Source organism: Luteibacter sp. OK325, assembly GCF_003050935.1.
GTDB lineage: Bacteria > Pseudomonadota > Gammaproteobacteria > Xanthomonadales > Rhodanobacteraceae > Luteibacter.
Genome location: NZ_QAOX01000012.1, coordinates 1 through 115,343, shown reverse-complemented (window position 1 = coordinate 115,343; position 115,343 = coordinate 1). Strand labels below are relative to the sequence as shown.

Sequence of the window (115,343 nt, the reverse complement as noted above, 5' to 3'; positions counted from 1 at the left end):
CGGCCGGCGCCTTCACCGGCGTGCCCTGCGGCACGGCGATGTCCATGCCCGAATGCGGTGCTTTCGGATCGCCGTTGTAGATTCGTTGATTGCCGAAGCGCCCGCTGATCCGACCCGTCACCGGCCAGATGAAGCCATGCGCGAAGTCCTCGCGCGTGTCGTCGCGATCGCGCGCGGCGACCACTTCGGCCTGTTCACGCTGGATCCGGGCCGCGATCTCCGGCGGCGGATTCACCGTCGCCGGCGGCACGCCTTCGACGCGTTCGATCGGCCAGTCGCGCGGTGTCACGCTGAGGGTGTGCCGGGCACCACCAACGACGACCTCGATCGGCCCTTGTTCATCGCGCCCCGCGCCGAACACGAAGATCCCGTCCGCACCAACGTGAACCGGCTTGCCGCCCACCATGACACGCGAGCCCGGAGCGGTGTGGCCGATGACGAGGCCACCCTGGGAGACGCTGGAGGGCAGGTCCGTCACGGCCGCGCTGGCCGTGACGGAAAGGATCATGGTGGCGATCGCACTTACGACTTTCCTCATCGGTCGAACGTCAGCCGCTGGCCACGAACGCTCTCGTCCACCTTCTTGCCGTCCCACACGCGCTGGCCGTTGACGAAGGTCGAAGCGATGCTGCTGCTGAAGGTCTCGCCTTCGAACGGGGACCAGCCGCACTTGGACAGCACTTCCTCGCGAACGACGGTGTGCTTGCGCTTCGGGTCCACGAGAACCAGGTCGGCCGCATAGCCTTCGCGCAGGAATCCGCGGTTTTCCACGTCGAACAGTTTGGCTGGCGCGTGGCAGATCGCTTCGACAACGCGCTCCAGGGTCAGCTTGCCTTCGAACACACGCTCAAGTGCTGCCTGCAGTGCGTACTGCACCAGCGGAAGACCGGACGGCGCCTTGTCATATTTCTGCGCCTTTTCTTCGAGAAGATGTGGCGCATGGTCCGTAGCCAATACATCCAGACGGCCTTCGGCGAGCGCCTTGATGATGGCTTCGCGGTCCGATACGTCCTTGACCGCCGGATTGCACTTGATCAGGAAGCCGAGGCGCTCGTAGTCCGGCGCCGCAAAATGCAGGAAGTGCACGCAGGTTTCCGCGGTGATCTTCTTGCCTTCGATCGGGCCGGGCTCGAACAGGGCCAGCTCGTCGGCCGTGGAGATGTGCAGCACGTGCAGGCGCGTACCGTGCTTCTTCGCCAGCGAGATGGCCAGCCTGGTCGACTTGATGCAGGCCTCGCGCGAGCGGATGAGCGGATGCTCGCGGGCGGGGATGTCTTCGCCGTACACCTCATGGGCCTTGGCGAGATTCACGTCGATCATCGGCGTGTCTTCGCAGTGCGTGATGATCGGCGTGGGCGCGTCGCGGAAGATGTGGTCGAGGGTTTCCGGGTTGTCGACCAGCATGTTGCCGGTCGATGCGCCCATGAACACCTTGATGCCGGGGGCCGCCTTGGGGTCGAGTGCGCGAATGGCCTCGAGGTTGTCGTTGCTGGCGCCCATATAGAAAGCGTAGTTGACCCGAGACGTTTCGGAGGCGCGCGTGTACTTGGCCTCGAGCGAATCGCGGTCCAGTGCCGGGGGCCTGGTGTTCGGCATTTCCATGAAGCTGGTGATGCCGCCAGCCGCGCAAGCGGTGGACTCGCTGGCGATGTCGGCCTTCTGGGTGAGGCCCGGCTCGCGGAAATGCACCTGGTCGTCGATCATGCCTGGCAGCAACCAGAGGCCGGACGCATCGATCACTTCTTCGTCACGCTCTTTTTCCAGACCTTGGGCGATGGTCGCGATTTTTCCATCGCGCAAACGTACGTCGGCGTTGAAGCGGCGGCCTTCGTTGATCAGTTCGGCGTTCTTGATGAGCCAGGCGTCAGTCATGAATATGTACTCCTTGGGCGCCACACCGGCGCAGGACAAAGTGTTCGGGTACGGGATCCATGCCACCTTCGCAGAAGGGCTGGCAACGGCAAACGCGCCATGCGCCAAGCACGGAGCCGCGCACCGGACCGAAGCGGGCTATGGCAACCCGTGCATAATCGGAACAGGATGGATGGAACCGGCAGCGGGCCCCGAGAAGCGGGCTCAGCCAACGTTTATAGAGGGACAGAAGGAATAGTAGGAGGCGGGTCACTTTTCAGTCCGGGGTCGACCGGCATCAGCCAGCCGACAGTATCCCAGAAGATAGGTTGCTGGGCTAACGCATCTGGGCTATAACACCCCGCCGCCACGGCCACCGAGGTGAAGGAAATGGCGAAAATCGCTCGTAGTTCCGCAGCTGCCAAGGGCACCGCCAAAAAAGGCGGAGCCGGTGATGTGAGTAAGGCCAGGACGGCTACGGCCGTGGTAAAGACAAAGGTACCCGCGAAGACCGCGGTCAGCGCCGCGGCCAAGCCCGCGACGAAGACCTCGGCCAAGACGGCTCCGAAGAAGGCGGCTCCTGTAAAGTCCGCGCCTTCGAAGAGTGTTCCCGCGAAACCGGTGGCCAAGGTTGCCGCCAAGAAGGCGCCCGCGAAGGCCGCGCCGGTCAAGGCAACGACCAAGGCGGCTCCGAAGGTGGCTCCGAAAGCGCCTTCAAAGGCGGTAGCAAAGACCGTGGCGAAGGCTCCAGCCAAGAAGGCCGCCCCCGTCGCGCCGACGAAGGCGGCGCCCGCAGTGAAGGCGGCGACTGCCAAGAAGACACCCGCGGCGCCGGTCAAGGCTCCGCCCGCACCCGCGCCGGCGGCGAAGAAAATCGCCCCGGCCAACGATATCGCGCCACCCGTCAAGGGTCGCACGGCATCGGCCGTTGCTGCTGTGACACCCCGGACAGCGTCCGCGGTGGGCAGCGCTACCTCATCCAGAAACGAGAAGTCCGCTCAATCCAGCATGAACAGCACAGCTTCCAATACCGCCGATAACGGCATCACGCGCGAGGACGGCCGCTACGCGCTGCCGGCTTCGACTGTCATCGACCTGCCCAAGGGCTACAAGCCGGGCAGTGACGAGGAGTACATGAGTCCTCGTCACCTCGCTTATTTCCGTAACAAGCTCAAAGACTGGCGTGAGCAGCTCGTCGAGGAATCCCGCCAGACCATGGACAACCTCCGCGAGGAAGTTCGTGACGTGGGTGACGAGGCCGAGCGCGCTACGCGCGAGACCGAGAACTCGCTCGAACTGCGTACCCGCGATCGTTACCGCAAGCTGATTTCCAAGATCGACAAGGCCCTGCGCCGGATCGAGGAAGGCCGCTACGGTTTCTGCGAAGAGACCGACGAGGAAATCGGTGTGGAGCGCCTCGACGCCCGCCCGATCGCCACGTTGACGCTCGACGCGCAGGAGCGCCGCGAGCACCTGCAGAAGCAGATGGGCGACTAAGTCTGTTGTCCCTGCGATAAAGAAAAAACCCCGCCATGCGGGGTTTTTTTTGCCCTTGTAGGAGCCGATTCATCGGCGATCCTGCGGCAGCGGGCCAGTCTGCCGCGAGCCCCCATTCGCCGCTAAAGCGGCTCCCACATGTCAGCCTGCCAATGTCAGCCTGCCAGTGTCAGCCCGCCAGTGTCAGCCCGCCAGTGTCAGCCCGCCAGTGTGGCGGCGGCGTAGGCCTTGGCCTTGGCCAGCATGGCCGCCAGGCCATTGGAGCGCGTGGGGGAGAGGTGCTTGGCCAGGCCGATCTCCTGCACGAAGGAGGGCTCCGTATCGACGATTTCGCGTGCCGAGCGGTCTGAATAAACGCGAAGCATCAGCGCGATCAGCCCGGAGACGATCGCCGAGTCGCTTGCCGCGTCGAAATGCATCTTCGAGGCATCACCCGAGGGGATCAGCCAGACCATGGACTGGCAGCCGTGTACGCGGTTCTCTTCCGTCTTGCTGGCGTCCGGGAATGGCGCAAGCTGACGGCCGAGATCGATGAGGTACTGGTAACGCTCGGTCCAGTCGCTGAAAAAGGCGAATTCTTCGGCAATGGTGGCCTGGGCCTCGGCGGCCGTGGCTTCCTGGGGTTCGTTCATGCCTTCACCACACTCCAGCGCGTGCCTTGTGCGCTGTCTTCGATCGCGATGCCCAGGTCCTTGAGCTGATCGCGAATGGCATCGGAGCGCGCGAAATCTTTCGCGGCGCGGGCGGCGCGACGCTCTTCGAGCAAGGCCTCAATGGCAGCCGCGTCAATGGCTTCCCCCGGGTTGCCCTGGCGGAACCAGGCCTCGGGATCTTCACCCAGCAAACCCAGCAGCGCGGCACCGCCGAGCAGGGCGGCCTTGGCCGGGGCGCGCTCCTCACCCGTGGCGCGGCGCGCATTGTCGGCCAGCTGGGATATCTCGGCCAGGGCCTGGGGCGTGTTCAGGTCGTCGCACAGCGCCGCCTCGACGACCGGCGGCACCACCGACGCACCCGCATCCACATCCGCCATGTCACGCAGCACGCCGTACCAGCCGTCGAGCGTGCGCACGGCCTGGGTCATGGCGGCATCGGACCAGTCCAGCGGCTGCCGGTAATGGCCGCGTAGCAGCATCAGGCGTAGCGCTTCGGCAGGGTGCTTGCCAAGCAGCTCGTGCAACTGAAGCACGTTGCCGAGCGACTTCGACATCTTACGCCCGTCGAAGGTGAGCATGCCGTTGTGCATCCAGTAGCGGGCGAATGGCTTGCCACCATGGGCGCAGACGCTCTGGGCGATTTCGTTCTCGTGATGAGGGAAGGTGAGGTCGACGCCACCGGCGTGGATGTCGATGGTCTCGCCCAGGTGGGCCTCGCTCATCGCCGAGCACTCGATATGCCAGCCAGGGCGGCCGCGGCCCCAGGGACTGTCCCAGCCGGGCAGGGTCTCGTCCGAGGGCTTCCACAGCACGAAGTCGCCGGGGCTCTTCTTGTAGGGGGCGACCTCGACCCGCGCGCCGGCCAGCAGCTCGTCCGGATCACGGCCCGAAAGGGCGCCGTAGGCAGGAAAGGACTCGACGTTGAACAACACGTGCCCTTCGGCCTCGTAGGCGTGCCCGCCGGCGATGAGGCGCTCGATCATGCGGATGATCTGAGGGATATGGTCGGTCGCGTAGGGTTCGACATCGGGCGGGGCGACGCCGAGGCGCGCCAGATCCTCGTTGTAGGCCTTGGCGTAACGGCTGGTGATCTGGCCGATCGGCACGCCCGCGGCCGCCGCCGCGTTGTTGATCTTGTCGTCCACGTCGGTGATGTTCCGGGCGTAGACCAGCTTCGGATAGTGGCGGCGGATGAGGCGTGCCAGCACGTCGAAGACCACCGGCGGCCGGGCATTGCCGATGTGGATGTAGTTGTAGACGGTGGGCCCGCAGACGTACATGGTCACCCGCTGCGGATCGAGCGGGCTGAACGCTTCCGTGCGGCGCGACAGGGTGTTGTAGAGCGAGATCGGCATCGGGGATCCGTGGACGGGCGCGGCGGGCGGCCGGTCGGAGATATTAGCAAGCCCGGCCCGGCCTGCGGCGTACGCGCGGGGCGGAATTCGGTTGACATGACAATGTGAAGGCAATGCACGCGGTTCTAAGCGTGGATTCAGCGTGAACTTGATGAAATGCAACCAGTAGGCGTTCTGTGCGCCTGGCTGGAGGTTCTCCTAAATGTCTCGCCTGCTCATCCCCGCGATCATCCTCGCGGTATTCGCTACCGGTGCCAGTGCCCAGGACGGCCGTTACGGTCCGCCGCCGGGTCCGCCGCCCGGCCCTGCCCAGGGTCCGGACGACAACACCCACTTCGGCTGGGCCGACGTCCTTCGCGTCGATCCGGTCTACGGTGTCGCGCGCGTCGAGACCCCCCGACAGGAGTGCTACGACCAGCCCGTCGTCCGCCAGGAGTCCAGCGGTAACTCTGCCGCCGGCACCATCCTCGGCGCCGTGGTCGGCGGCGTGCTCGGCAATACCATCGGCAAGGGCGATGGTCGCAAGGCCGCCACCGTGGTCGGTGCGGTTGCCGGCGGGGCCGTGGGCAACAACATTTCCCATCAGGGCGACCGTACCTACCAGGGCACGGAAACCCGTTGCCGCGACGTCAGCTCGGTCTCCGAGCAGCGTCGCATCGCCGGCTACGACGTCGAATACCGCTACCGCGGTGAGGTCTACGTCTCGCGCCTGAACTACGACCCGGGCGAGCGCCTCCGCGTCCGCGTGAGCGTCGCGCCGGCTGACTGAGTCGGCTACAGGGCGATTCATCGGAAGGCCGCGAGAAATCGCGGCCTTCTTTGTTTGTTGTGGGAGCCGATTCATCGGCGATGCTCTCTGTGGGAGCCGATTCATCGGCGATGGGTGTCTGGCATCACCGCTCCGTTGGTTTTTCGCCGCTGAAGCGGCTCCTACTTGGCCTCGTCGCCGCTGACGCGGCTCGCCCATCGCCTGGCCTTCTTGCGCGTCGCACCAAATCCCGGCATGATCGCCGTTCCACTTTTCCAGACCTTGCCGTGTCCCATACCGTCTACACCGCCGTCGTCTTCACCAGCGCCCGAATGGCCGCAGGGATGACCTCGCGTGCTCGTCGACCGTACATCGGACACTCGGCCGGGTAGGCTGTCGCGCGCTTTTCATACGCATCGACTAAAAAACCCGGCCCTGCGCCGGGTTTTTTTGTTTCCGATTCCTGATTTCCCGCCTTCCTCACATTCTTCCACGGCCCCCAAGGCCACCGACCGATCTGGACCGCCATGACCGTTCGCCACTTCCTCTCCACCCAGGACTACAGCCGCGCCGAGATCGACGCCCTGCTCGCACAGGCGGCGGAGTTCAAGCGTTCGCGGCAGGGCCAGCAGATGGCCGGCAAGTCGATCGCGCTGATGTTCTTCAACCCGTCCATGCGCACGCGGACCAGCTTCGAACTGGGTGCCTTCCAGTTGGGTGGCCACGCTATCGTGCTGTCGCCGGGCAAGGACGCATGGCCGATCGAGTTCGAGATCGGCTCGGTGATGGACGGCGATACGGAGGAGCACATCGCTGAGGTGGCTCGCGTGCTGTCGCGTTACGTGGACATCATCGCCGTGCGCGCCTTCCCCAAGTTCGTCGACTGGGCGGTGGACCGCCAGGACAAGGTGCTCGAGTCGTTCGCCAGGTTCGCCACGGTACCGGTGATCAACCTCGAGACCATCACCCATCCTTGCCAGGAGCTGGCGCACGCCATGGCGCTGCAGGAGCACCTGGGTAGCCTGCAGAACAAGAAGTACGTGCTGACCTGGACGTACCACCCGAAACCGCTGAACACCGCGGTGGCCAACTCGGCGCTGCTGATCGCGACGAAGATGGGCATGGACGTGACCCTGCTGTGCCCGACCCCGGAGTACATCCTCGACGAGCGCTATATGGACTTCGCGAAGCAGAACGCGAAGGAGAACGGCGGCTCGCTCCAGGTGTCGCACGACATCGAGTCGGCCTATCGCGGCGCCCACGTGATCTACGCCAAGAGCTGGGGCGCCATCCCTTACTTCGGTCGCTGGGACGAAGAAAAGGCGATCCGCGAAGCCAATAAGCACTTCATCGTCGACGAGGCCAAGATGGCCCTGACCGACAACGGCCTCTTCAGCCACTGCCTCCCGCTACGCCGGAACATCAAGGCGACGGACGCGGTGATGGATTCGCCGGCCTGCATCGCCATCGATGAAGCCGAAAACCGCCTGCACGTGCAGAAGGCGGTCATGGCTTCGCTCATTTCTCAGTCGTCGGGCGAGAAGTCCGGCCTCGGTTTCTGATTTGCCTTTCCTTCTAACGACTTCTTCTTAAGCAATCTTCTTCGGAGCCTTCATGTCCACCCAAGATATCGTCCTCGCCTTCTCCGGCGGCCTCGACACCAGCTTCTGCGTGCCCTACCTCATGGAACGCGGCTATGCCGTGCATACCGTGTTTGTCGATACCGGCGGTGTGTCGGTCGAGGAGCGCGAGTACATCGAGCAGCGCGCGCATGAACTCGGCGCGGCCTCGCATCGCACGGTCGACGCCTCGCAGGCGATCTGGGACAGCTTCGTCACCCCGCTGATCTGGGCGGGTGAGTTCTACCAGGGCCAGTACCCGCTGCTGGTTTCGGATCGCTACCTCATCGTGAAGGCCTCGCTGGAGCGCTGCGACGAGCTCGGCACGAAGTTCTTCGCGCATGGTTGCACGGGCATGGGCAACGATCAGGTTCGTTTCGACCTGACCGTGCGCGCGCTGGGCGACTACACGATCATCGCGCCCGTCCGCGAGATCCAGCGCGAGCACACCCAGGTGCGCGCCTATGAGCAGAAGTATCTCGAAGACAAGGGCTTTGAAGTCCGCGCCAAGACCAAGCACTACACGATCAACGAGAACGTGCTCGGCGTGACGATTTCCGGCGGCGAGATCGACGCCTGGGAAATTCCGGGCGAGGGTGCGGTCGGCTGGTGCGCACCGCGCGCCGAATGGCCGTCCGAAGCACTGCGCGTGGAACTCGGCTTCGAGAAGGGCACGGCCGTAACGCTTAACGGCAAGCCGGCCTCCGGTCCCGAAATCCTCGGCTTCCTCAATCGCGAGCTGGCGAAGTACGGCGTCGGTCGCAGCCTCTATACCGGTGACACCAATATCGGCCTGAAGGGTCGCATCGTCTTCGAGGCACCGGCACTGACCGCGCTGCTCACCGCGCATCGCGCGCTGGAAGAAACCGTGCTGTCCAAGCAGCAGAACCGCTTCAAGCCGGAAATCGGTCGCAAGTGGACTGAAGTGGCCTACGAAGGATTCTTCAACGATCCGATCAAGGCCGACCTCGAGGCCTACCTCGTCTCCACGCAGCGCAAGGTGGACGGCAAGGTCATCATCGAAACCCGCGGCGGTTCGGTGTACGCGGTGAAGGTGGAGTCGAAGAACCTCCTGCACTCGGCCAAGGCTACCTACGCACAGGCCGCCGACTGGGGCGTCGCCGAAGCCGAGGGCTTCATCAAGCTCTACGGCATGAGCTCGACGATCTGGGCGGAAGTCGACCGCGCCAACGGGAACTGATCCGGGATCATGGACAAGCTTCTCGAGGACACCCTGACCCATCTGCGCGCGCTGGTCGGCTACGACACGCGCAATCCGCCCCGCGAAATCGGCACGGACGGCATCTTCGATTACCTGCGCGCGAACCTTCCGGGGTTCGACGTGCAGGTGACCGATTTCGGCGCCGGTGCCGTGAACCTTTATGCCGTACGCGGCAAGCCAAAGTATCTTTTCAACGTGCACATGGACACCGTGCCGGATTCGCCGCACTGGACCGCTAACCCGCACGAGCTGCGGGTGACCGAAGACCGGGCGATCGGCCTCGGTGCGTGCGACATCAAGGGCGCGGCTGCCGCGCTTGTCGCCGTGGCCAATGCTACGAAGGGCGACATGGCCCTGCTGTTGTCGACGGACGAAGAGGCCAACGATGCGCGTTGCATCGATGGCTTCCTCAAGACCCAGCGCGACTACGAAGCGATCATCGTGGCTGAGCCGACCAAGGGCGAAGCCGTGCTCGCACACCGTGGCATCCACTCGGTGCAGATGCGTTTCCAGGGACGGGCAGGGCATGCCTCCGGCGAGCAGAAGCCGTCGGACAGCGCGCTGCACCAGGGTATTCGCTGGGGCGCGGCGGCACTGGATCATGTGCAGAACTTGTCGCACGAACGTTTCGGTGGCCTGACCGGTCTACGCTTCAACATCGGCAAGGTCGAAGGCGGCATCAAGGCGAACGTCATCGCGCCGACGACGGATATCCGATTCGGCTTCCGTCCGTTGCCCTCGATGGACGCCGACAAACTGCTCGAAACCTTCCGTACGCTGGTTGATCCCTCGCCCGTCGAGTACGGCGAAACCTTCCGCGGCGACTCGCTGCCGGCGGGTGACACCGCGACGGCCGAGTCACGTCGACTGGCCGCACGCGACCTTGCCGACGAACTCGGCATCCCGGTCGGCAACGCGGTCGACTTCTGGACCGAGGCGGCGCTGTTCTCGAAGGCGGGTTACACCACCTTCGTCTACGGCCCCGGCGACATCGCCCAGGCACACAGCGCCGACGAATGGGTCCTCCTGGACCAGCTCGCGCATTACGCACAGACCATCCATCGGATCGTGGACAGTGGACTCTAACAAGCACACCCGAAAAACGATCGTGCGCCTGCTGTCCTCGATGGGCAGCGCGCGTGAGATCCAGCAGTACCTCAAGCGCTTCTCGCAGCTGGACGCAGCGCGCTTCGCCGTGGTCAAGGTCGGTGGCGCCGTGCTGCGCGACGACCTGCCGGCGCTCACCTCGTCGCTGTCCTTCCTGCAGCAGGTCGGCCTGACGCCGATCGTGCTGCATGGCGCTGGCCCACAGCTCGATGAAGAGCTGTCGGCCGCCGGCATCGTGAAGAAGACGGTGAACGGCCTGCGTGTGACTTCGCCTGAAGCGCTGGCCATCGTCCGGCGTGTGTTCCAGGCGCAGAACCTGCGTCTGGTCGAGGCACTGCAGGAAGTCGATACGCGCGCCACCTCGGTTCCGTCCGGCGTGTTCGCCGCCGATTTCCTCGACCAGGACGTGTTCGGTCTGGTCGGCAAGGTGCGTGAGATCAACCTCGCGCCGATCGAAGCCAGCCTGCGCGCGGGGTCGATTCCGGTCATCGCCAGCCTGGGCGAGACGGATTCGGGCCAGATCCTCAACATCAACGCCGACTTTGCCGCGAACGAGCTGGTGCGCGTGCTGCAGCCGTACAAGATCGTGTTCCTCACCGGCACGGGCGGCCTGCTCGACGGTGATGGCAACGTCATCGATTCGATCAACCTGTCGACCGAGTACGACCAGCTGCTCAAGCAGCCGTGGCTGCACTCCGGCATGCGCCTGAAGATCGAGCAGATCAAGGATCTGCTGGATGACCTGCCGCTGACCTCGTCGGTGTCGATCACGCGGCCTGCCGAGCTCGCCAAGGAGCTCTTCACGCACAAGGGTTCCGGCACCCTGGTGCGGCGTGGTGAGCGCGTGCTGCGCTACGAATCGTGGGAGGGTGTCGACAAGGAGCGCCTTCGCGAGTTGATCGAATCCAGTTTCGGTCGCTCGGTGGTGCCTGATTATTTCGAGCGCACGAATCTGTTTCGCCTCTACGTTTCCGAGAACTATCGGGCCGCGATGGTGCTCACGCAGGACGAAGGATTCGCTTATCTCGACAAGTTCGCCGTGCTGGACGAAGCCCAGGGCGAAGGTCTCGGTCGAGCGGTGTGGCAAGTCATGCGCGACGAGAACCCCAAGCTGTTCTGGCGCTCGCGCCACGGCAACGTGATCAACCATTTCTATTACGCGGAGTCGGACGGCTGTTTCAAACAGTCGCGCTGGAAGGTGTTCTGGTACGGCCTGGACAACTTCGCGGATATCGAACGCTGCGTGGCGCATTGCGCCACGCGCATACCCACCCTGCAGGACTGACCGGTCATGGCAACCAAGACCATCGGCATCGTCGGCGCGCGCGGCCATACGGGCGCCGAGCTGATCAAGCTCATCGCGAATCATCCGCACCTGGAACTCGCCTTCGTTTCCTCGCGTGAACTGGACGGGCAGCGCCTGGCCGATCACAGCGACACCTACAAGGGCGACCTCGCGTACGGCAATCTCGACCCGGATGCCGTCGCCGCACAGGCGGCGGACGTCGTGATCCTCGCTTTGCCCAACGGCAAGGCGGCTCCTTATGTCGAGGCCATCGACCAGGCCGGCGGTTCCACCGTGGTCGTCGATCTCTCGGCGGACTATCGTTTCGACGAGCGCTGGTACTACGGCCTCCCGGAGCTCTACCGTGACCGCTGGCGTGGCGAGAAGCGCATCAGCAACCCGGGGTGCTATGCCACGGCGATCCAGGTATCCGTCGCGCCGATCAAAGATCTTCTGGCAGCACCGCCGGTGTCCTTCGGCGTCTCCGGTTACTCCGGCGCCGGCACGACGCCGTCGGATCGTAACGATCCGGAGAAGTTGCGCGACAACCTCATGCCCTACGCGCTCACGGGCCACATGCACGAGAAGGAAGCGAGCCGCCATCTCGGCCTGCCGGTGGAGTTCATGCCGCATGTCGCGCCGCATTTCCGTGGGCTTACGGTCACTACCAACCTGTACCTGGCCAAGCCGGCCAAGCGCGAGGAGATCGTCCTTCGCTTCGAGGCGCGCTTCGACAACGACAAGCTGATCCACATCGTCGACGAAGCGCCGTGGGTGAGTCAGGTCGCGCATAAACACCACCTTGATATCGGTGGCTTCACGATGTCGGCCGATGGCCGTCGCGTCGTCGTCGTCGCCACGCTGGATAACCTGCTCAAGGGCGCCGCCTCGCAGGCGATGCAGAACGTCAACCGCGCGCTCGGCTTCGACGAGCTCACTGCCATTCCGCTCTGAGCGAAAGGACCCTACGATGACACAGCCGCTCTGGCAGAAATCCGATACGCAGGTGGACGCACGCATCATGCGTTTCCTTGCCGGCAACGACGTGGTGCTCGACCGCGAGTTTTTCCTGCACGACATCACCGCGAGCAAGGCGCATGTCGAGGGCCTGGCCAATATCGGCGTGGTCTCCGGCGACGAGCGCGATGCGCTGCTTCGCGAGCTGGACGTACTGGCCGGTGACTTCTCGGCTGGCCTGTTCGTTCTCGACGATCGCTTCGAAGATGGGCACTCCGCGATCGAGGCCCGCCTTACCGAGCGCCTCGGCGACGCTGGCCGGCGTGTGCATACCGGCCGTAGCCGCAACGACCAGATTCTTGTTGCTACGCGCCTGTGGCTGAAGGAGAAGCTGTCGGCGCTGGAGACGTTGTGTCGGCAGATCGCCGAAGTGTGCCTGCAGCGCGCCGCCGGGGATTCCGTGCCGATGCCCGGCTATACGCATATCCAGCGTGCAGTCGTCTCATCGACGGGCATGTGGTTCGCCGCGTTCGCCGAGGCCTTCATCGACAACACGCTACGTGCGCGTCAGGCACTTGAGCTGATCGATGCGAACCCGCTGGGTACGGCGGCTGGGTATGGCGTCAATGTGGCTCTGGACCGCGCACACACGACGCAGGCGCTCGGCTTCGGTCGCATGCAGGTCTCGCCGATCTACGCCCAGTTGTCGCGCGGCAAGTTCGAGATGGCCGCGCTCGATGCCGTCGGCACGGCGCTGCTCGATACGCGCCGCCTGGCCTGGGACCTCTCGCTGTTCACCACGGCAGAGTTCGATTTCGTCAGCCTGCCGGGCGAGTACACCACCGGTTCGTCGATCATGCCGAACAAGCGCAACCCCGACGTCGTCGAACTGCTGCGTGCCAGCTACGCCAGCGTCGCCGCCGCCCGCACCGAGATCGAGCAACTGCTGTCCCTGCCCACCGGCTACCAACGCGACCTGCAATTCTCCAAGGGCTCGCTGTTCCACGGCTTCTCCATGGGCCTCGGCGCGCTCGAACTGCTGCCCGACCTTCTCGCGCGCTTCAGCTGGAAGGCGGAGAAGATGCGCGCGGCGATCGAACCGGCGATGTACGCGACGGATGTGGCGATCGAGGCGGCGGTTGCGGGTGTGCCGTTCCGCGATGCTTACCGCGCGGCGGCCGAGACGGCAGCCTCGTCGGGCGAGGGCCGTACACCGGAGTCGAGTCTCGCCGCGCGTACCTCGCCAGGTGCTGGTAACGACCTTATGCTGGATACGCTGCGGGCCAGATTGGCAGCCCTGTCGGGCTGATCGCCGCTGAAGCGGCTCCCACACAAGACCTGCGCAGGTCTCGTGTGGGAGCCGATTCATCGGCGAAGCTGTTCGCTCTTCGCTCTTTTGCTCTTTGTGGGAGCCGCTTCAGCGGCGAATGGGACAGCCAAAACGTTAGGGAAGGACCATGCCAAACGCCTTCACCCCACAACCGCTACCCCCTTGGCGGCGGGCCGTCCTCAAAGTCGGCAGCAGCCTCCTGACCACGCCTGAAGGTGGCCTCACCGGTCGCCACGCCGAAGCCCTGGCCACGTTCGTCGCTCGAAGCCGCAGCGCCGGCCGCGAGGTCGTCATCGTCTCCTCCGGCGCAGTAGCCGCAGGACGCGGCCTCGCCACACCCGGCCGCGCAGCCGGCCTCACCGGCCGACAGGCACTCGCCGCCCTCGGCCAGACCCGCCTCATCGCGCTCTGGCAGAGTTTCTTCGACGCTCCGGTTGCCCAGGTCCTGCTCACCCACGACGACCTGCGCAACCGCCGCCGCTACCTCAATGCGCGGACCACGCTGCGCGAGTTGCTCTTGCTCGGCGCCATCCCGGTCATCAATGAGAACGACACCGTCGCGGTCGACGAGCTGAAGCTCGGCGACAACGACAACCTCGCTGCCATCGTGGCTGCCCTGGTCGATGCCGATGTGCTCTTCATCGCCTCCGACATCGCCGGGCTGTATACGGCCAATCCACGAATCGACCCACTCGCGCAGCCCATCGACGAGGTGGCGGAAGTCACCGCGGAGCACCTCGCAACCGCCGGCGGTGCCGGTAGCGCGGCTGGCACCGGTGGCATGCGGACGAAACTCGAGGCGGCGGGGAAGGCCGCCGCGGCCGGCATCGAGACGATCCTGTTCGACGGCCGCGACGCTGCCTGCATCGAGCGGCTGGCGGAGGGCACCCTGACAGGTACGCGCCTTCACGCGCCCAGTACGCGTCTGGCCGCCCGCAAGTACTGGCTGCGCCATGCGCCACCGGCCGGCAAGATCACGGTCGATGCGGGCGCGGGCGACGCTTTGCGCGCCCGCGGCGCCTCCTTGCTCCCGGGAGGGATAGTCGCTGCCGAAGGCGACTTCGCCCGTGGCGACGTCGTCGACATCGCCGACGAGCAGGCACCCTTCGCGCGCGGCATCGCGCAGTACTCGGCGGCCGACGTTCGCCGCATCGCACGCCGCCACACCCGCGATATCGAATCCACGCTGGGCTACAGTTACGGCGAGAACGTCGTCCACCGCGACGATCTCGTTGCCGTCATCCCATGAGCGAGCCCAATGAGCGAGGTCGCGATGTCTTCTTCCCTGCGTGACAAGGCGCTTGCCTGCCGGGACGCCGCCGCGGCGATTGCTGGCCTCGACACCGCCGCCAAGCGAAGCCTCCTCCACGCCATGGCTGACGCGCTTGCCGCAGAAGAGGCCGTCGTGCTCGAGGCCAATGCCATGGACATGGACGCCGCCCGTGCGAACGGCACCGGCGACGCCATGCTCGATCGCCTGCGGTTGGATGCCTCACGCATCGCCGGCATCGTCGCCGCGATCCGCGAAGTGGCGACCCTACCTGATCCAGTCGGTATCACGACGCGACGCGAGACGCGGCCCAATGGCATCGTTGTCGAGCGCGTGCGCATTCCTCTCGGCGTAATAGCGATGATCTACGAGGCCCGGCCGAACGTGACGGCCGATGCGGCCGCACTATGCCTGATGGCGGGCAATGCGGTAATCCTGCGCGGGGGCTCCGATGCGATGCACTCCAACATCGCGATAGCTGCAGCCTTACGCCGAGCATTAAAGGCGGAGGGCGTTCCCGAAGCCGCGCTGACGCTGGTCGACGATCCGCGTCGCGAGACGATGGTCGAGCTCCTCCAGCTCACTGACATCGTCGACCTCGCGATTCCTCGCGGAGGGGAGGGCTTGATCCGCTTTGTCGCGGAGCACGCGCGTGTGCCGGTGATAAAACACTACAAGGGCGTTTGCCATCTCTACGTGGATAGCGACGCGGACCCGGAACTAGCACTACGACTGCTGGTGGATGGCAAGACCAGTCGCCCCGGCGTGTGCAACGCGCTGGAAACGCTTGTCGTACACAAGGACATGGCGGCGACCTTCCTGCCGATTGCCGTGGCAAGACTTCGCGAATTGAAAGTGGATGTAAGGGGCGATGCTGCGACACGCAACTTCGTCGCCGACGTGGTAGCCGCCAGCGACGAGGACTACGCTGCCGAATTCCTCGACCTCATCATTGCCGTGCGCGTCGTCGAGAGCTTCGATGAGGCGATCGCACATATTCGCCGCTACGGTTCGGACCATACCGAAGTGATCGCCACGCGCGATCCAGGCGCCGCAGACAGGTTCATTCGCGCCATCCGCTCCGCCGTCGTCATGGTCAATGCATCATCTCGATTCAGCGACGGTGGCGAACTGGGGCTCGGTACGGAGATCGGGATTTCGACGACGCGGCTCCATGCTTATGGGCCGATGGGCGCGGAGTCGTTGACCGTTGAGCGATTCGTCGTTCGCGGGCAAGGGCAGGTTCGTCACCCGGCGAACGCAAGCTAGTAGTCCGTATCGTCGCCATCCGCGAGGGCGGCGCCGTGGATAGGTGCAAGCGGATGGTCTTGAAGAGTCCGCAGCGGATTGCACGCGTTCAGGCCGGCTTAGCAAGTCCGTCGCGAATCCGCTCCGACACATCCATCATCGCTACCCACGCCCGCTCGACCGCATCCGCGAGCGAATCACGATCGAGCGCCACGGTCTCCGCGCGGCCACCTTCATCGGGGACGTATTCGATCAGAACCCGCTGGCCATCGATCCACGCCTGATCGCCAGCCAGGAAAACGGGATCTTCGAAGCTGCCCATGCCAGGCTCGGGCGGCATCGCGAAGGCAGTGCGTCCGTCGCGCGGTGCATGGCGAAGAAGCTCGATCACGCGCTCGTACGAGCCATCCTCGTCGTCGAGTTCGAAGGCGATGCTATCCATGCGCGAGCCCGCGTAAAGTTCCACGGAGCCGGTGAAAATCGCGTGCGTAGCGTAGCCATCGAGGCGGACGCGAGGATTCGTCAGCACCTCGCGCAGGGCCGTGACATAGCGTGAAGTCACGTCCGGGTGCTCGCGCAACCACGCGCTGCTGACATCCTCGATGGCGGTGATGTGGCCATCCGCCTTCGCTTCGACACCGCGATGTGACACCGCCGCAGGACGATCGGGCAAACCAACGGGTAAGCCGCCGGCCTTCAGGCCAAACATCACGCGCCCGGGCGCAACACGCAGCCAGTGCGTCACGGCCTGCACGGCAAACCCGTTGCCCCGCTCGCTGTAGGGAGCCGGAAACAGTTCCTGCACGCTCATGCCTGCATCCCGCGCCACGCTTCGATCGCTTCCACCGCGCCAAGACAATCGGCAAAGCGGTTATAAAGCGGCGTGGGCGACAGGCGAATCACGTCGGGTTCGCGCCAGTCACCAATGATTCCTTGCTGTTCGAGGTAGCCGAACAACATGCGACCCGAATCGCGACCGGCACGCACGCGCACCGAAAGCTGTGCGCCACGCTGCAATGGATCGTTCGGCGTAACGATGTCGAGCGTGTCATCGAGCCGGCTGCGAATGAGCCAGTCGAGGTAGGCGGTGAGGCGGCGACTCTTCGTCACGAGGTTATCCATGCCCGCCCGCGTAAACACATCCAGCGACGCGCGCAACGGTGCCAGCGCGAGGATCGGCGGATTCGACAGCTGCCAGCCATCCGCGCCCGGTGTGGGAACGAACTGTGGGCCCATCTGGAAGCGCGTCGACTTGTCGTGGCCCCACCAGCCGGCGAAACGCGGTACGTCGGCGTTCGCATGGCGCTCGTGCACGAAGCAGCCGGCAACCGCGCCCGGGCCGGCGTTGAGATATTTATAAGTGCACCACACGGCGAAATCCGCGCCGCTGTCATGCAGGGCCAGCGGCAGGTTGCCCACCGCATGGGCCAGATCGAAACCCACGACGCAGCCCTGCACACGCGCCAGCCGGACGATCGCGGCGAGGTCGAATACCTGGCCGGTGCGGTACTGAACGCCCGGCAGCACGACGAGGGCCACGCGATGTCCGTGCTCGGCGATGGCTTCCTCGATGGCCGCCATCGACAGCGTGCCGCCGGGGCCATCGGGCTGGATCTCGATCAGGTCGGTGGCTGGATCGAAACCATGGAAACGAACCTGTGACTCGAGCGCGTACCGGTCGGTGGGAAACGCGCCAGCTTCCATGAGGATGGCGGGGCGTTCTTGCGTAGGCCGATAGAAACTCACCATCATCAGGTGCAGGTTCACGCCCAGCGTATTCATGGCGACTACTTCATGCGGCTTCGCGCCGACCACGTCGGCCATCGCGTCACGCACATACTCATGGTAGTGCAGCCACGGCGAGCGCCCGCGGAAGTGTGCCTCCACCGCGAGCTCCGACCAGTCGGCCAGCTCCGCTTCTACGGCGGCGCGCACGCCCTTCGGCTGCAGGCCGAGCGAGTTCCCACAGAAGTAGAGGGTCTCCCGACCATGGTGCGGCGGGATGTGGAATTCGCCGCGGAACGCGCGCAGGGGATCGGCCGCATCCTGGGCCTGGGCCCAACCGCGCGTCGCTTCGAAACCGGTCATACGTTGACTACCTTGGGAATCAGGAGGGCATACGGGCAGCGACGTCGGCGCAACCCTTGTCGAACGAGGCATTCCACCTGGCATCGCTGGTGGGGCGGATGCAGCGGAGCTGGATCGCATAGCCGCCACTGTAGAAATAACGCTCGAAGTAGTCGAGCTTTACCTTGCCTTCCTTCGCCGTGTAGACATTCTCGGTGGGCGAGGTGGCCTTGCCCGCGGCATATTCCGTCAGGCCGGAAGCGCGGCTGCGCATGTTGCCCGAGAACTGCTGGAAACCGTTGAGGTTGGGTACCTGCTGAAGGGTGATCGAGACGCGCGCCAGGGTCGCATCCGCCCCGTTGGAGCCGGGTACCTGGAACACCTGGGTCTCCGTCTCGCCTTCGGACTGCATGATCGGCACCCAGGTATCGGGGACGGACACGTGGAGGGCGCCGCCGGCCATGGAGACATCGGCAGCCGTCGCAAAAGGGCTGGCCAGCAGGAAGGCAAGCGAAAAGGTACGCAGGAGGCGCTTCACGATTAAGGATTCCCCGTAGAGGCCGCGGCAGCGCGGCGCAACGCGGGCATTCTTGCACAGCGTCCTGCCGCCCATGGCCCGTGACAGTGTGCGTTGCGTCACGCCACGGCGGACATGGTCTGGAAGCGCGACAACGGAACGCCCAGCCACTCCAGCGCCGTGCCGTGGAACAGCCTGGCGCGGGAGGTGTCGTCCAGTCCGAGGGCCTCGATGCCGGCGCCTGGCTCCTGCTCGCCCAGAGGGAACGGGTAGTCGGTGCCGAGCATGACGCGTTCGGTGCCGGCCACCTCGAGCAGGTAGCGCAGTGCCGCGTCGTCGTGCACGCAGGAGTCGAAATACAGCCGCGAGAGATACTCGCGGGGGTTGCGCGCATTGTCAGTGGCAACCAGGTCCGGACGCATGCGGAAGCCGTGCTCGATACGACCGATGGAGTAAGGGAAGCTGCCACCACCGTGGGCGAGCATGATCTTCAGCGACGGCAGGCGTTCCAGTACGCCACCAAAAATCAGTGCACAGGCAGCCCGTGCCTGCTCGGCGGGCATGCCGACCAGCCAGGGCAGCCAGTACTTGGGCATCGTCTCGGCACCCATCATGTCCCACGGGTGCACGAGCACGGCGGCATCCAGGTCCGCAGCGGCTTCGAAAAACGGGAACAGCTCGGGAGCATCGAGATTCCAGTCGTTGCAGTGCGAACCGATCTGCACGCCTTGCAGACCGAGTTCGTCGATGCAGCGCTCCATCTCGCGAATCGCCAGCGAGGGCGACTGCAGGGGCACCGTGCCGATACCTGCATAGTGGCGCGGATGCGTTTGGCAGACCGTGGCCATGTCGTCGTTGAGATGGGTGTGCAGCTCCAGGGCCTGATAGCCCTTGGCCCAGTACGAGAACATCACCGGCACCGTGGAGACCACCTGCACGCCCACGCCGAAACGCGCGTAATCGGCGATGCGGTGATCCGCATCGAATGCGGATTCCCACACTTCGCGGAAGAACCGGCCGTCCTTGTAGATCCGGTGGTGACCGCTGGAGTGGGTCATTACCGGGAAGCGTTCGTCGCCGTAGCGGGCCGCAAGATCGGGCCAGTCACGGGGCAGGATGTGCGCGTGGGTATCGATCTTCAGCATGGAGCCGAGTGTAGCGCCGGCGGGGAGCCGGGGCCTCTCGCGGTGCAGCAACCCGACGTCGCCGGGCGGATCGCGATCAGGCCGGGGTCACCGAACGCCGCGTCACCACGTGCGCCACCGTATCCACGTTGTCCGTCAGGCGGTCGGTCAGGCGTCCGATCGCCTCCGCCAGTTCCCGGTCCTTCGTCCGCGCCAGGGCCTGGACCAGCGCTCGCTGGTGCAGGCGCAGGTCGGGCGGTACGGTGGCACCTTCCGCCACCGTGAGCGCCTCACCCTGCGCGCGCAGGGCCATCGCGGCCTCGCGGATGAAGGGTCCGACGTGGGCCCATTCCGCGGGTACCTCGTCGACATCGATCAGGGCTTCGAGTGTCATTGCCGTACGGGCCAGGCGGTTGCCGTTGGCGTAGAGCGTTTCGGCCAGTTCCTGCAGGACCGCCGGCGTACCCGGTTCGGCGCGCAGGCGGTCGACCGAGGCCTGGGCATTGGTCCGCGCGGTGCGCGTCGCGTTGCGCACCTGGTGGCGCGTTCCGCGGTCGGCCGGTTCTACCAGGGTGTCGAGGTAGTCCGCGTAAGCGCAGAGCATTTCCGATAGCGCAATGCGCGCGCGGCTGCGCTCCCACGACGGCCACAGTACATAGGCCAGCAGGGCCATGGCGCTACCCAGCGCGGTATTGAGCACGCGATCGAACATCGCGTTGAACGGGTCGACACCTTCGAACGAAAGCAGCACGACCACGGTTCCGGTCAGTGCGGCCACGGCGATGCCGTAATGGGCGACGGCGAGATAGCGGAAGGCCACGCAAAGCACGCCCATCACGGCGATATGCGCCCAGACGACGTCCGGTGTCAGTCGCAGCACGAAGGTGGTCAGCATCAGCCCGAGCACGGTACCGACGACGCGCAGCAGGCCAAAATTGAAGGTCGCCGCGAAGTCCGGACGCAGCACGATCGCGGCGGTCATCGGCAACCAGTATCCGTGCGGCAGGTGGAAGTAACGCGACACCGCGAAGGCGAGCGTGAGCACCACCGCGCAGCGCACGGCGTGGCGGAAGGCCACCGAATGCGGGGTGATGTTCGCGCGCAGGGTGGCCAGCGGCGAGGCGCTGCGCAAGGTGTCGGGAAGGCTGGTTTCCGCACGCTGGGCGCGTTCTTCACCGCGGCTGCCGGCCCAGTTCGTATTGCGGACCACGGCGGCGAGCTGCCCGGACAAAGCCTGGATATGGGCACCCACCCCCGTGCCGGTCGAGCCGGCGAGCAACGCCCGTTCGCTCGCCTGCAAGGTGGCCAGGGCACGTTCGGCACGCTGCGGTGGCTCTGCCGCGTCGAGCGCATCCGCCGTGGCGGTAAGGACGCGGGCGGCGTCGTTGCGGAACATCTCGGCCATCGATTCGCGTTTCACTTCGAGCTCGGCCATGGCGACGAGCTCGAGGCGAATGCGCTCGGCCAGTTCCAACAACACGCGGAAGGCCTCCATCGCGCGGCCATGCGCGTGGTGACGGCCGAGCAGGGTGAGCTGCAGGGCGTTCATCGCATCGGTGATACCCGGCGCTTCGCCATCCTTGTGCGGCTTGCGCGCGAGGTCGGCGAGGCCGCGATAGACAAGGGCGAGCGCGGCCCGTTCCGGCCGATAGCGTTGCAGCGGCCATGCCGCGATGGAAAACACGGCAAGGAGCATGCCGCCGGCGAAAATCAGCCCGCCGCCGGAGAGCGCGCCGCGGATATCCTGTGGCGTGGCCGCCGTGATCACCAGCAGCAGCATGCTGGTCATGCCCACGCGGGCGATGTCCGCGCCGAACACGACGAGCAGGCCACCAAAGAAGCCGCACAGTGCGCAGGCCACGCACATCGGCAGCACCTCGTCGCCGATCACGAAGCCGACGAGGGAGGCCACGCCAGCCGCCAGCGCGGCGAGGAAAAGCCGATTCAGGCGTTGCTGGTACGGACCGGGCTGGTCCGAGAACATGGTGTCGAGCGCACCGGCGGCGATGCCGATGCCGACTTGTGGATACCCGGTATACATGCCGGCAGCGAGCGGCAACACCACCGCAGCGGTGTTGCGCAATGCGACCCGCATGGGGACATCCGGTCGCTTCGTCCGAATCAACGTGTCGATGACGCTGGCGCGGAACGAATAGCTCTTGGTCATGTGATCACGAAGCGCGGCCCGCGAATTCGCCGGTGAGCGTGTTCACCGTCACCTTCTCGCCGTTGGTGATGTACTCGGGAACCTGCACTTCGATGCCGGTCTGCAGCTTGGCCGGCTTGTTGCGCTTGGTCGCGCTGGAACCCTTCAGCTCCGGCGCCGTGTCGGTCACGACCAGGACGACCGAGGTCGGAACCTGCAGGCCGATCGGCGCTTCGTCCATGACCTGCACGTAGTAACCCTCGAGATCCTCGACGACATAACCGGCGTTCTCGCCCACCACGTCGGGACCGAGCGTGTACTGGGTGTAATCCTCGTCGTCCATGAAGACGAAATTGTCGCCGTCCATGTACGAAAACTTCGCCTGGCGGCGCTCGAGACTCACTTCCTTGAGTTCGTCTTCGGCACGCAGGCTGAGGTCGAACTTGCGCTGGCCCGGGATCGAGTACAGCGTGAACCGGAAGGTCACGTTGCCGCCGCGCGCCGAGGGCGAGCTGCGTTCGATATCGCGGACCTGGTATACGGTGCCGTCGTGCTCGACGACATTACCTTTCTTCACATCAGATGCTTTCATGGCGTTCGACTTCGATGTCTTTGGAGTGGATGACGTTGGAACCGATCACTTCGGAGCGAGGCGAACCGCGCCGTCGAGGCGGATCGTTTCGCCATTGAGATAGCGGCTGTTGATGATGAAGGCCACGGTGTCGGCAAACTCTTCCGGCCGGCCCAGGCGCGACGGGAACGGGATCGAGGCGGACAGCGATTCCTGAACGGCCGGCGGCATGCCGTCGACCATGGGCGTCCAGAAGATGCCCGGCGCGATGGTGTTCACACGAATGCCGAAGCGTGCCAGTTCGCGTGCCATCGGCAGCGTCATGCCGACCACACCGCCCTTGGAGGCGGAGTAGGCGGCCTGGCCGATCTGGCCTTCGTAGGCGGCCACCGAGGCCGTGTTGATGATGACACCGCGCTCGCCGTCTTCACCGGCCGCATTGGCCTGGATGAGCTGCGCAGCGGCCTTGGCCACGTTGAAGCTGCCAACGAGGTTCACCATGACGGTGCCCGAAAAGGTCGACAGCGGCATCGGGCCTTCCTTGCCAAGCACGCGGCCGGCGCCGAGGATGCCGGCGCAGTTGACGACCACGTTCAGGCCGCCCATCGCGGCCTGGGCGGCGGCGATGTTGGCGGTCACGCCTTCTTCGGAGGTGACGTCGGTGCGCTGGAAACTCGCATTCTTGCCGAGGGCGGCGGCGGCCGCATGGCCCTTCTCTTCGTTCACGTCGAAGAGGGCGACCTTCGCGCCGGCAGCGACGAGACGCTGCGCCACGGCGTGGCCGAGACCGGATGCGCCGCCGGTGATGACGGCCCTGACCTGTTCGAGCTGCATGAATACTCCGCTGGTACGACTGGCAAAGAAGCCAATCTTAGCCGAGCCCCGCCCCGCGCGGCTTGCCGCGCCGCGGCAGGAGCGCAGGCGCGGCGGCGCAGGGGCAGGGGGCTTGGTGTGGGAGCCGCTTCAGCGGCGATGGGTGCTTGACGCAAGTTGGCCCGCTGCCGGGGATCGCCGATGAATCGGCTCCCACAACAAATAAGCGCAGGGTCAGAGGTTCTGGAGGAACCGATCCATCGCCCCGGAAGCCGCCAGCTGCGCAAACGGAATCACTGCCACCGGCGGCGTCTCGGGCTCCGACAGGAACAGGCTCCACACGCCCACGTCCCACCATTGGCTGAGCTTGTAACCGGCTTTGGGCCAGACGCCCGCAGGCGCAAACCCCATGGCCTCATGCATGGCCACGCTGGTCGCCCCAGGCAGCGTGATCACGCCCACGGCCTGGTTGATCCCTTGCAGGCGCATGGCGCCGAGGAGGGCGCCGTAGAGACGCCGGGCGATGCCGCGACGGCGTGCGTTCTCGTGCACGTAGATCGAGGTCTCGGCGATCCAGTCGTAGGCCGCGCGTTCGCGGAAGCGGCCGCCGTAAGCGTACGCGAGCACTTCGCCGTTTTCTTCCCAGACCAGCCAAGGGTGGGTGGCGAGACGCGTAAGGATGCGCCCGCGCATCGCCTCTTCGCCGGGCAGATCCGTCTCGAAGGTGATCGCGCTGCTCTGGACGATGGGCGCGTAAATGGCGTGGCAGGCGGCGGCGTCTGCCTCGGTGGCGATGCGGATCAAAGCGGTTTTTCCATGAAGATGCTGGCGGGATGGGCGTGATGATCGCCGAACGGAGGGCAGCGGCGATAGCCGGAGCGCTCGTAGAGTTCGATCGATTCGGTCTGCGCCGTGCCGGTCTCCAGCTTCACCTTCGTGCCGCCCGCCGCCCGTACCTGGTCCTCGAGGGCTTCGAGCATCTCCTTGCCCAGCCCCATGCCCCGACACGCCGGCACGACGTACATGTACTTCAGTTCCACGTAGTCACCGTGATCGACCCCGGCGCCGCAGGCCAGCGGTGTGCCATCGACGCGTGCCGTCATGAAGGTCACGTGTGGCTGCCGCAGGCTTTCCACGCCCACATGCTGGGGCAGCGGCTGGTGGTACAGGTCGGAGAGGTAACCATGCAGCTGCTCGATCAGCGGCAACACATCGTCGCGCCCCGGATCGTCGATCGCGAACAGCAGGGTAGGCGGCTCCGGCGCGACGATCAGATCACCGTCGTTGAGATGGCGCAGGAAAAAACGGTCGCAGCTGAAGTGCCCGGTGCCACCCATCGGCGCCTCGATGCGCGCGAAGCCGTGGCGCAGGTAAAGCACCTGGGCCGCGTCCATGCCGGTCAGTGTCTCCAGGTAAATGCGCTGGAAGCCGGCACGGCGTGCCGCGTCCAGGCAGCGGCGCATGAGCCGCGAGGCCGCGCCGATGCCGCGTGCCTTGGGCAGGAAGTACATCTTGCGCAGTTCGCAGGTGTCCTCGTCGCCGCCTTCCAGTGGGGCGATACCCGCGCCGCCGATGGCGTGGCCTTCTTTCTCGACAACGAAGTAGGCATGGCGTGGCCGGGCATACGCACCGGACAGGCCATCCACTTCCGGATCGTGGATGGCGAATCCGGGGCCGTCGGCGCCGAATTCAGGCATGACGTTGCGGATCACGGCGGCCATGTCGGCATCGTCGCGGGGCTCGATGGGGCGGATGAGGTAATCGGTGCGCATGGGGCGATCCTGCCACGGAATGCGCTCTAACGGAAAAGTCTGCCCGGTGCTCGAGATGGAGATTCCGCTGCCGATATTGACTAACGATTTGTGCAGGCCCGCGGCGGTCGGGCTATTGCAGGGCCACTCAGCGCGAGGGAGACTCGGAATGCGACATCACACTCTCGCATTCCAGGAGGTTCAGAGTGAGCATCATCAGGCGTTCGACCCGCAAGGAAACCAGGGCGACCGAATCCACGACGGAAGAGACGATCGAGCAATTCGATTCGAAAGAAGAGCCCCGCGTGGAGGGCGCAATCGGACCGCGCCATTCACGCGCTACTAGCTGGAGTTCCGCGTCCGATTTTTACATTCTGTTTCCGCCCACGGCATCCGGAAACGCTGGAGGAGTCGTACAATCGAAAGTGTTTGCTAACGGCAGGCAACAAGTTCATATCAGGGTGATCATATCGCCTCGGCTGGACGGTGAATTTGTTCCCGTCCCGGCTTCCGAATTAGCAGAGAGGATAAGGCTGGTGCGGTATGACGGCGGAGGAGTGGTTCCGTCGGACTGGTATCTCGACGTGGCGGAAGATCGGACCTACAAGTACGACGGATCCGTCATTCCGGGGCCTCAGCTGGACGCATGGTCGAGCAGTTCAGATGACGACGCGCCTGTGGCCGAGAACACCGTGACGGTTGATCTCTGGATCCGAACGACCGCAACAAGCGCCGAGACCATAGCCGTTGCGATCACGCCGCCTCTTGGCAGCGAAATCACCACCGCAGCGAGCGGCTTCAATAGTGGCGTAAACATCTATCCCGCCACGTGGAACCTGGGTGCTGCGTACTTTCACACAACGACCACCGAATACAATCACAGTGGCCTGGAATACTTCACTGTGTGGAACAAGCGCATCACATTCGAGTATCCCAACCCAGGTCAGAAGATCGATCTCCTGCGAATTGCTGACAGCAGCAGTACAGTGGGCGGCTACGTTAATGTCTACGCCGATCATGGCGAAACCAAAGATCGCTCCCTCAAAAAATGGGAGGGAATGTTCACGACTTGTCTCCACGAAACTGGCGAGTATGGGAGAGAATATTTCTTCGACGTTCCGGACTTCCTCACCCGAGATCTAAGTCGGCGAGAAGGTGCCGAGGGCCAAAGTCGGGGATCTACCAACATTTCCGTATATGGAACGATGGGAAGGACACAGACGTTCGAGGCGGGAGCCATCAATTTCTTGTATCACGTCTTTGACGAACACCGTCAGTTCTATTGGAGCGGGAAGAGCGGCGAGAAGGATCACGATGCGAACGATGTAAATCGCAGGAATGTCATCCTTCGAGATCTGTTTGGAAACGATCACCGCCTTCAGATCGGTAGCGTCGACAACGGCGTGACCCTGGACTTTGGTGTCATCGGCAAGTGGTAGTGGAAGGCATGTCAAATCTCTCCACTCTCGCATTCCAGGAGGTTCAGAGTGAAAACCACAAAATCTACGACGCATGAGACGTCCAAACAACACGCGTCCGTGAGCAAAGGAACATCTGCGCTGGCCAGTCCGGACTGCGTCGTGACGGAGCCGGCCTGCACAATCACCACTTTCACGCTTACGCGGATCTCGGATAGCGATAAGGCCTATTCGAACGGCCTGCAGCAGATCAAATTCAAGATAGAGTTGGCCTTCACGAGAGACGGCAAGCCCGGTGTGCCCTCCACGTCAGAGCTGGCAAGCCTGACCATTGCCTTTGCCGACGAGCCTGTTCCTCGCCCGTTGCCCTTCGAAGAGACGGGTTTGTCAGGCTGGTTCAACAGTCCGGGTGTGGATCGCGCTGAAGATCTTAAGCACTACAAGGGCTATCTGTTTCATCCGGAAAGCTCGCCTGTGGATGGCGATCGCTCCGGCGATTCAGCCTCGCCGTCGGCAAGCACGAATCGATACTTCTACGTCGCCAACAGGCGAGGGTCTGCCCAGGCAACTTCACTTTGCGCGCATGTGACGTTCGACGATGGGTGGACCTTCTTGACAAACGGCATGATGTTCGACAACTGCGGCGGGGAACACGTTGGTGACCTGAACTCCAGGGCCGAGGTGCGCGCCGACGTGTTCGCCGGCGCGCCAATCGATCGCTATCCATGGGTGCGGGACACTCTCTCGGGTGATGACATCGGTGAGGACGGCCAGGGCGCCGTCATACCGCCGAGCGATCCGGACTCGGTACACCGTTACTCATTGTCGTTCAACAGTCCGACGGGAGAGCCTGTGGGAATCCGATACATGTCAGTCAGCGCCCCGGGCATGATTCAGTGGCAGGACAAGGTGCATGGTGAAGAGTTCGCGTGTTACACGGGATATGCCCAGCCCGGGAGCCTCGAACTTATATGGAACACTTCACTGCCCACGGGGCCGACCGCAAAGCCAACGTTGCCGACGTCAAATGTACAGCAAGGTGTCTTCGTTCTCGTCGGGCGGCAAAAGGTCTCTTATGAATCCGGTAAGGAAAACGGCCCCCTCATCGTGTCCACGACGGATTGGTATGGCAACGCGGATGCGCTGAAGGTGAAGTTCGCGAGTACAAGCGGAAGCGGTCGATGGAAGCTTGTTCCTTATAAGTAATCGTCGTCACGATGGACTCAGGGTGGCCAATGACTGCATGGAGGCAGGCATGACAAGCGCCAATAAACGTAGCAGGACGAGACCGCGCGCGGCCGAGGCTGGGAGCATTCACTCGAACGCCTTCAACTTCCTGAGCGCGGTAAACACAGGTGTTGACCCGCGTACTGGCATGTACTCCTGCTCGATCAGCCTGCCCGGCGTGGCTGCGAACAACCTGTGTGGTCCGACAGTAGGTCTGGGACTCAGCTTCAACGCGCTGAACGCGGTGAATGCGGGTTTCGGCATAGGCTGGGCGCTGGCGATGACGCGCTATGACAGTTTTCGCAAGCGGCTATTCCTGTCCAGCGGCGAGTCGTTCCTGGTCGACACGTTCGTCAATAACACAGCCACCTTCAAGGACCGCAAACTGCGCTCCTTCGATCTGATCAAGGTTGGATTCGACGGTGAGTACCGCGTTGTCCACAAGTCAGGGCAGTCGGAGATCCTGCGGGTGGACGCGGGCAGCGAAGGCGTGGCGGTGCTGCGCGAGCTGCACTCGCCGGAAGGGTACGTCGTCGTGCTGGATCAGGCCGCGGCGAATGGCGTCGCAAAGCTGCGTAAGGTGACCGACGGTACGGGACGGCGTCTGCTCGTGGTGGCTTACAACGTTGGTTCCACGGTGGTGACCCTGCACCCGGATACGGAAAAGGTCGCCTTCACCTTTCGCTTGAGCAACGATCGGTTGGTCGACGTCGGCTTGCCGGAAGGGTACGGCGACGGATGGCACTTTGGGTACGAGGAAACGAACACCGGGTTGCTGCTGCTTAACCACACGACGGTCCCCATGGGTGGTAAGGAGGATGTGGCCTACCGTCCGAATGGCCATACCTTGCCAGGCAAAGGCAATCAGCCACTGACATACATGCCGTTCGTGGTGACCTGCCGGCGTGATCCGGGTCGCGGGCAACCTGTGGTGGTGAGCCGGTATGCGTACTCCACGCGCAACTTCTTCGGCCACGGTGCGCTGGAAGACTGGATGGACGAGGAAGACAACCTGTACAGGGTGGTGATGCCACCAGGCCAGCGTTACGAATACACCTCGACTGAAACGCTGTACGACGCCACCCAGAATCCAGTGCGGACGGTGGAGCGCATCTTCAATCGTTTTCATCTGTTGACGCTGGAGCGCACTACGCAGGACGGTTGCGTCAAGGAACTCGAGACGGGTTACGACGAGGTACCCGAACTCCCATTTTCGAGGCAGAAGTCTACGTGCCAGCTACCGATCAAGGTGACGACCCGGTATTACCCAGAGGAAAAGCCGGGAAGAAGGGCAAGGAAAGAAGATATCCGAGAGGACATTGAAACGAGCTCCTTCGACGATCATGGCAACTGCTTAACCCATGTCGATGTGCGAGGCACGCGCGAAATCTGTACTTACTATCCGGCCGAAGGTGTCAAGGGGCACTGCCCGCCCGACCCACTCGGTTTCGTCCGGTCCCTGAGGGATAAGCGCATCCTTCCACCGGTGGGTGACTTCCCCGCACGGGAGACTACCTATCGTCACGACCTGCTTCCTTCGCGGGACCTCGTCGGTCCTGGCCATGTCGTCCCCAGGAGCGCGGCGTGGTACGAAGTCGCGTGTATCGGCAAGCCGACCTTACTCCGTGACGAAACGTATGCCTTTGTCGCAGATGCCGGGATTCACCATGGTCGGCCGCAGGGAACGCTGCGTGTGGTCGGAGGCGTTCGAAGCACAACCGCCGTCACCTATGCAATGCGAGAGGTGGAGCGGAACACCCCGGCGGTTTCGCTGCCTGTGCTGGTCACGACGACGACGCGAATCGGCAGCGACGGATCGAACAACGATACAACGGCGACCGCGACGTTCCGCTCCCTCTTCGATGGGCGCCAGGTTGCCGAAGAGGATGCACAGCACGTGAAGAGGAGTATCGCTTATGACGGACTGGGGCGACTTATCAGGGAAACGGCATCCGCCGATTCCGCGTTCGCAGTCAGTGAAACGCGCGCTTACACGTTGGCGTACGAAGGAAGCTGGATGGAAGCAACCGACGCCACGGGTCAGCGGACGCGCGTAGAGCAGGATGGCTTCGGTCGAGAGGTGTCGCACGTTGCGGTCAACTGGAAAGGAGATGGTCTGAACCACGAAATCTGGCGTGCAAGCTTCGATGTCCTCGGACGGATGGTGTCTGACATACATACCGATGTTGACGTGCCTGTCGTCGGAAGTACCAGTAGCGTTCTTGTGCTCCAGACCCAGTACCGTTACGACGGGTGGGATAACTGTATAGCAACGATCCACCCCTCCGGCGTTCAGTCAGTCGCTCTCGTGGACCCGGTCCGTCGGGTGACGGATGAGTACGACGAAGTCATCGACGGCGGTATGGTCCGTCAGAGTGGTCACATCCGAACCACGACAAGCATAAGCAATAAGCCGCTCCTTGTAGAGCGAATCGACAGTCAGGGCGCTCAGGCCGACACGAAGTACGAATACGACAGCCTCGACCGCTGCATCGCTGAGACCAACGCCGCGGGGCACCTCACCCGCCATGTCTACGACGCGTGCGACCGGCTAAGCCAGACGACGCTTCCCGACTCGACAATCGTATTGCGAACCTACGCGCGCCATAGCGACGAAGCCTGGCTGGAAAGCATCGTCGTTCATCACACTTCGCTGCCAGGGAAGGGCGTTGTGCTTGGCAAGCAGACCTTCGACGGATTGGGCCGGCGAACCCTGCTCAGGGCGGGGCAGCGCGAAACCCGGTACGCGTACGAGGAGGGTGCAACATTGCCGTTTGAAACGACGCTTCCATCCGGTGAGGTTGTCGCATCCCGCTACGAGAAATACCTTGGTGAACGCCTCGTTGAATTGACCACCTCCAGCCAACCCGATCGAGACAAAGTTGCGTTCGAACATGACAAGAAACGCGGCTGGTTACTGAGGGCGACCAATGCGCTTGGCTCGCAGTCTATGGACTATCTCTCGTCGGGACGCCTTGCCAAGGCGACGTTCTCGTATGACGACCAGGTGCAGGTAGCCATCTATTCCGGGTACACGCTGAAGGGTCAGCTCACTCGGTTTGCAGGCGTGGACGGCGTTGAACGCCGCCTCCAGTTCAATTCGTTGGGCCGGCTTCAGCGTCTTGAGAACGGTGCGCTGGTCACGGAGCTTGAGTACGATGCTTTCGGGAGGCGCAGCAGAGTTTCCACGTGGACAATCGACGAATCTCGTGCCACGGTGATGACGATGGAATATGACGAGCACGGACGCGAGAGCCGCCGTGTCGTCACCTGTGAATCCGCGCACATGGCCCTGGGTCAGGCGATGACCCATACGTATTCGGCGACCGGGCATCTGGAGGGCCGCACATGCGTCACAGAGACGGGCGCTCGTGAGGAGCGCTACGATTACGATGTGCGTGGTCGTCTTATCGAGTATCGATGCAAGGGCTTGAACGGACCAGTGGATGCATCGGGTCGCGCCATTTCGTACCAGCGATTCACCCTCGATGCCCTGGACAATATCCGCAAGCTCGTCACGCGCTTCATCGATCCGCTGGAGCCAGAGAAAGTCTCGACGTTTCATTATGCCAGGCAGGATCCGACCCAGTTGGTGAAACTGGTCGAGAAGCAGGTGGGCAGGCCAGATCTCATGCTCGCCTTCGCGTATGACCCGTCAGGAAACCTCTTGCGTGACGAGGACGGGAGGCAGCTTGAATACGACGCGATCGGTCGGCTGATCGGTTGGAGTGCTGGCCCTTCGCAACGAACGTATCGCTACGATCCCCTCGACAGAATTGGTTGCGTCGAAGACGATGGGCATCGTCGCTATCGCTACTACGATGGTGACAACGTTACGTATGAGACCGGCGAAGCTTCGTCGTCGTCATACCATTGCGTAGAGGGATCCATGCTGGCGCACACGAAGGCTGGAGGAGTGGTACTCCTGGGGAGAGATGCACAAGGTTCGGTGATCGGCGAGGCTTCGGCGGAGCCGCGTCAGGCAGCCTATACCGCTTACGGTCATCGTGCCGAGGGCTCCGGAGATAGCGATATTGGATTTGCCGGCGAGTTGATGGATCACACAACCGGGTGGTACCTGTTGGGTAGCTATCGCGCGTATAACCCTCGCCTCATGCGGTTTCATAGCCCGGATGCTGCCTCTCCCTTTGGTGCGGGCGACTTCAACGCCTACGCCTACTGTGGATGCAACCCCACGGAGCGCGTGGATCCGACAGGCCAGGAGTGGTGGGAGGCGCTGGGTCTCATCGCTTTTGGTCTGATTGCATTTGGTTTGACCGTTACCGCGCCTGGAGTGGGGCTTTCGGTTGCTCTTACCCTTGGCATCAATACGGAGGCGGCCGTTGCCGCCACCGCCGCCGGTACGATCGCCGCGGCGTCGGACGTTTACACGACCGCTTCGGTAGCGGCGTCCACAGTAGCCTTGGCATTCGACATAACGTCGGTCGCGGCCGAGGAAACGGGTTGGGAGGAGGGGGCGCAGGGATTTGCTCTCGCCGGGATGGCGATTGGAGCCTTTTCGGCGGGATGGGCGCGCAAGGCGGGACTGCTCAAGGCGCGCGAGACCGTTGGCCAGGTGGCCGGCACGGCGCTTGGCGCTGTAGGGCGAGGGGCAAGTGCTATTGGGCGCGGCGCAGGTACGCTGATTCGCAAGGCGCGAGCTGCCGACCGCGCTGCAGCCGGTATAAATCGCTCTATTGCAAGCACTGCCGGTCCTCGACTTCGTCCGCGCCCCAGTCCTTCCGCAGGTAGCCCGGATTCCGTTGCTCAGGCTGGACGCTCGACGGAAAACGCGGTCACTGAGATGGCGCCGCCACCGTTGCAGCGTTTGGCACGGAACCGCAACGGACTGCGGCGGAGACCGACCGACATGTCTGCGGGCAATGCCAGCTCACAACCTTCGCCACTCACGCGTCATCAGGGAGGCGTACCTGACTCCCCCATGACGGCAGGGCGACAAAGTCTCACGGCATCCCCGACCGGGGATGTGGAACGCATTCTCAGTCGTTTCATGGAAACCGCGGTGTGATCGACGAGGCAACGGGGACCCCGATGAACAAGCGAAAGAAGCAGACAGGTCGCGCCGAAGCCGGCGCTGTTCACTCGAATGCCTTCAACTTCCTCAGCGCCGTAAACACCGGCGTCGACCCCCGCACGGGCATGTACTCCTGCTCAATCAGCCTGCCGGGCTTAGCCGCGAACAACCTGTGCGGACCGACAGTGGGTCTGGGCCTCAGTTTCAACGCGCTGAACGCGGTGGATGCCGGTTTCGGAATCGGCTGGGCGCTGACAACCACGCGCTATGACAGTTATCGCAGACGGCTGTTCCTGTCCAGTGGCGAGTCATTCCTGGTCGACTCGTTCGTCAATGGCACTGCCACGTTCAAGGACCGCAAGCTGCGCTCCTTCGATCTGATCAAGGCGGGGTTCGACGGTGAGTACCGCGTCGTCCACAAGTCGGGGCAGTCAGAAATCCTGAGTGCGGATGCGGGCAGCGAAGGCGTGGCGGTGTTGCGCGAGTTGCGTTCGCCGGAGGGGTATGCGGTCACTCTGGACCAGTCCGCCTCGAACGGGATCGTGAAATTAAGGAAGGTGTCCGACGGCACGGGACGGCGGTTGTTGGAAGTGGCCTACGAGTTGGGTTCCACCGTGGTTACCCTGCACCCGGGAACGTTCCAGGTCGTCGCCTTCACCTTTCGTTTCAGCAATGATCGGCTAGTGGCTGTCGGATTGCCGAAAGGCTACGGCGACGGATGGCACTTCGACTACGACGCGCGGCTCCTGCCTTCGTCGCAGCACAGTCTTGGCCTGTGGCGGACCGTACTGCGTTGGTTCGGGCTGGGCGAGCGTCTCCGGGCGGACGTAGAGATGCTGATGCTCAGCGGTGTCACTGTGCCCACGGGTGGCAGGGAAGAGGTTCAGTACAAGTGGGACGGGCATGCGTTGCCGGGCAAGGGTAATCAGCCGCTGACTCACATGCCGTTCGTCGTGACTTGCCGTCGCGATCCGGGTCACGGGCAACCAGTGATGGTAAGCAGGTACTCGTACTCCACGCGAAATTTCTTCGGCTACGGTGCGCTGGAAGACTGGATGGACGAGGAAGACAACCTGTACAGAGTGGTGATGCCACCAGGCCAGCGCTATGAATACACCTCGACTGAAACGCTGTACGACGCCACCCAAAATCCAGTGCGGACGGTGGAGCGCACCTTCAATCGTTTCCACCTGCTGACACTGGAGCGCGCCACGCAGGACGGTTGCATCAAGGAAGTCGAGACGGGCTACGACGAGGATCCTGGGGTTCCGTTCACGAAGCAGAAGCCCACGTGCCAGCTTCCGACTAAGGAGACCACGCGATATTACCGAATGGCAGAGCCCGATGCGGTTTGCGAGCATGAGAGAACGACTCGATACGACGACCACGGAAACGTTCTCGAGGCCACCGACGAGCGTGGCGCGGCGGAGATTTACGACTATTACCTCGGTGCGCAACCGTCGGACGAGTGTCCGCCGGACCCGTTGGGCTTCGTGCGCTTCCTCAGTAAGAAATCCGTGCGTCCACCCGCTGGCAGCGAAGGTCCCGTACGGTTGACCTGCTATACCTACAATGCGCTCCTGTCGCTGATAGATGGTGCTCCCGGTCACATAGTTCCGTCGACAGAGACACTTTACGAGGTGGCCAGTGACGGACCCTCACTCGGCAGCACGTCGCAGACATTCGTCACCGACCGGGGGCCGAATCACGGCCGCGTGGAGCGGACGACATCATGTCACAACGGCGTCGAAAACACGGTGAGCTATGCCTACCTCTATCCGGCGATGCAGAAGGATGCGCTTAAGGTTGACATCCCTGTGCTGACAATCACGGCCAGCAGGGTCATGAACACCTTCGGAGATAGTCAGCAAACCACGTCAATCGTGGCACTGTCCATTCTGAGCGGCCTCCCTGTTATGGACCGCTCACCGAATGGTGTCGCCATGCGTTACTCGCATGACGCGATTGGCCGTCAGGTCGCAGAAACCATAGCGGCGGATTCAGCCTGGGCAGCGACGACGACCTCGAGCTACGTGTTGGCAACCTCAGGAAGTCATATCGTCAAGCGGAGCGTGACGGGGCAGGAAACCGTGGTCCAGCTCGACGGCTTCGGGACGGCCATGCGGGTCGTTGCGAGAAACTGGAACGACGACGGTCTGGATCGGGAGATATGGCGCGCCGATTTCGACGCGCTGGGTCACAAAGTAAGTGAGACGACGACCGATGTCGGGCTGCCTGTGGTGTCGACCCAGCCACCCTACGCAGCCGACGCAACGGTTCCGACGACGGAGCGAACCGTGTCAACCACCACGACCTACTTCTACGATGGCTGGGGCAATGTCGCCCAGGTGCATGGTGCCGATGGTGTGATCGGCTATCACATCATCGATCCGGTCAACGGCACTGCCGAACGATGGGAGGAAGCCGACGGCCCGGAGGGGCGGATGCGTAGCAACCGCACGCGGGTGACGCGAACTGCTGGCGGAAAGCCGGCGCGGTTCGACACGCTGAACGCTGACGGCAGCGCGTGTCTTTCGCAGCTTTCGACTTACGACGGCCTCGATCGGCTGATCGAGACCGTGCTCTGTGTTCCGGGTGACCTCGATCGCGTCACATGCTATGCGTACGACGAATATGACCGGCTCATCAGGACGATCCGGCCCGACGGCGCGGTGATTGCGAATGAATACGCCGACTATACCGATGATCGTCTGATTACGGCCATCTGGATCGATCATCCGGCCTCGTGGCCCCAAACCAAACTGCTTGGCCGGCAGGCGTACGACGGATTGGGACGCCGAACCCTGTTGCAGGCAGGGCAAAGGCGCACGAGCTATCACTACGATACGGCGACGTCGGCGAAGCCTGATCGAATCATCTTGCCGTCTGGCGAGGTAGTCGCCTTTGTTCATGAGCGGCATCTCGGCGACGTCCTTACCGAAGCGACGAGTGCTAGGGGCCTGACCACGTTTACCCACGAGGCCACGACCGGTGACACGCTTTCGGTGGCCAATGCGTTAAGTAAGCATGCCTTCGAATACGACGCCTCCGGTCGGCTATCGGGCGAAACGCTGAGCCACGACGGAGTCGAAGGCGAAAAGCACTGCGCGTATCGTTATTCGCTCAGGGGAATGTTGACGGAGTACACCGATGTCAACGGCGATCGGCATAAACTTATCTACGATGCGCTAGGGCGTTTCATCCGCATGGAAAGCAACCATGTGAGCGTCGATGTGGCATACGATGCCTTTTCTCGCTCGCATCGTGTCAAGACGCAGAGTCGCGACGGCTCGCGGTCCATGGATGAAGAAGTGTCGCTCGACGAACACGACCGGGAGATCTCGCGCGTGTTGACGGCTCGCAGTGGATCGGACGTTTCCGTGCAAGCGCTCTCTCAAGCCTACACTAAGTCAGGAAAGCTCACCGCACGCGTACTGAGCCGCGAAGGCGCGCGACGTGACGAAACGTTCATCTACGATGTCCGTGATCGCCTGGTAACCTATACCTGCAAGGGCGATCACGTGCCGAAAGACGAATCCGGGCACCCGTTGTCGAGCCAGGTATTCGAGTATGACGCGCTGGACAACGTCGTGACGATGGTCACGACCTATCTCGATGCGTCTCCTTCGCAGAAGCGGGCATTCTTCTACGACGATGCCGATCCGACACAATTGAACGAACTCGTTGTCACGCAAGAAAACGTCGAGATAGATTGGCTCACCTTCACCTACGATAGTGCCGGTAACCTCGTTCATGACGAGAAGCGTCGCCGTTTACTCTATGACGCCCTCGGGCGTCCCGCCGGCTGGGCAAGGGACGATCGGCAACGGGTGTATCGATACGATGCGCTTGGGCGAATCGGTTCGACCCACGATGGCCAGGACGATCGGCATCGATACTATCTCGCAGGACAACTCAGCCGGGACGAGGGGAAGGCCGACTCGACAACATTTCATCATGTCCAGGGCGCGACCATCGCACAGACCCGATCGCACGGCGACGGTGAGGAAGTGATTCTGCTTGGCGGTGACTCCCAGGGCTCGGTGATCGCCGAAGCCGGTGCGGTCATCACGACACCCGTCTATAGCCCGCACGGCTACAGCAGCGTAGGGGAGGGCGCCTCCGATATCGGTTATACGGGTGAACTGAAGGATCGCGACGTCGAATGGTATGTGCTCGGCCACTACCGCGCATATAACCCCGCCCTCATGCGATTTCACTGCCCCGACATCGCCAGCCCGTTCGGTCACGGCGGCCTTAATGCATACGCCTATTGCTCGGGCGATCCCATCAACCGTAGCGATCCCAGCGGTGAAGGATGGCTGGATTGGCTGTTCGTCGGAATCGGCGTCGTCGCCTCCGGCATCGCGATCGCGGCGTCCGGAGGCACCCTTGCACTGGCGATTGGCCCCGTCGTCTCGTTGACGGCCACCGCCAGTCAGGCAACGGCTGTGGGCCTCGTCGCCGTGGACATCACATCGATCGGTCTTTCCATCGGTTCCGCTGCGGCGATGGATAGCGGCGACGACGCCCTCGCCATGAAACTCGGTCTTGCGTCCGCCGTGTTGGGCGGGGCGGCTATGGGAGCGACGCTGGGCCCGAAGCTTGCCTCGCAGGCCGTCAAGGGCTGGAGGGGTTTTATCGCCGCGACGAAGTATGTGCAGCCACCCACAGTCAGGTCACCGCTGGCGTTGAAAGCACCCAGGTTGCGTGGTGGTCACGATGATGCGCGATCTATTGGTGCGATACGCCGTCTTGGCGGGCATGACGGACAGGGGGTGCGAGTTCCTTCGAGGCTGGAAATGAGAGCCATGAACGGAATCGAGCGCGTGAATGCCGCGGCCGAAAATGCTGTCGTGAGGCGCACCCTGGTCAGTCGCGGATTTGCCTCGCCGGAACTTCTGACCCACTTTCCCGAGGGGATCGACGTGACGAACCGTGAGTCGATGATCCATGCGCGCCACGTTCTTTCCATCGGCTTGCTTGAGTTGGACGGTCTCGATGCGGGGATGCTCGCTCGGACCGGCTTCGACACGGACCAGCTCGCTTATCTGAACCCATCGGCGGTACATGGCCCGGCTCTTCAAGTGACCGGTGAGGTGGCACAGATGTATAGGAAGCGGCCTTATGCACAGCCTCTGCCGGAAGGTGAGCACCTGTACATGATGTTTCTGGAAACCGGAGATCGGAGATATCTCCACCGCTACGCATACACCTTGACCTTGGCGCGCATGACAAATCGCTGGAGTTACTGGAACTCACCAAGCGACTTCGCCCTCTGACATATGGCGCGGGGTCGGTTCACGCCGCCGTCCGCGCCCGTGTCACCCGGCTCGCGGTTTCCTTGCCCAGTTGTCCAGCAAGCCACGCCCCGGTCTCGATCAACCGATCGAGATCGATCCCGGTGTTCATGCCCATGCCATGCAACATGTACACCACATCCTCGCTGGCGACATTGCCGGTCGCGCCCTTGGCATAAGGGCAGCCGCCGGTACCGGACACCGCGCTATCCACCACGCGCACGCCTTCTTCCAGGCAGGACAGGATATTCGCCAGCGCTTGCCCGTAGGTATCGTGGAAGTGGACGGCCAAAGCGCTCATCGGCACTTCAGTCGCCACCGTGCGCAGCATGTCGCGTGCTTTCGCCGGCGTGCCCACGCCAATCGTGTCACCGAGCGAGATTTCATGGCAGCCGAGTTCGTGCAGGCGACGCGCCACGCGCACTACATCGGCCACGGGCACCTCGCCCTGGTAAGGGCAGCCGAGCACCGTGGAGACGTAGCCGCGCACGGCGACGCCATCGGCGCGTGCGCGTTCCATGACGGGAACGAAGCGCTCGATGGATTCGTCGATGGAGGCATTGATGTTCTTGCGATTGAACGCCTCGGACGCGGCAGTAAAGACCGCCACTTCCGTCGCGCCGACTTCTCGTGCGCGCTCATAACCCTGCAGATTGGGCACGAGTACCGGATACACCACGCCCGGCACCTTGCGAATGCCGCGGAAGACTTCGGCGGCATCGGCCAGCTGCGGCACCCACTTCGGACTGACGAAGCTGGTCGCCTCGATGGTGGTGAGGCCCGTGGCGGAAAGCCGGTCGATCAGCTCGATCTTCACCGCGGCGGCGAGCATGGCTTTCTCGTTCTGCAGGCCGTCACGCGGGCCGACTTCGACGATGCGTACGTGGTTCGTTGTGTTCATGGAAATCCTGTTCAGGCTGGTTCGGCGAAGCGGACGAGGATCGCGTCGGCATCGACGAAGTCGCCTTGCACGGCGGATATCGACTCGATGGTGCCGGCGCGCGGTGCCTTCAAGGCCAGTTCCATCTTCATCGCCTCCATCACCAGCAGCTCCTGGCCTTCCTCGACCACGTCACCTACGGCGGCGCGAACCAGCACGATGCGCCCGGGCATCGGTGCGGCGAGGTGACGCGCTGTCGAACCTTGGGCGCCAGCCCAGGCGAAGGCAGGGGCGCGCTCGAAATTCCAGCGACGGCCGGCTTCGTCGTGCACGCGAATGCGCACACCGAGCGTGCCGAGCGGCAGGCGTCGGGCCTGGCCGTCGAAGCGTGCGGAGAGGACGTCGCCACCCAGTCGTGCGCCGGTGACGGTGCAGGAGGCATCGCCGCTGCGAAGCACATAGTCGCCATCATGGCCATGCGCGTCGATCTCGTGACGCACCTCGCCTTCCATCAGGGCGACGACGCGCTTGCCCGAATGGCCGATACGCCATGCGTCGGCACTCGCCCAGGGCGAATGCGGATCGGCCGCCGCGCCGCGTTGCGCGAGTTCGTCGGCGAGCAGTACGGCAGTCGCTGCGGCGAACAGTTCAGTAGCGCCCGCGACGCTATCACCGGTGAGGAATTCCTCAAGGTGGCGATCGAGATAACCCGTGTCGATCCGGCCCTCGACCACGGCGGGGTGACGCGCCAGTCTTTCGAGGAAACCGACGTTGGATTTCGGCCCGACGATATCGATGACGGCCAGTGCCTCGCGCAGTCGCTCGAGCGCCTGCTCGCGGTTGCGGTCGTGGACGATGAGCTTGGCGATCATCGGATCGTAGAAAATGGTCACCGTGTCACCGGCGATCACGCCACCGTCGAGACGGACATGGCGCGAAGGCGCCGGCAGATTGAGCGACTGCAGGCGGCCCGACCCCGGCAGGAAATTCGCTTCCGGGTCCTCGGCGTAAAGGCGCACCTCGATGGCATGGCCTTGGGCGTGAATATCCTGCTGGGCGAGCGGCAGCGGCTCGCCGGCTGCCACGCGCAGCTGCCATTCCACGAGGTCCAGGCCCAGCGTTTCTTCGGTAACCGGATGCTCGACCTGCAGGCGCGTATTCATCTCCATGAAGAAGAATTCGCCGTCCTGGGCCACGATGAACTCGACCGTGCCGGCACCCACGTAGTCGACGGCGCGGGCGGCGGCTACGGCGGCCGCGCCCATGCGCTCACGACGCGCAGCGTCGAGGAAGGGCGAGGGGGTTTCCTCGAGCACCTTCTGGTAACGGCGCTGCGCCGAACACTCGCGCTCGTTGAGGTGGATGAGGTTGCCGTGGGTGTCGCCGAACACCTGGAATTCGATGTGCCGGGGATGTTCGACGTAGCGCTCGAGGATGACGCGGGTATCGCCGAAGGCGTTGGCTGCTTCGCGCTGGGCCGAGGCGAGCGCTTCAGCGAAGCCGGCGGCATCGCGGCAGATGCGCATGCCCTTGCCGCCGCCGCCCGACGCGGCCTTGATCATCAACGGAAAGCCCGTGTTGGCGGCTTCCTTCGCCAGCCGGTCCGGGTCCTGGTCGGCACCGTGGTAGCCGGGGACCAGAGGCACCGCGTGCGTCTCCATCAGCGCCTTGGCGGCCGCTTTCGAGCCCATGGCGTCGATGCTTTCCGGGCGCGGGCCGATGAAGGCGATCCCGGCAGCGGCGCAGGCACGCGCGAAATCGGTGTTCTCGGAGAGGAAGCCGTAGCCGGGGTGGATCGCCTGGGCGCCGGCTTTCAGGGCGACCTCGATAATCGCGTCGCCGCGCAGGTAGGACTCGGCCGGGCGGGGACCGCCGATAGGCCAGGCCTCGTCGGCAAGGCGCACGTGCTGGGCGTCGGCATCGGCCGTGGAATACACGGCCACGGTGCGGATGCCCAGGCGGCGGCAGGTCCGGATCACGCGGCAGGCGATCTCGCCACGGTTGGCGATCAGAATGCAGTCGAACATGCGGCTCCCGGTGGGGCGTCGAAAGGGGGAAGGGAAGGGCGGGAAAACTAGCAGATTACGCGGTCGCGGCGGGTTGCGCCGCAGCATCGCGAAGGCCTCGTGATTTGCAGTCGGGCGGCTGGTCGCCTAGCCTTGAGGGCCCCCAAGGTCGCCCACACGTCCTTCCATTACTCTTCATAGCGAGAATTTTCATGCAGATTGCCAACCGCCATGCCGTTTCCTTCCATTACACGCTGACCGACGACCAGGGCAATGTCATCGACAGCTCGGACGGTCGCGAGCCGCTGGCGTACATCCACGGCGAAGGCCACATCGTGCCGGGTCTGGAAAAGGCGCTGGAAGGTCGGTCGGTCGGTGACCAGTTCAAGGTCGACGTGAGCGCCGAGGAAGGCTACGGCGTGCGCCACGACGAGCTGGTCCAGGTGGTTCCGAAAGCCGCCTTCCAGGGTGTGGAAGACCTGCAGCCGGGCATGCAGTTCCAGGGCCGTAACGACCAGGGCAGCATCAACGTCACCGTGTCCAAGATTGAAGGCGACAATGTCACCGTCGACGGCAACCACCCGCTGGCCGGCCAGACGCTGCACTTCGCCGTGGAGATCACCGGCGTGCGCGACGCGACCGAGGACGAGCTGTCGCACGGCCACATCCATGGTGAAGGTGGTCACCACCACTAAGCGGTGGATAACTGGCCGGCTCCCTTCCATGGTGCCGGCCTCATGTGGGAGCCGGCTTTGCCGGCGATAGGCCTTGGGGCTACACCGCTCCGTTGGCTTTTCGCCGCTGAAGCGGCTCCCACATGGTTTTCAGCTCCCACATGGTTTTGAGTTCGCCCATGTTTCTATCAATACCAGTCGAGCAGTGAGACGCCGACGCCGAGATAGGTCGCCTTGTGGTTGTAGTCGATCAGGCTTTCGCCATAGCCGTTGAACACTTCGAGGTAGCCGCGCAGGTTGTGCACCACCGGGAAGCTCCAGGTGCCGCGCAGCGAGCCGTGCGAACGATCGCCGGTGCGAAACGAATGGCGCGCGGTCAGCGCAAACTCATTGGCGCCCATCTCGTGCACGATCTGCACTTCGCCGCGACCCATGTAGTCCTCGATGTTGGGGTTGTCGTCTTCCTTGCCGCCTTCGGGGATGCGCCACCACGGGCGCAGGTTCACCACCCAGGTCTCCCTTTCGAAACCGAAGTCGGCCACCACGCGATTCCAGCTGCGTGAGAGCGGATCGGCGCGGCCGTTGGACTGGTGATTCACGCCGATGTCGGCAAGACGGCCGCTCCAGCCGAAGATGTTGTAGTTGGTGTTGAACACCAGCAGGGCTTCGGGTTCGTAGTTGGTTTCGCGGAACGGACGCGAGTTTTCCTTGTTGTAGACCTGCCAGCGGGACGACTGCGTGTAGCCGATCCAGAGGTCCCCGTTGTCGCCGAAGATGTTTTCCAGGGCCTTGGTTTTCAGGCTGATCTGGAACTTCGCCTCGACGTTCTGCAGCTCTTGCGGGTCGGTCACGGTGTGATCCGGCGCCGGGCTGGACGGGGTCTTGTTCTGCTTCGTGGTGCCGAAGAACGGCAGAGCATACGTCGGCTTGTAGCCACGCAGATTCAGCGTGCCCAGCTTGCTCTCCGGCGACAGTTCCCAGCGGCTGTCGAGCAGCGAGACCGGGCGCGCCACGTCGTTCGAGTTGCGCGTGGCCAGGTCGACACTGACCGACTCGCCCTTTTCATCTTTCTTTTTGGCGGCCTGCGGAAGCTGGTCGCGCCCCGTGGCTTTGTCGTAGCAAAGCAGGCGCTGCGCGTCCGTCTCGATGGCCGAACAGGCGCGAATGTCGATAGGGCTCGGGTTCTGTGCAAAGGCCAACCCCGCGTGGAGGCAGGCATAGGCGCCGAGGGCGCCTGCGGCATGGAATCGCTTCATCTGGTGTTACTCCCTGCATACCGGGTACGGCACGGCGAGCGGGGAGTGTAGCCGCCACGAATGTGTGAAAAACGTGCAGTCTTGCCGTTAATCGCAAGAAAAGGCGTAGGACCTTCCTAGGCCCTACGCCAGTAATGCCTTACGCAATCACTGCCCGCTGGCACCCGAATGCTGCACCCAGCGCTGGTACTCGGCCTTTGAAATCTTCCCGTCGCGGTTGGCGTCCGCGTACTGGAAATCGTTGGCTAGCAGTGGGAAGGCCGAGGCCTGCGTCGGCGTGATGGAGCCCTTGCCGCCGGAAAGGGTGGCGAAGTCCGGTGCCGGACCCGACGGCTTGGCCGGAGCAGGACCGCTGTTCACGGTGACCTGGCCCTGCGCGGTCGGCATCGTCGTTCCCGTGGAACCCGCTTCGGGATTCGGCGGCGTCGGAGGCGGGGGCAGCGGTGCGGGCGGCGGAGGAGGTGCGTTTGAAGCCGGCGGTGGCATGCCCGTCGCATCGCCCGGTGGCATGGTGGTTTGCGGGGTGTCGGGCGGCGGAGGCGGAGGGGTGGCCTCACCCGGTGGCGGAGGCGGAACCCTCGGGGCCGGCGGCATGTCCTGGGCGAACGCCACGCCTGCCAGCAGCAGCGATGCGCCGAGTGCAACGGCGCGAACTTGCTTATTCATCGAAAGCCTCCTTTCGTCAGCGGTGGTGGGGCGCCGGCGACGTATGTCGACGGCATCATTGCCGACGCTACCAAGGGGCGATTTAATGGCGGCCCAACTGCGAACAGGCCTATACCGTGCCATCACGCGTATCCGACGGCGTCTCCACGGAAGACGTGATCCGTCTTTCCCAACGATCCGCGCAGTTGCTCCACCTGGCTGCCCAGGGGCTGCTTCGTCGCCGCACGCGGAAAGCAAAGCGTGGGGACATCGCAGCGACCATCGCCGACATGGGCATGTTGCAGATAGACACCATCAACGTCGTCGCGCGAAGCCCTTACATGGTGCTGTTTTCGCGGTTGGGCGCGTATCGCAACGACTGGCTGGAAGAGGCGCTGGCCGTCGGTGAGATCGCCGAATGCTGGGCGCACGAAGCCTCGTTCGTTCCATCGTCCGAATACCGTTTCCATCGCGACTACCGATCCGGTCGCGGTGGGCATTGGGCCCAGAAGAGTGCCGAGCGAACACGTGCCGAGGCCGGGGCCGATATGGACCTCCTGCTTGAGCGAATTCGCAATGAAGGCCCGCTGCGTGCCGCGGACTTCGAGCGCGACGCGCCTGCGGCCAAAGGCTGGTGGGGTTGGAAGCCGGAGAAGCGCTGGCTGGAGGCGTGGTTCGCGCTGGGCGCCCTGATGGTGACGCGCCGCGAGCGCTTCCAGCGCGTTTACGACCTCGCCGAGCGGGTCACTGCTCGATGGGCAGAGGCGCCAGCGGTGGGTACGCTGGAGGAAGCGCAGGTGCGCCGTCACTTCGTCCTGCAGAGCGTTCGCGCCCTCGGTATCGCAAAAGCGCGCTGGATCGCGGACTACTTCCGGCTGCGACCGCGGGTGACCGACACGGAGCTGGCCCCGCTGGTTGCCGAAGGTCTGTTGATCGAGGTGGCCGTGGAGGGCTGGGACGAAACGGCGTACGTGCATCGTGACCACGAGCCACTGCTGGTCGAGGCTGCTGCCAGCCTGTTGCGTGCGACGCGCACGACCTTGCTCTCGCCATTCGACCCTGTGGTATGGGACCGCGCCCGGGCCATGGATCTCTTCGGTTTCGAGTACACGCTGGAGTGCTACACGCCGGCAGCGAAGCGGACCTACGGTTATTACGTGCTTCCTATCCTGCATCGGGGCCGCCTCGTAGGCCGGCTCGATGCCAAGGCACACCGCCAGGAAGGCCTGTTCGAGGTGATCGGGATATGGCTGGAAGCGGAGGTGCCCGCCGCACCGGCGCTGGTCGCAGGGATTGCCGCTGCGATCGAAGAGTGCGCGGCGTGGCATGGCACGCCGCGTATCGCGATCCAGCGTAGCCAGCCGCGAGCGCTGGCTACGCTGATCCGCACCGCACTGGACGACTGATCAGCGGGTGGAAGCTGGCGCCGGCGTGTCCGCGCACGACTTGCCGTGCAGGGCGTCCTTCAGCTGCGAGGCGAGCGAAACGCAGCGGTTCTGCAACTGGTCGCGCATGTCCGGGTCCTGGGACTGGCGCAGCAGGCTGGTGCGCATCATTTCGTAGCGCGGCTCGATCTGGTCACGGGCGAACACACCGGCGGCCAGGTGGCAGCTCTTGTAGCTGGCCAGGTACTCGTCACAGGCAGCGATGCCGGTGCTGTCCGGTAGCGGGCCCGAGGCCGCCGCCGGGGTCGTACCGGATTTCGTCGTCTTGCCGGCCGGCACGCTGGTGACACTGGTCGTGGCCGTGCGCGACCGGGTCGCGCTGCCGGGCGCTGCCGTGACGGTCTGGGTGGCCGCCGGCTTGGGCTTGTGGTCGGCGCAGGCAGCGAGGGCCAGGGCGCAGACAGCCAGCGGCAGGAAGCGGGAAAGGTGCTGTTTCATGGTCGTCGGTCCCCCTTGGGCTTGGCGTGGAAGGATGGTAGGCGAAAAGTCGCATCGAGGGTGCGACGGGGCGCAAGCATGTGCCGCCAGGGGGTGAACGTAGCGTCAGGGCGCCGCGGACGGGGCCTTGAGGGGGTGCCATCGCTATTTACCGGAGGGACGAGTATAGTTCGCCGACTGTGTTTGCCGGGGTCATAGAGTTACGTTGACCCGATGCAGCTGATCACGGATCCGCAACATCGCTTCGCTCCTCGCGTTTCCTTGCACACCAGTTCCAGCGACGATCACTTCGATCGTCGGTTTTATTCGCTACACAATGTATTGGAGTGTTTCTATGTCGGATCGTGAAATCGGCACCGTCAAGTGGTTCAACGACGCCAAGGGCTTCGGCTTTATCTCCCGTGAGAACGGCCCGGACGTGTTTGTTCACTTCCGCGCTATCCAGGGCAACGGCTTCAAGTCCCTCGCCGAAGGCGAGAAGGTCTCCTTCAAGGTCGTCAACGGCCAGAAGGGTCTGCAGGCTGAAGAAGTCAACAAGGCGTAAGCCTTCTGACAGTCTCGCTGCATGAAAAGCCGGGCGGCAACGCCCGGCTTTTTTCATGCCTGTTGTGGGGGCCGATTCATCGGCGAAGGCGCGAGGCGCCAGACCCGCAAGAGCCGCAAGAGCGGAAAAATTCCTAAGAAAATGGCTTTCTTCACGAAAAAAGTCGTGATAGACGTCAAAAATTCGTCCTATGTAGGCATTCCCCTACATAACTCGCGCCAAATATGGTTATCATCCACCTTACTGTGTCTGCGCGGTCACGCGAGTGGCCCGATGTAAGCGCGAAGTTTACGCTCCATCGCCTCACCCGGTCCTGCATTCCCAGTAAGTCGCCGGCTCGCGAGCCGGGTTTTCGAGTGTTGGATAGAGGTGTGTGTGATGGCAACTGGTACTGTTAAGTGGTTCAACGATGCAAAGGGCTTTGGCTTCATTACTCAGGATGAGGGCGGCCCGGACGTGTTCGTCCATTTCCGTTCGATCCAGGGCAACGGCTTCAAGTCGCTGCAGGAAGGTCAGAAGGTTGAGTACACCGTGACCCAGGGCCAGAAGGGCCCGCAGGCGGATAACGTCAATCCGAAGTAACTCTGTTCGGGCTGGCTAGCGCCGCTCGTTCTTGCAAGACTTCTGCTCCCTCGGTGCGTTTGCACCGAGGGAGCTTTTGGCTGCATGACAGATAGTCCTACGCACGCAACGACCCTGCATCGTTCTCAACGGCAGGCGATCCCGCTGCACATGGCCGACGGCGCATCCGCCGATCTGGTCCTCTACCGTCCCCCGGGGGACGAAGTCGCTGCCTTGCTCTGGGTGCCCGCACTCGGTGTGGCCGCCCGGCATTACGAACCCCTCGCTCTCGCCCTGGCCGACCACGGTATTGCCGTTGCCGTCCACGAATGGCGGGGCATCGGATCCAGCAACCGCCGGGCCGGTCGACGCGCGGACTGGGGCTACCGCGAACTCCTCACCGACGACTTGCCGACCAGCCTGCGCGCCCTGCGTGCGGCCGTGCCTTCCTTGCCTCTGTACGTGGGCGGGCACAGCCTGGGCGGACAACTGGCGACGCTGTTGGCCGCGACGACTCCATTGCCCTTGGCGGGCCTGGCGCTCGTTGGCAGTGGCTCACCCTATTGGCGTTGCTTCAAACCCTGGGTCGGGATGGCGCTGATCGCCGCGCCCCTGCTCGCCAATCTGGTGGGGTGGCTACCGGGACGCCGCGTGGGTTTCGGTGGCAACGAGGCGCGCGGCGTTATCGGTGACTGGTCACGCACGGGTCGCACCGGGCGCTATGCCGGTCGTGGCATCGGTGTAGACCTGGAAGCCGCCCTGCATAAGCAGCGCGCGCCGGTCTTCGCGCTGCGCCTGCGCGACGACTGGTTCGGTCCCGAGGCATCGCTGGCGTTCCTGCTCGACAAGATGCCGGACGCGCCCAGGCGTAGTGAAGTGATCGCTCCGGAGAACCTCGCTGGCGCGCCCGCCGATCATTTCGCCTGGATGAAGGTTCCGGCGGAGATTGCGCTTCGAATCGCCCGGTGGATGCAGCCTGGCTAGGCGCATCGGCTACGCTTGAGGTTTACGACACCCGGAGCATTTCCCATGACGACAGTCCCCATCGACGGCAAGCAGCGCGATCTGGGTGGCGGGTTCGTCGTGCGTCGCATGTTGCCGCACCTGAAGGCCCGGCACGTCGGGCCGTTTGTCTTCTTCGACCAGATGGGTCCGGCTGCCTTTGGCGAAGACACCGGCATGGACGTGCGTCCACACCCGCATATCGGCCTGGCCACCGTGACCTGGCTGTTCGCCGGCGCGATCCGCCACCGGGACAGCCTCGGCAGTGCCGTCGATATCCATCCGGGTGACGTGAACTGGATGACGGCGGGCAAGGGCATCGTGCATTCCGAGCGCACACCTCCGGACGAGCGTCACCACGGGCAGAACCTGCATGGCATCCAGGTATGGGTGGCCCTGCCCAGGTCGCACGAGCGTATCGATCCCGAGTTTCACCACCACGGTGCAGACACCCTGCCCAAGGTGAGGCGCGATGGCGCCAGCCTGGTGGTCATCGCCGGCGATGCCTTTGGCGTGACATCACCGGTGCGCGTCTACGCACCGATGTTTTTCGTGGAAGCGCGCCTCGAAGCTGGCGCGACGCTGACCATGCCGGCGCAGCACGCGGAGTGGGGCGCCTATGTGGTCGAAGGCGCCGCGCATTTTGGCGACCTCGAACTGGGTGCCCTGGACATGGGCGTGGCCTATGACGGCGAACCGCCGGTGCTCACCGCTCGCGAGCCCTCCCTGGTCATGCTCTTCGGTGGCGCGCCACTCGATGGCGAGCGCCATCTGTGGTGGAATTTCGTCGCGAGTTCGCCGGAGATGATCGAGGCGGCCAAGGTCGAGTGGTCGGAAGGCCGTTTTCCGATCGTTCCCGGCGACGAGTACGAGCGCATTCCCCTGCCGACGTATTGAACGGAGTCCGTGATGGCACGCTTTGCCAGCTTCCGTGATTTCTATCCCTATTACCTGGGCGAGCATTCGGACGCGCGCTGCCGGCGCCTGCATTTCGCGGGAAGTTGGGTCGTTCTCGTGGCACTGGCGATGCTCGTCGCCACCGGCCAGCCACGCTGGCTGCTGCTGGCGCTGGTCGGCGGCTACGGCTTCGCATGGGTGGGGCACTTCGTGTTCGAGAAGAATCGCCCGGCCACCTTCCGCTATCCCCTCTATAGCCTGATGGGTGACTGGGCGATGTTCTGGGACATCCTGCGCGGGCGCGTCTCGCTGCGCTGAGCACGCGTGAGCGGCGCCCGCGCCGAAGGTCAGGCCACTTCCGCGGAAGGCGCCCGGGCGGCATCCCGCGTGGACCGGCGCGTCGCGCTCCACGACGGCAAGTCCATCTCGCCGCGTGCCGTGCGGCACACCTCGACCAGGCGTTCCACATCGGCGTCGCTCATGCCCGCATTGAGCGTCAGGCGCAGCAGTGAACGGTTTGCCGTGGTCGCCGGTGCGCTGAACACCGAACCGAACACGCCGTGACGCTCCATCACGTCACGTACGTGTCCGGTAAGGAGTTCCACGCCAGCCTCGAACGCCACGATCTGTTCGGTGCCGTCGGCGATGGGGTAGCCCAGTTCGGTGAGCTCGCTGCGCACGTGACGCGTCACCTGCCTCAGGCGCTGGCGTCGCCAGCTTTCGGACTGGATCACCCGGTGCGAGGCGGACAGGCCGGCCAGCTCGTGGGGAAGAAGCGACGAGCTGAAGATCGCCGGAAGTGCCTCGCAGCCGAAGTAGTCCTTGAAGGCGGTGGTGCAGGCGATGAAACCGGCGCGCGAGCAATAGGCCTTGGCCAGGCTCGCCGTGATGAAGTGGACACGGTGGTTGAGCCCCAGGCTGGCCACGAGGCCTTCGCCACGCGCTCCATGCGTGCCGAGCGAATGCGACTCGTCGACCACCAGCACGCAGCCGTGCTCATGGGAAAGCCGGGCGATGTCGACCAGCGGTGCCACGCTGCCGTTGGTGCTGTACACGGCGTCGACGACGATGACCCCGGGGCCATGGCGCATGACCTGGCGCTCCAGATGGGTCATGTCGTTGTGCAGCACGGAAACCGCCCTGGCGCCGGCGCTACGGACCCCTTCCCACAGCGAGGCGTGAGCCAGCATGTCGACGTACACCGGCACACGTTCGCCAGCGATCGACTGGATAAGCCCCACGTTGGCGGCAAATCCGGACTGGGCGAGGATGCCGTCCTCACTGCCGACGGCGCGTGCGAGTTCCCCCTCTACGCGGTGCAGCGGATCGTCCGCGTGCTGCTGGAACAGCGCCGACATCATCATGCCGAGGCCTCCCGTGGCCAGTGCCTCGCGCTGTGCTTCCACGATGGCGGGATGCCCGGCGATGGCCAGGTAATCGTTGCTCTGCAGCATCAGGTCGGCATCGGTGGCCTTCCGTCCCCGCAAAATGTGACGGCCACCCCAGTCGATGGCAACCCGTTCGTTGTGAAATTTGTCGACCCTGCGTTGAACGAATTCGGGAAGTGCCGGTGCTCGGGCGACGCGATGCAGGACGGAAACGTTTTCCATGGTGACCTCTCTCTCTGGCAAGGGGATGGGCGATATCCACGGCGCCGCCCACGCGGACGGCGCACGCACGTCGGCCTCGCCCAGGCAGACGCATGAAGATGAGAGAGGCGTCCTGCGAAGTCCGCGAACGGACTTCGGCCTCGTGCCATTGCTAAGAGAGACGTCGCCAGGCCCCGGCGTCGGAACGACCGCGGAGCCACGCACGACAAAGGACGCCTGGCATACCGGATGGTCCGGTACGAAGGCGTCCTCCAGATTGAGAAATGAGCCCGATTAGATGAAACGCGGCCTGCTGTCGGCAGAGAGGCTCAGGTCCTGCTCGCGCAGCCAGCTCCGGTACGACTTGATGTGTTGCAGCCGGAAGCGCTCCACGTCGTCGATCAGCGCGTAGTAGTACCACTGTTCGCCGGAAACCGCCGTCGCGGGGTACATGTGGGCTTCCGGATTCTCCACGCCCTTGTGGTAGAAGCCGTCGCGGGAGCGGAACCAGGGCAGTGCCTCGCCGCCGCGGAGGGCGTCGAGGACGGTCTGGGGGGCGCCCAGATCTGCCGCAATTTCATAGTGGGTACGCAGGTCCTCGTCGGTCTGGACGAGAAGGAAGCGACCGATACCCCAGGCGTCGATCAGCAGCAGTCCGGTGGGATTGCAGTGCACATAGCACTCCACCGGCTGGAACGTGGCCGTGACGCTCTGCAGGACCTCGCGGAACGCCGGGTCACGGAGAAAGCGGAAATTGCCCAGCGCCAGGGTTTCGGCAACGAAAGCGCTGGCCCGCTCGAAGTAACGACGCTGCAGTTCGGTGATGGCCGTTTGCAGCTTTTCGATGGCCAGGGGGTCGTTCTTGCGGATGAAACGGTCAATGACGCCCGAATTGAAGGCATCGATGGCCGTGGCATCGTCCGCGCGGCCGGTCAACAGGATCTTGCCGATATGCGGATTCGGCAAGCGCTTGCAGAACGTGATGCCGTCCATCTCGGGCATGGCCTGGTCGACCACCACCACGGAAATCTCCGCGAAGCGCTCCGGGTCGTAAACCACGCGATGGATCGAGTCGATATCGAGGGCCACCAGCTCCTGGGTCTCGGAAGGGCGATCCTTCCAGCGATACAGCCAGCCGCCGCCCGGGACCGGGCGACTGCCGTTGTTACCCAGGGTGGCCAGCGCGCTTCGCGGCGAACTGAAGGTGCGCACGCGGACCATCGGATCGAGCAGGAGCGGCACGACGTCGAGGTACTCCTCGTGGTCGTCCACGAGGAACGTCGTTGTTGGAAAGTGGAAGGGCTGGATATCGCCCTGCGAGTTCAACGTCATCACTGCCGGTCCCCGGTCTCCGCATGCGGAAAGGTTAGGGTGAATTCGGTGAATTCACCCAGATTGGTTCGGCAGACGATGCCACCTCCCATATGCTCCATCGCCGCGCGGCAAAAAGCGAGACCTATTCCTAGCCCGGTGATCGCACCGGTACCCGGGCTGTCGCTCGAATACGAGTAGAAGCGGTTGAAAATACGGGGAACAACGTCCGGCGGGATGCCCGGGCCGGTGTCGTAGACACGGATGCGGCTGGCCCGTTCACCGGGCTCGATGAACACGCCGATGTCGCCCTTGCCGGCCCGATCGGTATGAAAAAGTGCATTGCGCAGGAGATTGAACAGCACGTGGACCACCAGGCTCTCCTCGCCAAGGAGGGGAAAGTCACCCGTGGGCGACAGGGTGATCCGCTCGCGTTCAGCGCGTGAGCCATAGGGAAACCGGCGCAAAGCCTGCTCCACGCATTCACGGGCAGTCAGTGGAATCAGCGGCACTTCGCCGATCGGGCGGGCGGAGAGCAGCAGCATGTCGATGATGGTATTGGCATAGGTGACCTCGCGCTCCATGACGCCGATGCTGCGCTCCAGCGCATGCAGGTTCTGCGCGCGAAGCTCCGGCACGGGCAGTCCATGGCCCTCGGCCAGACGGTGGCTGCGGATCAGGTCCGGCATGAAACGCGCCACGGCGCGTGCCGCGATACGCAGCGAGCCGAGCGGCGTGCGCAGCTCGTGGGCGATATTGTTCGAGGCGGCGGTCAGCGCTTCGATGCGCGATTGCTCGGCCATCGTCGCGGAAACCGTGCAGGTGGCACCGCCGACCATGCCGAACAACAGCAGTGGAATGTACTCGAGCATCGTCTGCGTATGCAGGTGCGCCTCGGGGGAAAGCACGAAGACCACGCCCGCGAGCAAGCTGCCGATGCTGAAGACGAGCAGGAAGCTGACGATGTCGAACAGCATCATCAGCAGCATCACGCAGGCCAGGTGGGTCATCAGCCACGCCGGCGTGGCATTGCGCAGGGTCATGTAGCCGACAAAGAAGGGCATCGCCACCGTCATGGCGAAGTACCAGTACGTGGGCAGGTGCGTACGCAGGCGACGCGGCCACCAGGGCAGCAACGCCAATGGGATGAAGGTGGCGCTGCAAACCAGCCGCATGGGCAGGTTTTCGTAGGGCTGCGGAAACAGGTAGGCCCAGACCGGGTAATAGACGGCCAGGCAGAAGCTGCCCACCACGCCGATCGCCACCATCTTCGGCTGCGAATAGCGAGTGCGCAGGAACATGGTCGTTTCGAAACGCGCCATGGCGCGCACGAGCAGCCACCACTGCATGCGCAGGAAACCGGCCGGCCTGTCTGGCGGTAACGCGGTCATGTCAGCGGAACTGCTGGTGACAGGACTGGCAGGCGTCGCCTACCGGTTTCAACGCGGCCACCAGGGCCTCACAGGTTGTCGGCGCGGCGGCGACGGCGCCGTCGAGCGCCGTGAGCAGGGTGTCGTCGACCTGGAAGAACGAGGCTTCCATCTCAGGGAAAGCGTCGCGGATGTCGCCGGCGGTCTCGCGCATGCGCGCCAGATGGCTGGCGTTGCCCTTGGCATCGCATTGCTTCGCCCGCACGTTGGCCCGAAGTGCGCCCATGTGGTGCTGCATCACGGCCATGACGCCACTGTGGAAGGGCGTGCCCTGGCGAAGGGCCGACAAGGCGAACGTAGCGCCCATGGCGCCCACGGCAAGGCCCAGGATGACGAGAAGCAGCGCGCGCATCGGTGATCCATGGCTTTCCGGACTGTCAGCATAGCGGACGGTCCCATTCTTTCAATATGAGACAATGACTGTCATTCCCCACACCGAGATACCCGTGAGTACGGCCCAGGCCGAACGTTTCGCCGGCATCGAGCGGCTCTACGGCCGCGGCACCCTGGACCGCCTCGCCAACGCGCACGTGTGCGTCATCGGCGTGGGCGGGGTCGGCTCGTGGGCCGCCGAAGCGCTGGCTCGCAGCGGCATCGGCCGGCTCACGCTGATCGACGGTGACGATGTCTGCCTCTCCAATACCAACCGGCAGATGCACGCCCTGGAAGGCCAGTACGGCAAGCCCAAGGTCGGCGTGGTCGCCGAGAGGGCGCACGCCATCAGTCCGACCATCCGCCTCGAGGCCATGGAGCGCTTCCTCACGCCCTCCACGCTGGACGAACTGCTGGACCGCAAATACGACGTGGTGATCGACGCCTGCGACGCCCTCAAGGTCAAGCTGGAGACCGTGGTCTGGTGTCGGCGGCGCAAGGTGCCACTGATCACGGTGGGTGCTGCCGGCGGTCGTACCGATCCGACCCTTATCCGGGTGCGCGACCTCTCACGCACCGAGCACGATGCCATGCTCAGCATGATCCGGAAGAAGCTTCGCCAGGAGCATGGATTTCCGCGCAACCCGGATCGCTTCTTCGGCGTGTCGGCGGTTTATTCGATGCAGAACGTGCAGTACCCGCAGGCCGATGGCAGCGTCTGCGGCGTGCGGCCTCCGGGCAGCGACGCCTTGAAGCTCGACTGTGGCGGCGGTCTCGGCGCGGCCACCCATGTCACTGGCGCCTTCGCTTTCGCCGCGGTCGGCAAGGCCCTGGAGAAGCTTACGGCGACGAAGGGCTGACGCTCAACGCACCTCGGCGACGATGCGTAACGCGGCTTCCAACCGGCCGATATCTTCCTCGGCACCAAGGCATAGACGGATGCCCGCTGCATGTTCGCCTCCCACAGCGAGGGGTTGGGACGGCGTGAGGTGCACGCCCCGTGCAAGGGCGCTTGCCTCGATTCCGATCGGGTCGCCACCGGGCAGCCATGCGTGCAAACCATTTGCCGTGATCAGGTCATCGCCGAGGATGGCGCGGGCCAGGCTATTGCGCTCGACCATGGCGTCAGCGAGGTTTCCCAGCAGGACGTCGGCAACGCCGTCCGCCATCCAGCCCGCCACGATGGCCGGAAAGAGCGCGGGCAGCCCGTCCGTGGCCAGGCGGATCGCCGATGCCGCGCGCTGGTGGCTCGCGTCATCGGGAAGCAGCAGCCAGCCCACGCGGAGGCCGGGGCCGAGGACCTTGCCGATGCCTCCGGCATGCAGGCAGCGTTCCGGGGCGAGCTCGGCCAGCGGTGGAAGCGCGTCCCTGCCGTACCAGGCGAGCGGCGAGTAGACGTCGCCTTCTATGATCGTGAGGTCACGTTCCGCGGCCACGGCGGCGATCTCGCGCCGACGTGCCAGTGGCATCGTGGCGGTGGTCGGGTTCTGGAGCGTGGGTTGCAGGTAGACACAGCGGGCGCCTGTCGTCGCGGCCATGCGCTCTAGCTCGGCCGGAAGCATGCCGGCGGCGTCCATGCCGACACCGCCGACGCGAACGCCACGGGCCTCGGCGCTGGCGCGAAAGCCGTGGTAGGTCGACGACTCCACGAGCAGTGTGTCGCCCGACGCGCAGGCCTCGTCCAAAGCGAGCGACAAAGCATGCCTCGCGCCGAGGGTGATGACCAACCGGCGTGGATCGACGGCGACATGGCCGCAGCGTCGACGCATCCAGCCCGCGATGGCTTCGCGCGTGCCCAGGCTTCCCTCCATGGACGGGTAAGCCAGCAGTTCGGGCCCCACGGGGAAAGAGGCCAGGGAAGCTGCTAGCCGCTCCGCGACTGTCTGCCGCAACGGGAGGTTTACGGCCAGATTGTAGTGGGGGTTCATCAAGCCATTGTAGGTCGCAGCGGGTACCCTTACGCCATGTGGTGCGTCTATCTCATCGAATGCCGCAATGGCGCCTGGTACGCAGGGATCACCAACGATCTGCCTGCCCGGTACGCTGCGCACGTGGCGGGCAAGGGCGCCCGCTACACGCGGGCCAATCCGCCGGTACGCCTGCTCGGCTCGCGTGCGTTCGCCGACCGCTCCGCCGCCTCGAAAGCCGAGTGGACGGTGAAGCGCCTGCCCAGGGCGAGGAAGCTTGCCTGGCTGCAGGAAACCTCCGATAGCGGCACAATGTAGGAGATAGCAACGCAACGACACAGGCAAGGCATTTGGATACGCGCTTCCACACCAAGGTCACCCAGGACTGGCAGGACTGGATCCGCGAGGCCCTTGTCGCCGGGAATGCGCCTGCCGACCTCCTGCTGACCATGAAGGAAAACCAGTTCGAGGAGGGCGTGGCCCGCGAGGCCATCGTCACGGCGCTATTCGGCAGTGCGGTCGCGCCGGTGGCCGCGCATGCCTCTGCGCTCACACCCTTCCACGGCCGTCTGGGCGACGGTCACGTGTTGCGCACGCCTGACCGCGACATTCGCGTGCTGCTGCGTATCGCCCGCCCCACCATCGCCGTGCTCGACAACGTGCTCGGCGCCGACGAGTGCGACGCGCTGATGCGCATGGCTGTTCCCCGGCTCGAGCGCTCGGCCGTCGTCGGCGTGGCCGACGGTGTGAACACGGTCATGGACATCCGTACCAGCGATGGCGCGTATTTCCAGCGGGCCGAGAACGAACTGATTCGTCGGATCGACGCGCGTGCGGCAGCCATCATGCGGTTGCCCGAAGAGCATGGCGAAGGGCTCCAGGTGATGCGCTACGGCGCAGGCGGCGAGTACTTGCCGCACTTCGACTACTTCCAGCCCGACGAGAAGGGCAGTCAGCCGCATCTGGCCACCGGCGGTCAGCGCGTCTCGACGCTGATCATGTATCTGCATGACGTCGAAGCCGGCGGGGAAACCATCTTCCCGCGGATCGATTTCAGTTACGTGCCGCGCAAAGGACAGGCCCTCTACTTCGAGTACGCGGCGGCCGATGGATCCCTCGACCCGTTATCCCTGCACGGCGGCGCGCCCGTCGTCAGGGGCGAGAAGTGGATCGTGACGAAGTGGATGCGCGAGCGCGCCTTCCCGGGTTGAGATTTCGCCCCCGACCGTGACCTCTGGCCTATATCGGGTCGGGGTCGGAGCCAGCAATCTCGGTGGATTACAGGGGGAGGGTGGATCCATGCGCCGTAAGGCAGCCAGAGTCGTTCGTCGCGTCGCGGCAGGTGCGTTGTTATGCGCCGCCACGGCATGGGCCCAGGATGGCGTACCGCCATCCACATCCGCTCCCCTACCCGCGCCCACGGCGGTGCCAGTCGAGATTCCGTTCGCCTCACCGCACGCGGCCTTCGTCAGGACGCCCAGTGCGGCGACGGCGTGGGGCGGTCCTCGCACGGGTAGTGAAGCGACGCTATCCGACCGTGTGGTCTCCTACCGGATCCAGGCCCGTCTGGACCCGGTCAAGCACACGGTCGACGGCCAGCAGCAGATGACCTGGCGCAACCGCAGCGACCGGCCGGTCAGTGCGGTCTTCGTGCATCTCTATCTCAATGCCTTCGAAGGGCAGGGCAGTACGTTCTTCACCGAACGCGGCGTGCTTGCTGCCCACGGTGGCTCACGCGGCATCGCCGAAGTGAAGAAAGGCGAGTGGGGCCACATCGACCTGGGTAACGTCGATCAGGATGGTGCGGCGTTGAAGTGGCGCTACGTTCATCCGGATGGCGGTCCAGCCACCGATCACACCGTGGTTCGCATCGATCTTGCCCAGCCCGTGCCCGCCGGCGGCAGCGTCACGCTCGACATGAACTTCCACAGCCAGCTGCCGCGCGTCATCGAGCGCACGGGCTACGTCGGCAAGTTCCATCTGGTCGGCCAGTGGTTTCCGAAGATCGGCGTGCTCGAATTACCCGGTGAGCGCGGGGCCACGGAGCCGCGCTGGAACGTGCACGAGTTCCACTTCAACAGCGAGTTCTACGCGGACTTCGGCGAGTACGACGTACGCATGACGGCGCCCAAAGATTACGTCGTCGGCGCCGTGGGCGAGCAGCAAGGCGATCCCACGCCCGAAGGCAACGACCTGACCTGGCACTTCATCCAGGCCGACGTGCATGACTTCGCCTGGATGGCTGCTCCCGGCTACAAGACGCTCGAGGGCGAGTACACCGGCCCGGGCAGCCCGAAGGTCAAGGTCCGCGTCATCTACCCGGCGGAATTCGAGGTGGATGCGAAGCCCGTGCTGAAGGCATCGATCGATTCGATCGCCTACTTCTCGCAGACACTCGGTCCCTATCCGTACAAGACGTTGACCGCCGTCGTACCGCCGTTCAACGCGAGCGAAGCGGGTGGCATGGAGTACCCGACGTTCTTCACGGCCGATAACGCCAGTGAGGTGACGCCGAAGACGTTGAACGAGTTCTTCATCGACTTCGTGACCATTCACGAGTTCGGCCACGGCTATTTCTACGGACTCCTTGCCTCGAACGAGTTCGAGGAGCCGATGCTCGACGAAGGGCTTAACGAGTATTGGGACGACCGCATGTTGCGCGAGCGCAACCAGCTGGTTTACCTCACCAAGCCGATCTGGACGTACTTCGGCGTCGAGGCTCCCCTTGGTACTTTCATGCTGGAGCGCATGCTGTCGACACTCGCGCACCCGGCCGATCCGCTCGGCCAGAATGCGTGGGATCGCCTGTCGAGTTCGGCCTATGGCACCGTGTATTCGCGCACGGCTACGGCCATGCACGATCTCGAGGAACGCCTCGGCAAGCCGGTGATGGAGAAGGCCTTCCGCGACTACTACACCACCTGGCATTTCCGTCATCCGTCCATTGCCGACCTGCAGGCGAGCCTTGCCGAATCATCGGGCAAGCCGGCCGTGGTGGCCCAGGTATTCAATCAGTATGTGTACGGCACCGACACGGTCGACGACCGCATCAGCGAGATCGTGAGCGATGAAGTGCTCCCTCTCGCCGGCACCTCGATCAAGGGTGGAAAACGCATCGAGGTGAGCAACGACGACAACGACGAGGCCGTCGAGAAGCAGCGCAAGGCCTGGGAAAAGGCTCATCCGGACGCGAAGCCTGGCAGCGGTCCGTTCCCTTGGAAAACCACGGTCACCGTGCGTCGTGACGGCTCCCAGGTTCCGCAGACGCTGAAGGTGACGTTCTCCGACGACTCGGTGGAAACGGTACGCTGGGACGACGACCGTCGCTGGGCACGCTTTGTCTTCACCAAGCCATTCAAGGCCACCTCGGCCGAACTCGATCCGGAGCGGAAGGTTTACCTCGACGCCAACAAGCTCAATGACAGTCGCACCATCGAGGCGAACCATGCCGCCTCGAACCGTTGGGGTTCCGACTTTGCCGCCCTGCTGCAGGGTATCTACACCATGCTGGGGACGCTATGAACAGTCATTCCAAACGTTCGGCCTTCGCTGCCATCGGTAGCGGCGTCGTTGGCGGCCTGCAGTGGCGATTGCTCCTGCTGTGGATCCTCATCTCCCTCCTGCCCACCATGGTTGTCGCCTTGCCGTTATGGAGCACGCTGGATGCTTTGCTGGGTCATTCCGTGCACGCCGAGGTATGGGCGAAGCATTTCGACGGCCTGATGTTCGGCGACGTGTTCATCGCACTTGGGCGCGACAACCCGTGGCTGGGCATGGCCTTTGTCGCGGGCCTGATCCTGACGCTGGCGATCTCGCCCTTTCTCACCGGCATGGCAGTGGCCGGCGGACGCGCCGGGCGCGCGCTGGGATTCGGTGGCCTGCTGCAGGGTGGCGCGGTCGAATACGGGCGCATGCTGCGCCTGTTGCTGCTGGCGCTGATTCCGTACGCCCTGTTCGGTCTGGTGGCCAAGGCGGCGTCGTCATTCGCCGATGACAAGGTGGATGCGGCGCTGCTTCCTGCGACGGCCGACATGTACACGTACAGCGCGCTCGCTGTCGCCCTGCTGTTCTTCGTGATCGCACAGTCGGTGGTCGAATCGGCACGCGCCCAGTTCGTCGCGGATATCGGATTGCGCTCGGCTTTCCGCGCGCTGGGTCGCGGGTTCATGCAGTTCGTGCGGCGTCCGTTCGCGACCGTGATGGTGTATCTCACGATCACGCTTATCGGCACGGCACTGGTGGTGCTGATCGCGGCCTGGCGTGGCAATGCCACGGCGGCGGGAAGCGGTCTGGTCGTCGCGTTCCTGATCGTGCAACTGGGTGTGGTCGTGATCGCCTGGATGCGCACGGCGCGCTTGCTGGCCCTGGCGGGCATCGCCGCGGTCAATCCCGCACACCGTCGTCGTCGCACGGATTTCGCGCCAGCGCTTTGATGACTGGCCTTTCCGCCGGGCGGGCGATCAGCTCGCGCGGCGGACTTCGCGATGTGGCGGGTAGTAGGCGAACAGGTGTGTCGCGCCGCCGAGGAAATCGATGTTGTCGATATGCTCGCCGCCGAGGCGTTCGGCGACGTGGTCGGACGCCTCGTTGCCAATGCGAACAAGGCTGATCACGCGCTGCGCGTGCATCTCGTTCCAGGCGAAGGCGAGGATGGCTTCGCCGGCTTCGGTGGCATAGCCGTGATGACGATGTTCCGGTTTGAGCATCCAGCCCAGCTCGAGGTCGGGCCAGCCTTCCGGTTTCATCAGGCCGGCGCGGCCGATGAACTCACCGCTCTCTTTCAATTCGATCGCCCACATGCCGCAGCCGCGCAGGGCCCAATGGCCGAGCAGCATGGCCATGGAGCGCCACGCGTTCATGCGGTCGAGTGGCTGGCCGTCGCCGATCCAGCGCGTGCTTTCGGCGTCCGCGAGCATTTTCGCGTAATCGTCGAAATGGCGTTCGGTGAGGGCCGTAAGCCGCAGGCGCGGCGTTTCCAGAACAGGGATATCGGACATTGCCATCGAAGTGACCAAGGTATCAGCCGAGCAGGGCGGCAAGGGCGCGCGTGCTTAGCGCGAGACTGTCCTGCCAGGACAAGCCGGTTATTTTCTCACCAGTTGCCGCGTCGTTAAAGCTCTCGTTCTCATCTGGCGGAAGGAGATGGCGATAATCGACTGTTATTTCAGTGCCTTGTGACAGGTTCTTCGAGGCAAAAATAAATCCCAGGTGCCAGATCCCGGTGGGTTCGAAGCTGTGATTGACGTAGCACTCGTCCGGCCACTCGGGCGAAACGGTGTAGCGATCCTCGAACCAGCGGGCTGCGGCGTACTGATTGGCGGCCAGCGCCGGGGTGGTGAGGATCTCGGCCCAGGAGTGGGTACGGTCGATGGCATCGGGCGCGGTGATGATGCGTCCGGCGTCGACCGCTTCGTCGACGAACAAGCCCTTGCCAGCCCCGGGAATCCCGGAAGCGGCGATACGGTAACGCGGCAGGATCATTGGATCATCAGGCCCCTGTTCCCGCCGGCAGGGCGCGAGAAAAGCGCCGCCGGCACGGGGCGCGAGTGTAGCGCGTTCGGCCGGCGACGGAAGGGGGGTGGGCGGTCAGTCCTCGGTGTCGGCGCCGCGGGCCTTGGCCGGACGGGACGGGCGGGCCTTTTTCGCTGGCTTGGCGGTGTCCTTGACGGCATCGAGCTGGATGGACTCGCGGTTACGGTCTACCAGTGACTGACCGATGCCCTTGACCGAGGTGAGCTGGTCGGCGCTGTCGAAGTCGCCGTTCGCTTCGCGCCAGGCAACGATGGCCTGGGCCTTGGCGAGCCCGACGCCGTCGAGGGCCTGGGCGAGGGCGTTGGCATCGGCCGTGTTGATGTTGACGGGTGCTCCCGCCATGGCGGGCGTGGTGAAGAGCAGGGCGGAAAGGGCAAGGACGAGCGGTTTCATGGAGGCCTCCTGGGCTGCGCGCCGGATGACGCCGAAGCACTCTGCCCCGCACGTCGGCACGGGCGAACCAGCGAGGCGATGCGCTCGGTGTGCGCCCCTCACGCGGCGCGAGCGGGCCGCACGCTTACGTCGAGTCGGCGGGTGCTGTCGTCAGTGTCGAGGCGCTGTTATGAAGGCTGTTACGAGGCGCTGTTACAATCGCGCTTTGACCTCATGAGTCTCCCCGCCATGGATACCTCTCGCATTTCCTCCTTCGTCAGCGGCCTGTGGGACGCGGAAATCGTCCCGCAACTGGTCGAGTACATCCGCATTCCGAACAAGTCGCCGATGTTCGACACGAAGTGGCGCGAGCATGGCTACATGGACCAGGCCGTGACGCTCATGGAAACCTGGGCGCGCTCGAAGCTCGGCGCCCTTGATGGTGCGTCGCTGGAGGTGGTGCGCCTGGACGGCCGCACGCCGCTGATCTACATCGACGTGCCCGCGCAGGGCGTGCAGGGCGCGGGCACGGACGAAACCGTCGTGCTTTATGGCCACCTCGACAAGCAGCCGGAGATGACGGGCTGGGCCGAGGACCTCGGTCCGTGGACGCCGGTCATCAAGGGCGACAAGCTTTACGGTCGCGGCGGTGCGGATGACGGCTACGCCATCTTCGGATCGCTCGCGGCCTTGCTGGCGTTGCGCGACCAGGGCGTACCCCACGCTCGCTGCGTGATCATGATCGAGGCTTGCGAAGAATCTGGCAGCTATGACCTGCCGTACTACGTCGACCACCTCGCCGAGCGCATCGGCAACCCTGCCCTGGTGGTCTGCCTCGACTCCGGCTGTGGCAACTACGACCAGCTCTGGCTCACCACGTCGCTGCGCGGTATGACTGGCGGCAACCTGACGGTGCAGGTGCTCGACGAAGGCGTGCACTCGGGCGACGCGTCCGGCGTGGTGCCGTCGAGCTTCCGCATCTTGCGTGACCTGCTGAGCCGCCTGGAGAACCCGCAGACGGGCGCCATCGTGCCGCCGGAGCTCTACGTCGATATCCCGGCGCAGCGCGTGGACCAGGCACGTCGTTCGGCCGAGGTGCTGGGCAACGACATCTACGACAAATTCCCGTTCGTCGAAGGCATGAAGCCGGTGACCGACGATCTGGCCGAGCTCGTGCTCAACCGGACCTGGCGCCCGCAGCTTGCCGTGACCGGCGTCGGCGGCATGCCGGCGCTGGACAGCGCGGGTAACGTGCTGCGCCCGAAGACAGCGGTGAAGTTGAGCCTGCGCGTGCCGCCGACGCTGTCCGGTGCCGAGGCCGGCAAGTTCCTCAAGCAGTTGCTCGAGAAGGACCCGCCGTACGGCGCCAGGGTGACGTTCGACCTCGAGAAGGATGGCAGCGGCTGGAATGCCCCCGCGCTCTCCCCGTGGCTTGAGGAAGCGGTGGCCAACGCGTCCGAGCACTACTTCGGCGCGCCGGCGGCCTATATGGGTGAAGGCGGCAGCATTCCCTTCATGGGCATGCTCGGGGAGAAGTTCCCCCAGGCGCAGTTCCTGATCACCGGCGTGCTCGGCCCGCATTCCAATGCGCACGGCCCGAACGAGTTCCTGCATATCCCCACCGGCAAGCGCGTGAGCATGGTGGTAGCCGACGTGGTGGCCCGACACTTCCAGGAAGCGTCGAAGGCATGACCGCCGACGTCGCCACGCTGGGCGGCCGCCTCGCGGCCGTGCGTGCGGCGATCGACGCGGCCTGTGCACAGGCAGGCCGCGATCCGGCGGAGGTCACCCTGCTGCCGGTCAGCAAGACCTTCGATGCCCAGGTCGTCCGCGAGGCGGTAGGCCTGGGCTTGCGCCGCTTCGGCGAGAACAAGGTGCAGGAAATCCAGGCCAAGTCAGTGGCCCTGGCGGATGAAGGGCTCGACTGGGTCGTTATTGGCCATCTGCAGACGAACAAGGCGAAGCCTGTGGCGGCGATCGCCGGCGAGGTGCAGTCCCTCGACCGCCTCGATCTCGCCGTGGCCCTGGACAAGGCGTTGCAGGCCCAGGGCAGGGGCATCGACGTGCTGATCCAGCTGAAGACCTCGCGGGAAGAAAGCAAGTTCGGACTCGCCCCCGAGGAGCTGTCCGGGTTCCTGGGACAGATGCGGGCTTTTTCGTCGCTGCGAGTGCGCGGCCTGATGACCCTGGCCGAAGCTTCGGAAGACGAAGCCGTCGTGCGAGGATGTTTTCGGACCCTGTATCAGTGGCGTAACAGGGCTCGGGAAGCGGGATTTCCGGTCGAACGGTTATCCATGGGCATGAGTGGTGACTTCGCGCTGGCGATTAGTGAGGGCAGTACCGAAGTAAGAATCGGGAGTGCCATCTTCGGGGCGAGGAACTACAAGCCTTAGCGGTGTCTAACAAGGGTGAGCCGGGTCTGGCCGTCGTGAAGACCCCCTGTTTCCGGTCACGTATGTGAAAGCAACTCCTTATATCCATTCAGAATTCCCTCCTGCAGCCCGCAAGTTGCTGCGACTTCTCTGAATATTTCCTAGGAATGGCATTTTTTAACTTTATGCCAACAACTAGATGGATGGGGTTTGATAACTTCACCCCTCGTTCACGGTCGTCCCACACTTTGGCGGCTTAACTTTCCGATGAAAAGGCCTTCTCGCTCATGCTTTTAAAGCGACTGACCGCTCTCGCGTTAGCCACCACTTGTATCGCTGCCGTAACACCCGTGTTTGCCGATTCCGTCGCGCCTACCCAGGGCCTGGACCAGTCTGCTTCGCTGTTGCTGACCGACCTGCCGGTGTTCGCTCCGGCTGCGGCGCTCGCCCAGTCCACCATTCCCGACCTTGCAACCCTGACCGCGCCGAAGGCGCCGGCCACCGCCGCCGTCCAGGTCGCATCCACCGACACCGACAACCAGGCCGATGACGATGACGACAGTCTCGTCGCCGCCGCTACCGCCAAGCTGGCCGGTCACGTCGACGGTCATGCCCGCGAGTCGCTTCTGGCTTTCGCCATGAAGCTGCGCGACATCCGTTACCACCGCGGTGGACATGCACCGTCCACCGGCTTCGATTGCAGCGGCTTCGTCCGCTATGTGTTCATCCACAGCATCGGCCTCGACCTCCCGACCAACTCCGCCAGCCAGTTCCTCGCCGGCCTGAAGGTCAAGCGCAACGAAATGAAGACGGGCGACCTGGTCTTCTTCCGCACCCGCGGCAAGGCCGTCTCGCACGTCGGCATCTACATCGACAACGGTCAATTCATCCACTCCCCGTCGGCTGGCAAGACGGTACGCGTGGATAGCCTCAACGAGGCCTACTGGGCCCAACACTTCGTCGGCGCCAAGCGTCCCGAAGGCATCGCAAAGATCTGACGGAAGCCCTTCAACGACTATTTCCGAAACGGCGTGCTTCGGCATGCCGTTTTTTTTTGGTTCATCGCGGAATTCCGGGGACGTCGCGGCGGACGTGGACGTAGGGGCGCAGAGCCTTCGGTGCCCACCCTCGCTGCTCAGACAGTCCTCCGCGTTTCGTAGCGGAAAGGCCGCTGCGCGGCCCGTGTTCTCACTGGCCTACGGCCGCTCCACTTGTGCGGAACTCGCCTCGAGGGTGGGCACCGAAGGCTCTCCCGAGCCCTGAGGTTCGCGTGGGCCGAGCCAAAGCGCGCGGCAGCGTCGCCGGCCGGCGCGCAGGCACAGGCGCGAGGAAGGTGTTTGGCAGCCGGGTGCCAGCCATCGCTTTCGCATAGGCCAGGGGTTCCGCGAGCGGCCGGGGCCGACGACGGCACCACGCAACGGATCTCCTTCCACTCAACCGTATCGTCGTGAGAGACCTTGGTGTCCACCCTCGAGGCGAGTTCCGCACAAGTGGAGCGGCCGTAGGCCAGATAGATACATGGGCCGCGTGAGCGGCCTTCCGATCCGAACGCGGAGGACTGTCTGAGCAGCGAGGGTGGGCACCAAGGTCTCCCCCGCGAGACGCGCAAGTGTAGAGAGCGATGGCGAAGCCGAGCCATGCACGAGGTGCGAGGTGCGAGGTGCGAAAGAATGCACGGCCTGAAAGCTGAGCGCCCGGCCCCGGGAATCCGCGAAGAACCTTTTTATTGCCGTTATCCTATGTCGATGCCCTTCCAGCCTCCTCGCGCGCCTCGCCCTCGGCCGCGCCGCGCCCCAACACCCGTTTTCGGCCTGGCCCGCGTGCTCTCCAAACGCGGTATCTGCTCGCGTAGCCAGGGCGAGAAGCTGGCGCGTGAGGGCAGGGTACGCGTGGACGGCAAGATCGTTCGCGACCCTGAGTTCCCGATAGCCGGGCACGAGCGGATCGATATCGACGGCGCCAGCGCGGCGACGGCCGCTTCGATTTATATCGCGATGAACAAGCCGCGGGGAGTCGTCGTCACCGCGGCGGACGAGCGCGGGCGCGATACGGTGTACTCGCTGCTCGAGGGCGCGGGACTGCCGTGGCTTAGTCCGGTCGGGCGGCTCGACAAGGCCAGCGAAGGGCTCCTGCTATTGAGCAACGACACGGTATGGGCCGCGGGCATCACCGAGCCGGCCACGCATGTGCCGAAGACATATCACGTGCAGGTCGAAGGGCAGCCGGATGAGACGACCGTTGCCGCCATGCAGGAGGGCGTGGTCGACGCAGGCGAAACGCTGCGCGCCACCGCTGTTTCGCTACTAAGGCAGGGCGAGCGCAACGCCTGGCTGGAAGTGACCCTCGACGAGGGCCGCAACCGGCATATCCGCCGGCTGCTGGCTGCGCTGGGTTTCGATGTGCGGCGGTTGCTTCGCACGGCCATCGGGGATCTGGTACTGGGCGAACTGGCCAAGGGGCAGTGGCGTCATTTGACCGATGCCGAGGTGGCGGCGTTGAGGCGGCGGTGACGCGAGCACCCAATCGCCGCTGAAGCGGCTCCCACACAAGGCAGCTGCGGCTTCTTGTGGGAGCCGCTTCATTCTTGTGGGAGCCGCTTCATTCTTGTGGGAGCCGCTTCAGCGGCGATTGTGGGAGCCGATTCATCGGCGATCCGCGCGCCAGCGCGGACCAGTCACCTCAGCCCTGCAAAATACCCAACTGCTTCCCCACCTTCGTAAATGCCGCAATCGCCTTGTCCAGGTGCTCGCGCGTGTGCCCCGCACTCATCTGCGTGCGAATGCGTGCCTTGCCCTGCGGCACGACGGGGAAGAAGAAGCCGGTCACATAGATGCCTTCGTCGAGCAGGGCGGTGGCCATGGCCTGTGCCTGCTTCGCGTCATAGATCATCACCGGGACGATCGGGTGCTGTCCCGGACGGATGTCGAAGCCGGCTTCGGTCATCTTCTCGCGGAAGTAACGGGTGTTCTCCTTCACTTTGTCACGCAGGTCCCCGGCGGTGGCCAGCATGTCGAACACCTTGCTGCCCGCGGCGACGACATGCGGCGGCAGCGAGTTCGAGAAGAGGTAAGGACGCGAGCGCTGGCGCAGCAGCTCGATGACCTCGCGACGGCCCGTGGTAAACCCGCCCAGGGCGCCACCGAGGGCCTTGCCGAGGGTGCCGGTGATGATGTCGATCTTGTCGAGCACGCCGTGCAGTTCGGCGGAACCGCGGCCCGTGTCACCGAGAAAACCGGTGCAGTGGCATTCATCGATGTGGACGAGGGCGTTGTATTTCTTCGCCAGCGCCGTGATTTCGGCGAGGGGCGCTACGAAACCGTCCATCGAGAAGGCGCCATCGGTCGTGATCAGCTTGGTGCGCGCGCCAGCGGCGTCGGCAGCCTGTAGCTGGGCTTCGAGATCGGCCATGTCGCAGTTGGCGTAGCGGAAACGCTTGGCCTTGCACAGGCGGATGCCGTCGATGATCGACGCGTGGTTGAGCGCGTCGGAAATGATAGCGTCCTCTTCGCCGAGGAGCGGCTCGAACAGGCCGCCGTTGGCATCGAAGCACGCGGCATAGAGGATGGTGTCTTCCTTGCCGAAGAACCCGGCGATCTTCGCTTCCAGTTCCTTGTGGAGGTCCTGTGTGCCGCAGATGAAGCGCACGCTGGCCATGCCGAAGCCGTGGGTGTCCAGGGCATCCTTGGCCGCCTGGATCACGTCGGGATGATCCGCCAGGCCCAGGTAGTTGTTCGCGCAGAAGTTGAGCACCTTGCGGCCGCCTTCGAGCTCGATCTCGGCGGACTGCGGCGAAACGATGATGCGCTCGCTCTTGAACAGGCCCTGTTCGCGAATGGAATCGAGTTCGCTGGCGAAGCGCGTCTGGCCCGGATAGGTCATGGTGGGAAGTCCGGTGGGAGGATTTCTCAATTGTGAGGCCTCCCGCCCGGTGAGAAAACCCGTAAGCCGCGTTGGCGTGTCAGTGAAGTCCGAAATCCACGCGGGTGGTCTTCCCGTCGTCGTCGATCCCCTTCGGATCGAGCTTCGGCGCCAGCACGAACAAGCGCTTGTCGTCGACTTTTCCCTGCAACCACTGTCGCACCGCGTTCGCCCGCCGCTCGGCCAGGTGCCGCAAGGCATCGGCGTCCACCGGCATATTGGTTTCCATCAGCGTGCGCATCTCTTCCGGCGGCTGCGACTTGGTCAGGCCGATCACGTTCTTCGGCTTGGGAAAGTCGGCATGGCGATAGGCGCGCTCGAGATACTTGTCCTGCTCCTCGGCGGTGGGTGCCGAGGTGTCGTCGCCCTTGGCGCTGACCTGCTCTTTGTGAATGAGATCTTCGACCATCACCTTGCGCAAGCCGGACTCATCCTTGCTCGTGTCGATGCGTCCGATGATGTCCAGACTCACCGAGGGCTTGTCGCCCAGAACCTTGACGATCTGGCCGAGCTTGTCCTGGGCCGCCGCGTCGAGCACGTCCGAGCCGGGCGCGAATTCCACGTAGCCGAGATCCTCGCGGCCGCCACCAATGGAGGCGAGCAGACGGAACGGCGAAGTCACCGCCTTGACGATGAGGTTGCCGATGGCCCGCCAGACCAGGCCGCCGATGCTGAAGTGCGGGTCGTCGAGCGAGCCGGATACCGGCACGTGGACATCTATCCGCCCCTGGCTGTCCTTGAGCAACGCCACGGCGAGCTTGACCGGGAGGTGGCTGATCCCGGGTCCCTCGATGCGGTCCCCAAAGGTGAGCTGGTCGATGAAGATGTGGTTGTCCGCAGCCAGCTTGCGTTGGTCGAGCGTGTAATGCACATCGACGTTCAGCCGTCCGCTGGCAATCGGATAACCGGCGTACTTGCCAGAATAGGGCGACAGGTTGGTGAGCTGGATGCCTTCGGCCTTGGCCGTGATGTCGAGGAAGGCCACTGGCGCCAGCGGATTGATCGTACCTTCGATGTCGACCGGTGCATTGCTGTCCAGCTGGCCCTGCAGGGTAAGCGCAGCAGGCGGGGCGCCACCCGCGGTGCCGAACGCACCGATCTTGCCGGTGAGCTGGGTGACATCCGCGGTGTAGTTCGGCTTGATGAAGTTGTCGGTGTAGTTCAGTTGGCCGCGGGTGAGCGTGATCTGGCCGATACGTATGTCGGCCTCGGGTCCGCTAGCGGCGGGAACCGGAGCCGGCGTGGCGGCGGGTGCCGTCTTTGGTGCCGGATTCGCCTGGGCCTGTGTCACTGACACAGCGCCCGGCGCTTCGGGGTTGGCGACTACGTCCTGTAAGTTGAGGCGCCCCGTCGCGTTGACGATGACGCGGGCGTAGAAGTCGTCCAGCGCCAGCCCGCCGATCGCGACACGGGGTACGCCCTGGCCCAGGGCGACCACCATGTTGCTGGCGCTGAGCGACGTCCAGCGAAGGAAGTCGTCGTTAGTGACTTTGTCGAGCACGCGCACACGGCCAAGTGTGGCGTTTCCGCGATAGCCGATGCGCGCCGCATCCTTGCCCTGCGCGCTGTAACGCGCCTGGCCGTCGAGGCTGAGCAGTCCACTACCTACGCGCACGTTGAGCGGCACGGTGACCAACGTCTGCAGGGGTGCCACGTCGATACGCGTGGCCTGGATCTTGAGGTCGGCGTCCAGCGGCTCGGGCCTGACCGTGCCCGCCACGGCAAAGGCACCGTCACCGAGCGAACCCTTCAGGTCCAGCTTGAGAGGCTTGCGCAGGTCGTCGGACAGGCCGTCGATACCGAAAGCGCTTGCGGCCATCGTCACGGTGTTGCGCTTGCCCGGTGCTTTGGCGTCGCGCAACGTGACCTTGCCATCGTTCAGTCCGAGGTGAGCGACGCTCCAGTGCCAGTCCGAGCCGGCCGGATGAGCCGCCGTCGAGGAAGGCGGCATCACGCTGGCCAGGTCGACGTTGCCGTTGGCCAGGCGCTGGACATCGAGGCTCAGGCCGCCCAGCAACAGTTCGTCCACGCGGGCTTCGCGGGTGGCAAGGTCGACCAGGGCGATGCCCGCCGACAGCGACGTCCAGGTCACCGGCGACGCTCGGCCGCCACGCGGCACGAGCGTAAAATCGTCCAGGCGTGCCTTGGTGTTCGTGAGGCGCAGCTTTGCGCCGTCGTGCCAGTCGAGTGCCAGCGTGCCGTCCGCGACGACCTTGCCGCCGGTGATGTCGGCGTTGAGAAGCGGCGGTACGAGCGGCATCAGGGCCGGCAAGGCGACGTCCTTGAGGGCGAGCCTGCCTGTGTAATTACCGGCGGGGAGATCCACCTTGCCCTGGGTCGACACGGAGCCACCGGCCATCTGTGCGGACACGTCCAGCGTCGCTGCCTGCGCCTTTACCGTACTGAGTCCGCGCAGCGTGCCCTGCAAGTGATCGAGGTCCAGCTGCGCCGGAGAGGGCGCGCCGAGGTCCGCGTATGCGATATGCGAATCCTTGAGGGTGAGGCTGTCGATGCGCACGTCCATGGGCGCCGCTTTCGCATCAGGCGGAGTCGCGTTCGCGCCCGGGCCCGGCGCCGTGAGTGCATCGAAGTTGCTCTTCCCGCCCGGCAAGCTCGCATAGCGCACCGATGCTCGCTCGAGCGTCACCGCGCCGAGCCGATAACGTGACGTGAGCGGCTCGAGCACGGTCAGGTCGGCGTCGCCGTGGCCCAGATCCAGCAATGCGCTGCCGTCCTTGCCTGTAACTTTCAGCTCATCGAGCATCAGCCGGCCGTTGAGGCGGATGCTCGGCCGCGCCTCGGTCATCACGAAGTTCAGCGCCAGCACGCCGGTGAGCTTGCCGCTGGGCACGGCGACCGGCAGTGGGGTAGGCGCGAAGCCGACGTAGCGGGCGAGGTCCAGGTGATCGAAGCGGAAGGTGATCGAGGATTCGCGGCTGCTGGCGAAGGGCTTGGTCTGGCCCTGCGCTCTTAGCGGGCTGCCGTCGACATTCATCGCCAGAAGGGGCTGCACGAAGATATCGGTGTCGCTGGGCAGGCTGGCGATGAAGGGAATGCCGAGCTCGAGGTGATCGATGCGATGCGTGGCGTTGAGCACACGGTCGTCAAAATCGATCTGGCCGCCGTGCAGCGCGATGTTCGACACGGCGAAGCGCGCCGGGCCGGTATCTGGCGCGGTCGGTTTGCTGGCCAGGCGCTCGAGGATGTCTGAAAAATTGAAGTGCTGCGGCGCCGTGCGCTGGATACGCACGCGTGGCCCTTCGATGCGAAGCTCATCCAGGATGGGCGCCGCGCGGAAAAGCGAAGCCCATGAGGCATTCGCGGTGAGCCGGTCGACGTCGACGAAGGCAGTATGGCCGTCCGCTTCACCGATGTGCAGGCGCTCGACCGTGAGCTTGAGGATAAACGGATTGAGGCTCACGTCGCCGACGGTAACCGGACGGCCGAGCGCCGTGCTGGCACGCGAGGCGATCTGCGAGCGGATCAGCGAGGGCGCGGCGAGGAAGCCAAGCAACCCGAATAGGGCGATGGCAATGACTACGCCAAGCCCGATACGCCGACCACGGCGCGATCGATAGACGGCAAGCGCCTGGTCGCGCCCCTTGTCCCAGCGGATGTTCCGCCACGTCTTGCGAGTATCCATACTTCCGCCCCTTCACCGCGTGGCCCCCGACGGAAAGTGTACTCGTCGGGGGCACGCGTGGGCGGGCGAAGGCCTTACGAAATTCGGCCGCGCTGGTGGATCAGGTCCAGGAGCAGACGACCTTGCCGCTCTGGCCTGCATCCATCAGGTCGAAACCCCTCTGGAAGTCGTCGATGGCGATCTGGTGGGTGAGCACCTTCTGCAGCGGAAAGCCTGTCAATACCATCTGGGTCATCTTGTACCAGGTCTCGTACATCTTGCGGCCGTAGATACCTTGCAGGGTGAGGCCCTTGAAGATGACCTTGTCCCAGTCGATGCCGGCACCGCGGGGCATGATGCCGAGCATGGCGATCTTGCCGCCGTGATACATGCAGTCGAGCATGTCGCCGAAGGCGCGCGGGTTGCCGCTCATTTCCAGGCCAACGTCGAAGCCTTCGATGTGCAGGTCTTTGACTACATCCTTGAGCGACTGGTTGGCGACGTTGACGACGCGCGTGGCGCCCATGTCGGCGGCCAGCTTGAGCCGGTAGTCATTGACGTCGGTCACGACGACATTACGCGCGCCGACATGCTTGGCGATGCCTGCGGCGATGATACCGATCGGGCCTGCACCGGTGATCAGCACGTCTTCGCCGATCAGGTCGAATTCCAGCGCGCAGTGGGCTGCGTTACCGTAGGGATCGAAGAACGCGGCCAGTTCGGACGGGATCTGGTCCGGGATCGGCCACAGGTTCGACGCCGGCATGGTCATGTATTCGGCGAAGGCGCCGTTTCGGTTCACGCCGATACCGACCGTGTTGGGGCACAGGTGCTGGCGGCCGGCGCGGCAGTTGCGGCAGTGACCGCAGACGATGTGTCCTTCCGCCGAGACGCGGTCGCCGATTTTGTAGCCGGTGACGCCGGGGCCCATGTCGACCACGCGGCCGACGAACTCGTGGCCAATGGTCAGGCCCGGGGTGATCGTGCGCTGGGACCATTCGTCCCACTTGTAGATGTGCAGGTCGGTACCGCAGATGGCGGTTTTCTCGACCTTGATCAGGACCTCGTTCGGACCGACCTGCGGAACCGGCACTTCTTCCATCCAGATGCCCTGTTCGGGCTTGCGCTTCACCAGCGCTCTCATCGTCTGCTGCATGGTTATCCAGGATTGTCGTGGGGACGGCCCGCGGCGCGGACCCAAACCGGCATTATAGTCCCGTGGGCCGTTGCCGGGGCTTGTGCGGCGCGGCATTGCCAGCTCCGGACCGGACCCCTATGGTCGAGCGGACTTCATGGCCGACAGGGGCAACGAAAACATGCGGATCCGCTCGATGATGCTGGGGGCAGCCATGGCGCTGGCGCTGGACGCGAAGGCAGACGAGGGAATGTGGCTGCCGTCACAGTTGCCCGGGATTGCGAAAAACCTCAAGGACGCCGGCTTCCGCGGTGACCCGAAGGATCTTGCCGACCTCACCCGCGCACCCCTGAATGCGGTGGTCCGCATCGGTGGCGGCACCGGCTCCTTCGTCTCGGCCGATGGTCTGGTGGTGACCAACCACCATGTGGCCTTTGGCGTCATCCAGTACAACACCAAGCCGGACCGCGACCTGATCACTAACGGCTACGTGGCCGCGGATCGCGCTGGCGAGCTCCCGGCCAACCCCGATTACCGCCTGCGCGTCACCGTCGGCTTCGACAAGGTCACCGATCGGGTGCTTGCCGGGGCCAAGGGCAAGACGGGCCGGGCTTATTACGACGCTGTCGACGCCGCGAGCAAGGCCCTGGTCGCTGAGTGCGAGAAAGAAGACGGCATCAAGTGCAGCGTGGCCAACATGTTCTATGGCCGCGACTTCTATCTGGTTCGCCAGCTCGAGCTTCGCGACATCCGCCTGGTCTATGCGCCGCCCCGGGCCATCGGCAACTACGGCGACGAGGTCGACAACTTCGTCTGGCCGCGTCATGCGGGCGACTTCACCATGCTGCGCGCGTATGTCGGCAAGGACGGAAAGCCAGCTGACTTCTCGCCGGACAACGTGCCCTACCACCCGCCGTCGCATCTCCAGATCGCCAGCGAAGGCGTTGCCGAGGGTGACTTCGTCATGCTCGCCGGCTATCCGGGCATTACCTATCGTCACCGCACAGCTGCTGAATTCGCCGACCAGATCGAGTGGCGCCTGCCGACCTCAGTGGCGGTACTGAAGGCCTTGCAGGATGTGATCGAGACCGAGGGCAAGGCTGGCAAGGAAGCCGGCATCCGCTACGCGTCGCAACTGCAGACGCTGAAGAACGGCATCAAGCGTTTCAGCGGTGAGCTCGAAGGCCTCGAGCGCAGCGATGCCGTGACGGTTCGTCGCGACGACGAGGCTGCGATGCTGGCCTGGCTCGCCACGCAGTCCGATGCGAAGACGCTGAAGCCGCAGATCGACCAGGCCATGGCCCTCATCGCGCAGGGCAAGGATGTTCGCGAGCGCGACCTGCTCGTCGGACTGCTCTCAAGCCAGACGCAGCTGATGCGCGGCGCGCTCTCGGTCGATCGTCTTGCCGTCGAGCGTCCCAAGGCGGATGCGGAACGCGAGTCTGGCTACCAGAAGCGCGACGAGGAGCTCATCCAGAGCCAGTTGAAGCAGATCCAGCGTCGTTACGACCCGCGTGTGGAGCAGGCCCTGGTCACCTCGCTGGTCACGCGCTACCAGAAGCTGCCGGACGCGCAGCGCCTGCCGGAAGTCGACAAGGTTTTCGGCCGGACGCCCGCAGATCTCGCCAAGGCGCTGGATCACATCTACGGTACGACGAAGTTCGGCGACGAAGCCGAGCGCACGCGCCTGTTTGCGGCGACGCCGGCCGACGTCGAAAAGAGCGACGATGCCTTGCTGGTCGCGGCTCGCAGCCTGCGCCCCGCATTGATGCGCATCGAAGACGAACGCAAGACACGTGAGGGCGATCTCCTGCGGCTGCGGCCTGCCTACATGCAGGCGCTGATTGCTTATCGCGAAAAGCAGGGTAAGGCCGTCTATCCGGACGCGAACTCAACGTTGCGGGTGAGCTACGGCAAGGTCACGCCGCTGAAAGCACGCGATGCGGTCACCTATGCACCGCTGACCACGGTGCAGGGCATTGTCGAGAAGAATACGGGCGTCGCCCCGTTCGATGCACCGAAGCCGCTGCTTGACGCCATCCACAAGGGCGACTTCGCGGGCTACGCCGATCCGAAGACGGGCGCGATGCCGGTGGACTTCCTCAGCAACCTCGATACGACGGGCGGTAACTCGGGTTCGCCGGTATTGAATGCGAAGGGCGAACTGGTCGGCCTCAACTTTGACAGCAACTGGGAGGCCGTCAGCGCCAGCTGGATGTACGACCCGCGCTATAAGCGCGCCATCCACGTTGACATGCGCTATATGCGCTGGCTGATGGACAAGGTGTATCCCTCGCCGGCGCTGCTCAAGGAGCTTGGCGTTCCTGCGAAGTAGGGCGGCGTCGGGAGTCAGGCGTTATCCACATGGATTGTGGATACGACCTGCATAACCGTGTGGATAAGTCTGATTGCGCCTTCGCAGGCAAGGGCTTGCGTTGTGTTGATCATTGAGTGATCACGATCCGAGCATTTGGCCCCAAAGTGCGAACAGCTTGATCAGTGCAGTAATCAAAGCTGCGCCGGCACCAAGCCACGCGAGGCCGAGCGAGCCGATGACAGCGTATGGATACCAGCGGATCTCCAGCTGAGCCTTCGTCGCATCCATCATGAGCTTCTTCGCATCGGCGTCGGCCTTTTCCGTCTCGGCGCGTATCTTCAACACTTCTTCAACGTGTCGAGACGCGTCCATGTTCAGCTTCCTCATCTCTGCGTACATCTTCTCGGTCTCGGCACGCGTGCGGTTGAGATCGGCGTAGAACTTCTCGCGCTCGGTGGCCTCGTTCTCCGCGCGGCCTGTCGAACGGGCCTGTGCGGTTGTCATTGAACGAACTCCAGCGTCGCGGTCAGCGCACGTTGACTGCGCGGGGCGTTGGTCGGGCGTTGCATGGTGTTTTCCGTGCGCAAAGTGACGTATGGGGAAGCCTAACGCAGCTTGTGGATAGCGTGAGGTCAGGCGTCCCTGATTCTCATGCGCGTGATATCCACAGGGAATGTGGATATCGCCTGCATAACCATGTGGACAAGTCCGTTTCGGCGTTCACCACCATGCACTTGCGTTGTGCTGCTTACTACTTGACCACGCCTCGAAAACATCCTTCGCGATATCCACAGGTAGTGTGGACAGGCCTTGCATAAACCTGTGGACAAGTCGGATTACGCTTTATGCAGCATAGGCTTGCGTTGTCCTGCTTACTTAGTGGCCGGCACTGAGGCTTCGCATCGTTCGACACAACTGAGCCACGCTGTCGCGTGGACGTAGTCAAGAGTCATGCGGAACGACGACAGGACGTTGGCACCTATCGCCCCATGCACTGTCCCATCCATCATGGATGACATCACCTGTTCGAAATTGGCATTGGGTCGTTCGACGAACCACACGGGACCCACCGCCCAACCACCGATCTCGACGGACGGCACGCGAATGGCACGCTTCGGTCCGATAAGTCCGTCGGCATTGTCGAGCACCGCCCAGTTTGGATGCGCGTCGTGCCAATGGCTGATAAGACGCGCCGTGGCGTAGCTGGTCGTGCCTTCGCCCTTCACGACGGAAGTGCCCATGGTGGCGAGTCCTTCCCTGGTAGGCCGGGCAGTGGCGCCGGTGTCGAGCAACATATCGACGTCCTCGCCTGCGACAGTGACCTTGATACGCGGGAACGACTGGCGTACCTGCCCCTTGCGGGTCGCGGGAAGGTTCATGTGAAGCGCGTGGGCATTGTTCGGAGGCATCCAGCTGGGCGCTTCGATACTCAGCGTTCGACGAGGATAGTCGAAGGTCCAGATGTGGTCCGGCAGGTAGGACGAGCCGACCATGCCGTCCATCGTCGTGTCGATCCCGTCTTCAGGCACGAGTGCCGAGATCGCGCCGCAGTAGGTTTTTGGCTTGGGTAAGCCTTTGTCCGGTTGGTATTCGGGTGCGGTCACCAACGGGGCATCGGCGAGTTCGGGACAACTGACTTTCTGCAGCCCCAGCCGGGCAGCGGTGCTTTCCTGAAGCCAGTAGTTGATGCCGCCCCCGCCGGTATCCACCAGCAGGCGGAGTACCTGTCCGTTGGCCAGTGTCGGGGTCGCGAAGAAATGCCCAGCCTCATAGACGGTCGGCACGACCGTAGCGGCTTGCGCCGAGGCGACGAATCCCATTACGGCGGCAAGCGCTATCGAAACACGCAACATGCTTCCATTCTCCCTGTGTGTCCGACGATCCTGCCAAAGGTCGTGGTCGCTGTCACTGCCTGGGGTACGCTTGCCTTCGCTTTTCACTTCGCGCGCCCATGACCCTCGACACCCGTCCCCTCGCCATCTTCCTGATGGGCCCGACCGCATCGGGCAAGACGGCGCTGGCCTGCGCGCTGGCCGATCGCTATCCGGTGGGTCTGATTAGTGTCGATTCGGCGTTGGTGTATCGCGGACTGGACATCGGCTCGGCCAAGCCGGACGCCGCGACGCTGGCGCGCTACCCGCACGAACTCGTCGATATCCGCGACCCCGCCCAGCCTTATTCGGCGGCGGAGTTTCGCAGCGATGCGCTGGCCGCGATGGGTCGTATCGCTGAAGCGGGCAAGGTGCCGCTCCTGGTCGGCGGCACGGGCCTCTACTTTCGAGCCCTTCAACGTGGCCTGTCGGATCTACCGGAAGCCGACCCCGCGCTCCGTGAGCGCCTGGGGGCCGAAGCCGCAACCGTGGGTTGGGCAGTGATGCACGCACGCATGGCGGCACTCGATCCCGTGGCCGGCGAGCGTATCCGGCCGGGCGACGCGCAGCGCATCCAGCGGGCACTCGAGGTGATGGAGCTCACCGGCCAGCGATTGACCGATCTGCAGAAGCAGGCGGTCGGCGACCGGTTGCCCTGGCGGGTGCTCAAGCTCGCCCTCCTGCCCGATGACCGCAAGGCCCTTCACGAACGGATCGCCATCCGCTTCGACGCCATGCTGGCCGACGGTTTCCTCGACGAAGTCAGGGCCCTGAAGGCCCGTGGCGACCTCCACGCCGACCTCCCGGCCATCCGCGCCGTGGGCTACCGGCAGGCCTGGGAGTATCTGGACGGGCAGGGCGACGCGACGAACCTTCGCGACCGTGGTATCTATGCAACGCGGCAGCTCGCCAAGCGCCAGATCACCTGGTTGCGCAACGAGCTGGACGCACGCACGTTCGACCCGGACCGGGGGGATCCGTTGCCGGAAGTGGACAAGGCCCTCGGGCAGTTCCTGGGAATGCCGAAGTCGTCACGTCCGGCGCTTCCTGCTGGCGTTTAAAAGCAGTTAAGATTCAAGACACTTGGGCTGGGGCGCCGTTTGGCGTTTTTTTACCCGGACCCGTACGAAAGGCGTAGGGGAGAAGAAGAAATGTCCAAAGGGCAGTCGTTGCAGGATCCGTTTTTGAATGCGCTTCGCCGTGAGCGTGTGCCGGTCGCCATTTACCTGGTGAACGGTATCAAGCTGCAGGGCACGATCGAGTCGTTCGACCAGTTCGTGGTTCTGCTGCGCAATCAGGTGAGCCAGATGGTCTACAAGCACGCCATCTCGACGGTCGTGCCGAGCCGCAATGTGCGGGTCGGTGGCCATGAGAATCATCCGGAATCGGGTGCGGGCGACGCCGAGGGTTGAGGGGCCCCGGTGGCAACCCATATGTAAAGGGACGGGTGCGCGTATGCTTTGGCATCGCGCACCCCTTCTTCTGCATGAGGTCATCCCCCTAAGTGTTCGATAGGCAAAAGAAAGGCGAGCGGGCCGTGCTGGTCCTGCCGCATTCGCGTGGCGAAAGCGACGCGATCCGCCGTGGCGAGGAATTCGCCGAACTGGTCGCTTCGGCTGGCGCTGAAGTCCTGGCCAGCATCCCGGCTCGGGTGGCGACACCCAATCCCCGTTTCTATATCGGTAGTGGCAAGGCCGACGAGGTCGCTGAAGCCGTGCGCGCCCTCGAGGCCGATCTGGTCCTCGTCGACCACGAGCTCACGCCCGTGCAGGAGCGCAATCTCGAAAAGCACCTGGGGACGCGTGTCGTCGACCGCGCCGGGCTGATTCTCGACATCTTTGCCCAGCGCGCCCGTTCCCACGAGGGCAAGCTCGAGGTCGAACTGGCCCAGCTCAAGCACGTGGCGACGCGTCTGGTCCGTGGCTGGACCCATCTGGATGCCCAGCGCGGCGGTGCCATCGGCAACCGCGGCCCGGGTGAAACCCAGCTGGAAACCGATCGCCGGCTACTTGCCGAGCGGGTGAAGATGCTGAGCAAGCGCCTCGAGAAAGTTCAGACCCAGCGTGACCAGCAGCGCCGGTCGCGCCTGCGCAACACCGTGCCGCGCGTGGCCCTGGTCGGCTATACCAACGCCGGCAAGTCCACCTTGTTCAACGCGCTGACCACGGGTGGTGTGTATGTGGCGGACCAGTTGTTCGCCACCCTGGATCCCACTGTGCGCAAGATCGACGGCCTGGCCTGCGGTCCCGCGGTCATCGCCGATACCGTCGGCTTCATCCGCGAGCTGCCGCACGACCTCGTCGCCGCCTTCCGCGCCACGCTGGCCGAGGCGCGCGACGCCGACCTGCTTATCCATGTCAGTGATGCGGCGGACGAGGAGCGGGAAATCCTCCGCCGGGTGGTCAATGAGGTACTCGAGGAGATCGGCGCCGGCGACGTGCCCCAGTTGTCGGTCATGAACAAGGTCGACCTGATCGAGGCCGAACCACGCATGGATCGCGGTGAGGACGGCAAGCCGCGCCAGGTCTGGCTGTCGGCCGCGAGCGGCGCTGGCCTTGACGGGCTGCGCGAGGCCCTGGGCGAACTGCTCGGTGGTGACCGGATTCGTGCGGGTCTTGAGCTTCCTCTCACGGCGGGACGTCTTCATGCCCGTCTGAAAGCGGCCGGCGCCATTGCCGGTGAGGCCATCGACGAGCACGGGTGGCACCTCGATATCGACGCGCCACGCTCGGTCCTGGCGCCGCTTATTGGCGACGATGCTCACGCCAGGTCTCTCCGCGACCTCATCGACCCGCCCCACGCGGAGTTCTGATTGGTCGCCGTCGAGCACCGATCCGCCCCCGTCTGCTAGAATTCACAACGTTTGCGTGCCCATTCGGCGCGGCGACGAGCGTCACAACGCCCGCCGCCCATCCCCGTCGTCTGGGTTCACCTGAAGGCTTGCCAGCCGCCCACCCTCCGGTCCCCCAAGGAGACTGTCGACCATGGCTTGGAACGAACCCGGTAACGGCCAGAAGGATCCCTGGAACCGCAACCGGTCGAGCGGGCGCAAGCCCGACCTCGACGGCATGATCAAGAGCCTCAAGGCCCGCTTCGGCAAGTTCGGCGCGGGAAGCGGCGGCGTATTCGCTGTCGTGCTTGTCTTTATCGTGGCCTGGCTGCTGGTCGGCAGCTACACGGTGATCGACGCCCGGCAGGTCGGTGTGGTGCTGCGCTTCGGCCAGTTCTCGCGCGTGCTGCCGCCTGGCTTCCACCTGAAGGCGCCTAGCCCGATCGAAACGGTGACCAAGGTCGAGATGACCCAGGTCCGTTCGATCTCGGACAACGTGTCCATGCTGACCCGCGACGAGAACATCATCGCGATCGACTTCAATGTGCAGTACCAGGTTTCCGATGCGCGTAAGTTCCTGTACTCGAACAACGACATCGAAAACGGCACGATGAAGAACGCCTCCGAAGCGGCCGTCCGCTCCGTGGTCGGCGCGAATATCATGGACAACATCCTGACCACGCCGGGCGTCGATACGCCCGCGCCGGCGCAGGCACCTGTCGCTGGCGTCGCTCCGGCGGCGAAGGAAACCCTGCAGCAGCAGACGCGCGACATCCTCCAGACCACGCTCGACAAGTACGACGCCGGCATCCTGGTCACGGGCGTCAGCTTTCAGAACGTGTCGCCGCCGAAGGAAGTGAAGGACGCCTTCGACGACGTCAACGCCGCCCGCGAAGACAAACAGAGTGAAGAGAACAAGGCCCGCGCCTACGAAAGTCAGGTGGTACCGGTGGCCCGTGGCGACGCCGCGCGCATCGCCGCCGAAGCCCAGGGCGAGCGTGTGGAGCGCATCGCGCGCGCCAACGGCGATGTCGATCGCTTCAACGCGTTGCTGAAGGAATACCACGCCGCGCCGGAAGTCACGCGTCGTCGTCTGTGGCTCGAAACCGTCGAGGAAGTCATGGCCGGCAACCCGAAGGTCGTCGACGGCAGCAACGGCAAGAACATCATCCAGCTTCCGGTCGAGTCGAACGGCGGCACGGTTCGCAACGTTCCGGGCGTGGGTCCGGTCATCCAGTCGGCCACCACCGACGCGAATCCGAATCCGCAGGGGAATGCGCAGTGAAGTACATCTCCGGCCTCATCGTCCTCATCGTCGTCCTGCTGGCGTTCAACAGTGCGTTTGTCGTGAAGGAAGGCGAGAACGCCCTCCTGCTGCAGTTCGGCCGCATCGTGCGCGCCGACTACCAGCCCGGCCTGCACTTCAAGATTCCCGTGGTGCAGCAGGTGATGCGGTTCGACAATCGCATCCTCGGCCTCGATGCGCAGCCTGAGCGTTACTTCACGCTCGAGAAGAAAAGCGTCAACGTCGACTTCTACGTGAAGTGGCGCATCGCCGATAACGCGGCGTACTACCGCGCCACCTCGGGCGAGCAGACGCAGGCTATCCAGCGCCTCACGCCGATCGTGAAAGATGCGCTGCGCCACGAGTTCAACTCGCGCAACCTTGAAGATCTGATTGCCGGCGGTCGCGAGGACATCACCGGCCAGGTGCGCAAGGACACCGATGTAGCGGCGCGCAAGAACCTCGGCATCGCCATCGTCGACGTGCGCATCAAGCGCATCGACCTGCCCGACGAGGTGAGTGGCTCGGTGTACAAGCGCATGCGCAACGAGCGCCTGCAGCTTGCCAACGAGCTGCGTTACACCGGTCAGGAGAGCGCCGAGAAGATTCGCGCCGATGCCGATCGCCAGAAGGTGGTGCTGCTCGCCGACGCCAACCGGGACGCGACCAAGGTCAAGGGCGACGGCGACGCGCAGGCGGCCGCCATCTATGCGCAGGCCTATAACCAGGACCCCGAGTTCTTCTCGTTCTATCGAAGCCTCGCGGCGTACCGTAAATCCTTCGCCGACGGCAAGGGCGTGCTGGTGCTCAAGCCCGATTCCGAATTCCTGCGCTATCTCAACGACGGCCCCGGCCGCCAGCGCTAAACAAGATCCACATCAGCCCTCGCGGGCCACGCAACTAAAGAGAGCCGTAAAATGGGTAAGTCAGTCGTAATTCTGGGCGCGCAATGGGGCGACGAGGGCAAGGGCAAGATCGTCGATCTTCTGACCGAGCGCGTCGGTGCCGTCGCGCGTTTCCAGGGTGGCCATAACGCGGGCCACACGCTGGTGATCAAGGGCAAGAAGACTGTCCTGCACCTGATTCCCTCGGGCATCCTGCGCGACGACGCGCTCTGCCTTATCGGTAATGGCGTGGTCCTTTCGCCTGCCGCGCTGATGAGCGAAATCGCCGAGCTCGAGGCCCAGGGTGTGGACGTCCGTCCGCGCCTGAAGATCTCGCCGGCGACGCCGCTGATCATGCCGTACCACATCGCTGTCGATAAGGCGCGCGAAGTCGCCTCCGGCGCCAAGGCCATCGGCACCACCGGCCGTGGTATCGGCCCGGCCTACGAAGACAAGGTGGCCCGTCGCTCCATCCGCGTGGCCGACCTCATGTACCCGCACGAGCTGCCGGAGAAAGTGCAGGCCGCCGTCGAGTACCACAACTTCGTCCTCACCCAGTGGCTGAAGGCCGAGCCGGTCGATTACCAGACCGTCCTCGATGAAGCCCTCACCTGGGGCGAGTACCTGCGCCCGATGGTCGACGATGTCGCCACGATCCTGCACGACGTGCGTAAGGAAGGTGGCAACATCCTGTTCGAGGGTGCGCAGGGCGCGCTGCTCGACATCGACCACGGCACCTATCCGTACGTAACGTCGTCGAACACCACGGTCGGCGGTGCGTTGGCCGGAACCGGCGTCGGTGCACGCGACATCGACTACGTGCTGGGCATCTGCAAGGCCTACGCCACGCGCGTGGGCGGCGGTCCGTTCCCGACCGAGCTCAACGACGAAATGGGCGAATTGCTGCGTAAGAAGGGCAACGAGTTCGGCGCCAGCACGGGTCGTCCGCGTCGCTGCGGCTGGATCGACCTCGTCGCGCTGAAGCGCGCCGTGCAGATCAATGGTATCGACGGCCTTGCCATCACCAAGCTCGACGTCCTTGACGGCCTGGAAAGCATCAAGGTCTGCATCGCGTATGAATACCGCGGCAAGCGTCGCGAGCTGGCGCCGCTGGACGCCGACGGTTGGGCCGAGTGCAAGCCGGTCTACCTCGAGTTCCCGGGCTGGGAAGAGTCCACCGCCGGCATCCGCGACTGGAACAAACTGCCGCCGGCCGCTCGTGCCTACCTGCGCGCCGTCGAGGAGCTTTCGGGCTGCAAGCTGGCGCTCGTGGCTACCGGGGCAGACCGTGACGACACGATCATTCTCGACGACCCGTTCGGCGGCGACGACAACTGCTGATCGATAGCAGCCTGTGTCGCGAAAACGCCAGCCTCCGGGCTGGCGTTTTCGTTTGTGCTCCCCCGCTCTCTCTGTAAGAGCCGATTCATCGGCGATAGGGTGCTCGCGGAAGGATTAAGCTTGACCGATTTCCCATCTGGCATCGTCATCATGCGCACCCTCGCCGAGTGGCTTTCGTACCAGGAGCGCACGCATCCGCGCGACATCGAACTCGGCCTGGACCGCGTTCGTGCCGTGTGGGAAGCGATGGGCTCGCCGCGTCCGGCACCCACCGTCATCACCGTCGGTGGCACCAACGGGAAGGGGTCTACCGTCGCCTTCCTCGAAGGCATGCTGCGCGGGGCCGGTTACCGCGTCGGCTGCTACACCTCCCCCCACCTGCTTCGTTATAACGAGCGCGTGCGCCTCGAGGGCGACGATGCTTCCGATGAGGCGCTGGTGGCTTCGTTCGAGCGCATCGAAGCGGCGCGGGGCGCGATTCCCCAGACGTACTTCGAGTTCGGTACGCTCGCGGCCATCGACCTGATGTCCCGCGCCTCGCTCGACATCGCCGTCATCGAGGTTGGCCTGGGTGGTCGGCTGGATGCCGTGAACATCATCGACGCCGACGTGGCAGTCATCACCACGATCGACCTGGATCATCAGGACTGGCTCGGTGGCGACCGCGACAGCATCGGTCGCGAGAAGGCCGGCATCGCAAGGGCTGGCCGGCCCGCTATCGTCGGCGAGCGTCTGCCGCCGGCTGGCCTGTTGGAGGCCCTGCGTGGCATCGGCGCCGACATCTTGGCCAACGGCGACGCGTTTTCGGCCGGCAGTGTGGACGGGGAGGGTCTCTGGCGCTGGTCGCACCGCGACGGCACCGTGCTCGACCTGCCGCGCCCACGGCTGGATGCGCCCGTGCAGATAGACAACGCCGCCACGGCGATCGCGGCTATCCACGCCCTCGGGTCGCGTGTCGATGTGCCTCCCGCGGCCATCCGGCGGGCGCTGGCGGCGGTCCGTGTGCCGGGTCGGCTGCAGCGAATCGCCGAGCATCCGATGACCCTGGTGGACGTGGGGCACAACCCCCAGGCCGCGCGCGCCCTGGCTGCCTGGCTCGACGCCACGCCGCGCCATGGGCAGGTGCGTGCGGTGTATGGCGCATTGGCCGACAAGGATATCGGGGGCGTTATCGATGCACTGGTCGATCGTGTCGACCATTGGTACCTCGCCGGCCTTGAACGCGATACCCCGCGGGGCCTGCCGTCGGGAGCCCTGCTTGCCATGCTGGCGGCCATACGTCCGGATGCGCACGGCCGGGCCTTCGAGAACGTCGGGACGGCCTGGGAGGCCGCTCGTGCGGAGGCCGGCGAGGACGATGTGCTGTTGCTGTTCGGTTCGTTCTTTGTTGCCGCCGCCGCGCTGTCCCACCGCACGTGAACGCCGGGGGGTGAGCGACGGCGGGGCCGTCGATTGCCGGTTATAATCGCCGCGATTCGCATTGCGTCGGTCGTATGGAGCTTTCCTTGAAAACACGTCTGCTGGGTGCCGCCGTCCTGGTTGCTCTGTTGGTCCTTTTCGTGCCGATGATGTTCTCTAATACGCCGCCCAAGAGCGACGCCGACCAGACGGTCAGTCTCGAGATTCCGCCGGCACCCGACCGTGAACTGCAGACGCGCACGCTCGACGTGGCGCCCAACGGTTCGCCGGCTTCGGTCAGCGGCCCACAAGCGGCTGGTGGGCCGGTGCATCCGGCGGCCGCCGCTCCGGCCGATGCCGCCCCGCCGGCCGGCTCGGTCACGCCGGGCAACGGCAACAAGCTCGCCTCGGTGGACATCGCCTCGCGCAAGCCGGTGGATGCCCTGCCGGAAGACTTCGCCCATGCGCCGGCCGGTAACAAGCCTGCTGCCACCCCGGCTTCCACAGTCGTGGCCCCGGCCGCGACCAGGCCGGTGAAGCCGGCAGCCATCCCGGCACCGGCAGCCGTGGCCGCGACGCCTCCCGCTGCCGCTCTGCCGGCAGGTACTGCCGCCCGCGGCAGTTTCACCATCAACCTCAGCGCCTACGCCGATCGCAGCAAGGCCGACGCGTTGGTACAGAAGGTTCGCGCGCTCGGTTATCCGGTCAACACGTCGGCGTCCAACCAGGCCGGCAAGGCACTGACCCGCGTGACAGCCGGTCCCTTCGAATCGCGTGCCGCTGCCGAAGCGGCGCGCCTGAAGATCACGGCCGCCGCGCCAGGCGCGCCTGCGACGCTCTCGTCCAGAGCTGAGACGCAGACTGCCGACGTACCTGCGCCGCCAAAGGCGGCTGCCGTCCCGGCGCCTGCCGCCGCAAGCGTCACCGTCCCTGCAGCGTTGCCGCACGCGGGCGGGTTCGCCGTGCAGGTCGCCGCGGTGAGCAGCGAGGCAGAGGCCACGCGCCTGCGCGACAAGCTGCGTGGCGCGGGTATCGCCGGCTATGTCGACAGCGTCGCGTCCAGCGCGGGTGCCAAGCTCTGGCGCGTCCGCGCCGGGCCGCAGACCCAGCGCGACGACGCGGTACGCCTGAAAGACCAGATCAAGGCCAAGGTTGGCCTGGACGGCGTGGTCGTTTCGGCGCCGTAAGGTGCCGCGACCCGCCCTCAACGTGAAACCGGGGACTGCCACGTGAATTGGATCGACTGCGTCATCCTGGCGATCCTGTTCATTTCGGTCTTGATCGGCCTCATGCGCGGCCTCATTTCCGAAGTGCTCTCGCTCGTGATCTGGGTCGCCGCCTTCTGGGTGGCCTGGACATATGGCCCGTCGCTGGCGCATTACTTCGAAAGCAGCGTATCCCTGCCTTCGGCACGCGTGGCGATCGGTTATGGCTTGTGCTTTATCGCCGTGCTGCTGGTGGGCGGGCTGATCCGGTTCATAATCTCGCGCCTGGTCGCGAGCACGGGACTGGGCGGCACCGACCGGTTGTTCGGCATGCTTTTCGGCCTGGCTCGCGGTGTACTCATCGTGGCCCTGGTCGTGTTCGTCGTGGGCTTCACTCCCCTGGCTAACGCCCCGATGTGGCGCGAGTCGGCGATGATGCCGCAGTTCCGTGGCGCGGCCGAATGGCTGGGTCAGCAGGTGCCGGAGAATGTGCGCGGATACATGCATCCGCCTGCCGCTCTGGAAAACCTGAAGATGCCGGACGTAAAGCTGCCCAGCAAGGACGACCTCATGAGGTTGCGCGACTTCTCCACTCCCGCGCAACCGGACAAAGATCATGTTCACCCTGCCGCCGCGACCACGGCGGCCACTTCGTAGAAGGCAACACCCATGTGCGGAATCATCGGCATCGTCGGCACCACGGAAGTGGCGTCGGCCCTGTATGACGGCCTGACCGTCCTGCAACATCGCGGGCAGGATGCCGCCGGCATTGCCACCGTGGACGGCGCGCGCCTGCGCCTGCACAAGGGCAACGGGCTGGTTCGCGACGTCTTCAATTCAGCAGGCGTCAGCAAGCTGCGTGGCCGCATCGGTATCGGCCATTGCCGCTATCCGACCGCCGGCTCGGAAGGCACGGATGAGGCCCAGCCCTTCTACGTGAACTCGCCCTATGGCATCGCCTTCGCGCACAACGGCAACCTCGTCAACACCGAGGCCCTGCGCAAGGAGATGTTCGAGGACGACCGTCGCCACATCGACACGGACTCCGACTCCGAAGTGCTGCTCAACGTGCTCGCGCACGAGTTGCAGGTGGACGACCGCGGCGACCTCACGCCGGAGCACGTCTTCAAGGCGATCTCGGGCGTCCATGCGCGTGCCCGCGGCGGTTACGCCTGCATCGCCCTGGTGCTCGGCTACGGCCTCATCGCCTTCCGCGATCCGAATGGTATCCGCCCGCTGGTCCTCGGTGAGCGCATTACGGCGCAGGGTCACGAATATGCCATCGCATCCGAATCCGTTGCGTTCGACGTGTTGGGCTTCAAGCGCATCCGCGACATCGAGCCGGGCGAAGCGGTCATCGTCACCGAAGGTGGCGAGTTGCATACGCAGCGTTGCGCCGAAGGCGCAGTGCACGCGCCGTGCATCTTCGAATACGTTTACCTCGCTCGCCCGGACTCGATGATCGAGGACGTCTCCGTGTACAAGGCACGCCTGCGCATGGGCGAGAAGCTCGCCGAGAAGATCCTTCGCGAGCGCGGTCCGGATCACGGCATCGACGCCGTCATTCCCATTCCCGACACCTCGCGCACCGCGGCCAGCTCGCTCGCCCAGGCGCTCGGCGTGCCGATGCGCGAAGGCCTGGTCAAGAACCACTACATCGGCCGCACCTTCATCATGCCGGGGCAAGGCGAGCGCGTGAAATCCGTGCGCCGCAAGCTCAATGCCATCGACCTGGAATTCCGCAAGAAGAACGTGCTGCTGGTGGATGACTCCATCGTGCGTGGCACCACCTCGCGCCAGATCATCCAGATGGCCCGCGACGCCGGTGCGAAGAACGTCTACTTCGCTTCCGCGGCGCCGCCGGTGCGTTACCCGAATATCTACGGCATCGACATGCCGGCCGCGTCCGAACTGGTGGCTGCCGGTCGTACCGTGGAAGAAGTGGAGAAGGCACTGGGTGCCGACTGGCTGGTCTACCAGGATCTGGAAGACCTTATCCAGGCGGTTGCCGACGGCAACGAAGCGCTCACCCATTTCGACACGTCGTGCTTCTCGGGTGAGTACGTCACGGGTGTGGACGCAGGCTTCCTCGAACAGCAGGAAGCCATGCGTTCGGATTCGGCCAAGAACGAACGCCGCAGCGCCTGAGCGATCGGCGGCGCGCCCCGGCGCGCCGCCATGCCGTCATGCAAGATCTCCACGCCGCCGCACGCCGTTGCCTCGAGGCGACCGATCCCGCCGAAAAGGTGCGCCTGAGTTTCGAGGCGTGGTCGGCGCTGGGCGAGGGGCTGCTCATACCTGATCCCATGTCACCGCCGCCGTCGCCCATCGGGCTACCGGGCCGGCCGGAACGCCCGCGCCTGGTGCCCTCGCGTGAACTGGCCCAGCGCGGTCTCGGTTCCGCCGAGGGTCGCGCCGCGCTCGTGCATGCGATCGCACACATCGAATTCAACGCGATCGATCTCGCCTGGGACGCGGTGTACCGCTTTCGCGGCAAGCCCGACGCGTACTACCGCGACTGGGCGTCGTGCGCGAACGACGAAGCGCGCCATTTCACGATGCTCGCCGGTCGCCTCGACGAACTCGGCCACGCTTATGGCGATTTCGACGCGCACAACGGCCTGTGGGAAATGGCCGAGAAAACCGCACACAGCGACACCGCGCGCATGGCTCTGGTACCGCGTGTGCTCGAAGCGCGCGGTCTGGACGTGACGCCGGGGATGATGGAACGGCTGCGCCGGCAGAACGACGAACGCACCGTGGGCATCCTGGAAGTGATCCTGCGCGAGGAGGTTGCCCACGTGGCGGCGGGAACGCGCTGGTTCCATTGGTGCTGTGAGCGTGATGGGATCGAGCCGGAAGCTACGTTCGCCCAACTGCTGAACGACTATATGAATGGGTCGTTGAGGGGGCCGTTCAATCTGGAGGCGCGGCGTGAGGCTGGGTTTTCGGAGAGTGAGTTGGTTTGGCTGCGGACGTTGGGGTGAGGGAATCCTCGACGGTCGTTTGCGCAGGGATCGCCGCTGAAGCGGCTCCCACAAGAGCATCGCCGATGAATCGGCTCCTACAAGAGCATCGCCGCTGAAGCGGCTCCCACACAAAGGCGATTCAATGCGACGAAGCCGCTGTGTGTGGGAGCCGATTCATCGGCGATGGGTGCTCGCGCAGGGATAGGTGCCCGCAAAGCAGGTTAAACCTGCCAAAGCCCACGCAGATCCAACCGGTCACCGTCGATCGCGAGCACCGATCCGTGGTCGTACCAGTCACCCAACACAATGCGCTCCGCATTCGCACCGTCGAAAGCGAACGGGTGAATAGCCGGACGATGCGTGTGTCCGTGGATGAGTCGATGCACGCCGGCATGGCGCAAGGCCGTTTCGACCGCACCCTGGTTCACGTCCATGATCGTCTCGTCGATCCGGCCCGTGCGTGACTTGCTGTCGCTACGCGCCTTGGCGGCAAACGCGCGGCGCGCTTCCAGCGGCATCGACAGGATCTGCTGTTTCCATGCGTCCGTGCGCACCTGAGCGCGTACGGCCTGGTATTCCACGTCGTCGGTGCAGAGCACGTCGCCATGCATGAGCAAGGTTGGCGTGCCTTCGATATCGTGCACCGCGCCGTCGTCGAGCAGGGTCAGTCCCGCGCGTTCGGCGAAACGCTCGCCGAGCAGGAAGTCGCGGTTGCCGGCCATGAAGTACACCGGTACACCGCTGTCGCTCAGGGCGCGCGTCGCCGCGGCGATCCGGGTCGGTAGTTCGGCGTCATCATCGTCGCCGATCCAGGCTTCCACCAGATCACCGAGGATGTAGAACGCCGTGGCGGAGCGCGCCTCGTCCGACGCTAAAAAGCGCTCGAACAAGGCCGTGATATCAGGACGTGCCTCGTCGAGGTGAAGGTCGGCGATGAACAGCGTGCTCATGCGGCCTTCGGGGCGGCGGTCTTCTTCTCGCCCTTCTTTGGCGTGGCCGGTTTGGCCGGAGCCGGTGCAGCCTGCGAGGGCGCGGCCGGCGCGCTGGCCGCGGATGCTGGCGCCGGGCGGGCTTTTTCTTCGCCGACGACATTGGCCGAGTCGATGATGACTATCGGGTTGGGCACGTCGCCGACGAAGGGGCCCTGCGCGCGGGTGGGCAGGGCGGCGATCTTGTCGACCACGTCCATGCCCGAGACGACCTTGCCGAACACGGCGAAGCCCCATGTCAGGCCGCTTTGGTTGCTGACGTAGTCGAGACGGCGATTGTCGACCAGGTTGACGAAGAACTGCGCGGTACCGGAGTTCGGATCGCCACCGCGCGCCACCGCGATGGTGCCGCGAGCGTTTGACAAGCCGTTGTCGGCTTCGCTGGGAATGGCGGCGCGCGTACGACGCTGGGTCAGGTCCCGGCTGTAAAGACCGCCCTGGACCATGTAGCCATTGACCACGCGGTGGAACACCGTGCCGTCGTAGAAGCCGTCGCGGACGTACTGCAGGAAGTTGGCCACGCTCTTGGGCGCTTTGTCCGGGAACAACTCGAGCGTGACGTCGCCCTGGGTGGTGTGCATCACCACGCGCGGGTGGTCGACGGACGCCGGCGCTGGCGCTGCCGGCTTGGTCGCCTGGGCCATGGAGACGGCGGGCAGGGCGAGTAGGAGGCTGGCGAAGACGGCTTTGAGCATGGGTTACCGGTCGTGACGGTGAAACAATCGCGCCATGATACGCCCGTTCGCCGGGCGGATCGCGGTCATTCGGTGACGATCTCGAGGTCCAGCCCGAGCTCGGCCAGTGGCTCACGCTCCTGGTCGAGGTCGGCTTCGGTCAGCGGGTGCTGGTCCAGCCAGTCCGCCGGCAGCGACAGACGCAGGCGCTGGCGAGAGGCACTCACGCGGATGCGGGGCAACGCTTCCGCACGGCGAGCGCGGCGGAACAGCACGCCGAGGCGAAGGATCGCCGTGATATGGCGGGCCAGTACGCGGTAGCGCAACGGCAGGGCCGAAATCACCGATTTCTCCGGCTTGCGGCGATGACATTCCACGATGGCGGCGAGCAGCTGCTGTTCCTGCCGCGAGAAACCGGCCAGATCGGCATGACGGAGGATGTAGCCGCCGTGGCGCTGATGCTGGCTGTGGGCGATGGCCAGCCCGAGCTCGTGCACCCGTGCGGCCCATGAAAGCCATTCACGCGCGTCGTCGTCGAGCTTCCATGCCTTGGCGAGTTGATCGAACAGGCCGAGCGCCGTGGTTTCGACGCGCCGTGCCTGGGCGCGGTCCACGCCGTAGCGGCTGGCCAGCGAGTCGATGCTGGCCATGCGCGGGTCGGTACCGGCGGAGCGGCCGATCAGGTCCCAGAGCAGGCCCTCGCGCATCGAACTCTCGGACACGCGCAGGCGCTCGATACCCAGCGCCTCGAACGCGGCTTCGAAGATAGCCACGCCACCGGCGAAGACTTCGGCGCGCTCCTCGGCCAATCCGGGCAGTTTGAGCGCGCCCGATGAGCCCTGTTCAATGAGTGCTTCACGTACGGCCGCCAGCGACTCGGGCGTAATGCCGTCGTCGGAGAGTTTCATCGCGCGCACGACGGAGCCGATGGACTTGGCCGTGCCCGACGAGCCGTAAGCGTCGGCCCAGCCCGCTTCGCGGTAGTCCTCGGAGAACTGCTGGAGCAGCACGCCGATTTCGCGACGGGCCTTCTGCCAGCGCTTGCGGGTGATCTTCCCGCCGGGGAAGAAGCGCAGCGTGGAGGCGATACATCCCACCTGCACGCTTTCGGTCAACACCGGTGCGGTGCCGCGACCGATGATGAATTCCGTGCTGCCGCCGCCGATGTCGATGACGAGGCGATGGTCGCGCGACGCTGGCAGGTCGTGCGAGGAGCCCAGGAAGATCAGGCGACCTTCTTCACGACCCGAGACGATTTCCACCGGATGCCCGAGCGCGGCTTCCGCCGCGGACAGGAAGGCATGCGGCGAGGCCAGGCGGCGTACCGTGTTGGTCGCGACGGCGCGCACGTGCAGGGCGGGAATGCCGGCAATGCGCTGGCCGAAGCGGGCGAGGCTGGCCAGCGCGGCGGAACGGTGGGTCGCGTCGAGGGTACCGTCCGGGCGCAAGCCGACGGCCATGCGTACGGAATCGCGCAGGCGGTCGATGACACGTGGCTCACCGTGTTCATAGCGGGCCACCACCATGTGGAAGCTGTTGGAGCCGAGGTCAACGGCGGCGAGGAATTCACCTTCGTTAATCTGCGATTTACCTGAGGTCGGCAAGAGATCTGTCCGCAGCGGCGTATCGGGGGATTCTGGCATGGTGCCGGGGCTTGCATGCAACGCTTATTCTCAGGCTGGCTTTCCGGCGCGGCTTTTCGGCAGTGCCGAAAGAATGAAAAGCACGACGCAAAGGAAGCCGAACACCCAGTAATCCGTCGGCGCCGGACCCCACCAATGGCGATGCCAGGGCACGTTCACCGGATCGAAGCGTGCCAGGCCGAAGGCCGGGTTGAGGATGAACCAGAGGCCGTCCTCGGCCACCCAGAAAAGCATGACGCAGGCGATGACACGAACCTGTGCACGCCAGCTCCAGTAACCCTGGAAGACCATCGGGAAATGGAAGAACAAGGCGATGAAGGGAAACACCCATGCGTGATAGCCCGTCATCGGACGGCCGCCCCAGAGCAGGTCGAGCAACCAGTGGTTCTCGATACGCCAGGTGGGCAGGCTTGTCGCCCAGCCGTAGGGGCCTTCGATCTCGACTTCGACGTGGGCGAACATGAAAGCGAGCATGAACGTGAACGCCGCGGTCGCCAGGGTGGCGACGAGGCGGCGGCGCGGCGAATGACTCATCGGCTATCCAGCAGGGCGAGCACCGTATCGACCACGTCGCGCGCCGCATGCGGGCGGCCGATGGCTCGCGCGTTGATGGCCATGGCGGCAAGGCGCGCAGGATGTTCCTGCAGTTCGCGAATGCGCCAGGCCAGGGCCACGGCATCGATCGCTTTCCAGGCGGCACCCTGTTCCAGCAAATAATCGGCGTTACGTTCTTCCTGGCCCGGGATCGGCGCATTGACGATCATCGGCAGGCCGACGGCCAGGCACTCCGACGTGGTCAGTCCACCGGGCTTGGTGATCGCCAGGTCGCAGCAGGCCATCAGCCGTTCCACCTGGCGAGTGAATCCATGTGGGAACAGGCGTCCCGCATGCCGGGTGTTCGCCAGCGTCTGCAGGCGTTCGAGCATCTCCGCGTTACGCCCGGCCAGGACCAGGAGCTGGAAATCGCCACCGCCCGAGAGCAGTGCATCGGCCAGTTCATCCAGTGCGCCAACGCCGGCACCGCCGCCCATGACCAGATAGGCGGGCCGGTTCGGGTCCAGGCCGAGCTCCGCGCGCAGGGCGAGACGATCGTGGGCGAGGCTGAAGGCAGGCATCACCGGGATGCCGGTCACGTGCACGCGTTCAGGCGGCAGGCCGACGGCACGCATGCGATGGGCGATCTCCGGGCTCGCGGCGAAGTAGCCGGTCATCCCGGGGATCACCCACATGCGATGCAGGTCGAAATCCGTGACCTGCAGGTAGACCGGCGCGTTGACCCGGCCCTTGCGGATCTGCCGCATCAACATCTCGGCAGGGAGGAAGTGCGTGCAGACGATGGCGTCAGGCTCGAACGCGTTGATGGCCGCACGGAGCCGGCGCGTGTTCAGCCGTTCGATGGTCCGGCGCATGCGCTGCGTCACGGCTTCGGGGCGCACGTCGTCGGTGATCCGGTAGAGCATGCCCCACAGGCGCGGATAACTCGTGATCAGGCTGAGGTAGAAATCGGCATAGATGCGACGGAAATGCGACGGCACGAAGTCCATCACGTCGAGGTGCCGCGCTTCCACGTCGAGGCCGTCCGCCGCCAGCGCGGCGATGGTCGCCTCGAGCGCGTCGGCGGCGCGAACGTGGCCGGCACCCGCGGAAACCGAAAGGAGCAGGATGCGCCGTTTCACGCGCAGTAGTCGGCCAGCAGCGCTTGCTGCGCGTTGTACGGCGCTTCGCCCGTGGCCGGTATACGCCGCGTGTAGCGCCCGTCGGTGCCGAGCATCCAGGCTTGCGTGTTGTCGCGCAAATAGTTGTCTAGGGTTTCGTTGTACACGCGCCTGGCCAGTTCGGGATCGAGGATCGGCACGCCCACTTCGATGCGACGCATGAGGTTGCGCTCCATCCAGTCGGCGCTCGCGCAGAACAGTTCCGGCTCACCGTCGTTGCCGAACCAGTAGACGCGGCTGTGTTCGAGGAAACGGCCGATGATCGAACGCACGCGGATGTTCTCCGATACGCCGGGAATGCCCGGGCGCAGCGTGCAGGCACCACGGATGATCAGGTCGATCTGCACACCGGCCGCCGACGCCCGGTACAAGGCTTCGACCACGTGCGCCTCGTTGAGCGCATTGAGCTTGGCGACGATGCGCCCGGGACGGCCACGGCTTGCGTGTTCGATCTCGCGTTCGATGCGCGCCATGACGCCGCTGTAGAGCGTGAACGGCGAATGCAGCAGGCGCTTGAGCTGGATCATCGGGCCCAGGCCGGAGAGCTGCTGGAAGACCTTGTGGATATCCTCACCGATTTCCGGATGCGAAGTCATCAGGCCGATGTCCGTATAGCCGCGGCTGTTGCCCTGGTGGTAATTGCCGGTGGACAGGTGCACGTAACGGCGCAGGCCCGCGCCCTCGCGGCGCACGATGAGCAGCATCTTGGCGTGCGTCTTGTAACCCACCACGCCGTAGACCACCTGCACGCCGGCTTCCTGCAGGCGGTTGGCCAGGCCGATGTTGGCCTCTTCATCGAACCTTGCACGCAGCTCGATCACCACCGTGACGTCCTTGCCGTTGCGTGCGGCTTCCACCAGCAGGTCCACCAGCGGCGAATCCTTGCCGGCGCGATAGAGCGTCTGCTTGATCGCCAGCACGCCGGGGTCCTGCGAGGCGCGGCGCAGCAGTTCGACCACCGACGCGAAGGACTCATACGGGTGGTGAAGGAGTACGTCGCGCACGCCAAGCACGTCGAACTCATTCACGCCCTTGCCGAAAGCCGGCGACAGGCGTGGCGTAAAGCGCGGGAATTTCAGTTCGGGACGATCGATCTGGTCGTAGATGAGGCTGGCGCGAATGATGTTGACCGGACCATCGCAACGGTAGACATCGGCTTCTTCCAGCTGGAAGTTTGCGATCAGCATGTCGGTGATCGGGCGCGGACAATCGGCGCCGACTTCGAGGCGTACCGGTCGTGCATAGCCGCGCCCGACGAGTTCCTCACTGAGGGCGCGCGCCAGGTTCTCGACTTCCGCTTCCTCGACCACCAGTTCGCTGTTCCGCGTAACCCGAAACTGGTAAGAAGCGCAGACGTCGAAGCCGGGGAAGATCTCGTCCGCGAAGGCCTGGAGCACTTCGGCCAGGAACACGAAATCGCCGTCGCCCTCGGACACTTCGGCAGGCAGTTTGATGATGCGCGGTAACGAGCGCGGCGCACGCACCAGGGCCATATGTCCCTCGCGGCCGAAGGCGTCGCGGCCTTTGAGCACCACGGCCAGGTTCAACGTCTTGTTGAGGATGCGCGGGAACGGATGCGAAGGATCCAGGCCCAGCGGTGACAGCACGGGCTGGATCTCGTTCTGGAAATAGCCCAGCAGCCAGCGGCGTTGCCTGTCGGTCCATTTGTCCCGCGTGAGGTAGCGAATGCCTTCGGCGCCGAGCGCGGGGCCGAGCTCCTCATGCCAGATGGCGTAGATTTCCGCGACCAGCTCGAGCGTACGCTCACGAATGCGCGTGAGAATGTCCGTGGACGAAAGTCCATCGGCTCCGGGCGTGGCCGCACCCAGCGCGTGCTTGTGCTTGAGCACCGCGACGCGCACCTCGAAGAACTCGTCGAGGTTGTTGCTGACGATCGTCAGGTAGCGCAACCGCTCCAGGACCGGTACATCCGGGTCGCGCGCCTGGGCCAGAACACGGAAGTTGAATTCCAGTGCCGCGAGCTCGCGGTTGATGTACAGCGCTGGTGCGCCGAGGTCGACAGACTCGCTCATGCTTTCCGCTGATCCTTTCACGACGTCCGATGGTGGCTTATCGGTCATCATGCCGGAAAGCGGCATCGCAGCAACCCGGTGGCGCTTGGCTGCCATCGATTACAGGTGCAGGCCGGCCGCTTCCTGCAGCCGGGCGCCATCCAGCAGGCGGTCGCTGCCGAAAACGCAGGCAAAGGTCGAACCCTTGCCCGGTTCGCTTTCGATCACGAGGCGGGCCTGGTGAAGGTTGAGCACGTGCTTGACGATCGACAGGCCCAGGCCGGTGCCACCGGAATCGCGCGAGCGGCTGGAGGACACCCGGTAAAAGCGTTCGGTCAGGCGTGCGATGTGCGTCGCGGGAATGCCGAAGCCCGAATCCTGCACCGAGAACTTGGCACCGCCTTCGGCTTCAGCCCAGCGGATGGCAATGCGCCCGCCGGTAGGCGTGTAGCGCACGGCGTTGCTGACCAGGTTGGAGAACGCGCTGTGCAGGTCCTTCGGCGAGCCGAGTACGTCGAATGGGGTGGCCATGTCGAGCGAGACGGTGTGGCGGCCCTGGCTGAGTGCCTCGGCTTCCTTGCGCAGGCTGGCCAGCAGCGGAGCCATCTGCACGTGTTCATCGGCGACGTGGTCCTGGGTTTCCAGGCGCGACAGTGTGAGCAGGTCTTCGACGATCTGGCCCATGCGCTTGGACTGCGCCCGCATTTCGTCGAGCACGGGTGCCAGTTCGGGCACGTCTTCCGGATCGAGCAGCTCGAGGTAGCCGTGGATGACGGTCAGCGGCGTGCGCAGTTCATGCGACACATTGGCGACGAAATCGCGGCGGATCTGCTCGAGGCGGGTGAGGTGGCTCGTGTCGCGTGCCAGCAGCAGGCGCTGGCGGCTGCCGAAGGGCAGGAGCGTGGCGGTGACGTGGCGGTTCGGATGCCCCGGTGCCGTCACGTCGTTGAGCGGTTCGCGCGCACCTTCGGCTAGCCACTCGGCCAGTTCGGAGTTGCGCATCAAGTCGGCCAGCAGGCGGCCGCGATCACGCGGCCGTTTCAGGCCGAGCAGTTCCTCGGCCGCATGGTTGAACCAGCGGACATGCTGCGAATGGTCCAGGAGGACCACGGCATCGGGAAGGGTCCCGGCCGCGCTGCGCAAATCACGCAGGCGGGATGCGATACGGCGGGTGCGAGTCATCAGACGGTCATACTCGGGGTGGGGCGATGCGGACGATTGCAACATTGGCCCCGACTTGTGACGGAACAGCGACAGCAGTACGACGATTTCCGCCAGCGCGACGACGGTCACGCCAGCCAGCATCGCACCCACGAGCGCGCCGACGGCGCCGCCCGCAATAAGCAGGGCGGCGCACGTGGCGGGCAGTCGCCAGGAAGTAAGGATGCGAGGTGGCATGGCGCCCACGATAGCGCGGCTACCCCGCGCTAGCCTAGGTATTCGCGGAGAAGCGGTAGCCCGCGCCACGAACGGTCTGCACCATGTCGTCGAGCTTCCACGGCTCCAGCGTCTTGCGCAGGCGGCGGATGTGCACGTCGACCGTGCGCTCCTCCACATACACACTGCCACCCCATACGTGGTCGAGCAGCTGGGCCCGGGAGTAGACGCGCTCCGGGTGGGTCATGAAGAAGAACAGCAGGCGGTATTCGGTCGGGCCGATGGGTACGGCTTCTTCGCCGGCGAACACGCGATGGGCGGGCCCGTCGATGCGCAGGCCGCCCAGCTCGACGATGCCGGAGCCGTCATCGCCCTGGCTCCGGCGGAGGACCGCCTTGATCCGGGCGATCAGCTCGCGGGTGGAGAAGGGCTTGATGACATAGTCGTCGACGCCGGCTTCCAGGCCGTTCACCCGATCCATCTCCTCGCCGCGGGCGGTGAGCATGATGATCGGGATTTCCCGGGAGAGTTCCTCGCGGCGCAACCGGCGGGCGAGTTCGAGTCCGCTGGTGCCCGGGAGCATCCAGTCGAGCAGGATCAGGTCCGGAACCCGCTCGGAGATGGCCATCTGTGCGGCGCGGGCGTCCGCGGCGTGAGCCGCGTCCATACCCGCCTTGCGAAGCGCGAAAGCGACCATGTCGCGAATCGATGCTTCGTCTTCCACGATGAGAATGCGTTTATGCACGCGTAAGGCCGCCTGGTGGCTGTGACGGTCATATTGCAGCGGTGCAGTGTTACACCGCAATGACAATTGTCACGAAAGTCCACCGATTCTTGCGACTGCAGGTTATTGGCTACGCCCGTCCGGGTTGTCGTCCGTGGTCACGCGTTTCTTGCGCAACTCCAGCAGAAGCGGGGTCAGGTCGCTGATTCGGGCCTGGATCCGCGAGCGCTGGTAGTAGTCGAGGTCGTCACGTTTGAGCAGGCGGCGCAGCTGCTCCATCGCGTCGAACGGCCGGCCCGCGAGGTACGCACTATCGGCATAAGCCTCCGCCGCGCGCACCGAATCGCCCGAGCGCTCGCTCGCTCGGGCGAAGGTACGGAAGATTTCCGGGTCCTCGCTGTCGTCCAGCATGGGCTTGAGGAGGGTCGCCGCGACGCGGGCTTCGTCGGCCCGCCCGGTATCGGTCAGGGCCCTGGCATAGCCGAGGGTGACGGCGCCGTTTCGCGGCGAATTGTCGTGCAGGATCTTGTAGATCGCCATGGCGTCGCCGTGCCGGCCGGCTTCTACATAGGCATCGGCCAGGGCCAGGCGGAGCACCACGCTGGCTGGCTGGCTGACCAGTAGCGGCTGGATCTGCTCCGCCGCCTGCATGCCGTGGCCGCTGCGGATCAGGGCGATCGCGTAGCCGTAACGGTTCGCCGCCGTATCGAAGTCCTTGCGCTTGAGATTGGTGGCGTAGATGTCCGCGAGCTTGCGGGGGTCGCTGGAGAGCACGCGGATGCGTTCGCGCATCAGGGCGTAGGTGTCGGCGGCGCTGTCCGGAACGATCTTGCTGCGATTAGGGGCCAGCTGGGTGTTGTCCTTGACGAACAGAACGGGCGCCGTGCTCTTCTCCCAGGTGGCTTTGTCCAGCGTGGGCTGGCGCGGTTTGCCAGCGTTGCGCTGCTCGATCGCCCGCGCGCGCCCCTTGGCATCGCTGATGCGCTCCAGGGTGACCGGGTGGGTCAACAGCAGGGAGGGCGCAGCCTCTTCGTCCTCGCCCACGCGCAGGGTGTCCTGCATGCGGCCGAAGAACTCCGCCATGGCTTCCGGGTCGTAGCCGGCATTGGCCAGGGTCTGGATGCCTACGCGGTCAGCCTCGATTTCATCCTTGCGGGTGAAGTTGATCTGCCGCTGCATGATCAGCCCCTGGCCGCCCATGAGAACGGCGGGGGCGGCATCGCCGGCCCCGCCACCCGCGCCGGCTGCGATCGCGCCCAGCAGGACCAGGGCCATGAGCGGGGCGTTCTTCTTGGAGTCCTCGAAAGCCCGGTACAGGTGATTCTGGGTGATATGGCCGATTTCGTGCGCGATGACGCCCGCCAGTTCGCTCTCGCTGGTGGTGATGTCGATCAGGCCGGCGTTCACCCCGATATAGCCACCCGGCGCGGCGAAAGCGTTGATCTGGCTGTCGTTGACGATGAAAAACTGGAAGTGGTCCTTGGGCCGGTCGCTGGCGGCGACCAGGCGGAAGCCGAGGTCGTTGATGTACTGGTCGACCAGGGCGTCGTCCACGGTGAGCCCGAGGGTGTGCATCTGGCGGAGCATCTGATCGCCGTACTCGTTCGCCTCGCGCGGGCTGAGCAGGCCCGCGGCGGAGCTGCCGAGGTCGGGCAGGCGCACGTTGTCCTGGGCACCCACGGCGAAGGTGGCGAGGGTGCTGGCGGCGAGCAGGGCGAGGCGGGGCAGGGGCGTGCGCATAGGCCGGGGACGATACCATCACCGTGGGAGTCCGATCGCCTTAGACCGCACTGACGGGGCGGGGTTCGTCCGTCTTGCAAAATCCGCCCTGCGACGCCATCTTTTGGCCATTCGCTTCCGGAGCATCCCTCTCCATGTCCACCCCTGATATCACCATCTATTCGACCGCGGTGTGCCCGTACTGCGTCGCCGCCAAGAACCTGCTCAAGGCCAGGGGCCTGGGCTGGAACGAGGTCCGTATCGACATGGATCCGGCCCAGCGCGACCTCATGCTCGAAAAGAGCGGTGGGCGCCGCACCGTGCCGCAGATTTTCATCAATGGCACGCACGTGGGTGGTTTCGACGACCTCGCGGCCGCCGATCGCAGCGGCCGCCTGGCCGAAATCCTCGAGGCAGCACACTGATGGGTGATAACCGCATCGAAGAATTCACCGCGTTCCGCAAGCGGATGAACGAGCGCATCCTCGGTGAGGACAACCAGGTCGTCCGCCGTTTCTTCGCCCTGGATACCCAGACCTACCGTGCGGGCGCCCTGGACGTGAAGACCAAGGAGATGCTCGGCCTGGTCGCCTCGATGGTCCTGCGCTGCGACGACTGCATCAGCTACCACGTGGCCCAGTGCAAGGAAGCCGGTGTCAATCGCGATGAATTCTTCGAGGTTTTCAGCGTGGGCCTCGTGGTCGGTGGCTCCATCGTTATCCCTCACCTGCGCCGCGCGGTCGATTTCCTCGACTCGCTGGAAGGCGAGACGGCGGCCGACGCCGAAGCCTGCGCCGACCATCCGGCGGCCTGACCGGCCGTCCTTGTCGCCCCGATCGGGGCGGTAACCTTGAAGGAAGTGGGCAGAATCGCCGATAATTGAGCGATTTTTCCGCTTCCCTTCAGGAGTTACCCCCATGAGCAAGACGATTGCCGTGATCCCCGGCGACGGCATCGGCCCCGAGATCATGGACGCGACCATTCGCGTTCTCGACGCCCTCGACTGCGGTCTGAAATACGATTACGTCGACGCCGGCGTGGTAGCCCTCGAAAAGCATGGCGACCTCCTGCCGCAGCACACGATCGACAAGATCGCCGAGCACAAGGTCGCGCTGAAGGGTCCGTTGACCACGCCGATCGGCGGCGGCTTCACCTCGATCAACGTGACCCTGCGTCGCAAGTTCGACCTCTACTCCAACGTGCGTCCGGCCATCAGCTTCCCGGGCACCAAGGCGCGTTACGAGAACATCGACATCATCACCGTGCGTGAGAACACCGAAGGTGCGTACCTGGCCGAAGGCCAGACCACCACGGGCGAGGGCGACACCGAAGTTGCCACCTCGATGATCCGCAACACCCGCCCGGGCATGCAGCGCATCTGCAAGTACGCCTTCGAAATGGCCCGCAAGAAGGGTCGCAAGAAGGTCACGGCGGTGCACAAGGCCAACATCATGAAGACCTCGTCGGGCCTGTTCCTGACGGTGGCCCGCGAAGTAGCCAAGGATTACCCGGACATCGAGTTCGGCGAGATGATCGTCGACAACGCCTGCATGCAGCTGGTGATGAATCCGTACCAGTTCGACGTGATCGTGACGACGAACCTGTTCGGTGACATCCTCTCCGACCTTTGTGCCGGTCTCGTCGGTGGCCTGGGCCTCGCCCCGGGCGCCAACATCGGCAAGGACGCGGCGATCTTCGAAGCCGTCCACGGTTCGGCACCGGATATCGCTGGCCAGAAGAAGGCCAACCCGTGCGCGCTGCTGCTCGCCGCGGCCGATATGCTCGACCATCTGGACATGGTCGCCAAGGCCACGCGTTTGCGCGCAGCCATCCGCGACACGATGGAAGCCCGCGACCGCACCACGCCGGACGTCGGCGGCACCGGCACCACGGACACCTTCGGCGACGCGATCGTCGAGCGGCTCCGCGCTACGGCGTAAGTCGTTCGCCAGGTGGTGACGAGAGACCCTGCAGAAATGCGGGGTCTTTTTTTTGGTTCGTCGTGGATTTCAGGCCGGGCATTCATTCGCGCCATGCACCACGCACATGGCTCGCCTTTGGCCTGGCGGGCTCGGCTGTGCCATCGCTGTACACTTGGGCGTCTCGCGGGGGAGACCTTGGTGCCCACCCTCGCTGCTCAGACAGTCCTCCGCGTTCGGTGCGGAAGGCCGCTTCGCGGCCCATGTATCTATCTGGCCTACGGCCGCTCCACTTGTGCGGAACTCGCCTCGAGGGTGGACACCAAGGTCTCTCACGACGATACGGTTGGGTGGAAGGAGAGCCGTTGCGTGGTGCCGTCGTTGCCCCCGACCGTTGTCGAGCCCCGGGTCGACGTGGAGGCGGTTGCTGGCACCCGGCTGCCGAACACCTTCCTCGCGCCTGTGCCTGCGCGCCTGCCGGCGATGCTGCCGTGCGCTTTGGCTCGACCCACGCGAACCTCAGGGCTCGGGAGAGCCTTCGGTGCCCATCCTCGAGGCGAGTTCCGCACAAGTGGAGCGGCCGTAGGCCAATAAGAACACGGGCCGCGCAACGGCCTTTCCGGTACGAAACGCGGAGGACTGTCTGAGCAGCGAGGGTGGGCACCGAAGGCTCTGCTCCGCTACGTCACCGAAGGCTCTGCGCCGCGACGTCCACGCCCGCCGCGGCGTGAGCTGGCCTTTTTTGGCCGCTTCAGCGGCGATCGCTCGAGCGGCACACGTCCGCCTTGTCCGGGAACCTTCCGACACACCACGCCACCCACTTTCGCGTGTTCTGCTCGCGCTGCGTCTTCAGAAGGTGGCCGTTCTGCGGCCCCAGGGAGAAGCCGGTCAGCTCGGTCAGCACGAACTCGAGGCCATCGTGCACGTACCAGGGTTTGACCTGGCGGTCTTCGCGGCCGGGGCGGCGGATGATGATGGATTGTTCGGGAAGGCGGCGGTCGTCGCCGAGATGGCTGATGATGTAGGGCACACCGTCGTTGCCGAGTTTGAGCAAGGCGTCGAAGGCGCGCGCCTCGCTGGCGGCATTTTTCGTGGTGTCCTCGACGAGGCGATCGACCTTCGGTCCGAGATCTTCCGCAGCGGCAGCAGTCGCGACGAGGAAGAGGGTGAGGCCGAGGGTGAGTCGCTTCATGACATCAGTGGTTGCCGCGGAAGAAGGGGTAGGGCGCGAGGAAGACCAGCCAGATCATCAGCACGATGCCGATGTACTTGATGATGCGGAACAGCTTCGGATTGGCTTTCTTGAATTTACGGGTGCGTGCGCGGCCGCGGTTGTTCATCGCGAACATCCGGTTGACGAAGCCGACCTGCTCGCTGCTCTCGTCGTCATTCGGCGATGCCGTGATCGAACCCATGAAGGCACCGACGCGCTTGTTGATGCCCGTCATCAGGCGGCTCTTCAGCGGGCGCTCGACGTCGGCGAAGAGGATCACCCGCGTCTGATCGGTGCGGTTCTCCGCCCAGTGCACATAGGTTTCGTCGAAGACGACGTCCTTGCCATCGCGCCAGGCGTGCATTTCGCCGTCGACGAAGATGCGGCAGTCGTCGGAGTTCGGCGTGATCAGGCCGAGGTGGTAGCGGAGCGAGCCGGCGAACGGATCGCGGTGCGGGTTGAGTTTGCTACCCGGCGGAAGCAGGGCGAACATCGCCGCCTTCACGCTCGGAATCGATTTGAGCAGCTTGACCGTTTCCGGGCATAGCGCCTCGGCCGAAGCCAGCGGCTCGCCGTACCATTTCAGGTAAAAGCGCTTCCAGCCCTGCTTGAAAAAGGAATTGAAGCTGGCATCGCTGTGCTTCTCGGCGGAGCGGATGAAGCCCTCGTCGAACAGGTGCATGGCTTCTTCGCGGATCTTCTCCCAGTTGCCTTGCAGCAGGTCGAGCTGAGGAAAGCCACCGCGATCGAGGATCGGGCGCGCCGGTACGGCGGAGAAGGCATACATCAGCAGGTTGTACGGCGCGAAGAGCGCCGAGTGGTCGACCAGTTGGCGATCGAAGCGCAGGCGCGAGCGTCCGCGCAGGTGCACCAGCAGCACGCAGAGCGTGAACAGGATCAGCACATACAGGACGATGAAGCGGGGCCCGAGGAAATTCATGGGTTGGACTCGACAGGGACAAGCGATACCTGCGGCCGCATGCGGCCTGTATCAACGTGCCTAGGATACTCCGGGCTCAGTGCCCGAGCACGTAGACCGCGCCTCCGCCGGGCTGCCAGGCTCGCTGGAAGGTCTTGTTCACCCAGGCAATAGCCTCCCTGACAGCCGCGTGCGGCGATTTGCCCCGAGCCAGCCCCGCCGCCACGGCCGAAGCCAGTGTGCAGCCACTGCCATGGCCTTCAATGGGTAGACGCGGGTGCCGAACCTCGATCACGCCGCTGGCATCGTAAAAACGATCGATCACCTCGCGGCCTTTGCCGTGGCCGCCTTTGAGCAGCACGCCGCGTGCGCCGAGGGCGAGGAGGTCTGCGCCTACGGTGTCCATGTCGCGCCCCAGTGCTCTACCGAGGAGGGCTTCGGCCTCAGGCAGGTTAGGCGTGAGCACGTCGGCCAGCGGGATCAGGCGCGTCACCATCGCCTCAATCGCGTCTTCATCGAGCAAGCGTGCTCCGCTCGTAGCAATCATCACCGGATCGACAACCAGCCACGCCGGCTTGCGTAGACGCATCTCCTTCGCCACCCGTCTCGTCACCGCTGCGCTGCCAAGCATGCCCGTCTTCACCGCCGCGATCGGGTAGTCGTCGAACACCGCGTCAATCTGGCTGCGGATGTGGGCAAGGGGCAGGGTATGAACCGCCGTCACGCCGCGCGTGTTCTGCGATGTCACCGCCGTGATGGCGGTGAGCCCGTGTGTCCCACGCGCATGAAAGGTCTTCAGGTCGGCCTGGATGCCAGCACCGCCGCCAGAATCCGAGCCAGCTATGGTCAGTGTGTTGGGTTTGGCTCTGGCTTTGGCTGTCATGGCGAAATGATATCCGCAGGGGAGGAGCATCGCCGCTGAAGCGGCTCCCACAGACGGCTTGTGAATCTGCTCTCAACTCAAGTCTCCGGCTCCCTTCCCTCAGTGCCAAAGCCCGAACGCGATGGCGAAGCCGAGCCCGCCGAAACGAAAAAGGCGCGGACATCGCTGCCCGCGCCTTTGCTGTCGCACTTGCCCGCGCTTACAAAGCTTCAGAGGCGAAATCGGCCAGCCTCGACCGCTCGCCGCGCTTGAGCGTGATGTGCCCTGAGTGAGCCCACATCTTGAAGCGGTCCACCGCATAGGTGAGGCCCGATGTGGTTTCCGTGAGGTAGGGCGTGTCGATCTGCTCGACGTTGCCCAGGCAGACGATCTTCGTGCCCGGGCCGGCGCGCGTGATCAGGGTCTTCATCTGCTTCGGCGTGAGGTTCTGGGCCTCGTCGATGATCAGGTAGCGGCTGAGGAAGGTACGGCCGCGCATGAAGTTCAGCGAGCGGATTTTCACGCGTGAGGCAAGCAGGTCGTTGGTGGCCTGACGACCCCAGGAACCGCCTTCCTCCGGATTGGCGAGTACTTCGAGGTTGTCCGTCAGGGCGCCCATCCACGGCGTCATCTTCTCTTCCTCGGTGCCCGGCAGGAAGCCGATGTCTTCGCCGACCGAGACCGTGGCGCGGGTCATGATGATCTCGCGGTAACGCTGCTGGTCCATGACCTGGGCCAGGCCTGCGGCGAGGGCGAGCAGGGTCTTGCCGGTACCGGCCGTGCCGAGCAGGGTGACGAAGTCGACGTCGGGATCCATGAGCAGGTTCATCGCGAAGTTCTGCTCGCGATTGCGCGCCGCGATGCCCCACACGCCGTGTGAGGCATGCGTGTGATCGTCGAGCAGGACGAGCTTGGCCTTGCGGTGCTCCTCGTCGCCACGGATCTCCAGTACGCGCAGCTCGACATCGTTCTCGCCGGGCATGTACAGGCATTCGTTGGCGTACCAGTTCTCGTCCTCGCGCATGTCCACTTCGTAGAACGTGCGGCCACGCTCGTTCCACGAGCGCAGTTCCGGGTGCCGTGTCCAGAAATCTTCGGTCAACCCGTCCGACCCGGTGAAGAGCAGGGCGAAGTCGTCCAGTGCGCGGTCGTTCTCGTAGTCCTCGGCGGTGATGCCGTAGATCGACGCCTTGATCCGGAGGTTGATGTCCTTGGAAACCAGGATGACCGGCCGATCCGGGTACTGGTCGCGCAGGTCGATGACAGCGGCCAGGATCTGGTTGTCGGCCTTGCCGTTGCCGTGGCCCGTGCGCTGCTGGAAGAACAGCCGGCCCACGGCATTACGGTTGAGCTTTATTCCCTGCGGGTTGATCAGCTCCACGCCGTTGCGGATGCCTTCGCCGCCGCCGCGTTCGATCAGTTCATTGAGGAAACGGCTTACCTGGCGGCCGTTGCGCGAGACTTCCGAGCCGCCTTTCTTCTTGTCGTCCAGTTCCTCCAGCACCGTCATCGGTATGAAGACGTCGTGCTCCTCGAAGCGGAACAGCGACGTTGGATCGTGCAGAAGCACGTTGGTGTCGAGGGCGTAGATGCGCTTGCTTCCGGTCATACGGAAGTGACCTCTTGCAGAGGTTGCAAAACCGGCCGCACGGCGACGGCCGGGGGGAGGAGCCGCATGACGCGGTATCCGTCACGCGGTGGGAACACTCTCGAGAACGGCTCGCACGTGGCCGGGGATCTTGATCCCACGCCATTCCGCGGCGAGCTTGCCGTTGGGGTCGATCAGGAAGGTACTGCGGACCACGCCGAGGTAGCGCTTACCGTAGAGCACTTTCTCGTGGATCACGTCGAATGCCTGGCACCAGGCTTCGTCGGCGTCGGACACGAGTGGGAAGGGTAGTTCGTGCTTGCCGGCGAAATTCGCGTGCGATCGCACGGAGTCACGGGATACGCCGACGACTTCGGCGTTGCGGGCCTGGAATTCCCCGTAGAGATCGCGGAAGTCCTTCGCCTCGTTCGTACAGCCCGGCGTGTTGTCCTTCGGGTAAAAGAAGACCACGACCCACTTGCCGTGGAGGGAGGCCAGCGACAGGCTCGTGCCATCGCCCAGTGCGCCTTCGAGTTTCGGTAGCTTCTTGCCCTTGCCGATCATGCGTAGGTCTGTCTTCCCTTGGGTCAGAACTTCACGGGGTCCATGATGGCGTCGAGATTGAGGCCATCGCACAACTCGAGGAAATCGTCGCGCAGCGCGGCGATATGTGTTTCCGACGGAATACCGATGGTGATCTGGGCCTGGAACATTTCAGCGCCGGTCTGCATGGCCTGGTAACGCATGGACGTGAGCTGCTCCACGCTGATGTCGCGGCGCGAAAAGAACTCGATGATCTTCACCAGGATGCCCGGTCGGTCGGCGGCGATCACCTCGACCAGATAGGGCAACAGGTGCGAGGTCGGCTCGCGCGGGGTGGTGCGGTAATGCACGATCTGCAGCTCTTCGTCGCGGGCCAGCTTGGCCAGCGCGGTTTCCAGCTTGGCGACGGCATCCCAGGCGCCCGAGGCGAGCAGCATCACCGAGGTGTCGTTGCCGATCGTGGAGACGCGGGCGTCGGCCATGTTGCAGCCGGAGTCGGCGATGCGCTTGGCCAACGCGAGGATCGGGGCGCGGTGCGCCGGCGACAGCGTCGAGATGAGGAGCTGGTTATCGGTGGTGGTGCTACGTACTGCGGAACGATTCAAGGCTCGACTACCGATGGCGCGACCCGCGGGGCGCAGGGCGTCGCTACGGGCCCGAGCTTACTTGGCTGCGTCGCACGCTAGCAAGACACTCCGCATGGAATGATGGGTGCACGTCGCGAATGGACTCGCCGCAGGTGCCCCGGTAACATGCGAACGGCTGGTAACTCAACGGGTTTCACCTTGGACATCTCCGGAAGCATCACCGCGCTGGCGACGCCGTTCGCCGCCGACGGCTCCCTCGATCTAGACGCGTTCGGCCGACTGCTCGACCAGCAGATCGCCGGTGGCACCCAGGCGGTTGTCGTCGCCGGGTCGACGGGCGAGTCCCATTTTCTCGAGCACGACGAATTCGAGCGCTTGCTCGGCTTCGCCGTGAAGCACGTGAACCACCGTATTCCCGTCATCGCCGGCACCGGCGAGGCAGGCACCGCCAAAACCATAGCCACCACGCGCCGGGCCAGGGCCCTTGGCGCCGACGTTGCCCTGGTGGTGGCGCCGTTCTATGTCCGTCCGACCCAGGAGGGCCTGCGCAGGCACTTCCTCGCGGTGGCGGACGAGGGCGGCCTTCCGGTCATCCTCTATAACGTGCCCCCGCGCACTGGCTGCGACATCGCGCCGGAGACCGTGGCGGTCCTGCGTGTCCATGCAGGCATCATCGGTATCAAGGAAGCCCGGGGCGACGCCGAGCGCATTCGCGCCCTCGCGGAACTTATTCGCCCGGATTTCGTCTACCTCAGCGGTGACGACGGCTCGGCCCACCAGGCCATGCTGGCGGGCGCCGCCGGGACCATTTCGGTCGTGGCCAATCTCGTGCCCGAAGCCTTCCGCGCCTTCTGCGACGCCGCCCGTTCAGGCGACCCGGAGAAGACCGCGAGGGAGACAGCACGGCTGGCCCCGCTGATCGACGCGCTCAACTGCGCGCCGAACCCCATCCCGGTGAAGGCCGGTCTGGCTGCCCTGGGGCTCGGTTCGGCCGCTCCAAGGCTGCCCCTGGTCGAGCTGGAAGCGGGCCCGGCGCTGGACAGGGTGCGCGAAACGCTCGCCGCTCTGGCACCATTGTCGTTCGCTGCCTGAAGCAACCCTATTCAACGGAACCCGAGTTCATGAAGAAAACCTCGTACGCGCTGGTCGTCCCGGCATTGATTCTTTCCGCCCTGCTGGTGTCCGGTTGCGGTGCGTTCCGCTCGAAGAAGGACTGGGATCGTGCCCAGCAGGAAGCTCCGCTCGAGATCCCGCCGGGTCTGGATACGCCGTCGACGACTGCCGCGCTGGTGATTCCGGAAGTGGGTTCGGGCGCCGCGGCGGCCAACGCCAATGCGACCAATGCTGCGCCGGTGTCGGATGGTTTCATCCTGGCCGACGACGTCGACACCGCCTTCAAGCGCATCGGTGAACAGCTGGCCCAGGGTGATCTGGGTAGCGTCGTCGCCCACGACGACACCAACCACACCTACCAGATCGCCGCGAAGCCGGGCCGTCCGGAAGCCCGTCCGGGCCTGTTCCGCCGCATGTTCGGCGGTGGCAAGGACGGCAACAACCAGGATGCCAAGGACGCCCCGGCGTCGGCCCAGGGCGCGACCCACACGGTCGTGCTGACCGTCAACCCGAGCGGCACCGGCAGTGAAATCCGTGCGCAGGGCGATGCCGATGGCGTCCGTCGCGTGATCGACGCGCTGAAGTCGCGGATGGGCAGCAAGTAAGTCTGCTTTCCGTTCCACGAAAAACGCCGCCCTCGAGGCGGCGTTTTTCTTGTTGGCTCGTTGTAGGAGCCGGCTATGCCGGCGATGGGGTCGCGGCAACCTGGCTATGGCCGATGAATCGGCTCCTACAACAGCAAAAAACGGCCTCCAGGGCCGTTTTTTCGATAATTCGGGGTTGGATCAGCGTTCGAGCAGGTCGAGCTTGCCCGGCTTGCCTTCCCATTCCTTGGCGTCCGGCAGGCCGTCCTTGCGCTCGGTGATGACCGGCCACGCCTTGGCGAGCTCGGCATTGAGCGCGACAAACACTTCCTGACCCGCGGGGACGTCGTCCTCGGGGTAGATGGCGTTGATCGGGCATTCTGGCTCGCACAGGGTGCAGTCGATGCACTCGTCCGGATTGATCACCAGGAAGTTCGGGCCCTGGTGAAAGGCATCCACCGGGCAAACCTCGACGCAGTCCGTGTACTTGCACTTGATGCAGTTGTCGGTAACGACAAAGGTCATGCGAAGAATGGCGCCGAAAGAGGAAAAGTGGTGCTCCCTACGAGGTTCGAACTCGTGTTCCCGCCTTGAGAGGGCAGTGTCCTAGACCACTAGACGAAGGGAGCAGGTCGTACGTGGGGTACGAAGCGCGCTAGTATAGCGAAATCCCGGAGCCCGGCAACGGTTTTTTGCATACTCGTCGGCCGGGGTCTAATTCGTTACATTTGTCCACCTAAAGGACGCATGCGCGCCCGTCAGGACCACGACCGCTTGAATCCCGAAACCAGGAATGAGGTTGCGCCGACGCTCCGCGTCATCCCGCGCGAACACCACTCCATTTCCCGCAAGAACATCAGCAAGGCCGCGTTGCGCGTCCTCTACCGTCTGCACGACGCGGGGTTCGCTGCCTACCTGGTCGGTGGCGCCGTGCGTGACCTCTTGCTCGGCGGTCACCCGAAAGACTTCGACGTGGCGACCAATGCCACGCCGGACGAGGTCAAGGGGCTGTTCCGTAATTGCCGCCTGATTGGCCGCCGGTTCCGACTGGCCCATGTCGTCTTCGGGCCGGAGATCATCGAGGTGGCGACCTTCCGCGGCACGGGCGAGGACGGCACGGGGGGTGAGGGCGATCGGCACATCGTCGACGGCCGGATCGTTCGCGACAACATCTGGGGCACGATCGAGGAAGACGCCGTCCGCCGTGACTTCCGCGTCAATGCGCTCTATTACGACATCTCCGACTTCAGCGTCCGCGACTATGTCGGCGGCATGCAGGACCTCGAAGACAAGACCATGCGACTGATCGGCGACCCCGACCAGCGCTATCGGGAAGACCCGGTGCGCATGCTTCGCGCGGCCCGTCTCGCCGCGAAGCTGGGCTTCACCATCGACAAGGAAGCCCTGGCGCCGTTCGCCTCGCTGGGCCACCTGTTGGGAGAAGCTGCGCCGGCCCGCCTGTTCGACGAGTCGCTCAAGCTCTTCCTTGCCGGTCACGGCCTGAAGAGCTTCAAGATGCTCGAAGCCTGTGGCCTCCTGAAATTCCTCTTCCCGGCCACGGCCCGTGCCCTCGAGCGCGGCGATCAGGCGCTTCGTGCCCTGGTCGAACAGGGCCTGTCCAATACGGATGCGCGCATCGCCGAGGGCAAGTCGGTCACGCCGGCTTTCCTTTATGCCGTGCTGCTGTGGGGCGAAGTGCGCGACCAGGCACACGGCTGGATCGCGCAGGGCTTCGACATCAACGAGGCCTGGCAGCGCGCCGCTGTACACGTCGTGGGCGAGCAGTGCCAGCGCGTCGCCATTCCGCGCCGGTTTACCTTCACGATGGAAGAAATCTGGTCGCTGCAGCCGCGCTTCGAACAGATTCACCGCAAGCGCGTCTTCCGCCTGATGTCGCATCCGCGTTTCCGCGCAGCGTTCGATTTCCTGCTCCTGCGTGCCCATGAATCCGAGCGCATGCGTGAGCTTGGCGAATGGTGGGCGCATGCCCAGCAGCTACCGCCGGAAATGCTCGCGGCGGCACTGGGCGGCGGCGGGGTCCCCGCACACGAAACCACCGTCGCGGCGACGGCACCTGCACGCAAGCGTCGTCGTCGGCGCAAGCCCGGCGGCCGTGGCAAGGGCGATTCGGGCGGCGCGTGATCGTTCGCGCCCTTATCGGGCTGGGCGGCAACCTGGGCGAGGTGCGTGAACGGCTCGATGCCGCCATCGCCGCCCTGGATGCGTTGCCCGGCGTGGCAGTCGTGGCGCGGTCGCGGTTCTATCGCACGCCGCCCTGGGGTCACACGGACCAGCCTGACTTCGTCAACGCGGCCATCGCCGTCGAGACCGGTCTGACACCGATGGACCTCCTGGATGCCTTGCTTGCCACCGAACGCGCATTCGGGCGGGTTCGCGACGGCGAGCGCTGGGGCCCGAGAACGCTCGACCTCGACCTGCTCGCCTATGGCGACGAAGTGATCGACGAGGACCGCCTGAGCGTGCCGCACCCGCGGATCGCCGAGCGCGCGTTCGTGCTGCTGCCCCTGGCGGATATCGCCGCCGATACGGTGCTGCCCGGCATGGGGCGCGTCGGCGACCTGCTGGATGCGATTCCGACGCACGGCTGCACGCCTCTTTCATGAGCCTCGGTTGAGCTAGCGCTCTTCAAGGCGGACAATTCCCGTTTCACCCAACGAGGCGACACAGCGTGTACGTGGAAAAAACGAGCGCGCCGGCGCGTAAGCCGGTGACCGTGCCGGGCCTGAAGGCAATGAAAGCCGAAGGCAGGAAGATCGTGATGCTCACCGCCTACGACGCGAGTTTCGCTGCCCAACTGGAGTTTGCCGGGGTCGATGTGGCCCTGGTCGGCGATTCGCTCGGCATGGTGGTGCAAGGGCGTTCGAGCACCTTGCCGGTGACCGTCGACGAAATGGTCTATCACACCGCGGCCACCGCGCGTGGGCTGTCGGCCACGCTGCTGGTAGCCGACCTGCCGTTCATGAGCGACCGCGATGTTCCTACTGCGATGGAAGCCGCTGCGCGGCTGATCGGGCAGGGCGGCGCGGCCATGGTCAAGATCGAGGGCGCCGGTCGTATTTGCGAAGTTATCTCGGCGTTGGCCGAGCGTGACATTCCGGTTTGCAGTCACCTTGGCCTCACCCCGCAGTCGGTGAACAAATTCGGCGGCTACAAGGTGCAAGGCAAGACCCAGGACACCGCCGATAAACTCTTCGCCGATGCGAAGGCGGTGGAGGCGGCGGGTGCCGACCTGCTCGTCCTCGAATGCGTACCCTCGGCGCTGGCGGCACGCATCACCGCCGAACTGTCCATCCCGGTGATCGGGATCGGTGCGGGCGTGGATTGCGACGGTCAGGTCCTGGTCGTCTACGACCTGCTCGGCCTGACGCCGGGCAAGCGGCCGAAGTTTTCCAAGGATTTCCTCGCGGGACGCGATTCCATCCAGGGCGCCATTGGCGCCTACGTCGCGGACGTGCGTGAACAGCGCTTCCCCGGCGTCGAACACAGTTTCAGCTGAGGGCTCCACCATGCAGACCGTTACCGATGCCGCCGCACTGCGCGCCGCCGTTCGCGGCTGGCGCAGTGCCGGCCAGAACGTCGGCTTCGTGCCGACCCTGGGCAACCTGCACGCCGGGCACTACTCCCTGCTGAAGCTGGCCCGTGCCCGAGCCGACCGTGTGATCGCCAGCGTTTTCGTCAATCCGACCCAGTTCGCCCCGGGTGAGGACTACGAGCGCTATCCCCGCACCCTGGCCCAGGACCAGGCCGGCCTGGCCGAGGCCGGGTGCGACATCCTGTTTGCGCCGGAGGTCTCGACGCTTTACCCGTTTGGCGCGGCCTCCAGCGTGAGCATCCACGTGCCCGACCTGACCGAAACCCTGGAAGGTGCTCATCGTCCGGGTCATTTCGAAGGCGTGGCCACCGTGGTCGCCAAGCTTTTCAGCCTGGTCCAGCCGGACCTCGCCGTGTTCGGCCAGAAGGATTTCCAGCAGCTCAAGGTGATCGAGCGGATGGTCCGGGATCTCTCCCTGCCGGTGAAGGTCATGTCGGGACCGACGTTGCGTGAAGAGGATGGCCTCGCCATGAGCTCGCGCAACCAGTACCTGTCGCCCCAGGAACGGGCCAGGGCGCCGCAGATCTACTCGACGCTGCAGCAGACCCGTGAGCTCTTTCGCCAGGGCCATAGCTGGCAGGCGCTGGAGCAGGCCGCCAAGGCCCGGCTGGAACGCGCCGGCTTCGTGCCCGATTACCTGGCTATCCGTCGCGCCGAAGACCTTGCCGAGCCGGGTCCGGACGATCGGGAAGGCCTGGTGGCGCTGGTCGCGGCGCGGTTGGGCGTGACCCGCCTGATCGACAACCTGCCTTTCGACTGAATCCCTTCACGAACGGGGACTTGCGTTTCCTGTCGCTGTCCCCCATAAAGCGCACCGACAGAGGAAGCCCACGCGACGGAGCGGGCAACCCTCCGTTAGAATGGGCGTTTTTGTAACCGCCAAACTCCAGAGACCGCCATGCACCTCAACATGCTCAAGTGCAAGATCCACCGGGCCACGGTGACTCACGCCGAGCTGAACTACGAAGGTTCGATCGCCATCGACGGCAACCTGCTCGATGCCGCGGGGATCCGCGAGTACGAGCAGATCCATGCCTGGAACATCAGCAACGGCGAACGCTTCGTCACGTACGCGCTGCGTGCGGAAGAGGGCTCGGGCATCATCTCCGTGAACGGTAGCGCCGCGCGTCGCGTATCCACCGGCGACCTGGTGATCATCGCCGCGTTCGTCGGCCTGTCCGAGGCCGAGATGGCCAAATACCAGCCGGACCTGGTCTACGTCGACGCGGACAACCGCATCACGCATACGAATCATTCGATTCCGAAACAGGCGGCGTAACGCAGTCTGCTTTTTGTAGGCCTGCCTTGGTGCAGGCCTGCCTCGGTATAGGCCTGCTTTGGGCAGGACTGCTTTGGGCAGGACTGCTTTGTGTGGGAGCCGATTTATCGGCGAAAGGAATTGCGGCATCTCCGCTCCGTTGGCTTTTCGCCGCTGAAGCGGCTCCTACATGTGCTTCATTCGCCGCTGAAGCGGTTCCCACATTGGCCTGATTTTTTGCAATCCGCCTACGCTGCACTGCGGTAAGATCGGGATTCCCTATCCGTCGCCGCCAAGTGGAAGCCATGGAATCAAAGCACGACCGTCTGCCCTCCTTCGAGGAGCACGCCTCCCGTCTCGCCGCCACCAACCTCCGCGCCCTCGTCCAGGACGAAGCCCGCGGTGAGCGCCTGCGCCGACGCATGGGTCCGATCCTTCTCGACGCGTCCCGCCAGAAGCTCGACATCGCGGCGCTGGACGCCGTCGGCGAGTACATCGAAAGCACCGGCTGGAAAGCCGCGCGCGACGCGATGTTCGAAGGCAAGCACATCAATACCTCCGAAGATCGCGCGGTACTGCACACCGCATTGCGCGGTGGTGCTTCGCGCAATCCGGCAGCGCCAGCGGACGTCCGCAAGGAAGTCGCCGACGCGCTGGACAAGATGGAAGCCCTCGTCAACGCGGTACACAAGGGCGAAGGCGAGTCGGTTGGCCTGATCGGCCGCGTCACCGACGTCGTGAACATCGGTATCGGTGGTTCGGATCTCGGCCCGCGTCTGGCCGTACACGCGCTCGAGCAGTTCCACGTCGATGGCATCAACAGCCACTTCCTCACCAACGTCGACGGCCAGGCCGCGACGGACCTGATGAAGAAACTCGATCCGGCACGCACGCTGGTCATCCTGGTTTCCAAGAGCTTCAACACGCAGGAAACGCTGCTCAACGGCGGTGTGTTCCGCAACTGGATCCTGAAGGCCGAGGGCGGCGACGAGGCAAAGGCCTCCAGGCATTTCATCGCCGTGAGCTCCAACGACGAAGCCGTGCACAAGTGGGGCGCCTCGCAGGTGCTCCCGATGTGGGACTACGTCGGCGGTCGCTACTCACTGTGGTCGGCCGTGGGTGCTTCCATCGCGTTCGCCATTGGCATGAAGGGCTTCCGCGACCTGCTCGCCGGTGCCGCCGAGGCGGACGACCACTTCCGCAGCGCGGAGTGGAAGGACAACCTTCCGGTGCTGCTTGCCATCGCCGAGATCTGGAACCGCAACATCCTCGGTACCACCAGCCGCGCCGTGATTCCCTATGTGGATTCGCTTGTGGATCTCCCGTCCTATCTCCAGCAGCTGGAGATGGAAAGCCTCGGCAAGCATGTGCATCCGAGTGATGGCAGCGAAGTGAAGCAGGCAAGCGTGCCCGTGGTCTGGGGCAGCATCGGCACCAATGCGCAGCATGCTTATTTCCAGGCGCTGCACCAGGGTACCGATATCGTACCGCTGGAGTTCATCGGCCTGGTGAAGCCGGCGCATCCGCTGCGCGAGAACCAGGACGTGCTGACGTCGAACCTGCTGGCGCAGGCAGCGGCGCTGTCGCTGGGCAAGACCTACGAAGAAGCACTGGCCGAAGCAAAGACGGGCACGGATGAAGAGCGTCATGCACTCGCCGCGCAGCGTACGTTCAAGGGCGATCGCCCGAGCACCGTATTCATGCTCGACTCGCTCACCCCGCATTCGCTGGGCGCGCTGATCGCGCTGTACGAGCACAAGGTGTTCCTGCTCGGTCACCTCTGGGGCATCAATGCGTTCGACCAGTGGGGCGTGGAGCTGGGCAAGGTCATCGCCAAGCAGATCTACCCTTCATTGGCGAACGACAAAGACGCCGGCGACCTGTCGCAGTTCGATGGGGCAACGCGTGCGCTGATTACGGCGATTCGTTCGCGTCGCTGAGAGCGTCACCGCTGAAGCGGCTCCCACAGGGAGCGAAAAAAAACCCGGCTCGCGCCGGGTTTTTTTTGAATGTTTTTTGTAGGGGCCGATTCATCGGCGATATCCAGGTTGCGGCAAGCACCCAATCGCCGATGCATTGCAGTGGTCAAGCTTTTCTGGACACCTGCGTAGGAGCCTGAGCCGCCAGGCGCTCGAAGAGCGCTGGCGGGATGTCGTTTAGCCGCGAGTGCAG

Annotated in this window: 102 protein-coding genes, 1 tRNA gene and 2 pseudogenes (1 of these 105 running past the window's edge); 53 read left to right on the top strand and 52 right to left on the bottom strand. The window is 64.5% G+C overall.

Annotated elements, in window-relative coordinates; all coding sequences use genetic code 11:
- The 4 genes in view from C8J98_RS20320 to C8J98_RS20305 are tightly spaced (at most 26 nt apart) and all read right to left on the bottom strand, a layout consistent with a single transcriptional unit that may run on beyond the window.
- Positions 1–508, bottom strand: the 5' portion of a protein-coding gene (locus C8J98_RS20320) for a M23 family metallopeptidase (RefSeq protein WP_233260322.1). The gene continues 254 nt to the left of window position 1, outside the view; only the first 508 of its 762 coding nucleotides appear in the window; it begins with the start codon at positions 506–508; its stop codon lies beyond the left edge, outside the window.
- A 26-nt stretch (positions 509–534) separates the two neighbouring features.
- Positions 535–1,872: a dihydroorotase gene (locus tag C8J98_RS20315; protein WP_107915463.1), complete on the bottom strand. Its 1,338-nt coding sequence runs from the start codon at positions 1,870–1,872 to the stop codon at positions 535–537.
- Positions 1,865–2,125, bottom strand: a complete 261-nt coding sequence (gene yidD / locus C8J98_RS20310; RefSeq protein WP_107915461.1) for a membrane protein insertion efficiency factor YidD — start codon at positions 2,123–2,125, stop codon at positions 1,865–1,867. The genes C8J98_RS20315 and yidD overlap by 8 nt, the downstream gene beginning before the upstream one ends.
- The gene (locus C8J98_RS20305) at positions 2,088–2,768 is read right to left on the bottom strand and encodes a hypothetical protein (RefSeq protein WP_158272769.1); all 681 of its coding nucleotides are present in this window, start codon (positions 2,766–2,768) and stop codon (positions 2,088–2,090) included. Before C8J98_RS20305 ends, yidD begins: the two co-directional genes overlap by 38 nt.
- Positions 2,769–2,859: 91 nt before the next feature.
- Here C8J98_RS20305 and dksA point away from each other — a divergent pair, with 91 nt between their 5' ends.
- Positions 2,860–3,348, top strand: a complete 489-nt coding sequence (gene dksA, locus C8J98_RS20300; RefSeq protein WP_107915456.1) for an RNA polymerase-binding protein DksA — start codon at positions 2,860–2,862, stop codon at positions 3,346–3,348.
- A 197-nt stretch (positions 3,349–3,545) separates the two neighbouring features.
- Here the strand turns inward: dksA and C8J98_RS20295 are convergent, their stop codons facing one another.
- A complete protein-coding gene (locus C8J98_RS20295) occupies positions 3,546–3,980 on the bottom strand; it encodes a SufE family protein (RefSeq protein ID WP_107915454.1) in 435 nt (144 codons plus the stop codon).
- Positions 3,977–5,356 (bottom strand): cysteine--tRNA ligase, encoded by a 1,380-nt coding sequence (cysS, locus tag C8J98_RS20290; protein ID WP_107915452.1) that lies wholly within the window; start codon positions 5,354–5,356, stop codon positions 3,977–3,979. The genes C8J98_RS20295 and cysS overlap by 4 nt, the downstream gene beginning before the upstream one ends.
- A 202-nt stretch (positions 5,357–5,558) precedes the next feature.
- On the opposite strand from cysS, the gene C8J98_RS20285 reads away from it, so the two are divergent.
- The 9 genes from C8J98_RS20285 to C8J98_RS20245 all read left to right on the top strand — a co-directional run bounded on the left by C8J98_RS20285 (position 5,559) and on the right by C8J98_RS20245 (position 16,163).
- A complete protein-coding gene (locus C8J98_RS20285) occupies positions 5,559–6,125 on the top strand; it encodes a glycine zipper 2TM domain-containing protein (RefSeq protein WP_107915450.1) in 567 nt (188 codons plus the stop codon).
- A 506-nt stretch (positions 6,126–6,631) separates the two neighbouring features.
- Positions 6,632–7,666: an N-acetylornithine carbamoyltransferase gene (locus C8J98_RS20280; RefSeq protein WP_107915448.1), complete on the top strand. Its 1,035-nt coding sequence runs from the start codon at positions 6,632–6,634 to the stop codon at positions 7,664–7,666.
- Positions 7,667–7,718: 52 nt separating this feature from the next.
- Positions 7,719–8,924 carry an argininosuccinate synthase gene (locus tag C8J98_RS20275; protein ID WP_107915446.1) on the top strand — a complete coding sequence of 402 codons (1,206 nt, stop codon included), beginning with the start codon at positions 7,719–7,721 and terminating at the stop codon, positions 8,922–8,924.
- Between the two features lie 9 nt (positions 8,925–8,933).
- Positions 8,934–10,031, top strand: a complete 1,098-nt coding sequence (locus C8J98_RS20270; protein ID WP_107915443.1) for an acetylornithine deacetylase — start codon at positions 8,934–8,936, stop codon at positions 10,029–10,031.
- Complete coding sequence (locus C8J98_RS20265) at positions 10,021–11,337, top strand: acetylglutamate kinase (protein WP_107915440.1); 1,317 nt, start codon at positions 10,021–10,023, stop codon at positions 11,335–11,337. Before C8J98_RS20270 ends, C8J98_RS20265 begins: the two co-directional genes overlap by 11 nt.
- A 6-nt stretch (positions 11,338–11,343) precedes the next feature.
- The gene (gene argC / locus C8J98_RS20260) at positions 11,344–12,291 is read left to right on the top strand and encodes an N-acetyl-gamma-glutamyl-phosphate reductase (RefSeq protein WP_107915438.1); all 948 of its coding nucleotides are present in this window, start codon (positions 11,344–11,346) and stop codon (positions 12,289–12,291) included.
- Positions 12,292–12,307: 16 nt separating this feature from the next.
- Positions 12,308–13,603 (top strand): argininosuccinate lyase, encoded by a 1,296-nt coding sequence (locus tag C8J98_RS20255; RefSeq protein ID WP_107915436.1) that lies wholly within the window; start codon positions 12,308–12,310, stop codon positions 13,601–13,603.
- Positions 13,604–13,751: 148 nt separating this feature from the next.
- Positions 13,752–14,873, top strand: a complete 1,122-nt coding sequence (gene proB, locus C8J98_RS20250) for a glutamate 5-kinase (protein ID WP_107915434.1) — start codon at positions 13,752–13,754, stop codon at positions 14,871–14,873.
- A gap of 24 nt (positions 14,874–14,897) precedes the next feature.
- The gene (locus tag C8J98_RS20245) at positions 14,898–16,163 is read left to right on the top strand and encodes a glutamate-5-semialdehyde dehydrogenase (RefSeq protein ID WP_107915542.1); all 1,266 of its coding nucleotides are present in this window, start codon (positions 14,898–14,900) and stop codon (positions 16,161–16,163) included.
- An 88-nt stretch (positions 16,164–16,251) separates the two neighbouring features.
- On the opposite strand, the gene C8J98_RS20240 is transcribed toward C8J98_RS20245, so the two are convergent.
- From C8J98_RS20240 to C8J98_RS22415, 10 genes and pseudogenes are all read right to left on the bottom strand, one after another.
- Positions 16,252–16,953 carry a hypothetical protein gene (locus C8J98_RS20240; protein ID WP_107915432.1) on the bottom strand — a complete coding sequence of 234 codons (702 nt, stop codon included), beginning with the start codon at positions 16,951–16,953 and terminating at the stop codon, positions 16,252–16,254.
- A complete protein-coding gene (kynU, locus tag C8J98_RS20235) occupies positions 16,950–18,230 on the bottom strand; it encodes a kynureninase (protein WP_107915430.1) in 1,281 nt (426 codons plus the stop codon). The genes C8J98_RS20240 and kynU overlap by 4 nt, the downstream gene beginning before the upstream one ends.
- Positions 18,231–18,249: 19 nt before the next feature.
- Positions 18,250–18,747 carry a hypothetical protein gene (locus C8J98_RS20230; protein ID WP_233260317.1) on the bottom strand — a complete coding sequence of 166 codons (498 nt, stop codon included), beginning with the start codon at positions 18,745–18,747 and terminating at the stop codon, positions 18,250–18,252.
- A gap of 98 nt (positions 18,748–18,845) precedes the next feature.
- Positions 18,846–19,871 carry an amidohydrolase family protein gene (locus C8J98_RS20225; protein ID WP_107915428.1) on the bottom strand — a complete coding sequence of 342 codons (1,026 nt, stop codon included), beginning with the start codon at positions 19,869–19,871 and terminating at the stop codon, positions 18,846–18,848.
- Between the two features lie 76 nt (positions 19,872–19,947).
- Positions 19,948–22,017 carry an FUSC family protein gene (locus C8J98_RS20220; RefSeq protein ID WP_107915426.1) on the bottom strand — a complete coding sequence of 690 codons (2,070 nt, stop codon included), beginning with the start codon at positions 22,015–22,017 and terminating at the stop codon, positions 19,948–19,950.
- Between the two features lie 4 nt (positions 22,018–22,021).
- The gene (gene yeiP, locus C8J98_RS20215; RefSeq protein WP_107915424.1) at positions 22,022–22,588 is read right to left on the bottom strand and encodes an elongation factor P-like protein YeiP; all 567 of its coding nucleotides are present in this window, start codon (positions 22,586–22,588) and stop codon (positions 22,022–22,024) included.
- A 45-nt stretch (positions 22,589–22,633) separates the two neighbouring features.
- A complete protein-coding gene (locus tag C8J98_RS20210; protein WP_107915422.1) occupies positions 22,634–23,401 on the bottom strand; it encodes an SDR family NAD(P)-dependent oxidoreductase in 768 nt (255 codons plus the stop codon).
- 213 nt (positions 23,402–23,614) lie between these two features.
- Positions 23,615–24,184: a GNAT family N-acetyltransferase gene (locus C8J98_RS20205; RefSeq protein ID WP_107915420.1), complete on the bottom strand. Its 570-nt coding sequence runs from the start codon at positions 24,182–24,184 to the stop codon at positions 23,615–23,617.
- Positions 24,181–24,501 (bottom strand): annotated as a pseudogene (locus C8J98_RS22420) (GNAT family N-acetyltransferase); the annotation flags it as partial. The gene C8J98_RS20205 and the pseudogene C8J98_RS22420, both read right to left, overlap by 4 nt.
- Positions 24,502–24,666: 165 nt before the next feature.
- A pseudogene (locus tag C8J98_RS22415) lies at positions 24,667–25,152 on the bottom strand (GNAT family N-acetyltransferase); the annotation flags it as partial.
- 185 nt (positions 25,153–25,337) lie between these two features.
- Here C8J98_RS22415 and C8J98_RS20195 point away from each other — a divergent pair.
- Genes C8J98_RS20195 through C8J98_RS20180 form a run of 4 tightly spaced genes read left to right on the top strand, consistent with a single transcriptional unit; the run spans position 25,338 to position 38,093 of the window.
- A complete protein-coding gene (locus tag C8J98_RS20195; protein WP_107915418.1) occupies positions 25,338–26,570 on the top strand; it encodes a hypothetical protein in 1,233 nt (410 codons plus the stop codon).
- A 48-nt stretch (positions 26,571–26,618) separates the two neighbouring features.
- Complete coding sequence (locus tag C8J98_RS20190; RefSeq protein ID WP_146171686.1) at positions 26,619–27,755, top strand: hypothetical protein; 1,137 nt, start codon at positions 26,619–26,621, stop codon at positions 27,753–27,755.
- Between the two features lie 49 nt (positions 27,756–27,804).
- Entirely contained in the window at positions 27,805–32,805 is a 5,001-nt protein-coding gene (locus C8J98_RS20185; RefSeq protein ID WP_158272768.1) for an RHS repeat-associated core domain-containing protein, read from the top strand.
- 23 nt (positions 32,806–32,828) lie between these two features.
- Positions 32,829–38,093 carry an RHS repeat-associated core domain-containing protein gene (locus C8J98_RS20180; protein ID WP_146171684.1) on the top strand — a complete coding sequence of 1,755 codons (5,265 nt, stop codon included), beginning with the start codon at positions 32,829–32,831 and terminating at the stop codon, positions 38,091–38,093.
- Between the two features lie 19 nt (positions 38,094–38,112).
- Here the strand turns inward: C8J98_RS20180 and C8J98_RS20175 are convergent, their stop codons facing one another.
- On the bottom strand, positions 38,113–39,012 hold the full coding sequence (locus C8J98_RS20175) for a hydroxymethylglutaryl-CoA lyase (protein WP_107915410.1): 900 nt from the start codon (positions 39,010–39,012) through the stop codon (positions 38,113–38,115).
- 11 nt (positions 39,013–39,023) lie between these two features.
- The gene (locus C8J98_RS20170) at positions 39,024–41,018 is read right to left on the bottom strand and encodes a biotin carboxylase N-terminal domain-containing protein (protein ID WP_107915408.1); all 1,995 of its coding nucleotides are present in this window, start codon (positions 41,016–41,018) and stop codon (positions 39,024–39,026) included.
- A gap of 191 nt (positions 41,019–41,209) precedes the next feature.
- Here C8J98_RS20170 and C8J98_RS20165 point away from each other — a divergent pair, with 191 nt between their 5' ends.
- Positions 41,210–41,692 carry a peptidylprolyl isomerase gene (locus tag C8J98_RS20165; RefSeq protein WP_107915406.1) on the top strand — a complete coding sequence of 161 codons (483 nt, stop codon included), beginning with the start codon at positions 41,210–41,212 and terminating at the stop codon, positions 41,690–41,692.
- 167 nt (positions 41,693–41,859) lie between these two features.
- Here the strand turns inward: C8J98_RS20165 and C8J98_RS20160 are convergent, their stop codons facing one another.
- Positions 41,860–42,927 (bottom strand): phospholipase A, encoded by a 1,068-nt coding sequence (locus C8J98_RS20160; RefSeq protein WP_107915404.1) that lies wholly within the window; start codon positions 42,925–42,927, stop codon positions 41,860–41,862.
- Between the two features lie 147 nt (positions 42,928–43,074).
- On the bottom strand, positions 43,075–43,593 hold the full coding sequence (locus tag C8J98_RS22500; RefSeq protein ID WP_255417754.1) for an EF-hand domain-containing protein: 519 nt from the start codon (positions 43,591–43,593) through the stop codon (positions 43,075–43,077).
- A gap of 116 nt (positions 43,594–43,709) precedes the next feature.
- On the opposite strand from C8J98_RS22500, the gene C8J98_RS20150 reads away from it, so the two are divergent.
- Positions 43,710–44,978: a crosslink repair DNA glycosylase YcaQ family protein gene (locus C8J98_RS20150; RefSeq protein WP_233260316.1), complete on the top strand. Its 1,269-nt coding sequence runs from the start codon at positions 43,710–43,712 to the stop codon at positions 44,976–44,978.
- On the opposite strand, the gene C8J98_RS20145 is transcribed toward C8J98_RS20150, so the two are convergent.
- The gene (locus C8J98_RS20145) at positions 44,979–45,455 is read right to left on the bottom strand and encodes a hypothetical protein (protein ID WP_107915402.1); all 477 of its coding nucleotides are present in this window, start codon (positions 45,453–45,455) and stop codon (positions 44,979–44,981) included. It lies immediately after the preceding gene.
- A gap of 334 nt (positions 45,456–45,789) precedes the next feature.
- On the opposite strand from C8J98_RS20145, the gene C8J98_RS20140 reads away from it, so the two are divergent.
- From C8J98_RS20140 to C8J98_RS20120, 5 genes are all read left to right on the top strand, one after another.
- Positions 45,790–45,999: a cold-shock protein gene (locus tag C8J98_RS20140; RefSeq protein WP_046967385.1), complete on the top strand. Its 210-nt coding sequence runs from the start codon at positions 45,790–45,792 to the stop codon at positions 45,997–45,999.
- 378 nt (positions 46,000–46,377) lie between these two features.
- Entirely contained in the window at positions 46,378–46,581 is a 204-nt protein-coding gene (locus tag C8J98_RS20135) for a cold-shock protein (protein ID WP_046967384.1), read from the top strand.
- An 84-nt stretch (positions 46,582–46,665) separates the two neighbouring features.
- A complete protein-coding gene (locus C8J98_RS20130; RefSeq protein WP_107915400.1) occupies positions 46,666–47,544 on the top strand; it encodes an alpha/beta fold hydrolase in 879 nt (292 codons plus the stop codon).
- A 45-nt stretch (positions 47,545–47,589) separates the two neighbouring features.
- The gene (locus C8J98_RS20125; RefSeq protein ID WP_107915398.1) at positions 47,590–48,459 is read left to right on the top strand and encodes a pirin family protein; all 870 of its coding nucleotides are present in this window, start codon (positions 47,590–47,592) and stop codon (positions 48,457–48,459) included.
- Between the two features lie 12 nt (positions 48,460–48,471).
- Positions 48,472–48,777 carry a DUF962 domain-containing protein gene (locus C8J98_RS20120; RefSeq protein WP_107915396.1) on the top strand — a complete coding sequence of 102 codons (306 nt, stop codon included), beginning with the start codon at positions 48,472–48,474 and terminating at the stop codon, positions 48,775–48,777.
- Positions 48,778–48,806: 29 nt separating this feature from the next.
- On the opposite strand, the gene cqsA is transcribed toward C8J98_RS20120, so the two are convergent.
- From cqsA to C8J98_RS20095, 4 genes are all read right to left on the bottom strand, one after another.
- A complete protein-coding gene (gene cqsA / locus C8J98_RS20115) occupies positions 48,807–50,069 on the bottom strand; it encodes an alpha-hydroxyketone-type quorum-sensing autoinducer synthase (RefSeq protein ID WP_107915394.1) in 1,263 nt (420 codons plus the stop codon).
- 273 nt (positions 50,070–50,342) lie between these two features.
- Positions 50,343–51,380, bottom strand: a complete 1,038-nt coding sequence (locus C8J98_RS20105) for a response regulator (protein ID WP_052767135.1) — start codon at positions 51,378–51,380, stop codon at positions 50,343–50,345.
- On the bottom strand, positions 51,380–52,750 hold the full coding sequence (locus C8J98_RS20100; RefSeq protein WP_107915390.1) for a HAMP domain-containing sensor histidine kinase: 1,371 nt from the start codon (positions 52,748–52,750) through the stop codon (positions 51,380–51,382). Before C8J98_RS20100 ends, C8J98_RS20105 begins: the two co-directional genes overlap by 1 nt.
- Before the next feature lies 1 nt (position 52,751).
- Positions 52,752–53,141, bottom strand: coding sequence for a cytochrome c (locus C8J98_RS20095; protein ID WP_107915388.1), 390 nt, complete (start codon positions 53,139–53,141; stop codon positions 52,752–52,754).
- 94 nt (positions 53,142–53,235) lie between these two features.
- Between C8J98_RS20095 and C8J98_RS20090 the strand changes: the two genes are divergently transcribed.
- Positions 53,236–54,021 (top strand): tRNA threonylcarbamoyladenosine dehydratase, encoded by a 786-nt coding sequence (locus C8J98_RS20090; protein ID WP_233260315.1) that lies wholly within the window; start codon positions 53,236–53,238, stop codon positions 54,019–54,021.
- A 3-nt stretch (positions 54,022–54,024) separates the two neighbouring features.
- On the opposite strand, the gene C8J98_RS20085 is transcribed toward C8J98_RS20090, so the two are convergent.
- Positions 54,025–55,089: a PLP-dependent aminotransferase family protein gene (locus tag C8J98_RS20085; RefSeq protein WP_107915384.1), complete on the bottom strand. Its 1,065-nt coding sequence runs from the start codon at positions 55,087–55,089 to the stop codon at positions 54,025–54,027.
- Between the two features lie 36 nt (positions 55,090–55,125).
- On the opposite strand from C8J98_RS20085, the gene C8J98_RS20080 reads away from it, so the two are divergent.
- The 4 genes from C8J98_RS20080 to C8J98_RS20065 all read left to right on the top strand — a co-directional run bounded on the left by C8J98_RS20080 (position 55,126) and on the right by C8J98_RS20065 (position 59,501).
- Positions 55,126–55,386, top strand: coding sequence for a GIY-YIG nuclease family protein (locus tag C8J98_RS20080; protein ID WP_107915382.1), 261 nt, complete (start codon positions 55,126–55,128; stop codon positions 55,384–55,386).
- A 32-nt stretch (positions 55,387–55,418) separates the two neighbouring features.
- Positions 55,419–56,279, top strand: a complete 861-nt coding sequence (locus tag C8J98_RS20075) for a 2OG-Fe(II) oxygenase (RefSeq protein ID WP_199229972.1) — start codon at positions 55,419–55,421, stop codon at positions 56,277–56,279.
- 88 nt (positions 56,280–56,367) lie between these two features.
- Positions 56,368–58,590, top strand: coding sequence for a M1 family metallopeptidase (locus tag C8J98_RS20070; protein WP_158272767.1), 2,223 nt, complete (start codon positions 56,368–56,370; stop codon positions 58,588–58,590).
- The gene (locus C8J98_RS20065; protein WP_107915380.1) at positions 58,587–59,501 is read left to right on the top strand and encodes a hypothetical protein; all 915 of its coding nucleotides are present in this window, start codon (positions 58,587–58,589) and stop codon (positions 59,499–59,501) included. Before C8J98_RS20070 ends, C8J98_RS20065 begins: the two co-directional genes overlap by 4 nt.
- A gap of 27 nt (positions 59,502–59,528) precedes the next feature.
- Here C8J98_RS20065 and C8J98_RS20060 read toward each other — a convergent pair whose 3' ends face one another.
- The 3 genes from C8J98_RS20060 to C8J98_RS20050 form a co-directional block, all read right to left on the bottom strand.
- On the bottom strand, positions 59,529–60,065 hold the full coding sequence (locus tag C8J98_RS20060) for a GNAT family N-acetyltransferase (RefSeq protein WP_107915378.1): 537 nt from the start codon (positions 60,063–60,065) through the stop codon (positions 59,529–59,531).
- A 22-nt stretch (positions 60,066–60,087) separates the two neighbouring features.
- Positions 60,088–60,549 (bottom strand): SET domain-containing protein, encoded by a 462-nt coding sequence (locus tag C8J98_RS20055; RefSeq protein ID WP_107915376.1) that lies wholly within the window; start codon positions 60,547–60,549, stop codon positions 60,088–60,090.
- A gap of 105 nt (positions 60,550–60,654) precedes the next feature.
- Positions 60,655–60,993 carry a helix-hairpin-helix domain-containing protein gene (locus C8J98_RS20050; RefSeq protein WP_107915374.1) on the bottom strand — a complete coding sequence of 113 codons (339 nt, stop codon included), beginning with the start codon at positions 60,991–60,993 and terminating at the stop codon, positions 60,655–60,657.
- 228 nt (positions 60,994–61,221) lie between these two features.
- On the opposite strand from C8J98_RS20050, the gene C8J98_RS20045 reads away from it, so the two are divergent.
- From C8J98_RS20045 to C8J98_RS20030, 4 genes are all read left to right on the top strand, one after another.
- Entirely contained in the window at positions 61,222–62,664 is a 1,443-nt protein-coding gene (locus C8J98_RS20045) for a M20 family metallopeptidase (protein ID WP_107915372.1), read from the top strand.
- A complete protein-coding gene (locus C8J98_RS20040) occupies positions 62,661–63,365 on the top strand; it encodes a YggS family pyridoxal phosphate-dependent enzyme (RefSeq protein ID WP_107915369.1) in 705 nt (234 codons plus the stop codon). Before C8J98_RS20045 ends, C8J98_RS20040 begins: the two co-directional genes overlap by 4 nt.
- A gap of 329 nt (positions 63,366–63,694) precedes the next feature.
- Positions 63,695–64,342 (top strand): C40 family peptidase, encoded by a 648-nt coding sequence (locus tag C8J98_RS20035; protein WP_233260314.1) that lies wholly within the window; start codon positions 63,695–63,697, stop codon positions 64,340–64,342.
- A gap of 813 nt (positions 64,343–65,155) precedes the next feature.
- Complete coding sequence (locus C8J98_RS20030; protein ID WP_233260319.1) at positions 65,156–65,854, top strand: pseudouridine synthase; 699 nt, start codon at positions 65,156–65,158, stop codon at positions 65,852–65,854.
- 169 nt (positions 65,855–66,023) lie between these two features.
- On the opposite strand, the gene kbl is transcribed toward C8J98_RS20030, so the two are convergent.
- The 3 genes from kbl to tdh all read right to left on the bottom strand — a co-directional run bounded on the left by kbl (position 66,024) and on the right by tdh (position 72,028).
- Positions 66,024–67,223: a glycine C-acetyltransferase gene (gene kbl / locus C8J98_RS20025; RefSeq protein WP_107915365.1), complete on the bottom strand. Its 1,200-nt coding sequence runs from the start codon at positions 67,221–67,223 to the stop codon at positions 66,024–66,026.
- Positions 67,224–67,302: 79 nt separating this feature from the next.
- Positions 67,303–70,905, bottom strand: coding sequence for a DUF748 domain-containing protein (locus C8J98_RS20020; protein ID WP_107915363.1), 3,603 nt, complete (start codon positions 70,903–70,905; stop codon positions 67,303–67,305).
- A 100-nt stretch (positions 70,906–71,005) separates the two neighbouring features.
- Positions 71,006–72,028 carry an L-threonine 3-dehydrogenase gene (tdh, locus tag C8J98_RS20015; RefSeq protein WP_063572233.1) on the bottom strand — a complete coding sequence of 341 codons (1,023 nt, stop codon included), beginning with the start codon at positions 72,026–72,028 and terminating at the stop codon, positions 71,006–71,008.
- A gap of 187 nt (positions 72,029–72,215) precedes the next feature.
- On the opposite strand from tdh, the gene C8J98_RS20010 reads away from it, so the two are divergent.
- On the top strand, positions 72,216–74,354 hold the full coding sequence (locus C8J98_RS20010) for a S46 family peptidase (protein WP_233260313.1): 2,139 nt from the start codon (positions 72,216–72,218) through the stop codon (positions 74,352–74,354).
- Positions 74,355–74,474: 120 nt separating this feature from the next.
- On the opposite strand, the gene C8J98_RS20005 is transcribed toward C8J98_RS20010, so the two are convergent.
- Positions 74,475–74,840, bottom strand: coding sequence for a hypothetical protein (locus C8J98_RS20005; RefSeq protein ID WP_107915361.1), 366 nt, complete (start codon positions 74,838–74,840; stop codon positions 74,475–74,477).
- Positions 74,841–75,208: 368 nt separating this feature from the next.
- Positions 75,209–76,189, bottom strand: a complete 981-nt coding sequence (locus C8J98_RS20000; RefSeq protein ID WP_146171683.1) for a hypothetical protein — start codon at positions 76,187–76,189, stop codon at positions 75,209–75,211.
- Between the two features lie 98 nt (positions 76,190–76,287).
- On the opposite strand from C8J98_RS20000, the gene miaA reads away from it, so the two are divergent.
- The 11 genes from miaA (at position 76,288) to C8J98_RS19945 (ending at position 88,137) form a co-directional block, all read left to right on the top strand.
- Positions 76,288–77,268: a tRNA (adenosine(37)-N6)-dimethylallyltransferase MiaA gene (gene miaA, locus C8J98_RS19995; RefSeq protein ID WP_107915357.1), complete on the top strand. Its 981-nt coding sequence runs from the start codon at positions 76,288–76,290 to the stop codon at positions 77,266–77,268.
- Between the two features lie 90 nt (positions 77,269–77,358).
- Positions 77,359–77,619 carry an RNA chaperone Hfq gene (gene hfq, locus C8J98_RS19990; protein WP_046967362.1) on the top strand — a complete coding sequence of 87 codons (261 nt, stop codon included), beginning with the start codon at positions 77,359–77,361 and terminating at the stop codon, positions 77,617–77,619.
- 92 nt (positions 77,620–77,711) lie between these two features.
- Positions 77,712–79,019, top strand: coding sequence for a ribosome rescue GTPase HflX (hflX, locus tag C8J98_RS19985; protein ID WP_107915355.1), 1,308 nt, complete (start codon positions 77,712–77,714; stop codon positions 79,017–79,019).
- A gap of 172 nt (positions 79,020–79,191) precedes the next feature.
- A complete protein-coding gene (gene hflK, locus C8J98_RS19980) occupies positions 79,192–80,322 on the top strand; it encodes an FtsH protease activity modulator HflK (protein ID WP_107915353.1) in 1,131 nt (376 codons plus the stop codon).
- Entirely contained in the window at positions 80,319–81,188 is an 870-nt protein-coding gene (gene hflC / locus C8J98_RS19975; protein ID WP_107915351.1) for a protease modulator HflC, read from the top strand. Before hflK ends, hflC begins: the two co-directional genes overlap by 4 nt.
- Before the next feature lie 51 nt (positions 81,189–81,239).
- Complete coding sequence (locus tag C8J98_RS19970; RefSeq protein WP_107915349.1) at positions 81,240–82,547, top strand: adenylosuccinate synthase; 1,308 nt, start codon at positions 81,240–81,242, stop codon at positions 82,545–82,547.
- A 147-nt stretch (positions 82,548–82,694) separates the two neighbouring features.
- On the top strand, positions 82,695–83,966 hold the full coding sequence (gene folC, locus C8J98_RS19965; protein ID WP_107915523.1) for a bifunctional tetrahydrofolate synthase/dihydrofolate synthase: 1,272 nt from the start codon (positions 82,695–82,697) through the stop codon (positions 83,964–83,966).
- Positions 83,967–84,052: 86 nt separating this feature from the next.
- Positions 84,053–85,132: an SPOR domain-containing protein gene (locus C8J98_RS19960; protein ID WP_107915521.1), complete on the top strand. Its 1,080-nt coding sequence runs from the start codon at positions 84,053–84,055 to the stop codon at positions 85,130–85,132.
- Positions 85,133–85,174: 42 nt separating this feature from the next.
- A complete protein-coding gene (locus C8J98_RS19955) occupies positions 85,175–85,807 on the top strand; it encodes a CvpA family protein (RefSeq protein ID WP_107915346.1) in 633 nt (210 codons plus the stop codon).
- A gap of 12 nt (positions 85,808–85,819) precedes the next feature.
- Entirely contained in the window at positions 85,820–87,298 is a 1,479-nt protein-coding gene (gene purF, locus C8J98_RS19950; protein WP_107915344.1) for an amidophosphoribosyltransferase, read from the top strand.
- A gap of 38 nt (positions 87,299–87,336) precedes the next feature.
- Entirely contained in the window at positions 87,337–88,137 is an 801-nt protein-coding gene (locus tag C8J98_RS19945; RefSeq protein ID WP_107915341.1) for a ferritin-like domain-containing protein, read from the top strand.
- Between the two features lie 203 nt (positions 88,138–88,340).
- Here C8J98_RS19945 and C8J98_RS19940 read toward each other — a convergent pair whose 3' ends face one another.
- From C8J98_RS19940 to C8J98_RS19900, 9 genes are all read right to left on the bottom strand, one after another.
- Positions 88,341–89,069: a UDP-2,3-diacylglucosamine diphosphatase gene (locus C8J98_RS19940; RefSeq protein WP_107915339.1), complete on the bottom strand. Its 729-nt coding sequence runs from the start codon at positions 89,067–89,069 to the stop codon at positions 88,341–88,343.
- Positions 89,066–89,803, bottom strand: coding sequence for a peptidylprolyl isomerase (locus C8J98_RS19935; RefSeq protein WP_107915337.1), 738 nt, complete (start codon positions 89,801–89,803; stop codon positions 89,066–89,068). The genes C8J98_RS19940 and C8J98_RS19935 overlap by 4 nt, the downstream gene beginning before the upstream one ends.
- A gap of 65 nt (positions 89,804–89,868) precedes the next feature.
- Positions 89,869–91,386, bottom strand: a complete 1,518-nt coding sequence (locus tag C8J98_RS19930) for a Ppx/GppA phosphatase family protein (RefSeq protein ID WP_107915335.1) — start codon at positions 91,384–91,386, stop codon at positions 89,869–89,871.
- Between the two features lie 69 nt (positions 91,387–91,455).
- The gene (locus tag C8J98_RS19925; protein WP_107915334.1) at positions 91,456–91,959 is read right to left on the bottom strand and encodes a hypothetical protein; all 504 of its coding nucleotides are present in this window, start codon (positions 91,957–91,959) and stop codon (positions 91,456–91,458) included.
- On the bottom strand, positions 91,956–93,101 hold the full coding sequence (locus tag C8J98_RS19920; RefSeq protein WP_199229970.1) for a glycosyltransferase: 1,146 nt from the start codon (positions 93,099–93,101) through the stop codon (positions 91,956–91,958). The genes C8J98_RS19925 and C8J98_RS19920 overlap by 4 nt, the downstream gene beginning before the upstream one ends.
- Positions 93,098–95,173 carry a polyphosphate kinase 1 gene (gene ppk1, locus C8J98_RS19915; RefSeq protein ID WP_107915519.1) on the bottom strand — a complete coding sequence of 692 codons (2,076 nt, stop codon included), beginning with the start codon at positions 95,171–95,173 and terminating at the stop codon, positions 93,098–93,100. The genes C8J98_RS19920 and ppk1 overlap by 4 nt, the downstream gene beginning before the upstream one ends.
- A 99-nt stretch (positions 95,174–95,272) precedes the next feature.
- The gene (gene phoR, locus C8J98_RS19910; protein ID WP_107915329.1) at positions 95,273–96,550 is read right to left on the bottom strand and encodes a phosphate regulon sensor histidine kinase PhoR; all 1,278 of its coding nucleotides are present in this window, start codon (positions 96,548–96,550) and stop codon (positions 95,273–95,275) included.
- 34 nt (positions 96,551–96,584) lie between these two features.
- A complete protein-coding gene (phoB, locus tag C8J98_RS19905) occupies positions 96,585–97,274 on the bottom strand; it encodes a phosphate regulon transcriptional regulator PhoB (RefSeq protein WP_063570381.1) in 690 nt (229 codons plus the stop codon).
- A 102-nt stretch (positions 97,275–97,376) separates the two neighbouring features.
- Positions 97,377–98,993: a M48 family metalloprotease gene (locus tag C8J98_RS19900; protein ID WP_107915327.1), complete on the bottom strand. Its 1,617-nt coding sequence runs from the start codon at positions 98,991–98,993 to the stop codon at positions 97,377–97,379.
- 134 nt (positions 98,994–99,127) lie between these two features.
- Between C8J98_RS19900 and grxC the strand changes: the two genes are divergently transcribed.
- From grxC to C8J98_RS19885, 3 genes are all read left to right on the top strand, one after another.
- The gene (grxC, locus tag C8J98_RS19895) at positions 99,128–99,397 is read left to right on the top strand and encodes a glutaredoxin 3 (RefSeq protein WP_107915324.1); all 270 of its coding nucleotides are present in this window, start codon (positions 99,128–99,130) and stop codon (positions 99,395–99,397) included.
- Positions 99,397–99,786 (top strand): carboxymuconolactone decarboxylase family protein, encoded by a 390-nt coding sequence (locus C8J98_RS19890; protein WP_107915322.1) that lies wholly within the window; start codon positions 99,397–99,399, stop codon positions 99,784–99,786. Before grxC ends, C8J98_RS19890 begins: the two co-directional genes overlap by 1 nt.
- Before the next feature lie 103 nt (positions 99,787–99,889).
- Positions 99,890–100,912 (top strand): isocitrate dehydrogenase, encoded by a 1,023-nt coding sequence (locus C8J98_RS19885; RefSeq protein ID WP_107915320.1) that lies wholly within the window; start codon positions 99,890–99,892, stop codon positions 100,910–100,912.
- Between the two features lie 730 nt (positions 100,913–101,642).
- Here C8J98_RS19885 and C8J98_RS19880 read toward each other — a convergent pair.
- The 6 genes from C8J98_RS19880 to C8J98_RS19855 all read right to left on the bottom strand — a co-directional run bounded on the left by C8J98_RS19880 (position 101,643) and on the right by C8J98_RS19855 (position 106,621).
- A complete protein-coding gene (locus C8J98_RS19880) occupies positions 101,643–102,083 on the bottom strand; it encodes a hypothetical protein (RefSeq protein WP_107915318.1) in 441 nt (146 codons plus the stop codon).
- 4 nt (positions 102,084–102,087) lie between these two features.
- Positions 102,088–103,020, bottom strand: coding sequence for an aspartyl/asparaginyl beta-hydroxylase domain-containing protein (locus tag C8J98_RS19875; RefSeq protein ID WP_304598387.1), 933 nt, complete (start codon positions 103,018–103,020; stop codon positions 102,088–102,090).
- A 100-nt stretch (positions 103,021–103,120) separates the two neighbouring features.
- Positions 103,121–103,906, bottom strand: a complete 786-nt coding sequence (gene thiD / locus C8J98_RS19870; protein WP_107915314.1) for a bifunctional hydroxymethylpyrimidine kinase/phosphomethylpyrimidine kinase — start codon at positions 103,904–103,906, stop codon at positions 103,121–103,123.
- 199 nt (positions 103,907–104,105) lie between these two features.
- Positions 104,106–105,494 (bottom strand): PhoH family protein, encoded by a 1,389-nt coding sequence (locus C8J98_RS19865; protein ID WP_107915312.1) that lies wholly within the window; start codon positions 105,492–105,494, stop codon positions 104,106–104,108.
- Between the two features lie 81 nt (positions 105,495–105,575).
- Positions 105,576–106,037, bottom strand: coding sequence for a peroxiredoxin (locus C8J98_RS19860; RefSeq protein WP_107915310.1), 462 nt, complete (start codon positions 106,035–106,037; stop codon positions 105,576–105,578).
- Positions 106,038–106,060: 23 nt separating this feature from the next.
- Entirely contained in the window at positions 106,061–106,621 is a 561-nt protein-coding gene (locus tag C8J98_RS19855; protein ID WP_233260312.1) for an ACT domain-containing protein, read from the bottom strand.
- A gap of 180 nt (positions 106,622–106,801) precedes the next feature.
- Here C8J98_RS19855 and dapA point away from each other — a divergent pair, with 180 nt between their 5' ends.
- Positions 106,802–107,695 carry a 4-hydroxy-tetrahydrodipicolinate synthase gene (gene dapA, locus C8J98_RS19850; RefSeq protein ID WP_107915306.1) on the top strand — a complete coding sequence of 298 codons (894 nt, stop codon included), beginning with the start codon at positions 106,802–106,804 and terminating at the stop codon, positions 107,693–107,695.
- Between the two features lie 29 nt (positions 107,696–107,724).
- Positions 107,725–108,321: a hypothetical protein gene (locus C8J98_RS19845; protein WP_107915304.1), complete on the top strand. Its 597-nt coding sequence runs from the start codon at positions 107,725–107,727 to the stop codon at positions 108,319–108,321.
- Between the two features lie 180 nt (positions 108,322–108,501).
- Here the strand turns inward: C8J98_RS19845 and fdxA are convergent, their stop codons facing one another.
- Both fdxA and C8J98_RS19835 read right to left on the bottom strand, forming a co-directional pair.
- Positions 108,502–108,825, bottom strand: a complete 324-nt coding sequence (gene fdxA, locus C8J98_RS19840) for a ferredoxin FdxA (protein ID WP_107915301.1) — start codon at positions 108,823–108,825, stop codon at positions 108,502–108,504.
- A gap of 28 nt (positions 108,826–108,853) precedes the next feature.
- Positions 108,854–108,929: transfer RNA gene (locus C8J98_RS19835), tRNA-Glu, on the bottom strand.
- 118 nt (positions 108,930–109,047) lie between these two features.
- Between C8J98_RS19835 and pcnB the strand changes: the two genes are divergently transcribed.
- The 6 genes from pcnB (at position 109,048) to pgi (ending at position 115,111) form a co-directional block, all read left to right on the top strand.
- A complete protein-coding gene (gene pcnB, locus C8J98_RS19830) occupies positions 109,048–110,442 on the top strand; it encodes a polynucleotide adenylyltransferase PcnB (protein ID WP_199229969.1) in 1,395 nt (464 codons plus the stop codon).
- Positions 110,442–110,924: a 2-amino-4-hydroxy-6-hydroxymethyldihydropteridine diphosphokinase gene (gene folK / locus C8J98_RS19825; protein WP_107915515.1), complete on the top strand. Its 483-nt coding sequence runs from the start codon at positions 110,442–110,444 to the stop codon at positions 110,922–110,924. Before pcnB ends, folK begins: the two co-directional genes overlap by 1 nt.
- Positions 110,925–110,989: 65 nt before the next feature.
- Positions 110,990–111,817: a 3-methyl-2-oxobutanoate hydroxymethyltransferase gene (gene panB / locus C8J98_RS19820; protein WP_107915299.1), complete on the top strand. Its 828-nt coding sequence runs from the start codon at positions 110,990–110,992 to the stop codon at positions 111,815–111,817.
- Between the two features lie 10 nt (positions 111,818–111,827).
- Entirely contained in the window at positions 111,828–112,673 is an 846-nt protein-coding gene (gene panC, locus C8J98_RS19815; protein ID WP_107915297.1) for a pantoate--beta-alanine ligase, read from the top strand.
- Between the two features lie 138 nt (positions 112,674–112,811).
- Positions 112,812–113,192, top strand: coding sequence for an aspartate 1-decarboxylase (gene panD / locus C8J98_RS19810; protein ID WP_107915295.1), 381 nt, complete (start codon positions 112,812–112,814; stop codon positions 113,190–113,192).
- Between the two features lie 284 nt (positions 113,193–113,476).
- Positions 113,477–115,111 carry a glucose-6-phosphate isomerase gene (pgi, locus tag C8J98_RS19805; protein ID WP_107915293.1) on the top strand — a complete coding sequence of 545 codons (1,635 nt, stop codon included), beginning with the start codon at positions 113,477–113,479 and terminating at the stop codon, positions 115,109–115,111.
- A gap of 5 nt (positions 115,112–115,116) precedes the next feature.
- Here the strand turns inward: pgi and C8J98_RS22405 are convergent.
- Positions 115,117–115,343: hypothetical protein (locus C8J98_RS22405; protein ID WP_233260311.1), on the bottom strand; the 227-nt coding region annotated here is incomplete at its 5' end.

Coding starts and splice junctions, on each gene's coding strand:
- C8J98_RS20080 (WP_107915382.1), top strand. CDS start 55,126: ATGTGGTGCGTCTATCTCATCGAATGCCGCAATGGCGCCTGGTACGCA.
- C8J98_RS20130 (WP_107915400.1), top strand. CDS start 46,666: ATGACAGATAGTCCTACGCACGCAACGACCCTGCATCGTTCTCAACGG.
- C8J98_RS20285 (WP_107915450.1), top strand. CDS start 5,559: ATGTCTCGCCTGCTCATCCCCGCGATCATCCTCGCGGTATTCGCTACC.
- C8J98_RS19865 (WP_107915312.1), bottom strand. CDS start 105,494: ATGACCGGAAGCAAGCGCATCTACGCCCTCGACACCAACGTGCTTCTG.
- fdxA (WP_107915301.1), bottom strand. CDS start 108,825: ATGACCTTTGTCGTTACCGACAACTGCATCAAGTGCAAGTACACGGAC.
- dksA (WP_107915456.1), top strand. CDS start 2,860: ATGAACAGCACAGCTTCCAATACCGCCGATAACGGCATCACGCGCGAG.
- tdh (WP_063572233.1), bottom strand. CDS start 72,028: ATGAGAGCGCTGGTGAAGCGCAAGCCCGAACAGGGCATCTGGATGGAA.
- C8J98_RS20280 (WP_107915448.1), top strand. CDS start 6,632: ATGACCGTTCGCCACTTCCTCTCCACCCAGGACTACAGCCGCGCCGAG.
- C8J98_RS20245 (WP_107915542.1), top strand. CDS start 14,898: ATGTCTTCTTCCCTGCGTGACAAGGCGCTTGCCTGCCGGGACGCCGCC.
- C8J98_RS20000 (WP_146171683.1), bottom strand. CDS start 76,189: ATGTTGCGTGTTTCGATAGCGCTTGCCGCCGTAATGGGATTCGTCGCC.
- argC (WP_107915438.1), top strand. CDS start 11,344: ATGGCAACCAAGACCATCGGCATCGTCGGCGCGCGCGGCCATACGGGC.
- C8J98_RS20240 (WP_107915432.1), bottom strand. CDS start 16,953: ATGAGCGTGCAGGAACTGTTTCCGGCTCCCTACAGCGAGCGGGGCAAC.
- pgi (WP_107915293.1), top strand. CDS start 113,477: ATGGAATCAAAGCACGACCGTCTGCCCTCCTTCGAGGAGCACGCCTCC.
- C8J98_RS20315 (WP_107915463.1), bottom strand. CDS start 1,872: ATGACTGACGCCTGGCTCATCAAGAACGCCGAACTGATCAACGAAGGC.
- C8J98_RS20185 (WP_158272768.1), top strand. CDS start 27,805: ATGACAAGCGCCAATAAACGTAGCAGGACGAGACCGCGCGCGGCCGAG.
- C8J98_RS20010 (WP_233260313.1), top strand. CDS start 72,216: ATGATGCTGGGGGCAGCCATGGCGCTGGCGCTGGACGCGAAGGCAGAC.
- phoR (WP_107915329.1), bottom strand. CDS start 96,550: ATGCCACCTCGCATCCTTACTTCCTGGCGACTGCCCGCCACGTGCGCC.
- C8J98_RS20165 (WP_107915406.1), top strand. CDS start 41,210: ATGCAGATTGCCAACCGCCATGCCGTTTCCTTCCATTACACGCTGACC.
- hfq (WP_046967362.1), top strand. CDS start 77,359: ATGTCCAAAGGGCAGTCGTTGCAGGATCCGTTTTTGAATGCGCTTCGC.
- miaA (WP_107915357.1), top strand. CDS start 76,288: ATGACCCTCGACACCCGTCCCCTCGCCATCTTCCTGATGGGCCCGACC.
- panC (WP_107915297.1), top strand. CDS start 111,828: ATGCAGACCGTTACCGATGCCGCCGCACTGCGCGCCGCCGTTCGCGGC.
- C8J98_RS20040 (WP_107915369.1), top strand. CDS start 62,661: ATGACCGCCGACGTCGCCACGCTGGGCGGCCGCCTCGCGGCCGTGCGT.
- C8J98_RS20120 (WP_107915396.1), top strand. CDS start 48,472: ATGGCACGCTTTGCCAGCTTCCGTGATTTCTATCCCTATTACCTGGGC.
- C8J98_RS20070 (WP_158272767.1), top strand. CDS start 56,368: ATGCGCCGTAAGGCAGCCAGAGTCGTTCGTCGCGTCGCGGCAGGTGCG.
- C8J98_RS19900 (WP_107915327.1), bottom strand. CDS start 98,993: ATGCGCACGCCCCTGCCCCGCCTCGCCCTGCTCGCCGCCAGCACCCTC.
- C8J98_RS19860 (WP_107915310.1), bottom strand. CDS start 106,037: ATGATCGGCAAGGGCAAGAAGCTACCGAAACTCGAAGGCGCACTGGGC.
- C8J98_RS20140 (WP_046967385.1), top strand. CDS start 45,790: ATGTCGGATCGTGAAATCGGCACCGTCAAGTGGTTCAACGACGCCAAG.
- C8J98_RS20135 (WP_046967384.1), top strand. CDS start 46,378: ATGGCAACTGGTACTGTTAAGTGGTTCAACGATGCAAAGGGCTTTGGC.
- C8J98_RS20175 (WP_107915410.1), bottom strand. CDS start 39,012: ATGAACACAACGAACCACGTACGCATCGTCGAAGTCGGCCCGCGTGAC.
- purF (WP_107915344.1), top strand. CDS start 85,820: ATGTGCGGAATCATCGGCATCGTCGGCACCACGGAAGTGGCGTCGGCC.
- cysS (WP_107915452.1), bottom strand. CDS start 5,356: ATGCCGATCTCGCTCTACAACACCCTGTCGCGCCGCACGGAAGCGTTC.
- C8J98_RS19880 (WP_107915318.1), bottom strand. CDS start 102,083: ATGAAGCGACTCACCCTCGGCCTCACCCTCTTCCTCGTCGCGACTGCT.
- C8J98_RS20045 (WP_107915372.1), top strand. CDS start 61,222: ATGGATACCTCTCGCATTTCCTCCTTCGTCAGCGGCCTGTGGGACGCG.
- C8J98_RS20125 (WP_107915398.1), top strand. CDS start 47,590: ATGACGACAGTCCCCATCGACGGCAAGCAGCGCGATCTGGGTGGCGGG.
- proB (WP_107915434.1), top strand. CDS start 13,752: ATGCCAAACGCCTTCACCCCACAACCGCTACCCCCTTGGCGGCGGGCC.
- C8J98_RS22500 (WP_255417754.1), bottom strand. CDS start 43,593: ATGAATAAGCAAGTTCGCGCCGTTGCACTCGGCGCATCGCTGCTGCTG.
- ppk1 (WP_107915519.1), bottom strand. CDS start 95,173: ATGAGCGAGTCTGTCGACCTCGGCGCACCAGCGCTGTACATCAACCGC.
- hflK (WP_107915353.1), top strand. CDS start 79,192: ATGGCTTGGAACGAACCCGGTAACGGCCAGAAGGATCCCTGGAACCGC.
- C8J98_RS20225 (WP_107915428.1), bottom strand. CDS start 19,871: ATGCTGAAGATCGATACCCACGCGCACATCCTGCCCCGTGACTGGCCC.
- pcnB (WP_199229969.1), top strand. CDS start 109,048: ATGCGCGCCCGTCAGGACCACGACCGCTTGAATCCCGAAACCAGGAAT.
- C8J98_RS19935 (WP_107915337.1), bottom strand. CDS start 89,803: ATGCTCAAAGCCGTCTTCGCCAGCCTCCTACTCGCCCTGCCCGCCGTC.
- kbl (WP_107915365.1), bottom strand. CDS start 67,223: ATGACCTATCCGGGCCAGACGCGCTTCGCCAGCGAACTCGATTCCATT.
- C8J98_RS20020 (WP_107915363.1), bottom strand. CDS start 70,905: ATGGATACTCGCAAGACGTGGCGGAACATCCGCTGGGACAAGGGGCGC.
- C8J98_RS19885 (WP_107915320.1), top strand. CDS start 99,890: ATGAGCAAGACGATTGCCGTGATCCCCGGCGACGGCATCGGCCCCGAG.
- C8J98_RS20095 (WP_107915388.1), bottom strand. CDS start 53,141: ATGCGCGCGCTGCTTCTCGTCATCCTGGGCCTTGCCGTGGGCGCCATG.
- C8J98_RS20055 (WP_107915376.1), bottom strand. CDS start 60,549: ATGATCCTGCCGCGTTACCGTATCGCCGCTTCCGGGATTCCCGGGGCT.
- C8J98_RS19940 (WP_107915339.1), bottom strand. CDS start 89,069: ATGAGCACGCTGTTCATCGCCGACCTTCACCTCGACGAGGCACGTCCT.
- C8J98_RS20085 (WP_107915384.1), bottom strand. CDS start 55,089: ATGAACCCCCACTACAATCTGGCCGTAAACCTCCCGTTGCGGCAGACA.
- C8J98_RS20295 (WP_107915454.1), bottom strand. CDS start 3,980: ATGAACGAACCCCAGGAAGCCACGGCCGCCGAGGCCCAGGCCACCATT.
- yeiP (WP_107915424.1), bottom strand. CDS start 22,588: ATGAAAGCATCTGATGTGAAGAAAGGTAATGTCGTCGAGCACGACGGC.
- C8J98_RS20065 (WP_107915380.1), top strand. CDS start 58,587: ATGAACAGTCATTCCAAACGTTCGGCCTTCGCTGCCATCGGTAGCGGC.
- panD (WP_107915295.1), top strand. CDS start 112,812: ATGCACCTCAACATGCTCAAGTGCAAGATCCACCGGGCCACGGTGACT.
- thiD (WP_107915314.1), bottom strand. CDS start 103,906: ATGACAGCCAAAGCCAGAGCCAAACCCAACACACTGACCATAGCTGGC.
- C8J98_RS20005 (WP_107915361.1), bottom strand. CDS start 74,840: ATGACAACCGCACAGGCCCGTTCGACAGGCCGCGCGGAGAACGAGGCC.
- kynU (WP_107915430.1), bottom strand. CDS start 18,230: ATGACCGGTTTCGAAGCGACGCGCGGTTGGGCCCAGGCCCAGGATGCG.
- C8J98_RS20100 (WP_107915390.1), bottom strand. CDS start 52,750: ATGACCGCGTTACCGCCAGACAGGCCGGCCGGTTTCCTGCGCATGCAG.
- C8J98_RS20270 (WP_107915443.1), top strand. CDS start 8,934: ATGGACAAGCTTCTCGAGGACACCCTGACCCATCTGCGCGCGCTGGTC.
- C8J98_RS19845 (WP_107915304.1), top strand. CDS start 107,725: ATGAAGAAAACCTCGTACGCGCTGGTCGTCCCGGCATTGATTCTTTCC.
- C8J98_RS20060 (WP_107915378.1), bottom strand. CDS start 60,065: ATGTCCGATATCCCTGTTCTGGAAACGCCGCGCCTGCGGCTTACGGCC.
- C8J98_RS20275 (WP_107915446.1), top strand. CDS start 7,719: ATGTCCACCCAAGATATCGTCCTCGCCTTCTCCGGCGGCCTCGACACC.
- cqsA (WP_107915394.1), bottom strand. CDS start 50,069: ATGGAAAACGTTTCCGTCCTGCATCGCGTCGCCCGAGCACCGGCACTT.
- C8J98_RS19890 (WP_107915322.1), top strand. CDS start 99,397: ATGGGTGATAACCGCATCGAAGAATTCACCGCGTTCCGCAAGCGGATG.
- C8J98_RS20050 (WP_107915374.1), bottom strand. CDS start 60,993: ATGAAACCGCTCGTCCTTGCCCTTTCCGCCCTGCTCTTCACCACGCCC.
- C8J98_RS20145 (WP_107915402.1), bottom strand. CDS start 45,455: ATGAAACAGCACCTTTCCCGCTTCCTGCCGCTGGCTGTCTGCGCCCTG.
- C8J98_RS20160 (WP_107915404.1), bottom strand. CDS start 42,927: ATGAAGCGATTCCATGCCGCAGGCGCCCTCGGCGCCTATGCCTGCCTC.
- C8J98_RS19945 (WP_107915341.1), top strand. CDS start 87,337: ATGCAAGATCTCCACGCCGCCGCACGCCGTTGCCTCGAGGCGACCGAT.
- C8J98_RS20255 (WP_107915436.1), top strand. CDS start 12,308: ATGACACAGCCGCTCTGGCAGAAATCCGATACGCAGGTGGACGCACGC.
- C8J98_RS20170 (WP_107915408.1), bottom strand. CDS start 41,018: ATGTTCGACTGCATTCTGATCGCCAACCGTGGCGAGATCGCCTGCCGC.
- C8J98_RS20210 (WP_107915422.1), bottom strand. CDS start 23,401: ATGCAGCTCGAACAGGTCAGGGCCGTCATCACCGGCGGCGCATCCGGT.
- C8J98_RS20220 (WP_107915426.1), bottom strand. CDS start 22,017: ATGACCAAGAGCTATTCGTTCCGCGCCAGCGTCATCGACACGTTGATT.
- C8J98_RS19925 (WP_107915334.1), bottom strand. CDS start 91,959: ATGAGTCATTCGCCGCGCCGCCGCCTCGTCGCCACCCTGGCGACCGCG.
- C8J98_RS20105 (WP_052767135.1), bottom strand. CDS start 51,380: ATGACGTTGAACTCGCAGGGCGATATCCAGCCCTTCCACTTTCCAACA.
- grxC (WP_107915324.1), top strand. CDS start 99,128: ATGTCCACCCCTGATATCACCATCTATTCGACCGCGGTGTGCCCGTAC.
- C8J98_RS20180 (WP_146171684.1), top strand. CDS start 32,829: ATGAACAAGCGAAAGAAGCAGACAGGTCGCGCCGAAGCCGGCGCTGTT.
- C8J98_RS19970 (WP_107915349.1), top strand. CDS start 81,240: ATGGGTAAGTCAGTCGTAATTCTGGGCGCGCAATGGGGCGACGAGGGC.